This is a genomic window from Pseudoxanthomonas helianthi (assembly GCF_017939625.1).
Classification (GTDB): Bacteria; Pseudomonadota; Gammaproteobacteria; order Xanthomonadales; family Xanthomonadaceae; genus Pseudoxanthomonas_A; species Pseudoxanthomonas_A helianthi.
In genome coordinates this window covers 57672-146422 of the sequence record NZ_JAGKTC010000004.1, presented here as the reverse complement: position 1 = coordinate 146422, position 88751 = coordinate 57672, and the positions used below count along the sequence as shown (strand labels likewise).

The 88751-nt window shown below is 66.7% G+C and carries 84 protein-coding genes, 2 tRNA genes, 1 other RNA gene and 2 pseudogenes (1 of these 89 only partly in view); 61 read left to right on the top strand and 28 right to left on the bottom strand.

Features of this window, described 5'->3' with window-relative positions:
• On the top strand, window positions 1–454 hold a 454-nt coding region (locus tag J5837_RS16465), incomplete at its 5' end, for a GDP-mannose 4,6-dehydratase (protein ID WP_244756046.1).
• Window positions 455–502: 48 nt separating this feature from the next.
• On the opposite strand, the gene J5837_RS15650 is transcribed toward J5837_RS16465, so the two are convergent.
• Genes J5837_RS15650 through J5837_RS15635 form a run of 4 tightly spaced genes read right to left on the bottom strand, consistent with a single transcriptional unit; the run spans window position 503 to window position 4158 of the window.
• Window positions 503–1339 (bottom strand): alpha/beta hydrolase family protein, encoded by an 837-nt coding sequence (locus tag J5837_RS15650; RefSeq protein ID WP_210537718.1) that lies wholly within the window; start codon window positions 1337–1339, stop codon window positions 503–505.
• A complete protein-coding gene (gene thiD / locus J5837_RS15645) occupies window positions 1336–2145 on the bottom strand; it encodes a bifunctional hydroxymethylpyrimidine kinase/phosphomethylpyrimidine kinase (RefSeq protein WP_210537717.1) in 810 nt (269 codons plus the stop codon). Before thiD ends, J5837_RS15650 begins: the two co-directional genes overlap by 4 nt.
• Before the next feature lie 31 nt (window positions 2146–2176).
• Window positions 2177–3904: a SulP family inorganic anion transporter gene (locus J5837_RS15640; RefSeq protein WP_210537716.1), complete on the bottom strand. Its 1728-nt coding sequence runs from the start codon at window positions 3902–3904 to the stop codon at window positions 2177–2179.
• A complete protein-coding gene (locus tag J5837_RS15635) occupies window positions 3904–4158 on the bottom strand; it encodes a helix-turn-helix domain-containing protein (RefSeq protein ID WP_210537715.1) in 255 nt (84 codons plus the stop codon). The genes J5837_RS15640 and J5837_RS15635 overlap by 1 nt, the downstream gene beginning before the upstream one ends.
• A gap of 181 nt (window positions 4159–4339) precedes the next feature.
• On the opposite strand from J5837_RS15635, the gene J5837_RS15630 reads away from it, so the two are divergent.
• Entirely contained in the window at window positions 4340–4675 is a 336-nt protein-coding gene (locus tag J5837_RS15630) for a GIY-YIG nuclease family protein (protein ID WP_210537714.1), read from the top strand.
• A 50-nt stretch (window positions 4676–4725) separates the two neighbouring features.
• Here the strand turns inward: J5837_RS15630 and J5837_RS15625 are convergent, their stop codons facing one another.
• The 3 genes from J5837_RS15625 to J5837_RS15615 form a co-directional block, all read right to left on the bottom strand.
• On the bottom strand, window positions 4726–6129 hold the full coding sequence (locus tag J5837_RS15625; protein ID WP_210537713.1) for a PhoH family protein: 1404 nt from the start codon (window positions 6127–6129) through the stop codon (window positions 4726–4728).
• Window positions 6130–6211: 82 nt separating this feature from the next.
• Window positions 6212–6694, bottom strand: a complete 483-nt coding sequence (locus J5837_RS15620; protein ID WP_210537712.1) for a peroxiredoxin — start codon at window positions 6692–6694, stop codon at window positions 6212–6214.
• Between the two features lie 3 nt (window positions 6695–6697).
• Window positions 6698–7258: a glycine cleavage system transcriptional repressor gene (locus J5837_RS15615; protein WP_210537711.1), complete on the bottom strand. Its 561-nt coding sequence runs from the start codon at window positions 7256–7258 to the stop codon at window positions 6698–6700.
• Between the two features lie 149 nt (window positions 7259–7407).
• Between J5837_RS15615 and dapA the strand changes: the two genes are divergently transcribed.
• Together dapA and J5837_RS15605 are read left to right on the top strand one after the other, a co-directional pair.
• Window positions 7408–8316: a 4-hydroxy-tetrahydrodipicolinate synthase gene (gene dapA / locus J5837_RS15610; RefSeq protein ID WP_210537710.1), complete on the top strand. Its 909-nt coding sequence runs from the start codon at window positions 7408–7410 to the stop codon at window positions 8314–8316.
• A gap of 26 nt (window positions 8317–8342) precedes the next feature.
• The gene (locus J5837_RS15605) at window positions 8343–8855 is read left to right on the top strand and encodes a hypothetical protein (RefSeq protein WP_210537709.1); all 513 of its coding nucleotides are present in this window, start codon (window positions 8343–8345) and stop codon (window positions 8853–8855) included.
• Between the two features lie 204 nt (window positions 8856–9059).
• Here the strand turns inward: J5837_RS15605 and fdxA are convergent, their stop codons facing one another.
• Window positions 9060–9383 carry a ferredoxin FdxA gene (gene fdxA, locus J5837_RS15600; RefSeq protein WP_210537708.1) on the bottom strand — a complete coding sequence of 108 codons (324 nt, stop codon included), beginning with the start codon at window positions 9381–9383 and terminating at the stop codon, window positions 9060–9062.
• A 356-nt stretch (window positions 9384–9739) separates the two neighbouring features.
• Between fdxA and J5837_RS15595 the strand changes: the two genes are divergently transcribed.
• On the top strand, window positions 9740–10444 hold the full coding sequence (locus tag J5837_RS15595; RefSeq protein ID WP_210537707.1) for a pirin family protein: 705 nt from the start codon (window positions 9740–9742) through the stop codon (window positions 10442–10444).
• Window positions 10445–10518: 74 nt separating this feature from the next.
• Here the strand turns inward: J5837_RS15595 and J5837_RS15590 are convergent.
• Window positions 10519–10593 (bottom strand) — tRNA-Glu (locus J5837_RS15590).
• Window positions 10594–10707: 114 nt separating this feature from the next.
• On the opposite strand from J5837_RS15590, the pseudogene pcnB reads away from it, so the two are divergent.
• From pcnB to pgi, 6 genes and pseudogenes are all read left to right on the top strand, one after another.
• Window positions 10708–12021 (top strand): annotated as a pseudogene (gene pcnB, locus J5837_RS15585) (polynucleotide adenylyltransferase PcnB); the annotation flags it as partial.
• Entirely contained in the window at window positions 12018–12524 is a 507-nt protein-coding gene (folK, locus tag J5837_RS15580) for a 2-amino-4-hydroxy-6-hydroxymethyldihydropteridine diphosphokinase (RefSeq protein ID WP_210537705.1), read from the top strand. The pseudogene pcnB and the gene folK, both read left to right, overlap by 4 nt.
• A gap of 280 nt (window positions 12525–12804) precedes the next feature.
• Entirely contained in the window at window positions 12805–13620 is an 816-nt protein-coding gene (gene panB / locus J5837_RS15575) for a 3-methyl-2-oxobutanoate hydroxymethyltransferase (protein ID WP_210537704.1), read from the top strand.
• A gap of 145 nt (window positions 13621–13765) precedes the next feature.
• Window positions 13766–14608 carry a pantoate--beta-alanine ligase gene (gene panC, locus J5837_RS15570; RefSeq protein WP_210537703.1) on the top strand — a complete coding sequence of 281 codons (843 nt, stop codon included), beginning with the start codon at window positions 13766–13768 and terminating at the stop codon, window positions 14606–14608.
• A gap of 215 nt (window positions 14609–14823) precedes the next feature.
• The gene (panD, locus tag J5837_RS15565) at window positions 14824–15204 is read left to right on the top strand and encodes an aspartate 1-decarboxylase (RefSeq protein ID WP_210537702.1); all 381 of its coding nucleotides are present in this window, start codon (window positions 14824–14826) and stop codon (window positions 15202–15204) included.
• Window positions 15201–16709 carry a glucose-6-phosphate isomerase gene (gene pgi / locus J5837_RS15560; RefSeq protein WP_210537701.1) on the top strand — a complete coding sequence of 503 codons (1509 nt, stop codon included), beginning with the start codon at window positions 15201–15203 and terminating at the stop codon, window positions 16707–16709. The genes panD and pgi overlap by 4 nt, the downstream gene beginning before the upstream one ends.
• A 252-nt stretch (window positions 16710–16961) precedes the next feature.
• On the opposite strand, the gene queG is transcribed toward pgi, so the two are convergent.
• Complete coding sequence (gene queG / locus J5837_RS15555) at window positions 16962–18029, bottom strand: tRNA epoxyqueuosine(34) reductase QueG (protein ID WP_210537700.1); 1068 nt, start codon at window positions 18027–18029, stop codon at window positions 16962–16964.
• A 23-nt stretch (window positions 18030–18052) separates the two neighbouring features.
• Between queG and J5837_RS15550 the strand changes: the two genes are divergently transcribed.
• The 3 genes from J5837_RS15550 (at window position 18053) to J5837_RS15540 (ending at window position 22198) form a co-directional block, all read left to right on the top strand.
• Window positions 18053–19528, top strand: a complete 1476-nt coding sequence (locus J5837_RS15550; RefSeq protein WP_210537699.1) for an NAD(P)H-hydrate dehydratase — start codon at window positions 18053–18055, stop codon at window positions 19526–19528.
• A 110-nt stretch (window positions 19529–19638) separates the two neighbouring features.
• Complete coding sequence (gene tsaE, locus J5837_RS16660; protein WP_210537698.1) at window positions 19639–20544, top strand: tRNA (adenosine(37)-N6)-threonylcarbamoyltransferase complex ATPase subunit type 1 TsaE; 906 nt, start codon at window positions 19639–19641, stop codon at window positions 20542–20544.
• 157 nt (window positions 20545–20701) lie between these two features.
• Window positions 20702–22198, top strand: a complete 1497-nt coding sequence (locus J5837_RS15540) for an N-acetylmuramoyl-L-alanine amidase (protein ID WP_210537697.1) — start codon at window positions 20702–20704, stop codon at window positions 22196–22198.
• A gap of 15 nt (window positions 22199–22213) precedes the next feature.
• Here J5837_RS15540 and J5837_RS15535 read toward each other — a convergent pair whose 3' ends face one another.
• Window positions 22214–22735: a phage tail protein gene (locus tag J5837_RS15535; protein ID WP_210537696.1), complete on the bottom strand. Its 522-nt coding sequence runs from the start codon at window positions 22733–22735 to the stop codon at window positions 22214–22216.
• 92 nt (window positions 22736–22827) lie between these two features.
• On the opposite strand from J5837_RS15535, the gene mutL reads away from it, so the two are divergent.
• From mutL to J5837_RS15520, 3 genes are read left to right on the top strand one after another with little or no spacing between them, the layout of a single operon-like run.
• A complete protein-coding gene (gene mutL / locus J5837_RS15530; RefSeq protein ID WP_210537695.1) occupies window positions 22828–24633 on the top strand; it encodes a DNA mismatch repair endonuclease MutL in 1806 nt (601 codons plus the stop codon).
• A 1-nt stretch (window position 24634) separates the two neighbouring features.
• Window positions 24635–25603 (top strand): DUF1684 domain-containing protein, encoded by a 969-nt coding sequence (locus tag J5837_RS15525; protein ID WP_210537694.1) that lies wholly within the window; start codon window positions 24635–24637, stop codon window positions 25601–25603.
• Window positions 25600–26541, top strand: a complete 942-nt coding sequence (locus tag J5837_RS15520; RefSeq protein ID WP_210537693.1) for a TraB/GumN family protein — start codon at window positions 25600–25602, stop codon at window positions 26539–26541. The genes J5837_RS15525 and J5837_RS15520 overlap by 4 nt, the downstream gene beginning before the upstream one ends.
• A 58-nt stretch (window positions 26542–26599) precedes the next feature.
• Here the strand turns inward: J5837_RS15520 and rnfB are convergent, their stop codons facing one another.
• From rnfB to J5837_RS15505, 3 genes are all read right to left on the bottom strand, one after another.
• Window positions 26600–27040, bottom strand: a complete 441-nt coding sequence (rnfB, locus tag J5837_RS15515) for an Rnf electron transport complex subunit RnfB (protein WP_210537692.1) — start codon at window positions 27038–27040, stop codon at window positions 26600–26602.
• Window positions 27037–29109, bottom strand: a complete 2073-nt coding sequence (metG, locus tag J5837_RS15510; RefSeq protein WP_210537691.1) for a methionine--tRNA ligase — start codon at window positions 29107–29109, stop codon at window positions 27037–27039. The genes rnfB and metG overlap by 4 nt, the downstream gene beginning before the upstream one ends.
• 99 nt (window positions 29110–29208) lie before the next feature.
• On the bottom strand, window positions 29209–29649 hold the full coding sequence (locus J5837_RS15505) for a DUF2147 domain-containing protein (RefSeq protein WP_210537690.1): 441 nt from the start codon (window positions 29647–29649) through the stop codon (window positions 29209–29211).
• A gap of 146 nt (window positions 29650–29795) precedes the next feature.
• Between J5837_RS15505 and apbC the strand changes: the two genes are divergently transcribed.
• Window positions 29796–30635: an iron-sulfur cluster carrier protein ApbC gene (gene apbC, locus J5837_RS15500; protein ID WP_425504853.1), complete on the top strand. Its 840-nt coding sequence runs from the start codon at window positions 29796–29798 to the stop codon at window positions 30633–30635.
• Between the two features lie 52 nt (window positions 30636–30687).
• Window positions 30688–31257, top strand: a complete 570-nt coding sequence (dcd, locus tag J5837_RS15495) for a dCTP deaminase (RefSeq protein ID WP_210537688.1) — start codon at window positions 30688–30690, stop codon at window positions 31255–31257.
• A gap of 72 nt (window positions 31258–31329) precedes the next feature.
• Here the strand turns inward: dcd and J5837_RS15490 are convergent, their stop codons facing one another.
• Both J5837_RS15490 and J5837_RS15485 read right to left on the bottom strand, forming a co-directional pair.
• Complete coding sequence (locus tag J5837_RS15490) at window positions 31330–31734, bottom strand: HIT domain-containing protein (protein WP_210537687.1); 405 nt, start codon at window positions 31732–31734, stop codon at window positions 31330–31332.
• On the bottom strand, window positions 31731–32405 hold the full coding sequence (locus tag J5837_RS15485) for a dienelactone hydrolase family protein (protein WP_210537686.1): 675 nt from the start codon (window positions 32403–32405) through the stop codon (window positions 31731–31733). The genes J5837_RS15490 and J5837_RS15485 overlap by 4 nt, the downstream gene beginning before the upstream one ends.
• A gap of 80 nt (window positions 32406–32485) precedes the next feature.
• Here J5837_RS15485 and rimO point away from each other — a divergent pair, with 80 nt between their 5' ends.
• From rimO to J5837_RS15470, 3 genes are all read left to right on the top strand, one after another.
• Complete coding sequence (gene rimO / locus J5837_RS15480) at window positions 32486–33844, top strand: 30S ribosomal protein S12 methylthiotransferase RimO (RefSeq protein ID WP_210537685.1); 1359 nt, start codon at window positions 32486–32488, stop codon at window positions 33842–33844.
• Between the two features lie 41 nt (window positions 33845–33885).
• Window positions 33886–34311, top strand: coding sequence for a low affinity iron permease family protein (locus J5837_RS15475; RefSeq protein ID WP_210537684.1), 426 nt, complete (start codon window positions 33886–33888; stop codon window positions 34309–34311).
• Window positions 34312–34422: 111 nt separating this feature from the next.
• The gene (locus tag J5837_RS15470) at window positions 34423–34956 is read left to right on the top strand and encodes a hypothetical protein (protein WP_210537683.1); all 534 of its coding nucleotides are present in this window, start codon (window positions 34423–34425) and stop codon (window positions 34954–34956) included.
• A gap of 98 nt (window positions 34957–35054) precedes the next feature.
• Here J5837_RS15470 and greB read toward each other — a convergent pair whose 3' ends face one another.
• The gene (greB, locus tag J5837_RS15465; protein WP_210537682.1) at window positions 35055–35564 is read right to left on the bottom strand and encodes a transcription elongation factor GreB; all 510 of its coding nucleotides are present in this window, start codon (window positions 35562–35564) and stop codon (window positions 35055–35057) included.
• A 510-nt stretch (window positions 35565–36074) separates the two neighbouring features.
• Between greB and J5837_RS15460 the strand changes: the two genes are divergently transcribed.
• Window positions 36075–38669 (top strand): TonB-dependent receptor, encoded by a 2595-nt coding sequence (locus J5837_RS15460; protein WP_210537681.1) that lies wholly within the window; start codon window positions 36075–36077, stop codon window positions 38667–38669.
• 135 nt (window positions 38670–38804) lie between these two features.
• Here the strand turns inward: J5837_RS15460 and J5837_RS15455 are convergent, their stop codons facing one another.
• The 5 genes and pseudogenes from J5837_RS15455 to J5837_RS15435 all read right to left on the bottom strand — a co-directional run bounded on the left by J5837_RS15455 (window position 38805) and on the right by J5837_RS15435 (window position 47005).
• Complete coding sequence (locus tag J5837_RS15455; RefSeq protein WP_210537680.1) at window positions 38805–41168, bottom strand: GH92 family glycosyl hydrolase; 2364 nt, start codon at window positions 41166–41168, stop codon at window positions 38805–38807.
• A gap of 4 nt (window positions 41169–41172) precedes the next feature.
• Entirely contained in the window at window positions 41173–43713 is a 2541-nt protein-coding gene (locus J5837_RS15450) for a glycoside hydrolase family 3 C-terminal domain-containing protein (RefSeq protein WP_342345562.1), read from the bottom strand.
• An 84-nt stretch (window positions 43714–43797) separates the two neighbouring features.
• Window positions 43798–44745, bottom strand: a pseudogene (locus J5837_RS15445) (sialidase family protein); the annotation flags it as partial.
• A 260-nt stretch (window positions 44746–45005) separates the two neighbouring features.
• Complete coding sequence (locus tag J5837_RS15440) at window positions 45006–45503, bottom strand: hypothetical protein (RefSeq protein WP_210537679.1); 498 nt, start codon at window positions 45501–45503, stop codon at window positions 45006–45008.
• A complete protein-coding gene (locus J5837_RS15435; protein WP_210537678.1) occupies window positions 45500–47005 on the bottom strand; it encodes a helicase HerA-like domain-containing protein in 1506 nt (501 codons plus the stop codon). Before J5837_RS15435 ends, J5837_RS15440 begins: the two co-directional genes overlap by 4 nt.
• A gap of 167 nt (window positions 47006–47172) precedes the next feature.
• Between J5837_RS15435 and J5837_RS15430 the strand changes: the two genes are divergently transcribed.
• Together J5837_RS15430 and J5837_RS15425 are read left to right on the top strand one after the other, a co-directional pair.
• The gene (locus J5837_RS15430; protein WP_210537677.1) at window positions 47173–48768 is read left to right on the top strand and encodes a transglycosylase SLT domain-containing protein; all 1596 of its coding nucleotides are present in this window, start codon (window positions 47173–47175) and stop codon (window positions 48766–48768) included.
• A 29-nt stretch (window positions 48769–48797) separates the two neighbouring features.
• A complete protein-coding gene (locus J5837_RS15425; protein ID WP_210537676.1) occupies window positions 48798–48980 on the top strand; it encodes a hypothetical protein in 183 nt (60 codons plus the stop codon).
• A 118-nt stretch (window positions 48981–49098) separates the two neighbouring features.
• Here the strand turns inward: J5837_RS15425 and asd are convergent, their stop codons facing one another.
• The gene (gene asd, locus J5837_RS15420; protein ID WP_210537675.1) at window positions 49099–49938 is read right to left on the bottom strand and encodes an archaetidylserine decarboxylase; all 840 of its coding nucleotides are present in this window, start codon (window positions 49936–49938) and stop codon (window positions 49099–49101) included.
• The gene (locus tag J5837_RS15415; protein ID WP_210537674.1) at window positions 49935–50588 is read right to left on the bottom strand and encodes an SCO family protein; all 654 of its coding nucleotides are present in this window, start codon (window positions 50586–50588) and stop codon (window positions 49935–49937) included. Before J5837_RS15415 ends, asd begins: the two co-directional genes overlap by 4 nt.
• A 92-nt stretch (window positions 50589–50680) precedes the next feature.
• On the opposite strand from J5837_RS15415, the gene prmB reads away from it, so the two are divergent.
• The 14 genes from prmB to J5837_RS15345 all read left to right on the top strand — a co-directional run bounded on the left by prmB (window position 50681) and on the right by J5837_RS15345 (window position 64655).
• Entirely contained in the window at window positions 50681–51610 is a 930-nt protein-coding gene (prmB, locus tag J5837_RS15410; protein ID WP_210537673.1) for a 50S ribosomal protein L3 N(5)-glutamine methyltransferase, read from the top strand.
• Between the two features lie 81 nt (window positions 51611–51691).
• Window positions 51692–51982: a GIY-YIG nuclease family protein gene (locus tag J5837_RS15405; RefSeq protein ID WP_210537672.1), complete on the top strand. Its 291-nt coding sequence runs from the start codon at window positions 51692–51694 to the stop codon at window positions 51980–51982.
• A 76-nt stretch (window positions 51983–52058) separates the two neighbouring features.
• Window positions 52059–53162 carry a chorismate synthase gene (gene aroC / locus J5837_RS15400; protein ID WP_210537671.1) on the top strand — a complete coding sequence of 368 codons (1104 nt, stop codon included), beginning with the start codon at window positions 52059–52061 and terminating at the stop codon, window positions 53160–53162.
• Window positions 53163–53258: 96 nt separating this feature from the next.
• Window positions 53259–54254, top strand: coding sequence for a 2-hydroxyacid dehydrogenase (locus J5837_RS15395; RefSeq protein WP_425504852.1), 996 nt, complete (start codon window positions 53259–53261; stop codon window positions 54252–54254).
• A 111-nt stretch (window positions 54255–54365) separates the two neighbouring features.
• Complete coding sequence (locus J5837_RS15390; protein ID WP_210537670.1) at window positions 54366–55388, top strand: aspartate-semialdehyde dehydrogenase; 1023 nt, start codon at window positions 54366–54368, stop codon at window positions 55386–55388.
• Between the two features lie 161 nt (window positions 55389–55549).
• Entirely contained in the window at window positions 55550–57175 is a 1626-nt protein-coding gene (locus tag J5837_RS15385) for a motility hub landmark protein FimV (RefSeq protein ID WP_425504851.1), read from the top strand.
• A gap of 7 nt (window positions 57176–57182) precedes the next feature.
• Window positions 57183–57962 (top strand): tRNA pseudouridine(38-40) synthase TruA, encoded by a 780-nt coding sequence (gene truA / locus J5837_RS15380; RefSeq protein WP_210537668.1) that lies wholly within the window; start codon window positions 57183–57185, stop codon window positions 57960–57962.
• Window positions 57959–58591, top strand: coding sequence for a phosphoribosylanthranilate isomerase (locus J5837_RS15375; RefSeq protein WP_210537667.1), 633 nt, complete (start codon window positions 57959–57961; stop codon window positions 58589–58591). The genes truA and J5837_RS15375 overlap by 4 nt, the downstream gene beginning before the upstream one ends.
• 266 nt (window positions 58592–58857) lie before the next feature.
• The gene (gene trpB, locus J5837_RS15370) at window positions 58858–60075 is read left to right on the top strand and encodes a tryptophan synthase subunit beta (protein WP_210537898.1); all 1218 of its coding nucleotides are present in this window, start codon (window positions 58858–58860) and stop codon (window positions 60073–60075) included.
• A 52-nt stretch (window positions 60076–60127) separates the two neighbouring features.
• Complete coding sequence (locus tag J5837_RS15365; RefSeq protein ID WP_210537666.1) at window positions 60128–60508, top strand: DUF3144 domain-containing protein; 381 nt, start codon at window positions 60128–60130, stop codon at window positions 60506–60508.
• Complete coding sequence (gene trpA / locus J5837_RS15360; RefSeq protein ID WP_210537665.1) at window positions 60505–61314, top strand: tryptophan synthase subunit alpha; 810 nt, start codon at window positions 60505–60507, stop codon at window positions 61312–61314. Before J5837_RS15365 ends, trpA begins: the two co-directional genes overlap by 4 nt.
• A gap of 77 nt (window positions 61315–61391) precedes the next feature.
• A complete protein-coding gene (gene accD, locus J5837_RS15355) occupies window positions 61392–62288 on the top strand; it encodes an acetyl-CoA carboxylase, carboxyltransferase subunit beta (RefSeq protein WP_210537664.1) in 897 nt (298 codons plus the stop codon).
• Window positions 62285–63643 carry a phosphoglucosamine mutase gene (gene glmM, locus J5837_RS15350; protein ID WP_210537663.1) on the top strand — a complete coding sequence of 453 codons (1359 nt, stop codon included), beginning with the start codon at window positions 62285–62287 and terminating at the stop codon, window positions 63641–63643. The genes accD and glmM overlap by 4 nt, the downstream gene beginning before the upstream one ends.
• A 73-nt stretch (window positions 63644–63716) precedes the next feature.
• Window positions 63717–64655: an isopenicillin N synthase family dioxygenase gene (locus J5837_RS15345; RefSeq protein WP_210537662.1), complete on the top strand. Its 939-nt coding sequence runs from the start codon at window positions 63717–63719 to the stop codon at window positions 64653–64655.
• Here the strand turns inward: J5837_RS15345 and J5837_RS15340 are convergent.
• From J5837_RS15340 to J5837_RS15330, 3 genes are all read right to left on the bottom strand, one after another.
• Window positions 64642–65490, bottom strand: coding sequence for an alpha/beta fold hydrolase (locus tag J5837_RS15340; protein WP_210537661.1), 849 nt, complete (start codon window positions 65488–65490; stop codon window positions 64642–64644). The genes J5837_RS15345 and J5837_RS15340 overlap by 14 nt on opposite strands.
• Window positions 65491–65583: 93 nt before the next feature.
• Window positions 65584–66258 (bottom strand): DUF6445 family protein, encoded by a 675-nt coding sequence (locus tag J5837_RS15335; protein WP_210537660.1) that lies wholly within the window; start codon window positions 66256–66258, stop codon window positions 65584–65586.
• Window positions 66259–66270: 12 nt separating this feature from the next.
• Window positions 66271–67098, bottom strand: a complete 828-nt coding sequence (locus J5837_RS15330) for an SDR family NAD(P)-dependent oxidoreductase (RefSeq protein WP_210537659.1) — start codon at window positions 67096–67098, stop codon at window positions 66271–66273.
• 45 nt (window positions 67099–67143) lie between these two features.
• On the opposite strand from J5837_RS15330, the gene tpiA reads away from it, so the two are divergent.
• The 17 genes from tpiA to nuoN all read left to right on the top strand — a co-directional run bounded on the left by tpiA (window position 67144) and on the right by nuoN (window position 83442).
• Window positions 67144–67902, top strand: a complete 759-nt coding sequence (tpiA, locus tag J5837_RS15325) for a triose-phosphate isomerase (RefSeq protein WP_210537658.1) — start codon at window positions 67144–67146, stop codon at window positions 67900–67902.
• Between the two features lie 11 nt (window positions 67903–67913).
• The gene (gene secG, locus J5837_RS15320) at window positions 67914–68327 is read left to right on the top strand and encodes a preprotein translocase subunit SecG (protein WP_210537657.1); all 414 of its coding nucleotides are present in this window, start codon (window positions 67914–67916) and stop codon (window positions 68325–68327) included.
• A gap of 29 nt (window positions 68328–68356) precedes the next feature.
• Window positions 68357–68441 (top strand) — tRNA-Leu (locus J5837_RS15315).
• Between the two features lie 196 nt (window positions 68442–68637).
• Window positions 68638–68994, top strand: a complete 357-nt coding sequence (locus J5837_RS15310; RefSeq protein ID WP_210537656.1) for an NADH-quinone oxidoreductase subunit A — start codon at window positions 68638–68640, stop codon at window positions 68992–68994.
• Window positions 68985–69545 (top strand): NuoB/complex I 20 kDa subunit family protein, encoded by a 561-nt coding sequence (locus J5837_RS15305; protein ID WP_210537655.1) that lies wholly within the window; start codon window positions 68985–68987, stop codon window positions 69543–69545. Before J5837_RS15310 ends, J5837_RS15305 begins: the two co-directional genes overlap by 10 nt.
• A 19-nt stretch (window positions 69546–69564) precedes the next feature.
• Window positions 69565–70323, top strand: coding sequence for an NADH-quinone oxidoreductase subunit C (locus J5837_RS15300; protein ID WP_210537654.1), 759 nt, complete (start codon window positions 69565–69567; stop codon window positions 70321–70323).
• Window positions 70324–70397: 74 nt separating this feature from the next.
• Window positions 70398–71627, top strand: coding sequence for an NADH-quinone oxidoreductase subunit D (locus J5837_RS15295; protein ID WP_244756085.1), 1230 nt, complete (start codon window positions 70398–70400; stop codon window positions 71625–71627).
• A complete protein-coding gene (nuoE, locus tag J5837_RS15290; protein WP_210537652.1) occupies window positions 71624–72151 on the top strand; it encodes an NADH-quinone oxidoreductase subunit NuoE in 528 nt (175 codons plus the stop codon). The genes J5837_RS15295 and nuoE overlap by 4 nt, the downstream gene beginning before the upstream one ends.
• On the top strand, window positions 72151–73533 hold the full coding sequence (gene nuoF, locus J5837_RS15285) for an NADH-quinone oxidoreductase subunit NuoF (protein ID WP_210537651.1): 1383 nt from the start codon (window positions 72151–72153) through the stop codon (window positions 73531–73533). Before nuoE ends, nuoF begins: the two co-directional genes overlap by 1 nt.
• Window positions 73530–75776: an NADH-quinone oxidoreductase subunit NuoG gene (nuoG, locus tag J5837_RS15280; RefSeq protein ID WP_210537650.1), complete on the top strand. Its 2247-nt coding sequence runs from the start codon at window positions 73530–73532 to the stop codon at window positions 75774–75776. The genes nuoF and nuoG overlap by 4 nt, the downstream gene beginning before the upstream one ends.
• Window positions 75773–76870 (top strand): NADH-quinone oxidoreductase subunit NuoH, encoded by a 1098-nt coding sequence (gene nuoH / locus J5837_RS15275; protein ID WP_210537649.1) that lies wholly within the window; start codon window positions 75773–75775, stop codon window positions 76868–76870. The genes nuoG and nuoH overlap by 4 nt, the downstream gene beginning before the upstream one ends.
• A gap of 4 nt (window positions 76871–76874) precedes the next feature.
• Entirely contained in the window at window positions 76875–77363 is a 489-nt protein-coding gene (gene nuoI, locus J5837_RS15270) for an NADH-quinone oxidoreductase subunit NuoI (protein WP_210537648.1), read from the top strand.
• Window positions 77364–77373: 10 nt separating this feature from the next.
• Window positions 77374–78015 carry an NADH-quinone oxidoreductase subunit J gene (locus J5837_RS15265; protein ID WP_210537647.1) on the top strand — a complete coding sequence of 214 codons (642 nt, stop codon included), beginning with the start codon at window positions 77374–77376 and terminating at the stop codon, window positions 78013–78015.
• The gene (gene nuoK / locus J5837_RS15260) at window positions 78012–78317 is read left to right on the top strand and encodes an NADH-quinone oxidoreductase subunit NuoK (RefSeq protein ID WP_210537646.1); all 306 of its coding nucleotides are present in this window, start codon (window positions 78012–78014) and stop codon (window positions 78315–78317) included. Before J5837_RS15265 ends, nuoK begins: the two co-directional genes overlap by 4 nt.
• Before the next feature lie 7 nt (window positions 78318–78324).
• Complete coding sequence (gene nuoL / locus J5837_RS15255) at window positions 78325–80433, top strand: NADH-quinone oxidoreductase subunit L (RefSeq protein ID WP_210537645.1); 2109 nt, start codon at window positions 78325–78327, stop codon at window positions 80431–80433.
• Between the two features lie 21 nt (window positions 80434–80454).
• On the top strand, window positions 80455–81966 hold the full coding sequence (locus J5837_RS15250; RefSeq protein WP_210537644.1) for an NADH-quinone oxidoreductase subunit M: 1512 nt from the start codon (window positions 80455–80457) through the stop codon (window positions 81964–81966).
• A gap of 12 nt (window positions 81967–81978) precedes the next feature.
• Entirely contained in the window at window positions 81979–83442 is a 1464-nt protein-coding gene (nuoN, locus tag J5837_RS15245; protein ID WP_210537643.1) for an NADH-quinone oxidoreductase subunit NuoN, read from the top strand.
• Window positions 83443–83810: 368 nt separating this feature from the next.
• Here the strand turns inward: nuoN and ffs are convergent.
• Window positions 83811–83907: signal recognition particle sRNA small type (ffs, locus tag J5837_RS15240), an RNA gene on the bottom strand.
• A gap of 226 nt (window positions 83908–84133) precedes the next feature.
• On the opposite strand from ffs, the gene J5837_RS15235 reads away from it, so the two are divergent.
• From J5837_RS15235 to J5837_RS15215, 5 genes are all read left to right on the top strand, one after another.
• Entirely contained in the window at window positions 84134–85318 is a 1185-nt protein-coding gene (locus J5837_RS15235) for a tyrosine-type recombinase/integrase (protein ID WP_210537642.1), read from the top strand.
• On the top strand, window positions 85315–86073 hold the full coding sequence (locus J5837_RS15230; RefSeq protein ID WP_210537641.1) for a hypothetical protein: 759 nt from the start codon (window positions 85315–85317) through the stop codon (window positions 86071–86073). Before J5837_RS15235 ends, J5837_RS15230 begins: the two co-directional genes overlap by 4 nt.
• A gap of 67 nt (window positions 86074–86140) precedes the next feature.
• A complete protein-coding gene (locus J5837_RS15225; protein ID WP_210537640.1) occupies window positions 86141–86362 on the top strand; it encodes a helix-turn-helix transcriptional regulator in 222 nt (73 codons plus the stop codon).
• Window positions 86359–86652 (top strand): hypothetical protein, encoded by a 294-nt coding sequence (locus J5837_RS15220; protein WP_210537639.1) that lies wholly within the window; start codon window positions 86359–86361, stop codon window positions 86650–86652. The genes J5837_RS15225 and J5837_RS15220 overlap by 4 nt, the downstream gene beginning before the upstream one ends.
• Before the next feature lie 114 nt (window positions 86653–86766).
• On the top strand, window positions 86767–88751 hold the 5' portion of the coding sequence (locus J5837_RS15215; RefSeq protein ID WP_210537638.1) for an AAA family ATPase. The gene runs 64 nt beyond the window's last position; only the first 1985 of its 2049 coding nucleotides appear in the window; the start codon lies at window positions 86767–86769; the stop codon falls past the right edge of the window.

Here is an 88751-nt window from a genome sequence, read left to right as displayed (position 1 = left end):
ACTGATCGGCGAAGACCCGTCTGGCGTTCCCAACAATCTGATGCCCTATGTCTGCCAGGTCGCCGTGGGTAGGCGCGACAAGCTCAGCGTATTCGGCGGCGACTGGCCGACCGTGGACGGCACCGGCGTGCGCGACTACATCCACGTGATGGACCTGGCGCGCGCCCATGCCGACGCGCTGGACTTCCTGCTGGAAGACGGCCGCAACGCGACGATCAACCTCGGCACCGGGCGGGGCATCAGCGTGCTCGAGTTGGTGCAGGCATTCGCCAGGGCATCCGGCCGCGACGTGCCCTACGAGATCGTCGGCCGCCGCGCCGGCGACGTGGCCGAGGTGTATGCGGATCCGTCGCTTGCACGGCAACTGCTGGGCTGGGAGGCACAGTTCGATGTGGACGCGATGTGCCGCGACGCCTGGCGCTGGCAGTCGATGAATCCAGACGGCTACGCGTAGAGCCTGCCCCGTACTCGATACGGGGGCGGGTCATCACCCGCCCTACCGTCACTCCAGCAGGCACTCCACCACGCTCAGGGGTTGCTTCATCCATGCGAAGTGGTCCGCGCGCGTGCCCAGCTGGCGCTGGTTGAGCGCGATCAGCTTGCGCTGCGCCGGCGCCAGTCGGGCGAGCAGCGCATCCAGCGAACCTTGCGGGGCCAGCCAGTCCTGTTCGAACAGCACGCCGTGCACGGGGATGGACAGTCGCGCCAACGCGGCTTCGAGGTCCATGTCCAGGCCGGCCGCTGCATAGCGGTTGCTCAAGCCGACGCGTGCCCAATCGCGGATCAGTCCGCGCGCTTCCATGCCGCCGAACCCCAGCCGGCGCCCGTTGAGGCGGCCGCGCCGATCGGCCAGCCAGGGAGCGAAGCGATAGAACAGCGGCAGCAACCAGCGGCGCGGCGCCGGGAAACTGCGCCAGTACGGCGTGCCGGTCGCCACCAGCCACAACTGGGCGAAGGCCGCGGGATGCAACGCGGCGTAACAAGCGGCGAGCTGGCCGCCGAGGCTGTGTCCGCCGACGAGCAGGGGCAATTGCGGAATCCGTTGCGCCATCGCGGCATGGCTGGCCGGCAGATCGAGGGTCAGCAACTCGCGATAGCCCCAGTCGTGGTCGCGATCCGGACGCAGGTCGCTGCCGCCGTTGCCGCGCCATTCGTGGACGAACACGGCCACGCCATGCGCGGCCAGTTCCTCGGCGAAGGGCAGGTAATGCTTCGCGGCCACGCCCAGCGCCGGCAACCACAGCAGGGCTGCCTGCGCCTGCGCGGGCACGCGCGCAAGCAAGGGGAACTGGTGGCCGTCGGTGCTGGCCAGCGGGATTTCCAGCGATTCGATGCTCATGGGCGAGGCGCCGCGCCGAAGTGGTCGAGCACCAGCACGTCGCCCTGTCCGGGGCGGTGGCCGAGCGTCAGCGCGCGCTGCACGTAGCCGATCGCGTTCTCGACCGCCTGCGCCATTGCCGCACCGAGCGCGAGGTTGGCGGCGACGGCGGAAGCGAGGGTGCAGCCGGTGCCGTGGGCGTCCAACGGCCTGCGCGGATGGATGAATTCGGCACTGGCGACGCCATCGTCGAAGCGATCGACGACCTTGCCGCCTTCGTGCAGGTGGCCGCCCTTGAGCAGCACCGCGCCGGGGCCGAGCGCGTGCAGCGCTTCGAGCGCGGCTTCGGCGGAACGGGTATCGGCGATGGCATGGCCCGTCAGCAATTCGGCCTCGGGCGTGTTCGGCGTGACGATGCTCGCCAGCGGCAGCAGGCGGGTCTTCAGCGCCTCCAGCGCGTCGTCTTCCAGCAGCTTGGCGCCCGAGGTGGCGACCATTACCGGATCGAGCACGACGAAGGCGGGCCGGTAGCGTTCCAGCGCGTCGGCGACGGCGTGGATCACCTGCGCGTTCGCCAGCATGCCCAGCTTGACCGCGCCGATGGCGAAATCGTCGAAGCAGGCATCGATCTGCGCACGCAGGAACTCGATCGGCGGCACGTGCACCGCGGTCACGCCGCGGGTGTGCTGCGCGGTCAGCGCAGCGATGGCGCTGAGGCCGTGCACGCCGTGCGCGGCAAAGGTCTTCAGGTCGGCCTGGATGCCGGCGCCGCCGCCGGAATCGGAACCGGCGATGGTCAGGGCGGAAACGACGGGGGGAATCGGCATGCCGCCATTGTGCCGGTTGCCCGCGCTGGCGTCAGGTCGCCTGCGCGGACGGATGCGGCGCGGCGATGCGCTGGGCCAGCCTGACCGCATGGTCGAAGTCGGACGCGAAGTGCAATTCGCCCGGGCTTTCCTCCAGCTTCATTCGGGCGATGACCCGGTTCGGCTGTTCCTGCAGCCCGGAGACGATCAGCACGATGCCCTTGCGGTGGCAGCGTTCGGCCAGCTTCCTCAGCGCATGCACGCCGCTGGCGTCGATCACCGGTACCAGGCGCATGCGCAGGATCAGCACCTTCGGCGTCTCGAAGAACTGGTCGAGCAGGTTGTCCAGGCGATTGGCCGCGCCGAAGAACAGCGGTCCGCCGATCTGGTAGGCCTCCACGCCCTTGGGCAGCCGCGTGCGCTGCTGGATGTCGATCTCGCGCGACGGATCGCCGGGACGCAGGTCGTCGTCGATCATGCGCACGCCGGAACTGATTTCCACGGCCTCGGCCATGCGGAACATGAACACGAACGCCGCGACGACGATGCCAGCCTCGATGGCGATGGTCAGGTCGAAGAACACGGTCAGGAAGAAGGTCAGCAGCAGCACCAGGCGATCGCCTTTCGGCGCCGACAGCGTGTTGCGGAAGTTCTCGAACTCGCTCATGTTCCAGGCCACCACCAGCAGCACAGCCGACAGCGCCGCCAGCGGCACGTAACGCATCAACGGCGCCAGCACCAGCATGAACACCAGCAGGTAGGCCGCGTGCAGCATGCCGGCCACCGGGGTGCGGCCGCCGGAACGGATGTTGGTTGCGGTGCGCGCGATCGCCCCCGTCGCGGGCAACCCGCCGAACAGGGCCGAGCCGACGTTGGCCACGCCCTGCGCGACCAGTTCGCCATTGGAACGATGGCGGCCGCCGGTCATGCCGTCGGCGACCACCGCCGACAGCAGCGATTCGACGCCGGCGAGGAAGGCGATGGTGAAGGCGCTCGGCAGCAGCTCGAAGGTGCGTTCGAACGGAATGTGCGGGAAATGGAAATCGGGCAGGGCCGAAGGCAGATCGCCGAAGCGCGAGCCGATGGTCTCCGCGGGCAGGCCCAGAGCCAGCGCAGCCAGGGTGCCGAGCAGCAGCGCGATCAGGAAACCGGGCCATTTCGGCTTCCACTTGCGCAGGCCGAAGATCGCCACCAGACCGAGCACGGTCAACGCCAGCGCGGCCGGTCGGGTGGTGCCGATGTGTTGGGCGTAGGCGGCCCAGCGTGCGAAGAATTTCGCCGGCACTTCCTGCATCTGCAGGCCCAGCGCGTCCTTGACCTGGCTGGAGAAGATGCTGACCGCGATGCCGGCGGTGAAGCCGGTGATCACCGGTTGCGGCATGTATTTCATCAGCGTGCCCAGGCGCAGCAGACCGGCGCCGATCAGCATCAGCCCGGCCAGCAGCGTGCACAGGATCAGCCCGCCGTAGCCGAACTTCTGGATCACCACGAACACGACCGGGATGAACGCCGCCGTCGGCCCGCCGATCTGCACGCGCGAGCCGCCCAGCGCCGAGATCAGGAAGCCGGCGACGATGGCCGTGTGCAGGCCTTTTTCCGGCGTGGTGCCCGAGGCGATGGCCAGCGCCATCGCCAGCGGCAAGGCGACGATGGCCACGGTCAGGCCGGCGATGGCGTCGGCCTTGAACGCCTGCAGGCCGTAGCCTTCGCGCAGCACGGTCAGCAGCTTGGGTTCGAACATCTTCAGGTACTGGCGACGGTCGAATTCGAAGCTGGACATCACCGCGGCTCCTTGAGGCGCACGCCGCGGCCATTGCCCTGGCTGGGCTGTCCGTTGCCGATCAATTCGATGCCGGCGGCATCCAGCGCTTCGACGATCTTGGTCAGCGTGGACACCACACCACGCACGTGTTCTTCCTTGCTCGCCTCCATGCGCTGGATGGTGGGCAGGGAAACCCCGGCCATCTCGGCGAGTTTCTTCTGGTCGATGCCAAGCAGGGCGCGCGCGGCGCGCAATTGGGCGGCGGAGATCACTGGATTGCCCCGGTCGATTTGCGGACCGGGGAAGTTTCCGACTGTCAGGCTTGATGATGCAAGTAGGAAATATGCATTTTGATGTTTAAAACATCATTTCGCGTGCCCAATGCTTTTGCTCGTCATTCCCGCGAAGGCGGGAATCCAGTGACTTGCCGTTGCGTTGCTATCGTTCGTGTCGATGGAGAAGCAACCTGCAACCTACATCCTTGCCAGCGAGCGCAACGGCACCCTTTACACAGGAGTCACCAGCGATCTGATCGGCAGGACCTGGCAACACCGCGAACATGTCGTCGACGGATTCACGAAGAAATATGGCGTGACGAAACTGGTCTGGTATGAGTTGCATGGCACGATGGAGTCGGCCATTACCCGGGAAAAGCAGATCAAGAAGTGGAATCGCGAATGGAAGATCCGCCTGATCGAGGATGCGAATCCATACTGGAACGACCTGTGGCTTGAAATCATCGGTCAAGCAAAAGCACAAGTCGCTGGATTCCCGCCTTCGCGGGAATGACGGCAAACTACGGCGGGCATGGAAGGCATGCCCACCCTATGGTTGTCGGTTTACAAAACTTCCGACGCGTAATCCGCCAACCTCGACCGCTCGCCGCGCCGCAGGGTGATGTGCGCGCTGTGCGACCAGCCCTTGAAGCGGTCCACCGCGTAGGTCAGGCCCGACGTCGTCTCGGTCAGGTACGGCGTGTCGATCTGCTCCACATTGCCCAGGCACACGATCTTGGTGCCCGGGCCGGCGCGGGTGATCAGCGTCTTCATCTGCTTCGGCGTCAGGTTCTGCGCCTCGTCGAGGATCAGGTAGCGCGACAGGAAGGTGCGGCCGCGCATGAAGTTCATCGAACGGATCTTGATCCGCGACGCCAGCAGGTCGTTGGTGGCCTGCCGGCCCCACGCGCCACCTTCCTGCGTATGCGTCAGCACTTCCAGGTTGTCGGTCAATGCGCCCATCCATGGCGTCATCTTTTCCTCTTCGGTGCCGGGCAGGAAGCCGATGTCCTCGCCCACGCTGACCGTCGCGCGGGTCATGATGATCTCGCGGTAACGCTGCTGGTCCATCGTTTGCGCCAGGCCCGCCGCGAGCGCGAGCAGGGTCTTGCCGGTGCCGGCGGTGCCGAGCAGGGTGACGAAGTCGATCTCGGGGTCCATCAGCGCGTTCAGCGCGAAATTCTGCTCGCGGTTGCGGGCGGTGATGCCCCACACCGCATGCTGGCTATTGCGGAAATCGTCGACCAGGGCCAGGGTCGCCTTGCCGTCGGCGCCGGTCTTGACCACGCGCAGTTCCACTTCGTCCTCGCCAGGCAGGTACAGGTACTGGTTCGGGTACCAGTCCTCGCTGTCGGCGCGGACCACTTCGTAGCTGGTGCGGCCGCTCTTGTCGGTCCAGGATTTCAGGTCGTTCTGGTGGCGGTTCCAGAAATCCTCCGGCAGCTCGGTGGCGCCGGTGAACAGCAGGCTGAAATCGTCCAGCGCGCGGTCGTTTTCGTAATCCTCCGCGGTGAGGCCGCTGATCGACGCCTTGATGCGCAGGTTGATGTCCTTCGACACCAGGATGACCGGCGTCTCCGGATGCTGCTCGCGCAGTTCCAGCACCGCGGCGAGGATCTTGTTGTCCGGGGCGATGGTGCCGAAGGTGCGGCCTGGATCGACCGGCCGGGTCTGGAAGAACAGCTTGCCGATCTGGCCCTGGCGCTTCAGCTGCAGGCCCTGCGGGTGGGTCAGCAGGATGCCGGATTCGATGTGCTCGGCGCCGGCGCCCTCGATCAGTTCGTTGAGGAAACGGCTGACCTGGCGCGCGTTGCGGCTGACTTCGGACTGGCCCTTCTTGGCGTTGTCGAGTTCCTCGATGACCTGCATCGGCAGGAACACGTCGTGCTCCTCGAACTTGAACAGCGCGGTGGGGTCGTGCATCAGCACGTTGGTGTCCAGCACGTAGATGCGCTTGCCTCGGGTCATCGGGTTTCCCTTAGGTTGGGACAGCAGCAGGCCGCCATGGCCCGCGGGGCGGGATGGCGGATTGGAATGAAGGATGATGTCGTCACTGTGACTGGAGCGCCTTCAGCGTCTCAAGCACGGCCTCCGCGTGGCCGGCGACCTTGACCCCGCGCCACTCGTGGGCGAGGCGGCCATCGGGCGAAATCAGGAAGGTGCTGCGGATCACGCCCAGCACCTTCTTGCCGTACATGTTCTTCTCGCCGATCACGCCGAAGGCGTTGCACAGCTTTTCGTCGGCGTCGCTGACCAGCGGGAACTTGAAGCCCTGCTTGGCGCAGAAGTTGTCGTGCGATTTGACCGAATCGCGCGATACGCCGAGCACGGCGGCGTTCGCTTTCCTGAACTTCGGCAGCAGCGCGTTGAAGTCGATGCCTTCGGTGGTGCAGCCCGGCGTGGAATCCTTCGGGTAGAAATACAGCACCAGCCATTGCCCGGCGTAATCGGCCAGCGTCGCAGAGCCGCCGCCGGATAGCGCCAGCGGCAGCTTCAGGGTGGTCTTCGGTAGTGCTTTGCCGACGGTCGCCATGGTTCAGAACTTCATCGGGTCCATGATCGCGTCCAGGTTCAGGTGGTCGCAGAATTCGAGGAAATCGTCGCGCAGCGCGGCGATGTGCATGTTCGACGGCACGCCGACGGTCAGCTGGGCGGAAAACATTTCCGCGCCGGTCTGCATCGCCCGGTAGCGGGTGCTCTGCAGGTTCTCGATGGTGATGCCCTGGCGGTCGAAGAAATCGGCCAGCTGGAACAGGATGCCCGGCTTGTCCGCGGCCACCACCTCGACGATGTACGGCAGCAGATTGCCTTGCACTTCCTTCGGGCCGGTGCGGTACCAGACCAGCTTCAGTCCTTCCTCGCGTTCCAGCCGCCCCAGCATCGCTTCCAGCTTGGCCACCGCGTCCCACGAACCCATCGCCAGCGCGGTCACCGAGACGTCGCGGCCGACCGTGGACAGGCGTGCGTCGACCAGGTTGCAGCCCGAATCGGCGATGCGGCGCGTCACCGACAACAGCGGCGACTCCGGATGCGTCGAATAGGCGTTGATCAGGAGGTGGTTTTCGTTCGGCGAGGGCCGGGGCGTGGTATCGGTCAAAGCGGCTTCCGGCAATGCGTCGGTTTCTGAATGGCGGCCGGTTCGGGGCCCGGCGACGGCGCCAGCATACTTGCCCGTGCTTTCCGGCGGCAAGTAACATCGCCCGGTGCGCGGGGCTTCCGCGCGAACCCCATCCGAAGGCCAACGTCTTGTCACTTTCCGGCAGCATCACCGCCCTGGCCACGCCGTTCACGGGCGCTGGCGAACTCGACCTCGATGCCTGGCGCAAGTTGCTGAAACGCCAGCTCGACGGCGGTACCCAGGGCGTGGTGGTGGCCGGTTCCACCGGCGAGGCGGCGGCGCTGACCGACGACGAATACGTCGCGATCCTGCGCATCGCCGTGGAAATGCTTGGCGCACGCATTCCCGTACTGGCCGGCACCGGGCAGATGAACACCGCCCGGACCATCGCCCAGACCCGCCTGGCGAAATCGGCCGGTGCGGAATGCGCGCTGGTGGTCACGCCCGCCTATGTGCGGCCGACCCAGGCCGGCCTGGTCGCGCATTACCGCGCGGTGGCCGAGCAGGGTGGATTGCCGGTACTGCTGTACAACGTGCCCGGCCGCACCGGCACCGACATGCAGCCGGAAACCGTGGCCGAACTCGCCCCGCACCCGAACATCGTCGGCATCAAGGAAGCCGTGGCCGCGCCGGAACGCATGGCCGCGCTGCTGGCATTGCGCAGCGACAAGTTCGTCGTCCTCAGCGGCGACGACGGCACCGCCGCGCGTTCGATGCTCGACGGCGCCGATGGCCTGATCTCGGTCGGTTCGAATGCATTGCCGGCATCGTTCCGCCGCCTGTGCGACCTGTCGCGCGCCGGCGATCGCGCCGCGGCCGAGAGCTGGGATGCGCAGTTGCAGCCCTTCTACGGGTTCCTCGGCGTCGAACCCAACCCGATCCCGGTCAAGGCGCTGCTGCAGCGCCAGGGCCTCGGCAGCGGCCTGCGCCTGCCGCTGTTGCCGCTGTCCTCCGCCCACCACGCCGCAGCCGACCAGTTGGCCGCGCTGGCGTCGGCGCTGGAAGAACAATCCGGCCGCGACGCGCTCGCGGCCTAGTCCCGAATATTTCCAAGGAGTTGCTCATGCGTCTTTCCCCGAAACTCGTGCGCCCGCTGGTGATGATCGCGCTGGCTTCGTTCGTCGTGGTCGGCGTGTCCGGCTGCAAGTGGTTCCGCAAGAGCGACCGCGGCGACTATGCGCTGGCTCCCGAGGCCCGCCCGCTCGAGGTTCCGCCGGACCTGAACCTGCCCGACACCAGCGGCGCGGCCAAGTTGCCGAACACCGCCTCGGCGCTGACCACCAGCGCGCCGTCGACGGCCCCGTCGGCCAGCGGCTTCCGCGTCAACGGCAGCCGCGATGAAGTCTTCGCCAAGCTCGGCCCGCTGCTGAAGGCGACCGAAGGCCTGACCGTGTCGAGCAGCGCGCCGCTGCTGGGCGTGTACGACGTCACCTACGGCGGCGGCAACTTCCTGGTGCGCGTGGTGGCGATGGAAGGCGGCGCCTACGTGTCCGCGGTCGACCCGCGCGGCCTGCCCGCCGCCGGCGAAGGCCCGACCAAGCTGATCGCGGCCTTGAAGGCGCAGCTGGGCGGCTGAGTTTTCTTCCACGAGCCGGAATGAAAAAGGGCGCCGATGGCGCCCTTTTTCATTGCTGCGACGACTCGCTCCGGATTTGTAGAGCCGAATTCATTCGGCTGCTCTTGCTTCTGTCTGCAGGTGCCGGGCCGTCCGATGCGGTTTGCTCTTCATTGCGAACGGCAAAAAGCAGCCGAGCATGCTCGGCTCTACAAGAGCGATGGTTCAGCGCTCCAGCAGCGGCAGTTTGTCCGGCTTGCCTTCCCAGTCCTTCGCGTCCGGCAAACCATCCTTGCGCGTGGTGATCACCGGCCAGGCCTTGGCCAGCTCCGCGTTCAATGCCACGAAGCCTTCCTGCCCGGCAGGCACGTCGTCCTCGGGATAAATCGCATTGATCGGGCATTCCGGCTCGCACAGGGTGCAGTCGATGCACTCGTCCGGATCGATCACCAGGAAGTTGGGGCCCTCGTGGAAACAATCGACCGGACAAACCTCGACGCAGTCGGTGTATTTGCACTTGATGCAGTTTTCGGTAACGACGAAGGGCATGGCATGCGATCGATACGGGAATCCGTGCAAGTTTAAGGCAAGCCGTCGGGTAAGCGCAGAGTGCGTACCACCGCGCGTATTGATTCCATGCAAGCACGTGGACAGCTGGGGCGAGTACTGGAGGTTTCGAATGCGCCGTCTTCCCGGCGAAAGCCGGGATCCAGTGCCTTTGCCTTCCGGGATTCATGTCTTTGCCTTCATAGGGATCAAAGTCGTTGGATCCCGGCTGGCGCCGGGAACGCGAACGAAAAGTAGATTATTTACAAATATGAAACAACCAGTGATTAATTTGATTATTTAATTCAAATAAGGAACGATTCAAGCTTCTCGCCGAATCCCAGCCAAGGAGTACCAAGATGATCACCCTGCGCCCCGCCAACGAACGCGGCCACGCCAACCATGGCTGGCTGGATTCCTGGCACAGCTTTTCCTTCGCCGAATACTTCGACCAGGGCCACGTGCACTGGGGCCCATTGCGGGTGATCAACGAGGATCGCGTCGCCGCCGGTCGCGGCTTCGGCCAGCACGGCCATCGCGACATGGAGATCATCAGCTACGTGCTGGAAGGCGCGCTGGGCCACAAGGACTCGATGGGCCACAGTTCGAGCATCGTGCCTGGCGACGTGCAGCGCATGAGCGCGGGCACCGGCGTGCAGCACTCGGAGTTCAACTACAGCGAAACCGGCACCACGCATTTCCTGCAGATCTGGATCATCCCGGACCGCCAGGGCGTGGCCCCTTCCTACGAAGAGCGCAAGTTCTCCGAAGCCGAAAAACGCGGGCGCCTGCGCCTGGTGGCCAGTCCGGATGGCGCCGATGGCTCGGTGGGGATCCACCAGGACGCGCGCCTGTACGCCGGCCTGTTCGATGGCGACGAACAGGCGGAACTGGTGCTGGCGCCGGGCCGGCTGGGCTACGTGCACGTCGCGCGCGGCGCGGTCGAAGTCAACGGCCATGCGCTGTCGGCCGGCGACGCCTTGCTTTACGAAGGCGAGCCCCTGGTCGATCTGCGCAATGGCCGGCAGGCCGAGGTGCTGGTGTTCGACCTGCCGCGGATGTAGCGGCAGGCCAGCGTCCGACGCGCGCAACGAAAAACGCCGGCCTCGGGGCCGGCGTTTGTCAATGATCGCGAAACTGGCGCTCCCTAGGGGACTCGAACCCCTGTTTTAGCCTTGAGAGGGCCACGTCCTAACCACTAGACGAAGGGAGCGTTTGGGCCGCGCGACGGCGGCGCATTAGTATATGGGGCTGTGGCGCGGCCCGGCAATCGCCGGCGCGCCGACCCGACCGCATGGAACCCGCCGTCATAGTCCCGCAAGCCGCCCTGCACATCATCCCGCGCGAACAGCACACGATCTCGCGCAAGGACATCAGCCCCAACGCCCTGCGCGTGCTCTATCGCCTGCGCGACGCCGGCTTTGCCGGCTACCTCGTCGGCGGCGCGGTGCGCGACCTGCTGGTCGGCGGCCACCCGAAGGATTTCGACGTCGCAACCGACGCCACGCCGGAACAGGTCAAGCAGTTGTTCCGCAACTGCCGGCTGATCGGCCGGCGCTTCCGCCTGGCCCACGTGGTGTTCGGCCGCGAGATCATCGAAGTCGCCACCTTCCGCGCCAACAGCGACGACGGCAGCGGAGACCGCGAGATGGAAAACGGCCGGCTGGTCCGCGACAACGTCTATGGCAGCATCGAGGACGACGCGGTGCGCCGGGACTTCACCGCCAATGCGCTGTACTACGCGATCGAGGATTTCTCGGTGCGCGATTACGTCGGCGGCTACGACGACGTGATGGCGCGCAAGATGAAACTGATCGGCGATCCCGAGCAGCGTTATCGCGAGGACCCGGTGCGCATGCTGCGTGCGGTGCGGCTGGCGGCGAAGCTAGGTTTCGAGATCGAAGCGGCCACCGCCGAGCCGATCCCGCGCCTTGCCGGCCTGCTGGCCGAAGCGGCGCCGGCGCGCCTGTTCGAGGAAATCCTCAAGCTGTTCCTGTCCGGGCATGGCGTGGCCAGCTTCGAAGGGCTGGAACGCACCGGCCTGCTGCCGGTGCTGCTGCCGGAAACCGGCGCGGCGCTGGCCGCCAATCGCAGCGGCGCATTGCGGCGCATGCTGCTCGAAGGCCTGCGCGGCACCGATACGCGCGTGGCCAACGACGAGCCGGTATCGCCGGCTTTCCTGTTCGCCCTGCTGCTGTGGCCAGCCTATTGCCGCGCGCTGGCCAGCCTGCAGGCGCAGGGCGTCAGCGTCGAAGATGCGCAACGCCGCGCCGCCGACCGGGTGACCCTGCACCAGTTGAACACCGTCGCGCTGCCGCGGCGCTTTTCGCTGCCGATGCAGGAAATCTGGCTGCTGCAGTCGCGCTTCTCCAACCGCCAGCGCAAGCGGGTGATGCGCCTGCTTGCGCATCCGCGCTTCCGCGCGGCCTACGATTTCCTGGTGTTGCGCATGGCCGCGTCGGACAGCCATGCCGATGACGTGGCGTTCTGGCGCGAGGCGCAGACCCAGTCCAGCGAACAACTCGCCGCCAGCCTCGGCGCGGCGGCGGCCGGCGACAGCTATACCGACGAAAACGCACCGCCGTCGAAGCGCCGCCGCAGGCGTCGCCGCCGCAGCGGCGCGGCCAGCGCAGGCGAATGAGCGGCGTCGAGGGCGTCACGCCGGTCGATGCCTTCGTCGGCCTCGGCGCCAACCTGGGCGATGCCGAAGCCAGCGTGCGTTCCGCGATCCTCGCGCTGGGCGAATTGCCGCGGACGCAACTTCAGAGCGCGTCGCGCCTGTACGCGTCGCCAGCCTGGGGCAGGGAAGACCAGCCCGATTTCATCAATGCCGTCGCCTGGCTGCGGACCACGCTGACCGCACGCGAACTGCTGGACCACCTGCTTGCCGTCGAACGCGAATTCGGCCGCGAGCGCGCCGAAGGCGAGCGCTGGGGGCCGCGCACGCTGGACCTGGACCTGCTGCTGTATGGCGATTCGCGGATCGACGAGCCGGGGCTGCAGGTGCCGCATCCCTACCTGCACCAGCGCGCCTTCGCCCTGCTGCCGTTGCTGGAAATCGCCCCGGAAGTCGTGATTCCCGGCCAGGGCCGCGCGCAGGACGCTGTATCCGGGCTGGAAGCGTCGAATATCCGCGCGTTATGAAGTCATAATGCAGGGCCCGCCAACGCCGGCGGGATAGCCCACGCCGCACCTGAGTGCGCGCGGGGCAAGGAAGAACGAGAGAACTTATGTCGATAAGTGACCGAGTGATGACGCCGCCCCGCGCGCACTCAGGTGCGGCCCTTCGGGTTGCCGTGTCCGGCCGCCAGGCGGCCGCGCGCGGCTTGGACAGGCGGCCAGCCTGCCGCGGCGCCACGCACGACCACCTGACGGCCGGACACGGTAACGTGGGCTATCCCGCCGGCGTTGGCGGGCCCTGGCAATGAGCACCCACGCCGAAAGCAAACCCTGGACTGTTCCCGCGCTGGCCGACGCCAAGCGCGAGGGCCGCAGGCTGGTCATGCTGACCGCCTACGACAACAGCTTCGCCCGCGTGGCCGATGCCAACGGCATCGACCTGATCCTGATCGGCGATTCGCTGGGCATGGTGGTGCAGGGTCATGATTCGACCTTGCCAGTCACCGTCGACGACATCGCCTACCACACCCGTGCCGTCGCCCGCGGTTTGAACCGCGCATTGCTGATCGCCGACCTGCCGTTCCAGTCGGACGCCACGCCCGAGCGCGCGCTCGACGCTTCGATCCAGCTGCTGCAGGCCGGCGCCGAAATGGTCAAGCTGGAAGGCGCGGGCCACAAGCTCGAAGTGATCCGCTTCCTGGTGGAACGCGACATCCCGGTCTGCGCGCACCTCGGCCTGACTCCGCAGTCGGTGCTGAAATTCGGCGGCTACAAGGTGCAGGGCCGCGACGAAGCCGCTGCCGCGCGCCTGCGCGCCGACGCGAAGGCGGTGGCCGAAGCCGGCGCGCAATTGCTGGTGCTGGAATGCGTGCCGACCTCGCTGGCCACGGCGATCACCGCCGACCTGTCGATCCCGACTATCGGCATCGGCGCCGGCCCCGGCTGCGATGGACAGGTGCTGGTGTTGCACGATTTCCTCGGCATCGACACCGGCCACCGCAAGCCGAAGTTCGTCAAGGACTTCCTCGCCGAAGGCGGCTCCATCGCTGGCGCCGTGCGCGCCTATGCGCAGGCGGTGCGCGACGGCTCGTTCCCCGACGCCGAACATTCCTATGCGTAAGGTCGAAGAAAAACTCTTTGACACGGATTGACGCGGATGACCGCGGATAAAGCAGAAGCAAGGCGTCAATAATGAAGAAGCAGGCCACAGGAAAATCGGCTTCCATCCGTGTAAATCCGTGTCAAAAAAGGGCTTTCAACGGCAAATGATCGAAACCATCACCGAACTGGACGCCCTGCGCGCCCGCGTGCGCGGCTGGAAGCGCGAAGGTTTGCGCGTCGGCTTCGTGCCGACCATGGGCAACCTGCATGCCGGCCATTATTCGCTGGTGATGCTGGCGCGGCAGTACGCCGATCGCGTGGTGTCCAGCGTGTTCGTCAATCCGACCCAGTTCGGCCCGAACGAGGATTACACCCGCTATCCGCGCACCGTCGACGCCGACGTGAGCGGCCTGGATGGCGCCGGTTGCGACGTGCTGTGGCTGCCGACGGTCGAATCGATGTATCCGTTCGGGGTGGAGCTGGCGGCGAAGGTGCACGTGCCCGGCGTCAGCTCGGTGCTGGAGGGCGCGCACCGTCCCGGCCACTTCGACGGCGTGTGCACCGTGGTCAGCCGCCTGTTCAACCAGGTGCTGCCCGACGTGGCCGCGTTCGGCAAGAAGGATTACCAGCAGCTCGCGGTGATCCGGCAGATGGTCGCCGACCTGGCGTTCCCAGTGGAAATCCTCGCCGGCAGCATCGTGCGCGAGACCGACGGGTTGGCGATGAGTTCGCGCAACCAGTACCTCAGTGCCGAGGAGCGCCCGGTCGCCGCCGAGATCCGCCGCACCCTGCTGGCGATGCGCGACGGCATCGCCGCCGGCCGGCCGCGCGCCGAGGTCGAAGCCGCCGCGTCCCGGCAACTGGATGCGGCCGGTTACGCGGTCGATTACACCGTGGTCCGCCGCCCGGACCTGTCCGAGCCGGCCGATGGCGAGCCGGGCGCCCGGGTCGCCCTGATCGCGGCCCGGCTGGGACGGACGCGGCTGATCGACAACTTGGAGTTTTAACCCTTCTCCCGCTGGGAGAAGGTGGCGCGTAGCGCCGGAAATCGAAGCCGCCCCAAGCGGCTGAGGTTCGGCGGCGGGAAAGAAGATGAACTGCAGGGACGTCGCAGCGTTCATTGACGTCCGCATTCTGCCGCTTCGCCGTACCCTCACCCCAACCCCTCTCCCGGCGGGAGAGGGGCTAAAATGCCCGCAACCGCCCCCAAGCCGCTTTTCCCATGCAACTGAACCTGCTCAAAGCCAAGATCCATCGCGCCACCGTCACCCATTCGGAGCTCAACTACGAAGGCTCGATCGCCATCGACGAGCTGCTGCTCCAGGCGACCGGCATCCGCGAGTTCGAACAGGTGCACATCTGGGACGTCACCAACGGCGCCCGTTTCACCACCTATGCGCTGCGCGCCGATGCCGGCAGCGGCATCATTTCGCTCAATGGCGGCGCCGCGCGCCATGTGCAGGTCGGCGACCTGGTCATCATCGCCGCCTTCGCCGGCATGAGCGAGGCCGAAGCCAGCGTGTTCAAGCCGAAGCTGGTCTACGTCGACGCCGAAAACCGCATCAGCCACACCAACGACAGCATCCCGAAGCAGGCCGCATGACCGCGTTCGAGAAGCTGGCGGCGCACGCCGCGCGCCTGCGGAGCGCGAAGGCCGCCGACCTGCTGGCCGCCGACCCGGCACGACCCACCGACCTCGCCCTGCGCGTCGGTCCGGTGTACGCCAACTTCGCCCGCCAGGGCTACGATCGCGCCGCGCTTGCGGAACTGCTTGCGCTGGGCGAAGGCAAGCAACTCGCCAGCGCGTTCCGCCGCCTGTTCGACGGCGACAAGGTCAACGTGACCGAAGGCCGCGCCGCGCTGCACACCGCGCTGCGCAGCAACCTGTCGCAGGCCGCCGTCGCCCGCGAGGCCTTCGCCACCGCCAGCGAAGTGCGCCAGCGCATGGGTCGCATGGTCGCTGCGCTGGAAACCAGCGGCATCACCGACATCGTCAGCGTCGGCATCGGCGGTTCCGACCTCGGCCCGCGCCTGGTCGCCGACGCGTTGCGGCCGGTGTCCGGCGCGCGTCTGCGCGTGCATTTCATTTCCAACGTCGATGGCGCGGCGATGCAGCGGACCCTGGCCGGGCTCGATTCCGCGACCACGGCCGGCATCCTGATTTCCAAGACCTTCGGCACCCAGGAAACCCTGCTCAATGGCGCGATCCTGCGCGACTGGCTCGGCGGCAGCGAACGCCTGTATGCGGTCAGCGCCAATCCCGAGCGTGCCGCGGCGGCATTCGACATCGCAGCCGAGCGCGTGCTGCCAATGTGGGATTGGGTCGGCGGACGCTATTCGCTTTGGTCGGCGGTCGGTTTCCCGATCGCGCTGGCGATCGGCTTCGACAAGTTCGAAGCGTTGCTGGCTGGCGCCGCAGAGATGGACGCGCATGCGCTGGATACTCCGCTGGCGCGGAACCTGCCCGTGCTGCATGCGCTGACCGCGGTGTGGAACCGCAACCTGCTCGGCCATGCCGCGCACGGGGTGATGACCTACGACCAGCGCCTCGCCCTGTTGCCGGCCTACCTGCAGCAGCTGGTGATGGAAAGCCTGGGCAAGTCGATCAAGCTCGACGGCACGCCGGTCGATGGCGAAACCGTGCCGGTATGGTGGGGCGGCGCAGGCACCGACGTGCAACACAGCTTCTTCCAGGCGCTGCACCAGGGCACGCAGATCGTGCCGCTGGATTTCGTCGGCACCGTGCGCAACGACGACCCGTACGCCGAGAACCACCTCGCGCTGCAGTCCAACCTGCTGGCGCAGAGCGAGGCGCTGGCGAACGGACAGGCCAACGCCGATCCGCACCGCAGCTACGCCGGCGGACGCCCTGGCACGATGTTCCTGCTGGATGCGCTGACCCCGCAGTCGCTGGGTGCGTTGATCGCGATGTACGAGCACAGCGTGTACGTGCAATCGGTGGTCTGGGGCATCAATGCGTTCGACCAGTTCGGCGTCGAACTGGGCAAGCAGTTGGCGAACGGCTTGTTGCCGGCGTTGAAAGGCGAAGCGCAGGCTTCCGATCCGGTGACCCAGGCGCTGCTGGCGGAACTGAAGTCGCGCGGCTGATTCCCGTCTTCGCGGGAATCTCCCTTGTGGGAGCGACGTCAGTCGCGAATGTCGGAGCGATTCACGGCCAGATGGCGGAATGGATCATGAAACGACCGTTCCGCTGTTCCAAACTGCGGGATTGGTGCTTCTGCGGCAGTAATGGAAACGGTAAGTCTTGTGACTTCGGCATTCGCGACTGACGTCGCTCCAACGCCAAGTATCGAAGGGATTGCGATGGGGTTCGCTGGTCGTGGCTGAAAGCCGCCGCTTCTAGGACGCGTGCTGTTTCATGGCCCATGCCACGTGTTCGCGCACCAGCGGCGATGGATCGTCGCGTCGCGATTCGAGCGCGGCGAGGACTTCCGGCGTGGTCGGCGCATTGCCCAGCGCCACCGCGATATTCCGCGACCACCGCTCATGTCCGCTGCGCCGGATCGCCGAACCTTCGGTGCGGCTGAGGAACTCGTCCTCGCTCCAAGCGAACAGTTGCGGCAACGTCGCCGTATCGAGATCGTTGCGCGCACGGAAATCCGGTTCGTCGGTCTTCTTCGCGAACTTGTTCCAGGGACACACCAGCTGGCAATCGTCGCAGCCGAAGATGCGGTTGCCGATGGCCGGGCGCAGGTCCTCGGGGATCGCGCCCTCGTGTTCGATGGTCAGGTAGGAAATGCAGCGGCGTGCGTCGAGGCGATAAGGCGCGACGATGGCCTGGGTGGGACAGATGTCGATGCAGCGCGTGCAGGTGCCGCAATGCGCGGTCGCGGGCTGGTCCACCGGCAGCGGCAGATCGACGTAGATCTCGCCGAGGAAGAACCACGAGCCGCCGTCCCGGTCGATCAGGCAGGTGTGCTTGCCGATCCAGCCGAGGCCCGCGTTGCGCGCCAGCGCACGCTCCAGCACCGGCGCGGAGTCGACGAATACGCGATGGCCGAACGGACCGATCTCTTCTGCGATGCGCTCGGCCAGTTTCTGCAGACGGTTGCGCATCAGCTTGTGGTAGTCGCGGCCCAGCGCGTAACGGGCCACGTAGGCGCGCCCGCCGTCGGCGAGCGTGGCCCAGGCTTCTTCGTCGTCGCGACGGCCATAATCGAGGCCGACCGAAATCACCCTCACGGTGCCGGGAATCAGCTCGGCCGGGCGCGAGCGCTTGTCGCCATGCGCCGCCATCCAGCCCATCGAGCCCTGCAGGCCCTGCGCCAGCCAGTCGCGCAGGAACGCCTCGTCTTCGCCCAGCTCGACATCGCTGATGCCGCAACGCTGGAAGCCGAATTCGCGCGCAAGCTCGCGCACGCGGGCGGCGAGGGCGGCGGCATCCAGGCGGGGAGCGGGTGAAGGCATGCGGCAAGTATAGAATCCACGCCATGCACGGCATCACGGCCCTGTTCGACACCCGCGCGGCGCGCGAGCTGGATGCGCGCGCCACCGTATTGCTCGGCGGCGACGGCTACGTGCTGATGCAGCGCGCCGGGCAGGCCGCATGGCGGGCGCTGCTGCAGCGCTGGCCGCAGGCGCTGCGCATCTGCGTGGTGTGCGGGCCCGGCAACAATGGCGGCGACGGCTACGTGCTGGCGCGGCTGGCCCAGCAATCGCGGCGCGAAGTGCGCGTGCTGCACCTCGCGGGGCACGGGCCGCGTACGCCATTGGCCCAGCGTGCCTGTACCGAATACGTTGCCGCCGGCGGGCGCATCGAACTGTTTCCCGAAGCGCAGCCGCAGGGCGACGTGATCGTCGATGCCCTGTTCGGCATCGGCCTGGTCCGGGCGCCGGATGCCGAGGTCTCGGCGCTGATCGAAGCGATCAACCACCAGGCGTCGCCGGTCTTCGCGCTCGACGTGCCCAGCGGGCTGGATGCCGACCTCGGCACCGCGCCGGGCGCCTGCGTGGATGCGGATGCGACCCTGCAGTTCATCGCGCCGCACGTCGGCCTGCATACCGGCGATGCGCTGGAGCTCGTTGGCGAACGCGGCATCGACGAACTCGACGTTCCACCGGATGCGTTCGTCTCCTTGGCGCCGGCTGCGCAGCTGTTGCGCGAAGACGTGCTGGCCCAGTGGCTGCTGCCGCGTCGCCTCAATACCCACAAGGGCGAATCCGGCCGTGTGCTGTGCATCGGTGGCGACCACGGGCACGGCGGCGCCATCTTGTTGTGCGCGGAAGCGGCGCTGCGTTGCGGTGCGGGCCTGCTGACGGCGGCCACGCGGGCGGCGCACGTGCCCGTGCTACTGTCGCGGCGGCCGGAAGCGATGGCCAGTGCGGTCGAATCCGGCGAAGACCTCGTCCCATTGCTTGCGAATGCCGACGCCATCGCGCTGGGCCCGGGACTGGGGCAGGGCGACTGGGGTCGCGCCGTGTTCCATCTCGCGCTGGATGCCGGCAAGCCACTGGTGCTGGATGCCGACGCGCTGAATCTGTTGGCGCAATCCCCACGCGAGCTTCCCGGCGCCATCCTCACGCCGCATCCGGGCGAAGCCGCGCGCTTGCTCGGCATCGCCACCGGCGAGGTGCAGCGCGACCGCTTTTCCGCCGCGCGCGCCATCGCGGATCGTTACAACGCCATCGTCGTACTGAAGGGCGCAGGCAGCATCGTCGCCGCGCGGGGCGAACCTCTGCGCGTGATCGGTGCGGGCAATCCGGGCATGGCCGTCGGCGGCATGGGCGATGTGTTGACCGGCGTCATCGCAGCGTTGCGCGGACAGGGATTGGCTGCGTTCGATGCTGCAAGTGCGGGCGCGTTGCTGCATTCGCTCGCGGGCGATATCGCCGCGGAAGACGGCGAACGTGGCTTGTTGCCTTCCGACCTGATGCCGCATTTGCGTAAATTGTCGAATCCTGCCTAGATATCCGATGTGGGAGCGACGTAAGTCGCGAATGCTTTATCCGTTCCACGTCCTCTGCGAAAAGCATCGCGACTTACGTCGCTCCCACTTCGAATACCTTGAATCGCCACATGCACCTGAACCTGCCCGACCCCGAATCCACCGAAGCCCTCGGCCGTGCGCTGGCGCAGACGCGTCCGCCGTCGGCGATGGTGTTCCTGCACGGCGACCTCGGCGCCGGCAAGTCGACGCTGGCACGCGCGCTGTTGCGCGCGCTGGGCGTGCAGGGCGCGATCCGCAGCCCGACCTACACGCTGGTCGAGCGTTATCCCATCGAAGGCGGTGAGGCCTGGCATCTCGACCTGTATCGCATCGGCGATGCAGGCGAACTGGATTTCCTCGGTCTGGACGAAGCCACGGCGACACTATGGTTGGTGGAATGGCCGGAGCGCGGTGCCGCAGCGTTGCCGAAACCCGATCTGCGCATCGCGCTGGCAGTGGAAGGAGCGGGGCGCAGCGCCGAGCTGGAAGGCGTTTCGCCCGTGGGTCGCGATTGGTTGGCGCAACTGGAGCCGTTGCACCCCGCGATGACGCAGAGCCTGTACGACGCCGCCGGCGGTTGGGAAGGCATGTTGCGCCTCGCCGAAGCCTGGCATGCGCGGGTAATGGGCGATGAAATCGTCAGCCACGCCTTCAGCCACGGCTTCCACCCGCAACACACCGAGCGGCTGGCCGCGTACTGGGCCGAGGCGCTGGGCGGACCGGCGTTGTATTCGCGTCGATACGGCGACGAAACCGCCGTCGTGCGCATGCACAGCGGCAACGGCATGCACGAGGAAATGGATCGCCGCGCGATCGCCTGTTTCGACCAGGCGATGGACGACGTGGGGCTGACCGCCGGACCGCTGCGGCAGGCGCTGCACGACTACTTCGCCTGGGCGACCACGACGGCCATGGCCCGCTACCCGGAGTCCGCTGCCGGGGTTCCCGAGGGCTTGACCATCCCACGCTGGTCCTGGGGTGGGTTGCTGGACTGACCTGTCTGGAAACGGACGCTTGCGGGCCGTCCCTGTAGGTCAGGAATAGGAAGTAGCGGCAGGTTACGGATTATTAAGGGAAAAGTGCTTGCGTTCCCGACGGGTTGGTGCTTGAATCCGCGGCATGCGCGACGCTGGGGCCGGGTTTGGACGGACGATGGGGGGCATTCTGCTCGCCGCGGGCGTGTTTTCTCCGCTGTTTTCCGCCGTCGCCGGTGAGGTGCGCGGGGTCGGCCTGAGCCAGGGCGCCACCGGCACCCGCGCCGAAATCGAATTGCAGGGCACCGGCGAATTCCAGACCCTGTCGCTCAGCGGTCCCGACCGACTGGTCGTCGACCTGCCGGCTTCCAGCGCCAAGCCCGGCCTCAAGCTGCCGGCGGGTGCGGGCATCGTCAAATCCGTTCGTACCGGCCAGCCTGCGCCGGGCACGCTGCGCATCGTGTTCGATCTTTCTTCGTCGGTCGCTGCACTGAAACCGCACATGGAGCCGTCCGCGAACGGCGCCAAGCTGGTGATCGAGTGGCCGGGCGACGGGCCGGCTCCCGCTTCCGCGGCGGTCGCTTCGAATGCCCCCACCAGCTCCGTGCCGAGCCCTCCGCAGGCCACACCCTCGGCCGCCCAGGCGACCGCCGCGCTGGCCACGGCGGTGAAACAGCAGGCGAGCGCGCCGGCACCGCAAACGACGCCGTCGCAATCGCAGCCAACCTCGCCGCAGGACATCCTCAACGGTCGCGATGCCAGTGCCGCGACCACGACGGCGGCCGCTCCGCCGAAGCCGGCTTCGGTTCCGCTGGGCGATTACCTCGCTTCGAAGAATGCGCCGGCAGCCCCGGCCACCGATGTGCCGGCCGCGCCGCAGGTGACCGAATCCGTGCCGGCGCCGATGCGCAGCGGCATGCGTCCGTTGGTGGTCGCCATCGATGCCGGCCATGGCGGCCAGGATTCCGGCGCGATCGGTCCGACGGGCAAGTACGAGAAGAACGTCACCCTGGCCATCGCCCGCGAACTGGCCCGCCAGGTCGATGCCACGCAGGGGCTGAAGGCCTATCTGGTGCGCGATGGCGACTACTTCATCCCGTTGAACCAGCGCGCCCAGAAGGCGCGGGCGCACAAGGCCGACATTTTCGTGTCGATCCACGCCGACGCGGCGGAAAACCGCAGCGCCAGCGGTTCCTCGGTGTATGTACTCGCCTTGCGTGGGGCGTCGTCGCAGCGTGCGCGCTGGCTGGCCGACAAGGAAAACGCCTCCGACCTGGTCGGCGGAGTCAACCTGCAGAAGGCCGACAACACGCTGACCTCGGTACTGATCGACCTGGCCCAGAGCGGGCACATGAAGGCATCCGAAGACGCGGCCAGCCACGTGCTGGACGGCCTCAAGCGCATCGGCAACAACCACAAGCCGCAGATCGAACGCGCCAACTTCGCCGTGCTGCGCACGTCCGACATGCCGGCGATGCTGGTCGAGACTGCGTTCATCTCGAACTACGACGAAGAGCGTCGCCTGACCGACCCGTCGTACCAGCGCAAGCTGGCCGGCGCGGTGCTGGACGGCGTGCAGACCTATTTCACCCGTTCGCCGCCGCCGGGCACGCTGTTCGCGGCGCGCGCGCAGGCTGGACAGGGCAGCGGCGCGGTCGGCGGCGGCTCGCCCTGATCGGCGCTTCCGGGCCTAGGGCTTCGTGAAAGAGGGCTCGGCCGGTTCCGGCACCGAGGCATCGCGTTCCCATCCCTCGTTTTCCAGGGTGATCGATTCGATCGCCACGCTGGCGGTCTTCGCGTCCAGTTCCGGCAAGGCGCGGAATTCGGAAACCCAGCAGCGATACACCTTGTAGGCGATGACGAGCTGCCCGGCTTCGTTGTACAGCTCGATGACGATGTCCTTGCGGTAATCGCGCAGCGAGAGCTCCGCGCCTGCCCCCGCCTGGACGTTCCAAACCTTATTGGCCCACTGTTCGAACTCGGTGTCGTGGGTGATGCCGCGCTCCAGCACGACCGGTTCGCAACTCGTACGCCCGGGCGACTTGCGCAGGATGTTCGGTTCGCCGCCGGCCCGATGCTCCACCGATTCGGTCCGCCGCGCCAATCCGCTGATCCGGCTGATCCCGGCGATATGGCGGTTGTCCCATTTCACCCGGAACTTGAAGTTCTTGTAGGGGTCGTGGCGGTGCGTGTTCACCGGGAACTGGGCCATGGCGGATCTCCTTTTCGATGGCGTGCATCTCGTGACTACGCGGAACGCATCGTGCCGGGGACAGGTCCCGGGCGGCCCGGTATCATTCCACCGTGCCCATCCGTCCCCTTCCTGAAATCCTGATCAACCAGATCGCCGCCGGCGAAGTGGTCGAACGACCCGCTTCGGTGGTCAAGGAACTGGTCGAAAACGCGCTGGACGCCGGCGCACGACGCATCGACATCGACCTGGAGGAAGGCGGCATCCGCCTGATCCGCATCCGCGATGACGGTGGCGGCATCGCGCCGGAAGAATTGCCGCTTGCGGTGGCGCGGCATGCGACCAGCAAGATCGCTTCGCTCGACGACCTGGAAGCGGTGGCCACGCTCGGTTTCCGCGGCGAAGCGCTGCCTTCCATCGCTTCGGTCAGCCGTTTCTCGCTGGCTTCCCGTCGTGCGGGCGATGCGCACGGCTCGGCACTGCAGGTCGAGGGCGGCAGGCTCGGCGAAGTGACCCCGAAACAGCAGGCTCCCGGCACCACGGTGGAAGTACGCGAGCTGTTCTACAACGTACCGGCGCGGCGCAAGTTCCTGCGGGCCGAACGCACCGAGCTGGGCCACATCGAGGAATGGCTGCGTTCGTTGGCGTTGGCACGCCCCGACGTGGAGCTGCGCGTTTCCCACAACGGCAAGCCGACGCGCCGCTACAAAGGCGACGAAACCGAACACGCCGCGCGGCTGGGCGAAACCCTCGGCGATGAGTTCGCGCGCAATTCCCTGCGCGTCGACCACGCTGCCGCCGGCCTGCGCCTGCAGGGCTGGATCGCCCAGCCCAGCTATTCGCGCGCCAGCGCCGACCAGCAGTACCTGTACGTCAATGGCCGCAGCGTGCGCGACCGCAACATCGCCCATGCGGTGAAGCTGGCTTACCAGGACGTCCTGTTCCATGGCCGCCAACCGGCCTACGTGCTGTTCCTCGAGATCGATCCGACCCGCGTCGACGTCAACGTGCACCCGGCCAAGCACGAGGTGCGCTTCCGCGACAGCCGGCTGGTGCACGATTTCGTCTATCGCGCGCTGCACGAAGCGCTGGCGGAGACGCGGGCGGGTGCGACGCCGGCGCAACCGGGTTCGTACGCCCCGCCAACCGCCGCGCCGTTCGCGAACGGACAGGCCGCACCTGCCTGGATGCCGACGCGGCAGGCGCCGCTGGGCCTGGGCGTGGCCGAAGCGCCGGCGGCCTACGCCGCGTTGTATGCGCCGTCCGCCGGGTCGCCGTCGATCGAAGCGCCCGCATGGTCGCCGGCACCCTTGCCCGAAACCGGCGAAGCTGGGGTGCCGCCGTTGGGTTACGCCATTGCCCAGTTGCACGGCATCTACATCCTGGCCGAGAACGCCGAGGGCCTGATCGTCGTCGACATGCATGCCGCGCACGAACGCATCGGCTACGAAAAACTGAAGGCCGCGCACGACGGCATCGGCGTGCGTTCGCAGCCGCTGCTGGTGCCGATCAACCTCGCCGTGGCCGAACGCGAGGCCGACGTGGCCGAGCGCGAAGGCGAAACGCTGGCCGCGCTCGGTTTCGAAGTGGTTCGCAGCGGCCCGCAATCGCTCAGTGTGCGTAGCGTGCCGGCATTGCTGGCCCATGCCGAGCCGGAAGCCCTGCTGCGCGACGTGTTGACCGACCTGCGCGAACACGGCGAGAGCCGTCGCGTCGCCGCGGCGCGCGACGAATTGCTGTCGACCATGGCCTGCCACGGCGCGGTGCGCGCCAATCGCAAGCTGACCGTCGCCGAGATGAATGCGTTGCTGCGCGAGATGGAAGTCACCGAGCGTTCCGGCCAGTGCAACCACGGCCGGCCGACCTGGGCGCACTTCTCGCTGCCCGAAATCGATCGCTGGTTCCTGCGAGGACGATGAGATGACGAAGCGTGCATGGTCGCTGGCGGCGATGTTCGTGGCCCTGTGCGCCTGCCAGCGTGGCGCGCCAGGGCCCGATGCGGCCGAGCTCGCGGCGAAGAAGGCGAAGGCGGAGCAGGTCTTCCTCGCGGAGAACGCCGCGTGGCGCGAGCAACGCCGGCAGGAATTGCTGCAACCCGACGGCTGGACCAGCCTGGTCGGCCTGCACTGGCTGGATCCGGGTGCGCATTACATCGGCAGTGGCGGCAGCAGCGGCATTCGCCTGGCGGTCGGACCGGCGAAAATGGGCATGCTCGTCCTGAAGCAGGATCGCATCGAATTCACTCCCGAATCCGGCGCGGCGTTGACCCTCGATGGCGAGCCGCTGAAGGGTAGGGTCGAGTTGCACAGCGACCGCGAGCAAACACCCAGCGTCATCGGCTTCGACGAAGGCAAGGGCAAACTGACGGTGATCAGGCGCGGCGACCGCTATGCGTTGCGGGTCAAGCATGCCGACGCACCGAGCCGGGTGAACTTCGCCGGCGTGCAGTACTGGAATGCGGATCCGTCGTGGCGCCTCGTCGGCAAATTCGTCGCCAACCCGCCGGGCAAGACCATTCCGATCGTCGACATCGTCGGCATGACCACCGATTCGCCGAACCCGGGCGCGGTGGAATTCGTCCGCGACGGCAAGACCTATCGCATCGAGGCGCTGGCCGAGGACGATAGCGGCGCCCTGTTCCTGGTCTTCGCCGATCGCACCAGCGGCCACGGCAGTTATCCGGCCGGGCGTTTCCTCGACGCCGCCAAGCCCGACGCGCAGGGCAGGGTGGTGCTGGATTTCAATCGCGCCTACGACCCGCCGTGCGCGTTCACCCCGTTCGCCACCTGCCCGTTGCCGCCGCCCGAAAACCGCCTGGACCTGGCGATCACCGCCGGCGAGAAGGCTTACGCCCATCCCGAATCCGCGCCCGACAAGGAAGTCCGATGAAGCCGCTTCGTTCCGCAAGACGCATTTCCGCCGCATTGCTGGCGGCATTCCTGTGCGTCGCCCACGCGATGGCTGCAGACGCGCCCGCCACGCCCGCGGCGCCCAAGCCGCCGGTCCCCTTGCTGTGGAAAGTGTCCGACGCCGACAACAGCGTCTACCTGCTGGGTTCGTTCCACCTGCTCAAGACCGACGACTACCCGTTGCCGAAGGAGACGCAGGCCGCATTCGCGGATTCCGAATCGCTGTTGTTCGAATTGTCGCCCGACGCCTTGACCGCGCCCGACGTGGCGGGCAAGTTCGCCACCGCCGCAGGCTATGCCGACGGCAGGAACCTGCAGCAGGTATTGCCCGCCGCGACCTACGCCGCACTGGACAAGCTGGCCGCTTCGTCGGGCGGCGTGGCGGGGGCGATGCAGGCGCAGGAGCCATGGTTCATCACCCTCGCCATCAGCATCGGCATCGCCCAGCGGCTCGGTTTCCGCCCGGAGCTGGGGCTCGACCAGCACCTGATGCAACGCGCGGCCGAAGCGAACAAGCCCACGGCCGGGCTGGAGACCATCGATGCGCAACTGGCGGCGCTGGATTCGACGCCGATGCAGGAGCAGGTCGCCGGCCTCAAGGAATTCGTCGACGATCCGAAGAAGAGCGTCGCGGACATGATGGAATTGCACCGGCAATGGCGCGCCGGCGACGTCGCGGGGCTCAACCGCACGATGCGCGAGGAGATGATCGCCAAGACCCCGCAGACCTACCGCCTGATCGACGTCGCCCGCAACGAAGCCTGGCTGCCGAAGATCGAAGCGCGCCTGAGCGGATCGAAGTCTGGCGACACCCTCGTCGTGGTCGGTGCCCTGCACCTGCTGGGGCCCGACGGCCTGGTAGAAAAGCTGCGGGCCAAGGGTTACAAGGTCGAGCGGATCTGCTCGACCTGCAAATAATCGTGGCGTGGGAGCGACGTAAGTCGCGATTGCCTTTCGCGAAAAAAAGCATCGCGACTTACGTCGCTCCCACGGCAATCAGCTCGATGCAATCCACCGGGCACGCGGGTACGCACAGTTCGCAGCCGGTGCACAGCGGTTCGATCACCACGTGCATCAGCTTGGCCCCACCGATGATCGCGTCGACCGGGCAGGCCTGGATGCACTTGGTGCAGCCGATGCAGTCAGCTTCGACGATGCGTGCGACTGGAGCCGTCGCATGGTGGGTGCCGCGGCTGCGGTCGTAGGGCAGGGCGGGAACCTGCAGCACGCGGGCCAGCGCACGCGCGCCGGCATCGCCGCCGGGTGGGCAACGGTCCACCCCGGCCTCGCCATGCGCCATCGCTTCGGCGTAGGGCCGGCATCCATCGAAACCGCATTGTCCGCACTGGGTCTGCGGCAGGATCCGGTCCAGGCGTTCGACCAGGTCCGCCGAACCGAGGGAAGCTGACCCGCTCACTTCACCGGCATGCCCGGCAGCGCGCCGGCATCGGCGTCGAGCAGGGCAAGCGCGCCGCCGTCGAAGCCCGCCGAGAGGATCATGCCTTCGCTGGTGCCGAAGCGCATCTTGCGCGGCGCCAGGTTAGCGATGAACACGACGTTGCGGCCGACCAGTTTGTCCGGTTCGCCGTAGCTGGCGCGGATGCCGCTGAAGATCTGCCGCTTGCCCAGCTCGCCGGCGTCCAGTTCGAAGCGCAACAGCTTGTCGCTGCCTTCGACGAATTCGCATGCCAGTACCTTGCCGATGCGCAGGTCGAGTTTCCCGAAATCATCGATCCCGATGTATTCCGTCGTGGGAGCGGCTACAGCCGCGTTCGCCTTCGCCTCGGCCTTGTTGCCTGTCGCGGCTGTGGCCGCTCCCACGGGGAGGGCTGCGGCGAGGGTGTCCTTCGAAGCTTCGGTCATGGCGTCGATCAGTTTCGGGTCGATGCGGGTGAACAGCGGCGCATACGGCTTGATCCGGTGCGCGCGCAGCGGCGCGTCAAGGTCGCCCCAGGCGTACACCGGCGAGGCGAGGAATTCCTCGGCCTGCGTCGCGGTGCGCGGGAGGATCGGCTTCAGTGCCGCGGTCAGCACGCGGAACAGGTTCAGGCCCTGCGTGCACACCGCCTGCAGTTCGGCATCGGCGCCTTCCTGCTTCGCGAGCACCCACGGTTTCTTTTCGTCGATGTACTTGTTGGCCTCGTCGGCCAGCGCCATCGTCTGGCGGATTGCCGCGGCAGGATCGTTGCGCTCGTAGGCCTCGCGTACGCTCGCGAGTGCCGCGACGAAGCGCGTGTAGGTTTCGGGTGCCGGCAGGGCGGCGGCGAGCTGGCCGTCGAAGCGCTTCTCGATGAAGCCCGCGCAACGGCTGGCCAGGTTGACGAACTTGCCGACCAGGTCGGCGTTCACGCGCGCGGTGAAGTCGGCGAGGTTCAGGTCGAGGTCGTCGACGCCGCCGGAGGACTTGGCCGCGAAGTAGTAGCGCAGCGCTTCCGGCTCCAGGCCCACGTCGAGGTAGGTGCGGGCCATGACGAAGGTGCCACGCGACTTCGACATCTTCGCGCCGTCGACGGTCAGGTAGCCGTTGACGTGCAGCCGCGTCGGCGCGCGATGGCCGCTGCCGTGCAGGACGGCAGGCCAGAACAAGCCATGGAAGTTGACGATGTCCTTGCCGATGAAGTGGTGCAGTTCGGCTTGCGAATCGGGTTTCAGGTAAGCGTCGAAATCGGCACCGGTGCTCGCGCACAGGTTGCGGAAGCTGCTCAGGTAACCGATCGGCGCATCCAGCCAGACGTAGAAATACTTGCCCGGCGCACCGGGGATCTCGAAACCGAAGTACGGTGCGTCGCGCGAGATGTCCCACGCGCGCAGGCCGCCTTCGCTGTCCAGCCATTCCATCAGCTTGGCCTTGACCCCCGGCACCGCGACGTCGCCGGCCAGCCATTCGCGCAGGAATGTCTCGAAGCGGCCGACTTCGAAGAAGTAGTGTTCCGAATCGCGCAACTCGGGCGTGGCGCCGGACAGCACCGACTTCGGTTCCTTCAGTTCGGTCGGCGCGTAGGTCGCACCGCAGTTCTCGCAGTTGTCGCCATACTGGTCGGGCGTGCCGCAATTCGGGCAAATGCCCTTGATGTAGCGATCGGGCAGGAACATGCCCTTGGCCGGATCGTAGAACTGGGCGACGCTGCGCCGGGCGATGTGGCCGCCCGCGTCCAGGCGCGCGTAGAACAGTTCGGTCAGCTCGCGATTGGTCGCGGAGTTGGTCGAGTCGTAATGGTCGAAAGCCACGCCGAACGCGGCGAAATCGCGCTCGTGGCTGGCCTGGACGCCGGCGATGAAGGCTTCGGGCGTGACCCCGGCCTTTTCCGCGGCCAGCATGATCGGCGTGCCATGGGTATCGTCGGCGCAGACGTAGTGCACCGTGTCGCCGCGCAGGCGCCGCGCCCGTACCCAGATGTCGGCCTGGATGTAACCGACCATGTGGCCCAGGTGCAGCGGGCCGTTGGCATAGGGCAGGGCGTTGGTGACGAGGGCGGTGCGGGTCATGGCGATGGTGGGGCGGGGGAGAAGCGATTATCGCACGCCGGAAAAAGACGACCCGGCGCAAGGCCGGGTCGCGAGGCGCGTTGGTGAGGCAGCGACGACTCAGTCGGCGCGAACCCAGGTGGCGGTGCGACAGAGGAAGGCAGCGATGCAGCCGGTGACCTCCATCTTCTTGCCGCCGTCGACCACCTTGACGCTCTTGGCCTTGAAGTGCCGGTCTTCGGACGGCTTGTAGCCATTGCCGCCGCCCCAGCTGCCGTCCTTCTGCTGTTTCAGGTTCCACAGGGTGACGATGCCGACATAGGGCTTGTCCTTGTACTCGCCGCTGCATTCGGTGCAGTTCGGCGGCAGGCCCAGGTTCTCGACGATCCGTGCCGAGAGCATGCCGTTCTTGGCCATGTAGACCTCGGAGACGGTCATCGCCTTGCCGGTCTTGTCGTCGAGCGTCTTCCAGCGACCGAGCGCCGGGTCGGCGGCCAAAGCCGACAGGGACAGACCCAGCAGGGGCAGGGCCAGCAGGCCGGCGATCAGTGTCTTGCGCATGTTCCCCTCCCAGGGACGTTGGTTGGGCTCTGTTATACCGCATCCGGATGCGTATGGAAGACGCCATCCGGGACCTGTTAAGCGGTCGGCCGGCGGATGCTCGGCTTAAAATTGCCGGCCTGATCCTAGAAATTGCCGGTGCCGAAGTGCCATTACCCGCTCATGCCGTCCAACCGAACCTCTCTCCGCACCCCCGCGTCCGCAATGTCATTGCCGTGGGATCCGGCAAAGGCGGGGTGGGCAAGTCGACCACGGCGGTGAACTTGGCGCTGGCACTGGTGGCCGAGGGGGCGAAGGTCGGCGTGCTGGATGCCGACATCTACGGCCCCAGCGTCCCGGCGATGCTGGGCATCGGCGGGCGGCCGGAGAGTCCCGACAACAAGTCGATCGAGCCGTTGCGGGCGTTCGGCGTGGAAGCCATGTCGATCGGCCTGCTGGTCGACCCCGACACGCCGATGATCTGGCGCGGGCCGATGGCGACCTCGGCGCTGACCCAGTTGTTCAACGACACCCTGTGGGGCGACCTGGATTACCTGCTGGTCGACCTGCCGCCGGGTACCGGCGACATCCAGCTGACCCTGTCGCAGAAGATCCCGGTGGCCGGCGCGGTGATCGTGACCACGCCACAGGACATCGCCACGCTGGACGCGCGCAAGGCGCTGAAGATGTTCGAGAAGGTCGATATCGCCGTGTTGGGCATCGTCGAGAACATGGCCGTGCACGTGTGTTCGAACTGTGGCCACGCCGAGCACCTGTTCGGCGAAGGGGGCGGCCAGCGGATGGCGCAGCAATACGGTGTGCCGCTGCTGGGTTCGCTGCCCCTGGACGTGTCGATCCGCGAGCAGGGTGATGCCGGCCAGCCGGTGGTCGTGGCCGCGCCGGACTCGGCGGCCGCGCAGGCCTACCGGGCGACGGCGCGGGCGCTGGCGGACGCGCTGGCGAAGCGGCCGCGCGCGCCGATGCCGATCGCCTCGTCGCTGGTCTGAGCGACTCGGTTAGAATTCACGCGACGGCCGCTTCGGCCACAGGAACCCCTGCATGAGCATCAAGAGCGACCGCTGGATCAAGCGGATGGCGGAACAGCACGGCATGATCGAGCCGTTCGAGCCGGGCCAGGTCAAGACCGCCGCCGACGGCCATCGCATCGTCAGCTACGGCACCTCCAGTTATGGCTACGACGTACGCTGCTCGCGCGAGTTCAAGGTGTTCACCAACATCAACTCGACCATCGTCGATCCGAAGCATTTCGACAGCGGCAGCTTCGTCGACATCGAGAGCGACGTCTGCATCATCCCGCCGAACAGTTTCGCCCTGGCGCGCACGGTCGAATATTTCCGCATCCCGCGCAGCACCCTGGTGGTGTGCCTGGGCAAGAGCACTTATGCGCGCTGCGGCATCATCGTCAACGTGACCCCGCTGGAACCCGAATGGGAAGGCCACGTGACGCTCGAGTTCAGCAACACCACGCCGCTGCCGGCGCGCATCTACGCCAACGAGGGCGTGGCGCAGATGCTGTTCTTCGAGTCGGACGAAGTCTGCGAAACCAGCTACAAGGATCGCGGCGGCAAGTACCAGGGCCAGACCGGCGTCACCTTGCCGCGTACCTGATGCTCTTGTAGGAGCGTCCTTCAGGGCGCGACCTGCACCTCGCAATCGCTCGTCGCGCCCTGAAGGGCACTCCTACAGGCGTAGTCGCCAGCTTTCGACGCTGGCCGCCAGCGCATCCGCATCGAACCTGCGCATCGCGCCGCTACCCCATACCGGCCCCGGCCACGCGGCGTCGCCTTCGTGGCGGCCGACCAGGTGCACGTGCAACTGGCGCACGATGTTGCCGAGCGCGCCGATGTTGAGTTTCTGTACGCCGGCCTCGCCACGCAGCAATTTCGACACCTGGTTGATTTCCGCCAGCAACAGGCGCTGCTGGTTGCCGTCCAGGTCGATCCATTCCGTCGCGCCGGCCACGCGCGGCACCAGCAGCAGCCACGGGAAGCGCGCGTCGTCCATCAGCCGCACCTGCGACAGCGGGCCATCGGCGATGAAGGCACTGTCGGCCTGCAGCCGGGGGTCGAGGACGAATTCCGTCATCCGACGTGCTCGTGCAGGAAATCGAGCGAGCGCGACAAGGCCAGCTTCGCGCTGGGCGCGTCGTAGTGGTCGGGGCTGGCGTCGCGATTGAAGGCGTGTTTCGCCGGATAGGTGAAGACGGGCATGTTCGGCAGCTTTTCGCGGTGCGCCTGCACGGCTTCCGGCGGGATCGACGGGTCCTGTTCGCCGAAATGGAACATCGCCGGTGCGCGCAGCGACTGGTCGAGGAAGGGCAGGTTGCGCGCGCCGTAATAGCTGACGCTGGGCAGGGCCAGCACCTGCGCGGCGCGCAGCGCGACGGTACCGCCCCAGCAGTAGCCGATGCATCCGATGCGCTTCGCTTCGCCCAGTTCGCGGCGCAGCCACTCGGCGGCGCCGGCGACGACTTCGACGGCGGCGTCCATGCCCACTTCGGTGGCCAGTTCGCGGCCGCGCAACGACTCGTCGGGACCGTAGTCCAGCTGGACATCGGCTTCGACCAGATCGAAGAAGGCCGGTGCCAGCACCAGGTAGCCTTCGCCGGCGAAGCGTTCGGCAACGCTGCGGATGTGTGCGTTGACCCCGAAGATCTCCTGCACCACGACCAGTCCGCCGCGTGGCTCGCCGGCTGGCTCCGCGCGCCAGGCCTGGACCGGTCCACGGGCGGTTTTCAGGTTGATCCAGTCGTTCATCGGCGGCTCCGGGGCGAGGCGACCAGTGTAACCCCCGTATAATCAACAGCCTGTCATCCGTTCGTTCCGCAGGCCCACGCATGTCCGTTGCCCAGCCCAAGGTCGGTTTCGTCAGCCTGGGCTGCCCCAAGGCCCTGGTCGATTCCGAACGCATCCTCACCCAGCTGCGGGTCGAGGGTTACCAGCTTTCGCCCAGTTACGACGACGCCGACGTGGTCGTGGTCAATACCTGCGGCTTCATCGATTCGGCGGTAGCCGAATCGCTCGATGCCATCGGCGAGGCGATGGCCGAGAACGGCCGGGTCATCGTCACCGGCTGCCTGGGCAAGCGTAGCGAACTGATCCGGGAGCAGTTCCCCGACGTGCTGTCGATCAGCGGCCCGCAGGACTACGCCAGCGTGATGGACGCGGTGCATGAAGCGTTGCCGCCGGCGCACGATCCGTTCGTCGACTTGGTGCCCGACTACGGCATCAAGCTGACCCCGAAGCACTATGCCTACCTGAAGATTTCCGAGGGCTGCAACCACCGCTGCAGCTTCTGCATCATCCCGTCGATGCGCGGCGACCTGGTGTCGCGGCCGGTCGACGAAGTGCTTCGCGAAGCCGAACGCCTGGCCATCGGCGGCGTGCGTGAACTGCTGGTGGTATCGCAGGACACCAGCGCCTACGGCGTCGACCTGAGGTACGCGAAGAAGTCCTGGCGCGGCAACGAATACGAAACCCGGATGCGTTCGTTGTGCGAGGGCCTGTCGCAGCTCGGCATCTGGACGCGCCTGCATTACGTCTACCCGTACCCGCACGTCGATGACACCGTTCCGTTGATGGCGGAAGGCAAGATCCTCCCGTACCTCGACATTCCGTTCCAGCACGCCAGCCCGCGCGTGCTGAAGCTGATGAAGCGTCCGGGTGCGATCGACAAGACCCGCGAACGCATCCACCGCTGGCGCGAGATCTGCCCCGACATCGTCATCCGCAGCACCTTCATCGTCGGCTTCCCGGGCGAAACCGAAAGCGAATTCGAGGAACTGCTGGATTTCCTGCGCGAGGTGCGCCTCGACCGCGTCGGCGCCTTCGCCTATTCGCCGGTCGAAGGCGCGGCGGCGAACGACTTGCCCGATCCAGTGCCGGAAGCCGTCAAGCAGGAACGCCTGGCCCGCTTCATGGAAACGCAGGCGCAGATCAGCGCGGAAAAGCTGGAGGCGAAGGTCGGCACGGTGCAGCGCTGCCTGGTCGACCTGCTGGAGGACGGCATCGCGGTGGCGCGCTCCAAGGCCGACGCGCCCGAGATCGACGGGCTGGTGCATATCCAGAACGGCGGCGAGCTCGGTTTGAAGCCGGGCGACTTCGTCGACGTGCGGATCGACGACAGCGATGAGCACGACCTGTTCGGCGATGCGTTGCCGAAGAAGGCGCCATCGGGCCTCGCCGTCGTTTCGTAGCGGCAGGCATACTGTCGCCAGTCCCTAGCAGGAGTGGCGACATGGCAGTTTCCTTCGATCGCGCTTTCGTCCGCCTGGCCAAGGCTTCTTCACGCTTCACCGGGCGTCCGCTGTGTTTCGCGTTGGCCCTCGGCGTGATCGTCGCCTGGGGCGTCACCGGACCACTGTTCCATTTCAGCGACACCTGGCAACTGGTGATCAATACCGGCACGACCATCGTGACCTTCCTGATGGTGTTCCTGATCCAGAACACGCAGAACCGCGACACCGAGGCCATGCAGATCAAGCTGGACGAGTTGATCCGGGTCAGCCGCAATGCGCACGACGCGCTGCTCGACCTGGAGGAGCTGGAAGACCACGAGATCGAGGCCTTCCGCGCCCGTTACATCGCCTTGGCGAAGCGCGCCCGCGCCGGCGGCGACCTGTGCCAGGACCTCGAATCCGGGGTTGACCGGCCGGCGCCGTAGCGGATCCGATGACGAGGAATTAACGGTGTACGTGGGTTAATTTTCGTCAGCGCGGCGCGAAGGCCCGTTGCGTTCCGGCAGTCGGCCAGCCTCGTCGCGCGAGGAGGGTCCATGTCCAACTTTACAGAACGTCTGCATTTTCGCGGGTTGCATTTCACCGTACCCGGGGCGCACATCTCGGGCAGGGCGGTCGTGTGGGCCGGCCTGGCTTCGGGCCTGGTGTACCTGGCCTCGCTGGCGATCCTGATGCCCTTGTTCCTGGGCGCCAGTCCATGGGCGGTGCCGCGGGTGATTGCCGCCATGACCCAGGGCAGCGTCGCGCTGACGCCGATCGACACTTTCGACATGAGCGTGCTGCTGGCCGCGATCGTGATTCATTTCGTGCTGTCGATGGCTTATGCCTTGGTGTTCGCCTTCATCGGCAAGGGCCATTCGATCGCCGCCGATACGGTGGCCGGCGCGGTCTTCGGACTGGCGTTGTACGTGGTGAACTACTACCTGGCCACGTCGCTGTTCCCGTGGTTCGAGCAGATGCGCAACTGGGCGACAGTGGTGGCGCACCTGGCCTACGGCAGCGTGCTCGGCGCTGTATACGCGGCGTACGCGAGCGGCCGGATCGGGCACCATCCGGCGGCGAAAGATTGAGGTTGCAGGGCGGGCGGGGCTTCGGTCCCGCCTGCCACGACGGTCGTTGCGGATAATCGCGGAAGCGGTTTGCATCCGCGGGCAGGGGTTTGCGCGCGTCAGCTTTCCTCGCCGTAGTTCACCCCGATGATGGCGAAGCTGGCGATGCCGCCGGGCAGCATCGCTTCGAACTCGTCGTCGACGCGTTTCTTCAGCATCGCGCGCGCCAGCGGCGAGTCGATGCTGATCCAGCCACGGGAAGCGTCGGTTTCGTCGGGGCCGACGATGCGGTAGCGCGACAGTTCGGCGGTGGACAGGTTCTCCAGCTCAACCGTCGCACCGAAGAACACCGCTTTCGGATCGGCCGGGGCGGCATCCACCACGCGCAGGGATTCCAGGCGCTTGCTGAGGTAGCGCACGCGCCGGTCGATTTCGCCGAGTTGCTTCTTGCGGTAGGTGTACTCGGCGTTTTCCGAGCGGTCGCCTTCGGCTGCGGCGGCTGCCAGGGCCTTGACCACCTCGGGCCGGCGCACGCGCCACAGCTCGTCCAGTTCGGACTTCAGCCGTGCATGACCGGCAGGGGTGATCAGGGCAGTGCTTTTCTCGCTCGGAGGGCGCCAGCGCGACATGGGGGACGTCATCGGGTGGGGGCAAGAGGATAGCCGCACGGCATCGCGACGGCTTGGGGTCTGGAAACGGTCTCGGTTTTCCGCGGAGCCGGAACGGACGGCGGCGTATGGAAGGTCCAAGTCCAACGTTGGTATCGACGGCAACTAGTTCGGCAACCTTTCTTGCCAAAAATCGGCGTTAGATCGGTATAAATGACCGTTGACAACGTTGGACATAGTCAACAAGCTGTCACAGAGCGAGGCCATCACGGCGCACGGCAAATGATCGCGGTGCGCCGAAGGTCCGCGGTGAAGGAGGGCTGCGCGTTTGTCGCGCATTTCTTTGCGCCAACTGGTCGGACCATTGTACCGGTGACCGGAATTCGTGAGTTTTGGCCCTTCGTTCCGGCGCAGCGAGGGGTTGGCTGAAGGAGGGAACGCTTTCGCATTTTTTGGTAGCGCTACCTATTCGTGTTGCACGGCAGACAGTCCCAGGGCGACCTGGGTTCCGACATCTAAAAGGTTTGGATCATGAGACAGCATCGCTTATCGAGCGCCATCAGAACGACCCTCGCCGCTTCCGTCGCCATCGCGGCGATCGCGGGCAACGCCAATGCCCAGCAGGCACCCGCGCCGGCGGGCAGCACAGCGCAAACCCTCGACACGGTGAAAGTGACCGGCTACCGCGCGTCGCTGGAAAAGAGCCAGGCGGTCAAGCGCGCGGCCAACGCCATCGTCGACGCCATCAGCGCCGAGGACATCGGCAAGTTCCCCGACACCAACGCCGCCGAATCGCTGGCGCACCTGCCTGGCATCAGCGTCGACCGCCAGTTCGGCGAAGGCGAGAAGGTCAGCATCAACGGCACCGATCCGGCGCTGAACCGGGTGCTGTTGAACGGCCAGACCATCGCCTCGGGCGACTGGGGCGGCAACCCCACCGACACCAGCGGCCGCACCTTCAACTACACCCTGCTGTCGCCGGAAATCATCGGCCTGATGGAGGTGTACAAGTCGCCGGAAGCGCGCATCGACGAAGGCAGCATCGGCGGCACGGTGATCGTGCACACGCGCAAGCCGCTGGAATTGCCGGCCAACACCGTGCGCGGTTCGCTGGGTTACAGCTACAACGACCGTTCCGAGCAGGGCAACCCGCGCGGTTCGGTGCTGTGGAGCTGGAAGAACAGCGACGATACGTTCGGCGTGCTGGCTTCGGTGACTCACGACAAGCAGGAGATCTGGCGTGCCGGCATCGAGTACTGGGGCTACGGGCTGGGCACCAACATCCCGGACGACGTCAACGTCACCGGCAGCGGCGACGTCAAGGCCGCGCGTTTCCCGTTCGGCGAGAACAGCGCGTTCTTCCAGCAGGAGCGCCAGCGCGACGGCCTGCAGGCCGCGCTGCAGTGGAAGCCGAACGACAGGAACGAGTTCAACCTGACCGGCATCTACATCAAGGGCAAGTACAACAACTTCAGCGAGTCGCGTTACGTCTGCCCGGGCTGTTCGGTGGGCAACTTCACCGACGTGACCCTGTCGAACGGCTACATCACCTCGGGCACCGTCGGCGGCGACGCCTATGCGCAGTTCGACGCGAACTACCGCATGAGCGAGGTCGAGACCAAGAGCCTCAACCTGCGCCACGACTATTCCGGCGAGAAGTGGGTGTTCACCACCCAGCTCGGCGCGACCAGCGCGAAGGGCGGCAAGGATCCCGAGTACCTGATGAAGTTCCTGCTGCAGTCCGGCGGCTACGATTTCAGCTACGACGGCAAGCGCGCCAGCGTCCACTACGACGACGGCAGCGCGTCAAACTGGGGCCTGGCGCCGGGGCAGCAGGCCGGCGGCATCGAGTACACCACGACGGACGACCGGGAGAAGTACTTCCAGTTCGACGCGGAGCGCGACCTGGAGTGGGGCGCGTTCAACAAGCTGCGGGTCGGCTACAAGTACATCAACCACGACAATGGGCAGACTTCGTACGGCAATCGGATCGACGCCACCGATCCGATCCTGCTGACCCAGTTCAATCCGGGTACCGCCCCCAACGGCCTGTATGACGGCCTGAACGCCAGCGGCGACCTGATCGGCTGGCCGACCGCCAGCCTCGGCTCGGTCCTGGCCTACCTGAAGTCGCAACCGCAGGGCGCGTTCGAAGAGAAGTACGGCCAGGAATACGACGTCAAGGAGCTCACCAACGACCTGTATGCGCAGCTGGATTTCGAAGCGGGTGGCTGGCGCGGCAACGTGGGCCTGCGTTATGTCAGCACCTTGGACAAGTCGATCTACTGGCGCGACACCAATGGCACCGGCTACAACCTGACCCTGGCCAAGAAGCAGTACTACAAGCCGCTTCCCAGCTTCAACCTGGCCTATGACCTGGACGAGGACAAGGTGGTGCGTTTCTCGGCGGCGAAGGTGATCGCGCGTCCGCGCTATGCCGAGCTGTCGGGGTCGGTCAACCTCGACACCACCACCAAGACCGGCGGCGGCGGCAATCCGGACCTGGACCCGTACGAGGCGACCAACTTCGGCGTGAGCCTGGAGTGGTACTTCGCGCCGTCCAGCGTGATCAGCGCGGAGGCGTTCTACCGCAAGATCGACAACTACGTGGTGAACACCACCAACGAGCGCGTACTGGCCGATCCGCTCAGCGGCCAGCCGACCCTGTACACCTTGTCCTCGCCGGTCAACGCGGCGGGTGCCAAGGTCAACGGGCTGGCACTGACCTATTCGCAGAACTTCGGCCACGGCTTCGGCGTGCAGAGCAACCTGACCTACACCGATACCAACGCCAGCGAAGGCCTGAACCTGCCGTACGTGTCGCGGATGACCTACAACATCATCCCGTACTACGAGAACGGCCCGTTCAGCGCGCGCGTCAACTACAGCTACCGTTCCGAGTACTTCACCCAGGTCGGCCGCCTGAATTCCAACGTGTTCACCGACGCGTACAAGCAGCTGGATTTCACCGCGGCCTACCAGATCGGCGACCACATGAGCGTGAACTTCAACGCCAACAACCTGCTGGACTCGACCTATTACTGGTACAGCCAGGTGAAGTTCGCGCCGCTGGGCACGTACAAGACCGGCCGCAGCTACCAGGTGTCGTTCAACTTCAAGTTCTGAGGGAACCGCGAAGCCTTCGTCCAGGCGTTCTCTCCGCCTGGCGACGGAATTTCCCCGCTTGGCGGGGCCGGCTTGCCGGCCCCGCCTTTTTTCATACGCTTCGAACTAGCCTGGCCCTGCGGGAATCGCCGGGAATCAAACGAAGGAGGGTGGCCGCTGTGAGCGGGCGGCACCGAATTCCAGGTTCGGCGTGGCGCCCATCCGGAACGCGAGATGGCCGCCTTTGGCCAGTTCGCGATGCGCGATCCAGTTGCGTGGATGCGGTTGCCCATTCCAGCTCACCGATTGTACGTAGACGTTTTCCGGCGAGTTGTCGTGCGCTTCGATCAGCAGGCGACGTCCCTCGGCCAGCGCCAGTTCCGCCCGATCCAGCAGCGGGCTGCCGAACACGTAGACGCCGCTGACCGGGTCCGCCGGATACAGGCCCAGCGCGCTCAGCACGAACCACGCCGACATCTGCCCGCAGTCCTCGTTGCCGGGCAGGCCGTCGCGCTGGGCGTGGTACATGTCGCGCATCAGCTTGCGCACGCGCGCCTGGGTCTTCCAGGGCTGGCCGGCGTAGGCGTACAGGTAGGCGACGTGGTGCCCGGGTTCGTTGCCGTGCGCGTATTGGCCGACCATGCCGGAGATGTCCGGCGGCGCGCCTTCGGGAAGGTCGGAGCTGGCGGAGAACAGGGCGTCCAGTTTCGCGGCGAAGCGCTGGTCGCCACCGAGCAGGCGGATGTGGCCATGCACGTCGTGCTGGTTGAGGAAGGTCGCCTGCCAGGCGTTGCACTCGGTGAAGTCGTGCCACTTCTGCAGATGGCCCAGCGCGCGCGGGTCGAAAGGTTCGGCCCAGCTTCCATCCGCCAGCCGCCCGCGGACGAAGCCGCTGCGCTGGTCGAACACGTTGCGGTAGTTGCGCGAGCGTTCGCGCAGTTGCCGATATTCCTTTTCGTCGCCGGCGGCGCGGGCCAGATGGGCCACGGCCCAGTCGTCGTAGGCGTATTCCAAGGTCTTGCTGACCGACTCTGCTTCGCGTTCGGCGGGGATGTAGCCCAGCGAACGGTACAGCGGCAAACCTCGATAGTCGTCGTCCATCGCGCGCTTGCGCCACAGCGGCCAGGCCTTGGCGAAGTCGATGCCGTCGAAGCCCTTGGTCCAGGCTTCGGCCAACACCACGGAAGAGTGATAGCCGACCATGCAGTCGGTTTCGCGCGCCTGCAGCGGCCACACCGGCACGCCGCCGGCGTTCTGTTCGGCCATGCGGATCAGCGAATTCGCCAGGTCGGGCACGCGTTCGGGCTGCACCAGGGTCAGCAGCGGATGCAGGCTGCGATAGGTATCCCACAGGGAAAACTGCGTGTAGTTGCTCGCGCCCGGCGGCAGCTGGTGCACGGCCAGGTCCATGCCGAGGTAGCGGCCATCCACGTCGTTGAACAGCGTCGGCGCGAGCAGGCAGTGGTACAGCGCGGTGTAGAAGACGCGGCGTTCGTCGTCGTCGCGCGCCTGGATGCGCACCCGGCCCAGCTCGCGTTCCCACGCATCGTGCGCGTCGCGGCGCACGGCTTCGAAATCCCAGCCTGGGATTTCCGCATCGAGGTTGCGCAGGGCGTTCTCCGCGCTGACCGCAGACAGGCCGACCTTGACCAGTACCTGTTCGCCTCCGCGCGTGGGGAAATGCAGCGCGCAACGGACGTCGTGGTTGGTCGCGGCTTCCGTCGCCGGTTCGCCGAGGGTTTCCATGCGTTCGAACGGACGCGAGAAACGGATCGCGAAATGGATGCGGCGGTCGCGCGCCCATTGCCGCACGCTGCGTCCGCCCAGCAGGGTGTCGTTGCCGACCGCGCGCAATTCCGCCCAGGGCACGCGGGTCGGCGTGTCCGGGTTGTCCTGCATGCCGTGCTTCAGGTCGACCACGATGTGGCTTTGCGCGCTGGCGGGGAAGGTGTAGCGATGCAGGCCCGCGCGTGCGGTGGCGGTCAGTTCCGCGCCGATGCGGCGGTCGCGCAATTCCACGCGGTAGTAGCCGGGTTCGCCGGTTTCGTCTTCCGGCCGGAACGGCGCGCGCCAGCCCGATTCCGGCGCTTCCCGCGAACCGGGCTGCGTCTTCACCGCGCCCACGTTGGGCATCAGCAGCACATCGAGCATGTCGCCGATGCCGGTGCCGCTGAGATGGGTGTGCGAGAAGCCCATGATCGAGCGGTCGCCCGCGTGGTACCCGGAGCACGCATCCCAATCGGCGTTGTAGGTGTCGGGGCTCAGCTGCACCATGCCGAAGGGCACGGCGGCGCCCGGGAAGGTGTGGCCGTGGCCGCCGCTGCCGATGAAGACGTCGACGAAGCGGGCCAGGCCGGCGCCGTCTTCCGTCGCGGCGCTTGCGGAAGGCGACGGGAGCAACGCATCGATGCTGCCGGTGGAAGTCGTGGCCGCGATGGCCGTGCGAGCGAACGGAATGCCGCTGCCCAGCGGCAGGCTGGCGAGGATCATGTGCTGCAGGAGTCGGCGGCGGGTCAGCATGGCATCACCTCGGAAGCGCTTGTTCGCCTTCGATGGCGAACGTCGCGTTGTGTACGTCGGCGAAGCCGGGCTGGCCACCGCCGATGCTGAGCGTATAGCGTCCGGCACGCACCGCGCGGCGGCCTTGCGCATCCACCGTGCTGAGCGCGCGCGGCGACAGCTCGATTTCCACCCGCCGGCTTTCGCCGGCCTTCAGGTGCACGCGCCGGAAACCCGCCAGCGCATGTCGGGGCGCGAGCGGCGAGGCGGGCGGGGTCAGGTACGCCTGCACGACTTCGTCGCCGTCGCGATCGCCGAGGTTGCGCACTTCCACCGAAACCGTCAGCGGCTCGCCGGCCTTCAGCTGCGCCTGCGACAGGCGCATGCCGTCGTAGCCAAACCGCGTGTAGCTGAGGCCATGGCCGAACGGGTACAGCGGCTTGCCATTGAAATAGCGATAGGTGCGGCCCTGCATCCGGTAATCGGCCATTGGCGGCAGGTCGTCGGCCGAACGGTAGAACGTCATCGGCAGGCGGCCAGCGGGGTTGTAGGCGCCAGCCAGCACGTCGGCGACGGCCTGGCCGCCGGCTTCGCCCGGATACCATGCGACGAGGATCGCGTCGGCATGCTGCTGCGCCCAGTTCAGCGCCACCGCGCTGCCCGACAGCAGCACCACGACGAGAGGCTTGCCGGTCGCGGCGACGGTTTTCAACAGGGTTTCCTGCGCGGCGGGCAGGTCCAGCGAAGTGCGGTCGCCGCCGTTGAATCCGGCGACTTCGACCTGCAGGGCTTCGCCTTCCAGGTTGGGCGACAGTCCGACGAAGGCGACGATGGCATCGGCTTCGCGCGCCGCCGCCAGCGCCTCGTCCAGTTGCGCCTGCGGCGGCGCCAGCCATTCCAGGGTAATGCCTTCGTCCTCGCCGCTATGGCGCAATTCCAGGCGCAGCTCGTGCGGCTGCGTGTCCTGGAAATCCACCGTCATCGCTTCGGCGTTCTGCGTGCCGTCGTATAGCAAGCGGCCGTCCAGATACAGGTCGACACGGTCGTGTCCACTGCAATCGAAGCAGCGGTCCACGCGCACGTTGAAGCGATAGCGCCCAGGCGCAGGCGGTTGCAACCGGCCGGTCCAGCGCACGCCGTAGCGGTCCGCGCGAATTCCCGGCGCCGGCGCGACACGATTGAAATCGAAGTTCACCGTGCGGTCGACGCGGACCCGTGCGGGGTTGCCGGCGAGTTCCGCATTGTCGAAATACTCGCCCTTCAATCCGGGTTGGCCGTCGGGCGTGCGCAGGGCGGTGGACGGAATCGCGATCGGCACGTTCGCGGCCAGACTCGCGCCCTGGGCGTAATGCACCTTGTCCGCGCCGAAGCGCTGGCGCAGGCCGGCCCAGGGCGTGACCGGGTCGCGCGCGGTGCCGTGGTAGTTGGCTTGCAGGACTTCCAGCAGGTCCGCGGTCGGGCCGACCGCAGCGATGCGGGCGCCGGCGCGCAGCGGCAGGGTGTTGCGGGCGTTCTTCAGCAGCACCAGCGATTCGCGCGCAGCGTCCAATGCGAGCGTGCGCGTGGCCTGCGTGTCCACGGGGCGCGCGGGCGCGGGCTCGTACATGCCCAGGCGGATGCGTGCGGCGAGCAGGCGCTGCAGCGAGCGGTCAAGGTCCGCCTGCGGCAACAGTCCGCGCCGCACCGCATCGGCCAGGTGCAGGTAGGCGCTGCCGCAATTCAGGTCGTTGCCGGCGAGCACTGCGCGTGCCGAGGCTTCGGCGGCATCCTGCGTGTAGTGGTGGAACTGGGTCATGTTGCCGACCGCATCGCAGTCGGACACGACGTAACCCGAGAAACCCCAGTCTTCGCGCAGGTGGCGTTGCAGCAGGTCGGCGTTGGCGCAGGCGGGAATGCCGGCCAGCGCGTTGTAGGCGCACATCACCGAGCCGGCCCCGCCTTCGGCCACCGCGGCGCGGAAGGCGGGCAGGTAGGTGTCTTCCAGGTCATGTGCGCTGGGAGCGACGTCGAAGCTGTCGCGGCCGGGTTCCGGGCCACTGTGCGCGGCGAAATGCTTGGGCGTGGCGATGGTGCGCGGATGCTGCGGGTCGTCGCCCTGCAGGCCGCGGACGAAGGCGACGCCGAGCCGCGAGGTCAGGAACGGGTCTTCGCCATAGGTTTCCTGCCCACGCCCCCAGCGCGGGTCGCGCAGGATGTTGATGTTCGGCGACCACAGGGTTAGTCCGGCGTAGCGCGGGTAACCCTGCGCCGGATCGATGCGGGCGAAACCGGCGCGGGCTTCGGCGGAGATGGTTTCGCCGACCTGGTGCAGAAGGTCCGGGTTCCAGCTGGCGGCCAGGCCGGTCGCCTGCGGAAACACAGTGGCGTAGCCGTTGCGCGCCAGTCCGTGCAGGCCCTCGTTCCACCATTGATAGGCGGGAATGCCCAGGCGCGGCACCGCCGGCGCGTTGTCGCGCATCTGCGCCGCCTTTTCTTCCAGGCTGAGCCGGCGGACCAGGTCCGCCGCGCGCGCTTCGGCACTGAGCGAAGTGTTGCGATAGCCGGGCACGGCGCCGTCGTCGGGCACCGCGGCCGGCGGTGCCAGCTGTACCGGATCCAGTACCACGTGGCGGATGCGCTGGCGCTTCCAGGTATAGGCCACGTGCACGCGCCCGTCCCAGGTCTGGATGACCGCGGGGTAGGAGAATTCCTGGCCGGGTTCGTCTTCCAGGGTCAGCACGGACTTCCAGTGTTCGCCGTCTTCCGACAGCGCCACGTCCAGCCGGTCGCGCCCGTCCCACCATTGGCGGCCGGCGATGCGCGGGTTGAACACCATCAGGTAGCGTCCGTCGGCCAGGCGGATCGCGTCGATGGCCGCGTTCGGGTTGGGCAGCTCCAGCAGGCGCAATGCGTCCCAGCTGCGTCCGCCGTCGTGGGAGGCGGTGCTGAAAATGCGGTCCTGGCGGGTCCGGCCCAGCGCCAGCAGACTGCCGTCGGGGCGTGCGAGCAAGGCGGGCTGGATTGCCTCGATGCGCGCCGGATTGGCGATTGCCGGCATGCGTTGCCAGTTGCGGCCGCCGTCTTCCGAGCGTTCGAAGTGCACGCGCCAGCCGCCGTCTTCGGTGCTGGAAGGACTGACCAGGCTGCCGTCGCGCAATTGCACCGGCGGGTTGCGGATTGGTCCCAGCAGCCCATCCGGCAAGGGTTTCGCCGCCGACCAGGTGCGGCCGCCATCCGCCGAGGTCCGTTGCAAGCCACGCCAGTGCCGCGGATCGGGCCCGACCTTGTAGAACAGCATCAGATCGCCGCCGCGCGGCTGGAACAGCACCGGGTTCCAGGTCGGCAGGGGTGCGCCTTCCGCCTGCGCGCCATCGGCGACGGCCTGCGGCACACTCCAGCCCGAAGCTTCGCGCCGCGCCAGCCAGATGCGGACATCGGCTGCGCCTTCGTGGCTGCCGCCGAACCAGGTCGCCAGCAGTCCGCCGTCGCTGGCTTGGACCAGCGAGACGGCGTGCGACTGCGCGGTCGGCGGCGCATCGCTGACGAACTCGCGCAGCAGGACCGGAGAAGCGTCGGCCGCCGATGCGGCGCCGGGGAGTACCAGCGCGAGCAGCGCCATCGCTACGCGGGACGGCCATCGCCGGGGGACCCGGCCTGCTTGATCAGTGGCGTGGGGCAAGCGGCATGACGGGACGCGGATCGCGTTCGTCGGGAGGGTTTCCTGCATGGATCGGCACCGGCAGTTGGGGACGGCATGCCCGACCCGAAGCGGGCGACGCACGCGAGTCCAACGTTGTCATGACCATCCTACTTGCTGGAGAAGGCTTTGGGGGCCCGAACTTTCCCATTTCGCTGGTCGATGACGTGCCCTGCCCGCCCTTATTCGACGATGCGTTTGAATTCGCGGCCATCGGCGCCCTTGAGCAGGTCGGCGGAAGCCACCTCGAAGCGCACGTCTTCGGCTTGCTTGCTGTTCGGGTCGAGCTTGACCGCGTGTGCGCCGTCGGGCGCCCAGTGGCCGTCGCTGTCGATGGTGCTGCCGGCCACCCGCAGGGTCTGGACGTAACTACCATCGGCACGCAGTTCCAGCACCGATTCGCCGTCGCTGAACTTGCCGGCCAGCGACTTGCCGTCGAGCTGCGTGCCGGAAGCCGCTTCGACATGGGCCATTGGCGTGTTGTCTACCACCGAAACGACATCGGTGCCGGCGGGCGTGGGGGACTTGTCGTCCTGCGCAGTCGCCCCGGCGGACGGTTGCGTCGCGGACGCGTCCGCCGCCGGCGCGGCAACCGGAGCGGGCGCGGGCTGCGGCTGGCATGCGGCGATGGCCAGCGCGAAGGGCAGGGCGACGAGGATCCGCGGGCGCATGCGGCTCATCTCCGTCCGCCGAAGATGCCGCCCAGCAGGCCACGCAGGATCTGCCGGCCGACCTGGCTGCCGACGGTGCGCGCGGTCTGCTTGGCCATGGTCTCGACCACGCCCTGGCGACGGCCGGTGCCGAACAGCACGCCCTTGACCGCCTCGCCGAAACCGCCGGTGTCGGGATCGTCGTCCCTCGCGGTCTTCGCCTTTGGCGCAGCGGCGGCCTCGGTCCTGGCTTCGGCCTTTTTCGCCAGCATTTCCGCGGCGGATTCGCGATCCACCGCATTGTCGTACTTGCCGCCGACCGGGCTGCCCGCGCGCACCTGGCTGCGTTCGGCCTCGCTGATCGCGCCCATCCGGCAACGCGGCGGGGCGACCAGGGTCTGCTGCACCGGCGAGGGCACGCCCTTGTCCTGCAGCGTCGACACCAATGCCTCGCCGACGCCGAGCTTGGAGATGGCTTCGGCGACATTGAGTTTCGGGTTGGGCACGAAGGTCTCGGCCGCGGTCTTCACCGCCTTCTGGTCGCGCGGCGTGAACGCGCGCAACGCATGCTGCACGCGGTTGCCGAGCTGGCCGAGGATGTTGTCCGGCACGTCGTCGGGGAACTGCGAGCAGAAGTACACGCCCACGCCCTTGGAGCGGATCAGGCGCACGACCTGTTCGATGCGTTGCTGCAGGGCCGGCGGCGCGTCGTCGAACAGCAGGTGCGCTTCGTCGAAGAAGAACACCAGCTTCGGCTTGTCGAGGTCGCCGACTTCCGGCAGGTTTTCGAACAGCTCGGACAGCAGCCACAGCAGGAAGCTGGAATACAGGCGTGGCTTCAAAATCAGCTGGTCGGCGGCGAGGATCGAGATCACGCCGCGGCCGTCGGTGTTCGTCCGCATCAGGTCGGACAGTTCCAGCGCCGGCTCGCCGAAGAAGCGGTCGCCGCCCTGCTGTTCGATCTGCAGCAGCGCGCGCTGGATCGCGCCGATCGACTGCGCGCTGACCAGGCCGTAGCTGGTGGAGATGTCCTTGCGCTCCTCGGCGACCAGGGCGAGCAGGGCGCGCAGGTCTTCCAGGTCGAGCAGCAGCAGGCCGCGGTCGTCGGCCAGCTTGAACACGATTTCCAGCACGCCGCTCTGGGTGTCGTTCAATTCCAGGATGCGGGCCAGCAGGGTCGGGCCCATCTCGCTGACCGTGGTGCGCACCGGGTGGCCGAGCTTGCCGTACAGGTCCCAGAAAACCACCGGGCTGGCGGCGGGCGACCAGCCATCCACGCCGATGTCCTTGGCCCGCTGCACCACCTTCTCGTTGCCGTCGCCGGCGACCGCCAGTCCGGCCACGTCGCCCTTCACGTCGGCCATGAATACCGGCACGCCGATCCGCGAGAAGCCTTCGGCCAGGGTCATCAGGGTCACGGTCTTGCCGGTGCCGGTAGCGCCGGCGGTCAAGCCGTGGCGGTTGCCGAACTTCGGCAGCAAGGCGACGGCGATGTCGTCGGTGACGCCCTTGCCGATCAGGATGGGGTCCATGGGTTTCCTTGGCGTTGGTCAGCGGATCGAGCGGCGATTCTAGCGGTTGAACTTGTCGCGCCGTGAACGGTCGCAAAAGCCTCGGGGGCGTGCCCGGCCCGCGCTGTCAAGCTTGTCGGCGGCGGCGGCCCCCGGATAACCTCCCTTTTTCCCTGCTTTGCGATCCGATGTCCGATCTGTCCCGGTTCCTGCGCCTCGTTCCCCTTTCCGCCGCGCTGTTGGTGCTTGCGGCTCCCGCCTCCGCCCAACGCGTCTCGGCCAAGGATCGCGTCGCCATCGACGCCCTCGACCAGCGCATGGCCGCCGCCGAAAAGCGCTACCGCGACGCGCTGCTGCTGGTGGCCAACGGCGACCCCAAGGGCACCGCCGAAGGCGATGCCGCGCTGGAGGACATGGAAGACGTGATCGATGCCTGCGCGAAGCAGCGCGGCTGCGAACTCAACACCCAGCTGGCCGCGTTCAAGCGGCTGCTGAAGGCGAACGTCGATGCGCAGTCGCCCGATGAAGACGAGGAAAGCAGCGACGAGCCGCTCGAAGACGACCATGTTCCGGCCGCGGCGGGCGCCACCACCAGCACGCCACAGGCGCAGCAGGGCGCGGCCAAGCTGGACGACAACCGCCACGCCTTCGATCGCATGGTGCAGTACAACCCGGCGGTGCAGGCCGGCATCCGCCGCTGGCTGACCGACATGCGCAGCTCGCTGGTGGACAGCTACGAGAACTACCAGAACATGCGCTTCATGATGTGGCCGCAATGGGAGCGCCAGGGCCTGCCCGAGGCGATGCTGTTCGGCATCATGGCCAAGGAGTCGAACGGCAAGGTGCACGTCAGCTCGCGCGCCGGCGCTGCCGGGCCGATGCAGTTCATGTACGCCACCGGCACGCGCTTCGGCCTGGGCCGCGACGATACCGGCTTCGATACCCGGTTCGACCCGCGTTCGTCCGCGCAGGCCAGCGCGGAGTACATGAGCGAGCGCTTCGCCGAACTGGGCAACAGCGTCGAGCTGTCGCTGGCCGCGTACAACGGCGGCGAGGGCCGCGCGTTGCGCGTGTACCGGCAGTATCCGGGGGTGAGTTTCTGGGACGAACGCGTGTACAACCAGTTCCCGGCCGAAACCCGCGACTACGTGCCGATGGTGATCGCCGCGGCTTGGTTGTTCCTGCATCCGCGCCAATACGGGCTCGATTTCCCGCGCGTAGCGCCGCAGCCGGCGCCGCTGAAGCTGCTCAAGCCGACCTCGATCTACGAACTGACCATGTGCCTGGGCACCACCGGCACCCGCGACGGCTACATGCGCACGTTGCGCAACCTCAATCCCCGCTACCAGGCCGAGAGCTATCTCGCGCCGGGGGTGACCTTGAACGCCAACACGCGCATCGCCGCGCTGTACAGCCGCCACTGCCTCAATGGCCCGCGCGCGGAGCTGGCGCGCACGCTGATGGCGGCGAACGTCAATGCGGCCATAACGCGTGCGCCGCTGCCGGAAGGCCGTGTCTCGGTCGGCGATGTCAGCCAGTTGGTCCAGTTGCCGGACGATCCGGCCGAGTCGAAGGCGGAAGAAAAGCCGCGCGCGAAGGAAAAGCCGAAAGGCAAGGAAAAGCCGGCGCGCACCATCAAGGTCGGGCGCGGCGATACGCTGGGCAAGATCGCCGACAAGCACGATTGCAGCCTGAAGGAACTGGCCAAGGCCAATGGCCTGCGCGCGCCCGGCTATACGGTCAAGCCGGGGCAGAGGATCAAGCTGGAAGGGTGCGGGAAGTAGGCCGCATTGTGGTCGCTCGAGGAGGCAGCATGGCATCCAAGAAGAAGGCTGGCGTCACGAATGCGATGAAGGGCAAACCGGCGGGCTCGAAGCCCGGTGGCAAGGAACTCGCCGTCAGCAGGCGAAGATCGTACGTATACGATCATCAATACGGATTGGAGCTGCAAGGCAAAACGGTTCCGGCCGAAGCGAAGCCCAAATCCAAATCCTAGGATGGAACTGCTTCACCGGTTTGTAGGAGCGCCCTTCAGGGCGCGACCGGGTGCATTCCGGCGCCGTAGAAAATATTCGCGAATCGCTCTGGCTGCGGTCGCGCCCTGAAGGGCGCTCCTACAACGTCGCTAGCCGTTGCCCCAACTTGACCGGCGTCTCCGCGCCCAGGCCGGCGTCGAGTTCCGCCACCCCGGGCGGCAACAGAACAATGACCGTCGAGCCGTAGTTGAATCGCGCCATCTCGGCAAAGCGTTCGACCACGATGCCCTTGTCGTGCCAATCCTTCCTGGTGATGCGGTCCGCATAGGCGGGAATCTCCACGCCGCTCCACACCGTTTCCACCCCGGACACCAGCAACGCGCCGACCATCACGCAGGCCATCGGGCCGAAATCGGTGTCGAAGTGGCAGACCAGGCGTTCGTTGCGTGCGAACAATCGCGGCACGTCGCGCACTGCGGCGGTGCCGACGCTGAACAAGCGGCCCGGCACATGCACGGTTTCGCGCAACGTGCCGGTCCAAGGCATGTGCACGCGGTGATAATCGCGTGGCGACAGGTAGACGGTGGCGAACAGGCCGTTTTCGAACGGCTTCGCCGCTTCCGCATCGCCCAGCAATTCGGCGGCGGTGAACGAACGGCCCTTGGCCTGGAAGATCGTCCCGCCCTTGATCGGGCCGCACTGGCTGATGTGCCCGTCGGCCGGCATCAGCAAGGCGCGCGGATCGGCGTCGGCGATCCGCGCGCCGGGCTTCAGCGCACGGGTGAAGAAGGCGTTGAAGCTCGGATAGGCGCGTGGATCGGATTCGGCGGCTTCGTCCAGATCGACCCCGAACCTGCGCACCACCGCGTCGATCAGCCACTGCTTGATCGCCGGGTTTCGCGAATATGCCAGTCGCCGCGCCAGCGACGACAGCAGCCGGTGCGGCAGCACATAGGTCAGCGCGGTCAGGGGACTCACGGTGCCGTGGCCTTGGTCAGCGCGGTCAGGTCGCTGGCGATGGCCCGCGGCTGGAACGGCGGACGGATCATCCCGGCCATGCGCCCCTGCGGATCGATCACGGCGAGATTGGCCGAGTGATCCATGCTGTAGTCCTGCGGGTTCTCGGCGTAATGCGCGCCCGGCACCTTCATGAACACGAAGCCCAGCGCGCGGGCGAATTCCTCCAGGGCAGGCACGTCCGCGGTCGCGGCCAGCGTTTCGGTGCTGAACCCGTGCGCGTATTCGCCGATGCGGGTCGGCGTATCGCGTTCCGGGTCGACCGAAACGAACAGCACGCGCGGCCGGGTGCCGTCGGGCAGTGCCTGCCATTGCTTCTGTGCCTGCGCGAGTTCGGCCAGCGTGGTGGGACACACGTCGGGGCACGAAGTGAAGCCGAGGAACACCACGGTCCAGTGCCCGTTCAATTCGCCGGAGGTCAGCTGCGTGCCGTCGGACTGGCGCAGCGAGAACGCCGGCAGCGGACGCGGCTTGGCGAACATCGTCACCGCCTGGGTTTCCGGCCATTGCGCACCGGCGGACTTGCCGCCGAAGAACCATTGCGCCGCCAGCAGGCCGAGGCCCGCGGCCAGCGCGACGAGCAGGATGACGCCGATCTTGCGGTTGAACATGTCGGTCCGAGGGCTTGGAACGGTTCCACATGATACCGACGCATCGCGGGCAACGCCCTATAATCCGGCCTCCATTACGCCGAACACCGCCCATGACCGCCGATCCGGCCGCCGAACTGCACTCGATCATCGACCTGATCCGCTACGGCGCCAGCCGTTTCAACGCGGCCGGCCTGACCTTCGGCCACAGCCACGACAACGCGCTGGACGAGGCCACCCACATCGTCCTGCACACCTTGCACCTGCCGCCGGACATCGGGCCGGCCTATGGGCAGGCACGGGTGACCGCGGCGGAGAAAGCGGAGATCCTCGCCCTGTTCGCGCGCCGCATCGACGAGCGCATTCCCGCCGCCTACCTCACCGGGGAAGCGTGGTTCGCCGGGCTCAGCTTCAAGAGCGACGCGCGCGCGCTGGTGCCGCGCTCGCCGATCGCCGAGCTGATCGAAGCCGGCTTCGAGCCGTGGCTGGGCGGGCGTCCGGTGCATCGCGCGCTGGACCTGTGCACCGGTTCGGGTTGCATCGCCATTGCGATGGGTCATTACAACCCCGACTGGCACGTCTACGGCATCGACATCAGCGACGACGCGCTGGCGCTGGCCGCCGAGAACAAGCAGCGCCTGCATGCCGACAACGTGCATTTCCTCAAGTCGAACCTGTTCGATGGCCTGCTCGGCACGCACTACGACCTGATCGTCACCAACCCGCCGTACGTCACCAACGACGAAACCGACGCGCTGCCGAAGGAATATTCCTACGAGCCCGAGCTGGGCCTGCGCGCCGGCGACGACGGCCTGGACCTGGTGCTGAAGATCCTGCGCGACGCACCACTGCACCTGAGCCAGGATGGCCTGCTGATCTGCGAAGTCGGCGAATCCGAGCGTGCGCTGGTCAAGCTGTTGCCGGACGTGGAATTCGTCTGGATCGAGTTCAAGGTCGGGCAGATGGGCATCTTCGCGGTCGAGTGCTCCGAACTGATCGTGCACCACCCGCGCATCCGTGAGTTGGCGGACGCGCGTCCTTGATTTATTGCTCGTCATTCCCGCGAAGGCGGGAATCGCTCTTGCTTTTGATTTTGCTTCGCGCGACCCAAGTGGCAGGATGCCATGAAACAGCCCGCCGTCTATATCCTGGCGACCGGAAGGAGAGGCACCCTTTACATTGGCGTCACCAGCGATCTGGTCGCAAGAACCTGGCAACACCGCGAGCATGTCGTTGAAGGCTTCACCAAGCGGTACGACGTGACGACGCTGGTCTGGTACGAGTTGCACGGAACGATGGATACGGCGATCTCGCGAGAAAAGCAACTGAAGAAGTGGAGCAGGGAGTGGAAGCTGCGGCTGGTGCAGGAGGCTAATCCCGAGTGGCGGGACTTGTGGGACGACATTGTTGGATAGCGTGCTGCCGACTTTAAAGGCAAGAGCGAAGAGCGATTCCCGCCTTCGCGGGAATGACGAGCAAAAAGAAGCAATCGTGAATACATTTGGCCATCTGTTCCGCGTCACCACCTTCGGCGAGTCGCACGGCCCGGCCATCGGCTGCGTGATCGACGGTTGCCCGCCGGGGCTGGAAATCGCGGCGGAGGAATTCGCCCACGATCTGCAGCGCCGCGCCACCGGCAAGACCCGGCATACCTCGGCGAGGCACGAGGCCGACGAGGTCGAGATCCTCAGCGGCGTGTACGAAGGCCGGACCACCGGCACGCCGATCGCGTTGCTGATCCGCAATACCGACCAGCGCAGCAAGGACTACGCGAACATCGCCCGGCAGTTCCGCCCGGGCCACGCCGACTACAGCTACTGGCAGAAGTACGGCATTCGCGATCCGCGCGGCGGCGGGCGTTCGTCGGCGCGCGAAACCACGATGCGTGTCGCGGCGGCCGTCGTCGCCAAGAAGTGGCTGGCGGAGAAGTTCGGCATCGTCGTGCGCGGGTACCTGGCGCAGTTGGGCGACATTACGCCGAATGCATTCGACTGGAACGCGGTCGAAGGCAACCCGTTCTTCTGGCCCTGCGCCGTGCAGGTGCCGGAGCTGGAAAGCTACATGGACGCGCTGCGCAAGTCCGGCGATTCGGTCGGTGCGCGCGTCAACGTGGTCGCCGACAACGTGCCGCCGGGCTGGGGCGAACCGATCTACGGCAAGCTCGACGGCGAACTGGCTTCCGCCCTGATGAGCATCAACGCAGTGAAGGGCGTGGAAATCGGCGACGGCTTCGCCAGCGTGGCGCAGAAGGGCACGCAACATCGCGACCTGATGAGCATGCAAGGGTTCCTGTCGAACCATGCGGGCGGCATCCTTGGCGGCATTTCCACCGGGCAGGCGGTCACCGCTTCCATCGCGCTGAAGCCGACCTCCAGCCTGCGCCTGCCGGGGCAGAGCATCGACATCGATGGCAATGCCATCGAGGTGGTCACCACCGGTCGCCACGATCCCTGCGTCGGCATCCGCGCCACGCCTATCGCCGAGGCGATGGTCGCGCTGGTGCTGATCGACCAGGCCTTGCGCCATCGCGCGCAGTGCGGCGATGTCGGCGAAGTCTCGCCAAGAATTCCCGGCATGGATGTGGGAGCGACGTAACTCGCGAGTGCTCTTGTCCGCGTCACGAAAAGCATCGCGAGTTACATCGCTCCCACACCTGCATTCACATCCAAACCGGACATTTTTGTTTTGAGCGTGAGTTCCGACAAACACCGGCAACGCATCTGGCTCGCACGACCCCTGTTCGAGGACATCACCGGCCGGCTCGACGAATACTTCGATGTGAAGCGCACATCGCCTGCCGGCGATACCTACGCACCCGCCGAGATCGCCGAACACTTGCGCGACGTCGATGGCGCCCTGGTCACGCTGGTCGAGCGCATCGGTGCGAACGAGATCGCCCACGCCGCAAGACTTCGGGCCATCGCCAACGTCGCCGTCGGCTACAACAACCTCGACATCGCCGCGCTCGATGCGCGCGGCATCGTCACGACCAATACGCCGGATGTGTTGACCGAGACCACCGCCGACCTCGGCTTCGCCCTGCTGATGGCCGCTGCGCGGCGCATCACCGAATCCGAGCGCTGGCTACGCGAAGGCCAGTGGACGAAGTGGTCGTTCGACACCCTGTTGGGCCGCGATCTGCACGGCAGCACGCTGGGCATCCTCGGCATGGGCCGGATCGGGCAGGGCATCGCGCGCCGCGCGATCGGCTTCGGCATGCGCACGCTGTACCACAACCGCAGCCGTCTGCCGGAAGCAGTCGAGGAAGAAGTCAAGGCGGCTTACGTCGGCTTCGACGAATTGCTCGCCCGCGCCGACCACCTGGTGCTGGTGCTGCCGTATTCGCCGCAGACCCACCATGTCATCGACGCCGCCGCGTTGGCGAAGATGCAGCCGACCGCGACCCTGGTGAACATCGCCCGCGGAGGCCTGGTCGATGAGCTCGCGCTGGCCGATGCGCTGGCCCACGGCCGCCTCGCCGCCGCCGGTCTCGACGTATTCGAAGGCGAACCCGCGGTCCGGCCGGAACTGTTGGCCCTGCGCAACGTGGTGCTGACCCCGCACATCGGCAGCGCCAGCCTGGCCACGCGCCGCGCCATGGTCGCGCTGGCGGTGGACAACCTGGTCGCCGCGCTCGGCTTCGGCCCGCACGCCGGCCGGCCGCCGAACATGGTGACGCAACGCTGAGTGCCGGTTTCAGCGGCAACCGTTTCCGCAAGCGCGGCGCGCTTCCGTTATGCTTCGCACACAGCCGGCCCTGCGCCCGCGAACGCTTCCCCCACGCGAAACCCCACTGCAATGAGCAACCCGTCCCGCCGCTTCAAAGTCGCGGTCGTCGGCGCCACCGGCGCCGTCGGCGAAACCATGCTGGCCATCCTGGCCGAGCGCAAATTCCCGGTGTCCGAAGTCATCGCCCTGGCCAGCGAGCGTTCCGCCGGCGGCGAAGTCGATTTCGGCGGGCAGAAAATCGACGTGCAGGACCTGGCGAAATTCGACCCCAAGGGCGTCGACATCGCCCTGTTCTCGGCGGGCGGCAGCGTGTCCAAGGAATACGCGCCGAAGTTCGCCGCCGCCGGCGCGGTGGTGATCGACAATTCCTCGACCTTCCGCTACGACGACGACGTCCCGCTGGTGGTCAGCGAGGTCAACCCCGAGGCGGCGAAGAACCGCCCGCGCGGCATCATCGCCAACCCGAACTGCTCGACCATGCAGCTGATGGTCGCGCTGAAGCCGATCCACGACGCGGCCGGCATCGAGCGCATCAACGTCGCCACCTACCAGTCGGTTTCCGGCGCCGGCCGCTCCGGGCTGGAGGAGCTGGGCGTGCAGACCGGCCAGCTGCTCAACTTCCAGGACATCGAGCCGAAGAAGTTCCAGGCCCAGATCGCCTTCAACCTGATTCCGCACATCGACGACTTCCAGCCCAACGGCTACACCAAGGAAGAGATGAAGCTGGTCTGGGAGACGCAGAAGATCCTCGGCGACAGCAGCATCCAGGTGAACCCGACCGCCGTGCGCGTGCCGGTGTTCTACGGCCATTCCGAGGCGGTCAACGTCGAAACCAGGAAGAAGCTGTCGCCGGAAGAGGCGCGCAAGCTGCTCGAAGCCGCGCCCGGCGTGGTCGTGGTCGACGAGCACAAGGCCGGCGGTTATCCCACCCCGGTGACGCACGCTTCGGGCACCGATCCGGTGTACGTCGGCCGCATCCGCGAGGACTTCTCGCATCCGCGCGGGCTCAACCTGTGGGTGGTCTCCGACAACATCCGCAAGGGCGCGGCGCTGAATGCGGTGCAGGTCGCGGAACTGGTCGCCGCGGAGTGACGGGCAGGGCGGGTCATGACCCGCCGTCGGAACCACGCAAGCGAGGGCGGGCGGGGGCCCGCCCTACGAATTCCGCGCCTGCGTTGCAGTAAACGCTCCGGAAAGTGCGCCAGCCCCTTGTTTCGGCTTATATTGGTTCGATGCACGAAAGGGGCGCGCACTTGAATCGACGCAGGCTGCTGCCGACCATCCGCTGGCTGTCCGCCGCGGCGTTGCTGCTGGCCAGCGGCGCCGCATTGGCGCTGGGCCTGGGCGAAATCCGGGTCAAGTCGAAGCCGGGCCAGCCGCTGGTCGCCGAGATCCCGGTGATCTCCAGCGATCCGGCCGAGATGGAGCAACTGCAGGCGCGGTTGGCTTCGCCCGAGACCTTCGACCGCGTCGGCTTGCCGCGACCGCAGGGCCTGGTCGAGGAACTCGATTTCGCCGTCGCCGTGTCCGACGAAGGCCAGCCGGTGATCCGCGTCACCAGCGCATCGCCGGTAGACCAGGCGGCGATCAATTTCCTGATCGAAGTCGACTGGGGCCAGGGCCGGCTGGTCCGCGAATACTCTGCGCTGGTCAACGCGCCCGGCGTGCTCGCCACCGCGCCACCGCCGCCGATCCAGGCGCCGCAGGCCGCGCCGTCCGACGCGATCGTTCAGGCGCCCGAACCGCCGCCGACGCAGCCCGAACCCGAACCGGCCCCTGCGCCGGCCGCGCGTGCGCCTGCAATGGAAACCGGCACGGGGCAGGTCACCGTCCGCGCCGGCCAGACCCTCTCGCAACTGGCCCGCGAACTGGTGCCGTCGGTCGGCCTGAACCAGGCCATGCAGGCCTTGTTGCAGGCCAATCCCGACGCCTTCATCAACGGCAATATCAACCTGCTGAAGCAGGGCGCGGTGCTGCGCGCGCCGGACTCGCCGGAGCTGGCGCAGGTCGATGCGGCGCAGGCCGACGACTTCGTCCGCCGGCAGATGGCCGAATGGAGGCAGGCGCGCGAGACGGCGCGACCGGCTTCCGCGTCAGCCGTTGCGCCTCCGCCATCGGAAGCCCGCGCCGCCGCGCGTCCGGCGCCGCGGGTGGCCGAAGCGCGGCTGCAGATCGCGCCGCCGGTGGTGCAGGGCGGTGCACAGGCGGGCACAACGACCGGCATCCAGGCCGGAGGCGAGGGCGAGATGCTGGCGGAACAACAACTGCAACAGACCAAGGAAGACCTGGCTGCGCGCGATGCCGAAGTGCAGGAACTGCGCTCGCAGGTCGCCGAGCTGGAAAAACTGAAGCAGCAGCAGGAAAAGCTGATCCAGATGAAGGACAGCGACCTGGCCGCCGCGCAGCAGAAGCTGGCCGCGCAGCAAGGCGGCAATGCCGGCACCCCGGCGTGGATCTGGGGCGGGTTGGCGCTGCTGATCGCGGGACTGGTCGCCGCGTGGTTGCTGGGCCGCCGCCGGGTGGCCGCGCCGGCAGTGGTGCGCAATGAACCGAAACCGGCGCTCGACAGCGCGGCACTGGCCGCGGCGATGCCGCAGGCCGCACCGGCGGCGATCGAAGTCGAACCCGAGCCCGAGCCGGAAGCCGTGCCGCGGGCCGAAGCCGCGTCTCCCGCGCCGGCCTGGCATCGCGACGATGCCAGCCTCAACGTCACGGTGCCGAACGCGGCGCCCGCCGGGCGCGAGCGGCTGGAGCTGGCCATCGCCTATCTCGACCTTGGCGACGTCGACACCGCGCGCGACCTGCTGAACGAGGTCGCCGCCGGAGGCGATTCCGCCGCGCGCCAGGAAGCCGCGCAACTGCTGCGCGAGCTGGGTTAAGGACCGCATGCGTTACGCGCTGGGCGTCGAATACGACGGCAGTGGTTTCCAGGGCTGGCAAGGGCTGGGGCCATCGGGGCCGGCGACGGTGCAGGCGGCATTGGAACATGCGCTTTCGTCGGTGGCCGACCAGGCCATTACCGTCACCTGCGCGGGGCGTACCGACGCCGGCGTGCATGCCGAATGCCAGGTCGTGCATTTCGACAGCACGGCCGATCGCGATCCGCGCGCGTGGACGCTGGGCGTCAGCGGACGCCTGCCGCCGACCGTATGCGCGCACTGGTGCGTACCCGTGGCGCAGGCCTTCAATGCGCGTTTCTCCGCGCGCGCGCGCCGTTACCGCTATCGCATTCTCAATCGCCCGGTGCGGCCGGCGCTGTATCGCCACACCACGACGTGGGAGCGGCGCCCGCTGGATGCCGATGCCATGCACCGTGCGGCGCAGGCCTTGCTGGGCGAGAACGACTTCAGCGCTTTCCGCACCGTTCATTGCCAATCGCCGCATGCGCGCCGCAACCTGCAGGAAATCGTGGTCCGCCGCACCGGCGACGCGGTCGAAGTGGAGATCCAGGCCAACGCCTTCCTGCATCACATGGTGCGCAACATCGTCGGCTCCTTGCTGGAAATCGGGGCGGGCGCGCGCGCAGAAGGCTGGATGGCCCAATTGCTGGCGGGACGCGACCGCACCCTTGCCGGGCCTACTGCGCCGCCGCAGGGGCTGGTGTTCCTGCGGCCACTGTATCCGTCCGAATGGGGGCTGCCGGAAAGCGTTACCCTGCGCGGATGAGCCACACCCGCATCAAGTTCTGCGGCATGACCCGCGCCGAAGACGTGCGCCTCGCGGTGGAGCTCGGCGTCGACTTCATCGGCCTGATCCTGGCCGAACGCAGCCCGCGCCGGCTGTTGCCGGGGCAGGCGCGGGCCCTGCGCGCGCTGGTGCCGGAGGAAATCGGTGTGGTCGCGCTGGTGATGGACAATCCGCGCGGCGAGGTCGCCGACATCGTCGCCGGGTTGCATCCGGACTACCTGCAGTTCCACGGCGGCGAGGACGACGCGTTCTGCGCCGGCTTCGGCCTGCCGTTCTTCAAGGCCATCGCGATGGGCGACGGCGGCGATCCGCTCGAAGCGATGGCGAACTTCCCTTCCGCGCACGGTTTCGTGCTCGACGGCCATGGCGCGGGCGAGCAGGGCGGCAGCGGCCGCAGTTTCGACTGGACGCGGTTGCCGAAGGACAGCGGCCGGCCGGTCCTGCTGGCCGGCGGGCTGTCGCCGGACAACGTTGCGCTGGCCATCCGCACCGCGCATCCCTGGGGCGTCGACGTGTCCAGCGGCATCGAGGCCACGCCGGGCGTCAAGGACGCCGCGAAGATGCGGCGTTTTGCCGATGCGGTGCGCGCGGCCGATGCGGCCGTCTGAAGGTCGGGGCCGGGGAAGCGCCGGGGCCCAGGATCGGCTACGCTATGGTCGCGCCATGAACGTCTCGAACCGCCCGTCTCCGCCCTTCGGCCGCTCCCTGCGGCGCTGGCGCCGCGTGCCTGCGGCGGCCGTGCGGTAACGCACCGCCCGACGCAACGCATCGGCCGGCTTCCGGCCCGTCTTTCGCCTTCGCGCAGTCCGCCGACCCGTTCGCGGTCGCGCGATTCCGGTTTCGGAGATTCCCCTTGAACAAACCCGCTCCCTCGATCGCGCCCGGCGCGGTATCCGATTACCACCAGTATCCCGATGCTTCGGGCCATTTCGGCCGCTACGGCGGGCGTTTCGTCGCCGAGACCCTGATCGGCCCCTTGCAGGAGCTGGCCGCCGCCTACGACGCGGCGCGTGTCGATCCGGCCTTCATCGCCGAATTCGAAAAGGACCTGAAGCACTATGTCGGCCGACCCAGCCCGATCTACGAAGCCGAGCGCCTGTCGCGCGAGGTCGGCGGTGCGCGCATCCTGCTCAAGCGCGAAGACCTGAACCACACCGGCGCGCACAAGATCAACAACACCATTGGCCAGGCGCTGCTGGCCAGCCGCATGGGCAAGCAGCGGATCATCGCCGAGACCGGCGCCGGCCAGCACGGCGTCGCTTCCGCCACCGTGGCCGCGCGGCTGGGGCTGGAGTGCGTGGTGTACATGGGCGCCACCGACATCGAGCGGCAGAAGATCAACGTCTACCGAATGAAGCTGCTCGGCGCGACCGTGGTGCCGGTGACCAGCGGTTCGGCCACGCTGAAGGACGCGCTGAACGAGGCGATGCGCGACTGGGTGACCAACGTGCAGGACACCTTCTACATCATCGGCACCGTCGCCGGGCCCGATCCGTATCCGCGCATGGTCCGCGACTTCAATGCCGTGGTCGGCAAGGAAGCGCGCGCTCAGATGCTGGCCGACTACGGGCGCCTGCCCGATGCGATCACCGCCTGCGTCGGCGGCGGCAGCAACGCCATCGGCCTGTTCCATGCCTTCCTCAACGACCCGTCGGTGCGCATCGTCGGTGCCGAAGCGGCCGGCGACGGCATCCAAACCGGCCGCCATGCGGCATCGATCGCTGCCGGCCGCCCCGGCGTGCTGCACGGCAACCGCACCTACGTGATCTGCGACGACGACGGGCAGATCATCGAAACCCATTCGGTGTCCGCCGGCCTGGACTATCCCGGCGTCGGCCCCGAACACGCCTTCCTCGCGGATTCCGGCCGCGCGCAGTACGTCGGCGTTACCGACGACGAAGCGCTGGCCGCGTTCCACACGCTGGCGCGCACCGAAGGCATCCTCGCCGCGCTGGAATCCAGCCACGCGGTCGCCCAGGCGATCAAGCTGGCCCGCGAACTGCCGAAGGACGCGCTGGTGCTGTGCAACCTGTCCGGCCGCGGCGACAAGGACGTGCATACCATCGCCGCGCGCGAGAACATCCAGCTCTGAAACCGCCGGACCCGATACCCGGCTTCGCCGAACATTCCACCGAGGAATCCCGATGAACGAACCCAACGTCAACCCGCAAGCCGCCAATGCCCCGGCGCCGCTCGACCCGGCCTTCTTCACCTGCGTCAACGAATACCTGGAGCTGACCAACCGCCAGTCCAAGCAGCAGGGCCTGAAGCGGATCAGCATGGCGTCCTTGTACGCCGCCGCGCGCTTCAATGCGCACGTGTACCTGGCGCATATGCAGCCGGGCGATGTGGCCAACGAACGCCAGGAATTCCTCGACTACATGACCAACCTGTACCGCCGCATGCTCAACGAGCATCTCGACGGACTGGGCCAGGAACGCGGTCTCGACGTGGGCGAATCCGAGCTGGCCGCCGAATACGCCGCCGCGGCGAGCCAGATGCCGGAAGGCACGCCTGCCCGATGAGCCGCTTCGAACGCAAGTTCGCCGAACTCGCCACGGCAGGGCGCAAGGCGCTGATTCCGTTCATCACTGCCGGCGACCCCTCGCTGGAAGCCACGGTGCCCGTCATGCACGCGCTGGTCGACGCGGGCGCCGATGTCATCGAACTGGGCGTGCCGTTCTCCGATCCGATGGCCGACGGCCCGACGATCCAGCGCAGCTCCGAGCGCGCGTTGGCCCGCGGTGCCGGGCTGCGTTACGTGCTGGAAGCGGTGGAAGTGTTCCGCCAGCAGGACGACAGCACGCCCGTGGTGCTGATGGGTTACCTGAATCCGGTCGAGATCCATGGCGCGGAACGCTTCGCCACCGAAGCGGCGCAAGCCGGCGTCGATGGCGTGCTGCTGGTTGACCTGCCGCCGGAAGAGGCCGCCGAGACCCGCGGGATCCTCAACGCGCAGGGGTTGGCCCTGGTCGCGCTGGCCTCGCCGACCACCGGTGCGGATCGTCTCGGCATGCTCTGCGATACCGCGCAGGGCTACCTGTATTACGTCAGCTTCGCCGGGGTGACCGGTGCCTCGGAGCGGCTGGATACGCAGGCCGCCGGCGAGCGGCTGCGCGGGATCCGCAAGGCATCGAAGGCCCCGGTGGTGGCCGGCTTCGGCATCAAGGACGCGGCCAGCGCCGTGGCCATGGCGGCCGATGCGGATGGCGTGGTGGTCGGCAGCGCGCTGGTCGCCGAGCTGGCCCGGGCCGCGGACGGTGCCGACGCGGCTTCCCGCGCCGCAACATTCCTCGTCCCGCTGCGGCAGGCGCTGGATGCGGCCGGCTGAGGGCGCTGTAGGGGTCCGGGCGGCGTAGGCTAAACTGCGCCGTTGGCCCGACGGGGCCGGAGAGGTTTCCTGAGCGAATGAGCTGGCTGAGCAAGTTGATGCCTTCGGGCATCCGAACCCAAAACAACGCCACCAAGTCCAAGCGCAGCGTCCCCGAGGGGCTGTGGGAGAAGTGCGACAACTGCGGCGCGGTGCTGTACCGGCCGGAGCTGGAGGAAAACCTGGAGGTCTGCCCGAAGTGCGACTTCCACATGCCGATCCGCGCCCGCGCCCGGCTGGCGGTGCTGTTCGACGCGGATGCGCCGACCGTCGAGATCGGCGCCGCGCTCGGCCCGACCGACGTACTCAAGTTCAAGGACCAGAAGAAGTATTCCGACCGGATCAAGGCCGCGCAGAAGAGCACCGGCGAGCGCGACGCCCTGGTCACCCTGCAGGGCAAGCTGAAGGGCCGCGACCTGGTCGCCAGCGCTTTCGATTTCGCCTACATGGGCGGTTCGATGGGTTCGGTGGTCGGCGAACGCTTCGCGCTGGGTGCGGAAAAGGCGCTGCAGATCGGTTCGCCGTTCGTTTGCTTCTCCGCCAGCGGCGGCGCGCGCATGCAGGAAAGCCTGTTCTCGCTGATGCAGATGGCCAAGACCTCGGCCGCGCTGGCCAAGCTGCGCGAAGCCGGCCTGCCGTACATCTCGGTGCTGACCCACCCGACCACCGGCGGCGTGTCGGCCAGCTTCGCCATGCTCGGCGACGTCAACATCGCCGAGCCGAACGCGCTGATCGGCTTCGCCGGCCCGCGCGTGATCGAGCAGACCGTGCGCGAAACCCTGCCGGAAGGCTTCCAGCGTTCCGAATTCCTGCTCGACCACGGCGCCATCGACCAGATCTGCGACCGCCGCGAGATGCGCGAACGGCTGGCCACGCTGCTGGCGATGATGATGCGCCAGGAAAAACCCGCCCACGACACGGTGCAGGCGGCATGAGCCAGCGCAAGTATTTCGGCACCGACGGCATTCGCGGCCGGGTCGGTGAAGGCCCGATCTCGGCGGATTTCATGCTGCGCCTGGGCAACGCCTACGGCCACGCCCTGGTCGAGGCGGGCGGGCGCGGCGGACGCCGGCCGATGGTGATCATCGGCAAGGACACGCGCATCTCCAACTACATGTTCGAGGCCGCGCTGGAAGCCGGCCTGGTCGCCGCCGGCGTCGACGTGCAGTTGCTCGGCCCGATGCCGACGCCCGCGGTGTCGCACATGACCCGCGCGTTGCGCGCCGATGGCGGCATCGTCATCTCCGCTTCGCACAACCCCCACCACGACAACGGCATCAAGTTCTTCTCGGCCGAAGGCGAGAAGCTCGACGACGCCACCGAACTGGCGATCGAGGCCGCGCTGGAGCAATCCTTCCGCACGGTGCCGTCCGAACAGCTCGGCAAGGCCGTGCGCACCCGCGACGCGATCGGCCGTTACGTCGAGGCCTGCAAGAACTCGGTGCCGCGCGACTTCGACCTCGGCGGCATGCGCATCGTCGTCGATTGCGCCAACGGCGCGACCTACCAGGTCGGCCCGATCGTGCTGCGCGAACTCGGCGCGACGGTCGAGGCCATCGGCGACACGCCGAACGGCCTGAACATCAACGACGGCATCGGCTCCACCCACCCTGAAGCGCTGGCCGCGCGCGTACGCGACAGCGGCGCCGACCTCGGCATCGCCTTCGATGGCGACGGCGACCGCGTGCTGTTCGTCGACGCGACGGGCGAAGTGGTCGATGGCGACGGACTGATCTACGTGCTGGCGAACGACTGGCAGCGCAGCGGCCGCCTGCAGGGCGCCGTGGTCGGCACGCTGATGACCAACTACGGGTTGGAGAAGGCGCTGGCCGAGCGCGGCATCGCCTTCGTGCGCGCCAAGGTCGGCGACCGTTACGTGCACCAGGCGCTGATCGAAGGGCAGGGCATCCTCGGCGGCGAAGCCTCCGGCCACATCCTGTGCCTGGACCGGGTCAGCACCGGCGACGGCATCGTCAGCGCTTTGCAGGTGCTGGAAGTATTGAAGCGTACCGGCACCGGCCTGCGCGAGGCGCTGGCGGGGCTGAAGATGCTGCCGCAGAAAACCGTCAACGTGCGCCTGAACGGCGATGCGAAAATGGTGGTCGAGGCGCAAGCCGTGCAGGCCGCGCTGGTCGCTGCACAAGCGGCGGTGTCGGGCCGCGGACGCGCCTTCCTGCGCCCGTCCGGCACCGAGCCGGTGGTGCGCGTGACCGTCGAGGCCGACGACGACGCGCTGATGCAATCCACCCTCGACGGACTGGCGGCCGCGGTGCGCGCCGCCGTGGCCTGATCCGGATCAAGATCGACCCGGTGCGCGTGGCGGATCATTCCGGCACGCCCCTACAGTGCAACAGGACGAGAACATGGCTTCGCGCATTCCCACCCTCGACATCACCCGCTTCGACACCGACCGCGAGGCTTTCGTCGCCGAACTCGGCGCGGCCTACCGCGAGTGGGGTTTCGCCGGCATCTGCAACCACGGCATTCCGCAGGCGAAAATCGACGCGGCCTACGATGTGTTCAAGGCGTTCTTCGCCCTGCCGGAAGAGACCAAGAAGCGCTACCACGTGCCCGGCGGCGGCGGCGCGCGCGGCTATACGCCGTTCGGCGTCGAGACCGCGAAGGATTCCAAGCACTTCGACCTGAAGGAGTTCTGGCACATCGGTCGCGAGATTCCCGACGATTCGAAGTACCGCGAGGTGATGCCGCCGAACCTGTGGCCGGAGGAAGTACCCGGCTTCCGCGAGCACGGCTACGGCCTGTACCAGGCGCTGGACCAGCTCGGCTCGCGCGTGCTGTCGGCGCTGGCCCTGCACATCGGCCTGCCGGAGAACTATTTCGCCGACAAGACCGATTCGGGCAACTCGATCCTGCGCCCGATCCACTACCCGCCGATCACCGCCGACGACATTCCCAACGTGCGCGCCGGCGCACACGAGGACATCAACCTGATCACCCTGCTGGTCGGCGCCAGCGCCGCCGGCCTGGAAGTGAAGTCGAAGCAGGGCGAGTGGGTGCCGTTCACCTCGGACGCGGACACCATCGTGGTCAACATCGGCGACATGCTGCAACGCCTGACCAACCACGTGTACCCGTCGACCACGCACCGCGTGGTCAATCCGCCGGGCGAGGAGGCACGCAAGCCGCGCTATTCGGTGCCGTTCTTCCTGCACCCGAACCCGGATTTCCTGATCGACGTGCTGCCATCGACCATCACCGCGGACAACCCGAGCCGTTATCCGGAACCGATCACCGCGCAGGGCTACCTGGAAGAACGCTTGCGCGAGATCAAGCTGAAGTAAGCCTGCGGCGGAAATCGCGGATCGCCGCGATCAATCGGTCGGGCGATTCCTCGGCCACGAATTCGCCGCCGGCAATCGTGATGCCTTCGACGGCCTCGGCACCGAGTTCGCGCAGCGGGCCGACGTACCGTTCCGGCTTCGCGCCGTCGGCATCGCCGCGGGCATACAGCATCGGCAGGGCGATCCGTTTCTTGCGTGCATTGTGCCGGGCGTCTTCGGCCATGGCCCTGTACCAGTCGAAGCCTGCGCTGAGCGCTTCCGGGCGCTCGTAGGCCCTCGCGTATTCGTCTCGGGCTTCGTCGCTCAACGCGCGCTTGTTGCCGGCGAGCATGTCGAAGAAGAAGTCGAAATACGCGCGTTGGCGGCCGGCGACCAGCAACTCGGGAAGTTCCGCGAGGGCGTGCAACGCGAAATGGAAGATCTTCGGGTTGGCCAGCGTCTCTTCCCACGGCGGAACGCCCGGCAGCACCGTGTTCATGACGATGGCGCCGGAGAGTCGCGCCGCATGATCGCGGGCCGCTGCGTAGGCGACCATGCCGCCCACATCGTAGCCGGCGATCACGATGCCCTTCGCGTCCAACCGTTCGGCCGCACTGAGAACGATATCGGCGATGACGGTCTTTTCCGCCGAAGGCGGCTTGCCCTGCGAACGGCCGATGCCGGGAAGGTCGAACGCCAGGGCGAAATGATCCTGGCCCAGTTCGTCCAGAATGCCGGCGAAGGCGTGGCTGGATTGGGGCCAGCCATGCAGCAGGATCAAACCGGGCTTCGATGCATCTCCCGAGCAGCGCGCAGCGATCTGCAAATCGCCGACGGATGAAATCGTGATCTCCATGAGGCTTCCCGCTCGGCCGTACGACAAGCCTCGCTTGCGCCGACGAAAGCCAAGGTGAAGTGGAGGTGACGAGTCGGGAAATCCTTGTCGCGGTTACCCGGCCATCCAGAAAAACACCGCCGCCATCCGCTTCTCTTCCAGGCTGCGGCCCCAGTAGCCGCTGGCGCTGTGGATCAGGTTGCTCTGGTACAGCAACAGGCGGTTGCAGCGGTGTTCGATCGCCACATCCTCGACGAACGAGGCCGGCGACACGAAACGCGTGCCCAGGGCTTCGACCAGGTTCGTGTGCGGCGGCATCACCACGTTGCCGCCGCGCCCGCCACCGGGCAGGCGCTGGCGGTAGAAGCTGGTGCCGCAGGAATCGGGCACGTCGGGATTCAGGTACAGCACCGCCGCATAGCGGCACAGCTTGCGCGAATCGGTATGCGGGCGCGGTTCGCATTCGTCGATGCCGACCACCTGCACGCAGTTGTGGTTGAGCTGCGCGCCGTCGGGCGCGGTTTCCACCCACAGCCGTTTCGCGCCGGTGGCCTGTTTCACCAGCGCTTCGACCTTCGCCAGTTCGTCATCGAGCAGGCCCGGCAGCACGCGCAGGCCCGGCCAGCTCTCCGGCTTGTACGGATAGCCTTCGACCCAGTCGGTGCGCGCAAGGCAACGCGCGCGCACCGCGCCAGGATCGGGCAATACGTCGTCGAACAGCCAGTAGTCGCGGCCTTCGGTCGGCTTGCGATAGGGCAGGGTCGGCAGGCGTGGGGGCTGGAAGCTCATGCGACGAATGTATCAGTCGACCTTGCGGTATTTCTTCGAATTGCGCTTCATCAGTCCCAGCAGCCACGATTCCGGCAGGTGCTTGGCGACGAACACCAGCAACTTGTAGCGCCACCCGGGCACGCAGACCACCTGTCCGCGTTCGGCCGCGTCGATGCCGGCGCGCGCCACGTCGCCGGCCTGCAGCCAGATCCATCCGGGCAGCTTGTCCATCATGCCGCGCGTGCCGGTCACGTCGTGGAATTCGGAAAGGGTGAAGCCGGGGCACAGCGCGGTGACGTTGACGCCGCGGTCGAGGTTCTCCAGGTGCAACGATTCGCTCAGCTTGACCATGTACGCCTTTACCGGCGCGTACAGCGTCTGCCCATCCGCGCCAGGCACCAGTCCGGCGACCGAGGACACGTTGACGATGCGCCCGTGGCCGCTTTCGCGAAGATCGGGCAGCAGGCGCCAGATCAGCTCGCTGACCGCGCCGATCATCAGCTGCAGGAACGCGGCGTGGGTCGGCCAGTCATTGACCCGGTAGCGCCCCGCCACGCCATAGCCGGCGTTGTTCACCAGGATGCGCACCTTCAGGCCGCGGCGATGGATTTCCTCGACCAGCGCCGCCGGCGCGGCGGGGTCGGCAAGGTCGCTGGCGATCACTTCGACCGGTACCTGCCGGCGGAGGTCGTCGGCCAGCTGCTGCAGGCGATCCTCGCGCCGCGCGGTCAGGATCAGCGGCACGCCGCGCGCCGCGTATTCGCGGGCGATGGCCGCACCGATGCCGCTGGAAGCGCCGGTCACCAGCGCATGGCCGGCGGGGGTCGGGGAGGAGGGGGCAGGCGAAAGCGGGGTCATCGGGTATCCTTGCGCGCCGCGAATGGAATGGAAGTGGTCTTACGTATGCGTCGCAAGATTGTCGCCGGAAACTGGAAATTGCATGGCACCCGCCAATTCGCCACCGCGCTGGTGGGCGAGGTCGCCGGGGGTCTCCCGCTGCCGGGGGTGGAAGTGCTGGTCCTGCCGCCGCTGCCGTACTTGGGCGACCTGATCGAGGATTTCGAGGGCCGCGACATCGTTTTCGGCGCGCAGGACGTCAGCTCGAACGAGAAGGGCGCCTATACCGGCGAAGTTTCGGCGGCGATGCTGGTCGATGTCGGCGCGCGCTACGGCCTGGTCGGCCATTCCGAACGCCGCCAGTACCACCAGGAGAGCAGCGAGCTGGTGGCGAAGAAGTTCGTCGCCGCCCGCCACGCCGGCCTGGTACCGATCCTGTGCGTGGGAGAGACACTGGAGCAACGCGAGGCGGGGCAGGCCGAGGCGGTGATCGCGGCGCAGCTGGCACCGGTGCTGGAACTGGCGGGCGTCGAGGGTTTCGACGGTGCGGTGGTCGCCTACGAACCGGTCTGGGCGATCGGCACCGGCCGCACCGCCAGTCCCGAGCAGGCCCAGGCCATGCACGCGTTCGTCCGTGGCCAGATCCGTGCGCACGATGCTAGAATCGCCGATTCCCTGCCGCTGTTGTACGGCGGCAGCGTGAAGCCCGACAACGCCGCGGAACTGTTCGCCCAGGCCGATGTCGATGGTGGACTGGTCGGCGGCGCCTCGCTGGTGGCGGCCGATTTCCTCGCCATCGCGCGCGCCGCGGCGACAAGTTCCTGAGAACCACAGACATGATGCTGATCCTCAATGTGATTTACGTGCTGGTCGCGATCGCGATCATCGCCCTGGTGCTGATGCAGCGCGGTGCCGGCGCGCAGGCCGGTTCCGGCTTCGGCGCGGGCGCTTCCGGCACCGTGTTCGGCGCGCGCGGCGCATCGAACTTCCTGTCCAAGAGCACCAAGTGGCTGGCGGTCGCCTTCTTCGGCATCAGCCTGTTCATGGCCTGGCAGGCCTCGCACGGCGTGCGCCCGACGGTCGTGCAGCAGGACCTCGGCGTGATGGGCGGTGCGCCCGCCGCCACGCCTTCGGCCGCCGGCGAATTGCCGAAGGCCGCCCCGGTCGCCGCGCCCGCCCAACCGGCCGCCGCCGCTCCGGCGCCCGCGCAGCCGCAACCGGCGCCGGTCCAGCCCGCGCAGGGCAAGTAACCCGGTTACAATTTCATTCGCAAGTTTTTGCCCAGGTGGCGGAATTGGTAGACGCACTACCTTGAGGTGGTAGCGGAGAGATCCGTAGGGGTTCGAGTCCCCTCTTGGGCACCATGCAGCAACGAACAGGCCCGCAGCGATGCGGGCTTTTTCGTGTCTTTCTTGCCGGTAATCGTTTACTAGCAAGTTCAGCAACCGGTACAATTCGATGATTGGTCCAATGCCCGGTACGATTCGCCCGCACGCGGGCAGCGGAAGGGCGACGCCTGTCGCGCGACGGACCACGAGACCCGGCTAAGAGAATCCGCGAGTGCTGGCCAATTACCTGCCGACCCTGCTGTTCCTGCTCGTCGCCACCGGCATCGGCATCGCGCTGATGATCGTCGGCCGACTGCTCGGCCCGCGTCGTCCCGACGCGCAGAAGCTGTCGCCGTACGAATGCGGCTTCGAGGCGTTCGAGGACGCGCGCATGAAGTTCGACGTGCGCTACTACCTGATCGCGATCCAATTCATCGTTTTCGATCTTGAAATCATTTTCATCGTGCCGTGGACCCAGGTGTTCATGGACCTCGGCCCGCGCGCCCTGATCACCATGGCCCTGTTCGTGGGCATGCTGTTCCTGGGCTTCATCTACGTCTGGAAGAAGGGGGCGCTCGAATGGGAGTGATCCAAACCATCGATCGCCTGATGAACAACCCGATCCCGCAGGGACGGGTGGACGACATCCTCCGTCCCGAAGGCGAGAACCCGTTGCTCGAGAAGGGCTACGTGACCACCAGCGTCGACGCGCTGGTCAACTGGGCGCGCACCGGCTCGATGTGGCCGATGACCTTCGGCCTCGCCTGCTGCGCGGTCGAGATGATGCACGCCGGCGCCGCGCGCCTGGACCTGGACCGCTATGGCGTGGTGTTCCGCCCGTCGCCGCGCCAGTCCGACGTGATGATCGTCGCCGGCACCCTGGTCAACAAGATGGCCCCGGCGCTGCGCAAGGTCTACGACCAGATGCCCGACCCGAAGTGGGTCATCTCGATGGGCAGCTGCGCCAACGGCGGCGGCTACTACCACTACTCGTATTCGGTGGTGCGCGGCTGCGACCGCATCGTGCCGGTGGACATCTACGTGCCGGGCTGCCCGCCGACGGCCGAAGCGCTGGTCTACGGCATCCTGCAGTTGCAGAAGAAGATCTGGCGCACCCAGACCGTCGCCAAGAAAAAGTAATCCGGAGCACGCCCGCCCCATGGCCGAGCCAACCGTTTCCTTTGCCGATCAATTGCGCGCGCGCTTCGCGGACGCGAAGGTCGACGTCGCCCTGCCGCGCGGCGAGACCACGCTGGAAGTGTCCGCCGCGCAGTGGCACGCCACCTGCGCCGCGCTGCGCGACGAATTCGGTTTCGAACAACTCAGCGACCTGTGCGGAGTCGATTACCTCGGCTACGGCAGCGACGAGTGGGATACCTCCGACGTCAGTTCGGAAGGCTTCTCGCGCGGCGTCGAAGGCAAGAACGCCGGTCGCTTCGCCTGGGGCGAATCGCTCTCCGGCGAGAACGGCAACGCCGGCGGCATCCAGCCGGTGCCGGTACCCAGCCATCGCTTCGCCGCGGTCGCGCAACTGATTTCCTACCGGCACAACCGCCGCCTGCGCGTGCGTTGCTACGCGCCGAACGACGACGTGCCGGTGGTCGCCTCGGTCACCGACCTGTGGCCCGGCGCGAACTGGTTCGAGCGCGAAGCCTTCGACCTGTACGGCATCGTCTTCGAAGGCCACCCGGACCTGCGCCGCATCCTCACCGACTACGGTTTCGTCGGCCATCCGTTCCGCAAGGATTTCCCGCTGATCGGCAACGTCGAAGTGCGCTACGACGAGGAGAAGAAGCGCGTGGTGTACGAGCCGGTGACCTCGGTGGAGCCGCGCGTGGGCGTGCCGCGGGTGATCCGCGACGACGCGCGCTACGCGACCGCCGCGGGCGAACAGGCGCAGCGGGAGGGCGGCCGGTGAGCGAATACCATCAGTCCAGCGAAGCCTTCGCCAGCAACGATGGCGAAAGCAAGCAGGAAATCCGCAACTACACGATGAACTTCGGCCCGCAGCACCCGGCCGCGCACGGCGTGTTGCGCCTGATCCTGGAAATGGACGGCGAGACCATCGTCCGCGCCGACCCGCATGTGGGCCTGCTGCACCGTGGCACCGAGAAGCTGGCCGAGTCCAAGCCGTTCAACCAGTCGATCGGCTACATGGACCGCCTCGACTACGTGTCGATGATGTGCAACGAGCACGCCTACGTGCGCGCCATCGAGACGCTGATGGGCATCCAGGTGCCCGAGCGCGCGGAATGGATCCGCACGATGTTCGACGAGATCACCCGCCTGCGGAACCACCTGATGTGGGTCGGCTCCAACGCGCTCGACCTCGGCGCGATGGCGGTGATGCTGTATGCGTTCCGCGAACGCGAAGAGCTGATGGACCTGTACGAGGCGGTCAGCGGCGCGCGCATGCACGCCACCTACTACCGTCCGGGCGGCGTGTACCGCGACCTGCCGGACCACATGCCGAAGTACAAGGAATCGCGCTGGCACAAGGGCAATGCGCTCAAGCGCATGAACGCCGCGCGCGAAGGCAGCATGCTGGACTTCATCGACAACATGGTCGAGGAATTCCCCAAGCGCTTCGACGAATACGAAACCCTGCTGACCGACAACCGCATCTGGAAGCAGCGTACGGTCGGCATCGGCGTGATCAGCCCCGAGCTGGCCAAGGCCTGGAGCATGACCGGCGTGATGCTGCGCGGTTCCGGGATCGAGTGGGACCTGCGCAAGAAGCAGCCCTACGCCAAGTACGCCGAAGTCGATTTCGACGTGCCGGTGGGCGTCAACGGCGATTGCTACGACCGTTACCTGTGCCGCATGGCGGAAATGCGCCAGTCGATCCGCATCATCGGCCAGTGCGCGAAATGGCTGCGCGCCAACCCCGGCCCGGTGATCGTCGAGAACTTCAAGGTCGCGCCGCCCAAGCGCGAGGCCATGAAGGACGACATGGAAGCGCTGATCCACCACTTCAAGCTGTTCAGCGAAGGCTATTGCGTGCCGGCGGGCGAGACCTACGCCGCGGTCGAGGCGCCGAAGGGCGAGTTCGGCTGCTACCTGGTTTCCGATGGCGCCAACAAGCCGTTCCGCGTGCACCTGCGCGCACCGGGCTTCGCCCATCTTTCGTCGATGGACGCCATCGTGCGCGGCCATCTCCTGGCCGACGTCGTCGCGATGATCGGCACTTACGACCTGGTATTTGGTGAGGTGGACCGATGAGGGCCACGGGCAATTTCGAAAACGCGCGCAACGTCGATCCGCTGGTGGTGCTCAGCGCGGAAACGCGTGCGCACATCGACCACTGGCTGACCAAGTTCCCGGCCGACCGCAAGCGTTCCGCCGTGCTGCAGGGCCTGCACGCCGCGCAGGAGCAGAACGGCGGCTGGCTGAGCGACGAGATCATCGCCGCGGTGGCCAAGTACCTCGAGATCCCGCCGGTGTGGGCCTACGAGGTCGCGTCGTTCTACTCGATGTTCGAGACCGAGAAGGTCGGGCGCAACAACGTCGCCTTCTGCACCAACATCAGCTGCTGGCTCAACGGCGCCGAGGACCTGGTCGCGCATGCGGAGAAGAAGCTCGGTTGCAAGCTGGGCGAATCCACCGCGGACGGCCGCGTCTACCTGAAGCGCGAAGAGGAATGCGTCGCCGCCTGCTGCGGTGCGCCGGTGGTGGTGATCAACGGGCATTATCACGAGAAGCTCACCGCCGAGAAGGTGGACGAGCTGCTGGACGGGCTGAAGTGATGGCAGGGCAGAATTCCCATTCAGGGCAGCACTATTCGGAAGGCTATGGTCCCGTCGGCCCCGCGCCGAAGGAGCACCAGGCGGTCTATACCACGCTGCATTTCGACAAGCCGTGGTCGTACGAGAACTACCTGAAGACCGGCGGCTACCAGGCGCTGCGCAAGATCCTGACCGAGAAGATCCCGCCGGCCGACGTCGTCGAGATGGTCAAGCAGTCCGGCCTGCGCGGCCGCGGCGGCGCAGGCTTCCCGACCGGCCTGAAGTGGAGCTTCATGCCCAAGGGCGACATGCAGAAGTACATCCTCTGCAATTCGGACGAATCCGAGCCGGGCACGGCCAAGGACCGCGACATCCTGCGCTACAACCCGCATGCGGTGATCGAGGGCATGGCCATCGCGTGCTACGCGACCGGTTCGACCGTCGGCTACAACTACCTGCGCGGCGAGTTCCACCACGAGCCGTTCGAGCACCTGGAAGAAGCCACCCGCGAGGCCTACGCCAACGGCTGGCTGGGCAAGGACATCCTCGGCAGCGGCGTCGACATCGACCTGTACAACGCGCTGGGCGCGGGCGCCTACATCTGCGGCGAAGAAACCGCGCTGATGGAATCGCTGGAGGGCAAGAAGGGACAGCCGCGCTTCAAGCCGCCGTTCCCGGCCAATTTCGGCCTGTACGGCAAGCCGACCACCATCAACAACACCGAGACCTACGCTTCGGTGCCGGCCATCGTGCGCAACGGCGCGCAGTGGTTCCTTGAGCTGGGCAAGCCGAACAACGGCGGCTGCAAGATCTTCTCGGTGTCGGGCCACGTCGCCCGTCCGGGCAACCACGAGATCCGCCTGGGCACGCCGTTCGCCGAGCTGCTGGAAATGTGCGGCGGCATGCGCAACGGCCACAAGATCAAGGCGGTGATCCCAGGCGGTTCGTCGATGCCGGTGCTGCCAGGCGAGACCATGATGGGCCTGACCATGGATTACGACGCCATCCAGAAGGCCGGCTCCGGCCTCGGCTCGGGTGCGGTCGTGGTGATGGACGAAACCACCTGCATGGTCCGCGCCTGCCAGCGCATCGCCCGCTTCTACTTCAAGGAAAGCTGCGGCCAGTGCACGCCGTGCCGCGAAGGCACCGGCTGGATGTACCGCATGCTGACCCGCATCGCCAATTTCGAGGCGACGCTGGACGACCTGCAGATGCTGCGCGCGGCCGCCGGCCAGATCGAAGGCCACACCATCTGCGCTTTCGGCGAAGCTGCGGCGTGGCCGGTGCAGGGCTTCCTGCGCCACTTCTGGCACGAATTCGAATACGCCATCGTGAACAAGCGCTTCTACGTCGACGACGAGCGCGCCGGCACGCTGGTCAAGCCCGAAAAGGTGGCCGCGTGAGCGCACAGCCCGTCAATCCGAACCTGCCGCCGGACCACGTCACCGTCTTCATCGATGGGGTCGAGCTGGCCGCGCCGAAGGGTTCGATGATCATCCAGGCCGCCGACAAGGCCGGCATCCCGATCCCGCGCTTCTGCTACCACGACAAGCTGGCCATCGCGGCCAACTGCCGCATGTGCCTGGTCGACACCGAAGTCGGCGGCCGCTCGGCGCCGAAGCCGTCGCCGGCCTGCGCCACGCCGGTCATGGACGGGTTGAAGGTGTTCACCCGCAACGACAAGGCGCTGAAGGCGCAACGCAACGTGATGGAGTTCCTGCTGATCAACCATCCGCTGGACTGCCCGATCTGCGACCAGGGCGGCGAGTGCGAACTGCAGGACCTGTCGCTGGGCTACGGCCGTTCGGTCAGCCGCTTCCAAGAACGCAAGCGCACCGTGCCCGACGAGGACATCGGCCCGCTGGTCGCGACCGAGATGACCCGCTGCATCCAGTGCACGCGCTGCGTGCGCTTCACCGCGGAAGTCGCCGGCACCTACGAACTGGGCGGCATGTACCGCGGCGAGAACCTGCAGATCGGCACCTTCGACGGCAAGCCGCTGACCACCGAGCTGTCCGGCAACGTGGTCGACGTGTGCCCGGTCGGCGCGCTGACCAACAAGGTGTTCCAGTTCAAGGCGCGGCCGTGGGAGCTGATGGCGCGCGAATCGCTGGGCTACCACGACCCGATGGGCTCCAACCTGTACCTGCACTTGCGCCGCGGCGACGTGCTGCGCACCGTGCCGCGCGACAACGAGTCGGTCAACGAATGCTGGCTGTCCGACCGCGACCGCTACTCGCACCAGGGCCTGTACGCGTCCGACCGTGCGGTGAAGCCGCTGCTGAAGTCGGGCGGCGAATGGCGCGAAGTCTCCTGGGCCGAAGGCCTGTCCGCCGCCGCTGAAATCCTGCGCGCCCACCGCGGCGACGAACTCGGGGTGCTGGTGCATCCGGCGGCCTCGAACGAAGAGGGCGGCCTGTTGGCCAAGCTCGCCGCCGGGCTCGGCAGCGGCAACCTCGACCATCGCATCGCCCAGCGCGACTTCAGCGACGGCGCGACCGCCGAAGCCTTCGGCCTGCCGCTGGCCGAGATCGAGAAGGCCGACGCCATCGTCGTGTTCGGCAGCAACATCCGCCATGAGCTGCCGCTGCTGCACCAGCGCATCCGCAAGGCGGTGCGCAATGGCGCCAGGGTGCACGTGGTCAATCCGGTCGATTTCGACTTCGCCTTCGACATCGCAGGCAAGCGCATCGTCGCCCCTTCGCAGTTGGCGGGCGCATTGAACGACGCGACGCTGGTCGAAGCGGCGAAGGGCGCGAACCGCGCCGTCGTCATCGTCGGCGGCATCGCCGAGAACCATCCGCAGGCCGCGCAATTGCGCGCCGCCGCGCGCGACTTCTGCAATGCGACCGGCGCCTCGCTGTGCCGCATCCCGCAGGGCGCGAACGCGCTGGGCCTGACCCGCGCGGGCGTGCTGCCGGCGGCTCGCGACGTGGCGGCGCAATTCGCCCAGCCGCGCAGCGCCTACGTGCTGTACGGCATCGAGCCGGGCCTCGACTTCGCCGACACCGCCGCCGCGCTGAAGGCGCTGAACGGCGCCAAGGTCGTCGCGTTCAGCCATTTCGCCTGCGCTTCGACGCGCGGCGTCGCCGACGTGATCCTGCCGATCGGCGCGCTGCCGGAAATCGAAGCCACGCTGACCAACCTCGACGGCGTCGAGCAGCGCACCCAGGCCGGCGGCAAGCTGCCGGGCGAGGCGCGCGAAGGCTGGCGCGTGCTGCGCGCGCTGGGCGGCGAACTGGGCCTGCCGGCTTTCGAGTTCACCGACCTCGAAGGTGCGCGTGCGGCCATTGCCGGCAATGCCGCGGTCGCCGTGTCGCGTTCCACCGCGCCGGCCGTCGCTGGAGAAGGGCTGGAGCTGGCGGTCAGTGCGGCGATCTACCGCACCGACGCCGTGGTCCGTCGCGCCCAGGCGTTGCAGTCGCATCCGCTCAACCTCGCCGCGCGCATCGTGCTGAATCCGGCCGACGCGCAGGCGCTGGGCCTGTCCGACGGACAGGTGGTCAAGGCCGGCGCCAGCGATGGCACCGCGACGCTGCCGCTGGCGATGGACGCGGGTGTCGCCGCGGGCACGGCATGGATCGAGTCGGGCCACGGCGCGACCGCGCCGCTGGGCGCCGGCCGGGTCAAGGTGGTGGCCGCATGAACGAACTCCTGATCAACGCGGTCGGCCCGCTGCGCGACTGGTTCCTCGGCCTCGGCGCCTGGGGCATGGTGCTGTGGATCGTGCTGAAGATCCTGGTCATCGCCATGCCGGTGATCATCGCCGTGGCGTTCTACGTGGTCTGGGAACGCAAGCTGATCGGCTGGATGCACGTGCGCCACGGGCCGATGTACGTCGGTTTCGGCGGCCTGTTCCAGGCCTTCGCCGACGTGTTCAAGCTGCTGTTCAAGGAAGTCATCCAGCCCAGCAGTGCGCAGAAGGCGATCTACATCATCGCCCCGCTGATCGTGCTGGCGCCGGCGTTCGCCGCGTGGGCGGTGGTGCCGTTCGACGCCAAGCTGGTGCTGTCCAACGCCAACGCGGGCCTGCTGTACCTGTTGGCGATGACCTCGCTGGGCGTGTACGGCATCATCCTCGCCGGCTGGGCGTCGAACTCGAAGTACGCCTTCCTCGGCGCGATGCGTTCGGCCGCGCAGGTGGTCAGCTACGAAATCGCGATGGGCTTCGCCCTGGTCGGCGTGATGATCGCCGCCGGCAGCCTGAACCTCAGCGACATCGTGATGGCGCAGGCGGGCAATGCCGGCATCGGCGAGTGGTTCGTCTGGCCGTTGTTCCCGCTGTTTGTGGTGTACTGGGTCAGCGGCGTCGCCGAAACCAACCGCGCGCCGTTCGACGTGGTCGAAGGCGAGTCGGAAATCGTCGCCGGCCACATGGTCGAGTACTCCGGTTCGGCGTTCGCGCTGTTCTTCCTGGCCGAATACGCCAACATGATCCTGGTCAGCTTCCTGATCTCGATCTTCTTCCTCGGCGGATGGCTCAGCCCGTTCCCGGCCTCGTGGATGGGCGACGACGTCACCCCGTGGCTGGCGTGGATCTGCAAGGGCGGCTGGCCGTGGCTGTTCATCAAGGTGTTCTTCTTCGCCAGCGCCTACATCTGGTTCCGCGCCAGCTTCCCGCGCTACCGCTACGACCAGATCATGCGGCTGGGCTGGAAGGTGTTCATTCCGCTGACCATCGCCTGGATCGCGGTCACCGCGTTGCTGGTGTTCTTCGGCATCGTGCAGAAGGGTGTTTGATTCGATGAGCAAGATCACCCACTACTTCAAGAGCCTGATGCTGCTGGAGCTGCTCGGTGGCCTGTGGCTGACGTTGAAATACGCGTTCAAGCCGAAGTACACGATGATGTACCCGATGGAGCGCTTCCCGCAGTCGCCGCGCTTCCGCGGCCTGCACGCGCTGCGCCGCTATCCGAACGGCGAGGAACGCTGCATCGCCTGCAAGCTGTGCGAGGCGGTGTGCCCGGCGCTGGCCATCACCATCGACTCGACCAAGCGCGAGGACGGCACCCGCCGCACCACGCGCTACGACATCGACCTGTTCAAGTGCATCTACTGCGGCTTCTGCGAGGAGAGCTGCCCGGTCGATTCGATCGTCGAGACGCACATCCTGGATTACCACTTCGAGAAGCGTGGCGAGAACATCGTCACCAAGCCGCAGCTGCTGGCCATCGGCGACCGCCTGGAAGCCGAGATCGCCGAACGCCGCGCCGCCGACGCCGCCTACCGCTGAGAACCTGACGATGGATTGGGTCAATATCGCTTTCTGGATCTTCGCCGCGACCGCCGCGCTTTCCGCCGGCGCGGTGATCAGCGTGCGCAACCCCGTGCACGCGGTGCTGTTCCTGATCCTGACGTTCTTCAGCGTGGCCTGCACCTGGCTGCTGGTCGGCGCCGAGTTCCTCGGCGTGGCCCTGGTGCTGGTCTACGTCGGCGCGGTGATGGTGCTGTTCCTGTTCGTGGTGATGATGCTGGACATCGACGTGGCGCGGCTGCGCGAGGGCTGGGTGAAGTTCCTGCCGATCGGCCTGGTCGTGGCGGTGGCGATGCTGGCGCAGATGCTGGTGCTGATCGGGATCAAGGCCAAGACCGGTTCGCCGCTGCCGGACAACGCCGCGTCGCAGGCCGCCGAGGTATCCAACACCAGCTGGCTGGCGCACACGCTGTTCACCGAATTCCTGCTGCCGTTCGAGTTCGCCGCGGTGATCCTGACCGTGGCGGTGATCGCCGCGGTGATGCTGACCCTGCGCAAGCGCACCGGGGTGAAGACGCAGAACCCGAGCGAGCAGTCGCGGGTCAAGGCCGCCGACCGCGTGCGCCTGGTCAAGATGGCGGCGGAGAAGCCCGCCATGCCGGCGGAACAGTCCACGGAGGCCGCCCCATGATCACACTCGGACACCTGCTGGCGCTGGGCGCGGTGCTGTTCTGCATCAGCCTGGCCGGCATCTTCCTCAACCGCAAGAACGTGATCGTGCTGCTGATGTCGATCGAGCTGATGCTGCTCTCGGTCAACATCAACTTCGTCGCCTTCTCGCGCCAGCTCGGCGACGCGGCGGGGCAGATCTTCGTGTTCTTCATCCTCACCGTGGCCGCGGCCGAAGCCGCGATCGGCCTGGCGATCCTGGTCGCGCTGTTCCGCAGCCGCGGCACGATCAACGTGTCCGACGTCGATACTCTGAAGGGCTGATGCGCAGATGACCGTGGAACTTTCGAAGAATCTGCTGCTAGCCGTGGTCCTGGCGCCGCTGTTCGGCAGCGCCGTCGCCGGCCTGTTCGGCCGCCAGGTCGGACGCGCCGGCGCGCACTGGATCACCATCCTCGGCGTGGCGGTCAGCTGCGCGATCTCGTGCTGGACCCTGTACCAGCTGGCCGGGCAAGGCGCCTCGCCGTTCAACGAGAACATCTACACCTTCTTCCAGGTCGGCAATTACTCGGCCCATATCGGCTTCATGGTCGACAAGCTGACCGCGATGATGATGGTGGTGGTCACCTTCGTTTCATTGCTGGTGCACATCTACACCATCGGCTACATGGCCGACGACGACGGCTACCAGCGCTTCTTCAGCTACATCTCGCTGTTCACCTTCAGCATGCTGATGCTGGTGATGAGCAACAACTTCCTGCAGCTGTTCTTCGGCTGGGAAGCGGTGGGCCTGGTCTCGTACCTGCTGATCGGCTTCTGGTTCAAGCGCCCGACCGCGATCTTCGCCAACCTGAAGGCGTTCCTGGTCAACCGCGTCGGCGACTTCGGCTTCCTGCTCGGCATCGCGGCGGTGCTGCTGGTGTTCAACACGCTGGACTACGCCACCGTGTTCGCCCAGGCGCCGATGCTGAAGGACGCCGCGGTGCAGCTGGCCGGCTTCGACGAGCCGTGGCAGATCTCGACCATCATCTGCATCTGCCTGTTCATCGGTGCGATGGGCAAGTCGGCGCAGGTGCCGCTGCACGTCTGGCTGCCGGATTCGATGGAAGGCCCGACCCCGATCTCGGCGCTGATCCACGCCGCGACCATGGTCACCGCGGGCATCTTCATGGTGGCGCGCATGTCGCCGCTGTTCGAGCTCTCGCAGACCGCGCTGAACTTCGTGCTGTTCATCGGCGCCACCACCGCGTTCTTCACCGGCCTGATCGGCATCGTGCAGAACGACATCAAGCGCGTGGTCGCGTACTCCACGCTGTCGCAGCTGGGCTACATGACCGTGGCGCTGGGCGTGTCCGCCTACGGCGCGGGCGTGTTCCACCTGATGACCCACGCCTTCTTCAAGGCGCTGCTGTTCCTCGGCGCGGGCTCGGTGATCATCGGCATGCACCACGAGCAGGACATGCGCAAGATGGGCGGCCTGAAGAAGTACATGCCCATCACCTACTGGACGATGGTCATCGGCACGCTGGCCCTGGTCGGTACCCCGCTGTTCAGCGGCTTCTACTCGAAAGACACGATCATCGAGGCAGCCGCGCACCACGCCCACGAATCGCACAACTGGATCGCCACCTACGGCTACTGGGCCGTGCTCGGCGGCGTGCTGGTCACCAGCTTCTACAGCTTCCGCCTGCTGTACCTGACCTTCCACGGCAAGGAACGCTTCCGCGACGCGCACGACGATCATGGTCATGGCCACGATGCGCACCACGATCATCATGACGACCACGGTCATCACGGCGCACACGAGCCGCACGAGTCGCCGTGGGTGGTGACCGTGCCGCTGATCCTGCTGGCGATTCCGTCGATCGCGGTCGGCTTCTTCACCATCGGGCCGATGCTGTACGGCACCGGCTGGTCGGGCCATCATGCGGCCGAAACGGGTCCGTGGCCGACGCTGACCTTCTTCAGCGGCGCGATCGATTTCTACGATCCGGCGCGCAACACCCTGGGCGCGCTGGCCGAGGAGTTCCATGGCCCGCTCGCGATGGCCTGGCATGGCCTGCAGCAGTGGCCGTTCTGGCTGACCCTGGCCGGTTTCGCCCTGGCGACCTACCTGTACGTGTTCAAGCCGGAACTGCCCGGCAGGATCCGCACCAGCCCGGTCGGCGCGTTCCTGACCAACATCCTCGACAAGAAATACTGGATGGACACGTTGTGGATCGGCGGCCTCGCCGGCGGCGGCGTGGCCCTGGGCGACGCCTCGCGCTTCGTCGACAGCAAGCTGATCGACGGCGTCGCGGTCAACGGCAGCGCCAAGGTCGTCGACCTCGCCGCCAACCTGCTGCGCCGCACCCAGTCCGGCTTCCTCTACCACTACGCCTTCGCGATGATCCTCGGCCTGATCGTTCTTCTGGCCGCGCTCATCAAGTTCTGGCAATGACCGCATTCACGGATACCGCACGTGTCGAACTGGCCACTGCTTAGCATTCTGATCTGGCTGCCGATCCTCGGCGGCGCACTGGTCCTCGCCCTGGGCAACGCCCGCGCCAACGCGGCGCGCTGGCTGGCCCTGGTCGTGGCCGTGCTGACCTTCGCGGCCAGCGTGCCGCTGCTGTGCCTGTACGACCGGGCCAGCGTGGCGATGCAGTTCGTCGAGAAGCACGCCTGGGTGCCGGCCTACGACATCTGGTACGCGCTGGGCGCCGACGGCATCTCGGTGGCGCTGATCGTGCTGACCACGCTGACCACGGTGCTGGCGCTGATCGGCGCATGGACCTCGGTGGAGAAGCGCGTCGCCCAGTACGTCGCCGCATTCCTGTTCCTCGAAGGCATGATGATCGGCGTGTTCGCCGCGACCGACGCGATCCTGTTCTACGTGTTCTTCGAGGCGATGCTGATCCCGATGTTCCTGATCATCGGCGTCTGGGGCGGTCCGCGCCGCATCTACGCCGCGGTCAAGTTCTTCCTGTACACCTTCCTCGGCTCGGTGCTGATGCTGGTCGGGTTGATCTACCTGTACCTGAAGGGCGGCAGCTTCCAGTTCGCCGACCTGTACCAGCTGCCGTTGAACGCCAAGGAGCAGACCTGGCTGTTCTTCGCCTTCCTGATCGCGTTCGCGGTCAAGGTGCCGATGTTCCCGGTGCACACCTGGTTGCCGGACGCGCACGTCGAGGCGCCGACCGCCGGTTCGGTGATCCTGGCGGCGATCATGCTGAAGATCGGCGGATACGGCTTCCTGCGCTTCAGCCTGCCGATCCTGCCCGACGCCGGCCACGAGTGGGCGATGCTGGTGATCGTGTTGTCGCTGATCGCGGTGGTGTACGTCGGCCTGGTCGCGCTGGTCCAGGACGACATGAAGAAGCTGATCGCCTATTCGTCGGTCTCGCACATGGGCTTCGTCACCCTGGGCACCTTCATCGCCTTCGCCCTGGTGCGCGAGAACGGCAGCCTCGACGGCGCCACCCTCGGCCTGCAGGGCGCGATGGTGCAGATGATCTCGCACGGTTTCGTCTCCGGCGCGATGTTCTCCTGCGTCGGCGTGCTGTACGACCGCATGCACACCCGCATGATCAAGGATTACGGCGGCGTGGCCAACGTGATGCCGTGGTTCGCGGTGCTGTTCGTGTTCTTCGGCATGGCCAACTCCGGCCTGCCGGGCACCAGCGGCTTCGTCGGCGAGTTCATGGTCATCCTGGCCAGCTTCCAGAAGCATCCGTACATCGCCGTGGCCGCGGCGTTGACCCTGATCATCGGCGCGGCCTACACGCTGTGGCTGGTCAAGCGCGTGCTGTATGGCGAAGTGGCCAACGACCACGTCGCCGAACTGCAGGACATCAACTGGCGCGAAGCGCTGGTGCTGGGCGTGTTCGCGCTGGGCGTGCTGGCGATCGGCGTGTATCCGAAGCCGCTGACCGACCTGATGCAGACCTCGATCGCGCAACTGGCGATGCAGCTCGCCACCAGCAAGCTGTAAGGGCCCCACACGATGACCACGCCGATGCTTTCCACTTCCATCGCCGACCTGATGCCGCTGTTGCCGGAAGTGGTCCTGGTCGCGGGCGCCTTCGCCCTGCTGATCCTCGATCTGTTCGTGCCGGCCAACCGCCGCGTGGTCACCCATGCGCTGGCCCTGCTGTTGCTGGCCGGCGTGCTGGGCATGCTGCTGGCCGGTTGCGGCGGGCACGGCACGGTGTTCAACGGCATGTTCGTGCGCGACACCCTGGCCGACGTGGCCAAGGTCGCGGTGCTGCTGGTCAGCGGCCTGTCGCTGGTCTACGCCTGGCCGTACCTGCGCGAGCGCAACCTGTACCCGGGCGAAGTGCCGGTGCTGGTGCTGTTCGCGACCGCCGGCATGATGGTGATGATCTCCGCCGGCAGCCTGGTGATGGTGTACCTGGGCCTGGAACTGCTGGCGCTGTGTTCGTACGCACTGGTCGCGCTGAACCGCGACGACGGCCTGTCGACCGAAGCGGCGATGAAGTACATCGTGCTCGGCTCGATCGCCTCGGGCCTGCTGCTGTACGGCATGTCGCTGGTCTACGGCGCGACCGGTACGCTGAACCTCGGCGGCATCCGCACGCTGGCCGAGGCGATCACCGCCGGAGGCGGCGACAACCGCGTGCTGCTGCTGACCGGCGTGGTGTTCATGGTCGCCGGCGTCGCCTTCAAGTTCGGCGCGGCGCCGTTCCACATGTGGCTGCCCGACGTCTACCAGGGCGCCCCGACCCCGATCACCCTGTTCATCAGCTCGGCACCGAAGCTGGCCGCGTTCGGCATGGCCTTCCGCCTGTTCGAGGATGGCGTCGGCCCGCTGTCGGCGCAGTGGGAACCGCTGCTGGCCGGTCTGGCCGCGGTGTCGTTGGTGCTCGGCAACCTGATCGCCATCGCCCAGAGCAACCTGAAGCGCATGCTGGCGTACTCGACCATCTCGCACGTCGGCTTCCTGTTCCTCGGCCTGGCCGGCGGCGGCAAGGAAGGCTATGCGGCGGCGCTGTTCTACGCGATCAGTTACGCGTTGATGTCGGCGGCGGCGTTCGGCGCCATCGTGGTGCTGTCGCGGCAGGGTTTCGAAGCCGACAAGATCGACGACTTCAAGGGCCTGAACGCGCGCAACCCGTGGCAGGCCGGCCTGGTGCTGTGCGTGATGGCTTCGCTGGCCGGCGTGCCGCCGTTCCTCGGCTTCTGGTCCAAGCTGGCGGTGCTGCGCGCGGCGCTGAACGGCAGCTACCTGTGGCTGGCGATCCTCGCGGTCGTCTGCGCGGTGATCGGCGCTTTCTACTACCTGCGCGTGATCAAGGTGATGTATTTCGACGAGCCGGTCGGCGAAGCGCGCGCGCCGCGCGAGGGTCGGGCCTTGCCGCTGGTGTTCGGGGCGAACGCGCTGGGCTTGCTGGTGCTGGGCATCTTCTGGAACCCGATCATGGCCTGGTGCCAGGCGGCGTTCGCATAAGCGTCTCGCCGCAACCGCGAAAATAAAAAAACCGGAGCCTGGCTCCGGTTTTTTCTTGGGCCCGAAAAGGCGGCGGCCCCGCCGACGATCCTCGGCGCCCGCGTCGGTCGATACCGTCGCTGCCGCGCCGCGAGAGGTGTCCCGTTCAATGTCAATGATGCCGTCGCAACGGCCAAGGGCAGTGAGTGGCTGAATGCATCGACCGGCCCAAAAAGGCGGCGGCCCCGCCGACGATCCTCGGCGCCCGTGTCAGTCGATACCGTTGCTGCCGCGCCGCGAGAGGCGTCCCGTTCAATGTCAATGATGCCGTCGCAACGGCCGGGGGCAGTGAGTGGCTGGCTGTATCGACCAAACCCGAAAAGGCGATGACCCCGCCGGCTATCCTCGGCGCCCGCATCGACCGATACCGTTGCTGCCTTCCGGCCCTGGCGGGATTTTCGATCTAGCGTCGCGAGGGACCGACGGGGTCACCATAGAAACGAGATGCGTCCACGACGCGATCTTAAAAATCTGGCGGAGAGAGGGACACTCTCCGCCGCGATTCAGATGGTATCACGCCGTCTCAGAAAACTCGAAACGCCTTTGATACCAAGGGCTTGCTTGTCTCACGCAGTCGCATACCGTACCCTCCAATCGCATCTCGGCCTGTAGGTCGGGATGTTGGGAAAGCAGAGTTCGGCGGAGACGTGCGATGCCCAAGAAAACCAAGGAGATCGCCGCGGCCCAGCTACCGCGCCTGCCGGTTGGCATGCATGCCGCTGGCGGAGCGACGGGATTGTACCTGCGTGTGGCGCCCTCCGGGGCCAGGAACTGGATTCTGCGCGTCACCGTGGGCAACCGGCGGCGCGATATGGGGCTGGGAGGATGGCCCGATGTTCCCTTGGCTGAGGCCCGCGATCGAGCGCGTCAGGCCCGACGCAAGATCGAGGAGGGGATCGATCCCATCGAAGCCCGTAGGGCAGCCAAGACGGTTCTGCGCGAAACCCCTTCCTTCTCCGAATGTGCCCGACGCACCATCGAGGCCAAGCGGCCGGAGTGGAAGAGCGCCAAGCACGCCGAGCAATGGAAGAGCACGCTGGATACCTATGCCAAGCCGGTGGTGGGCAACATGCCGGTGGACCAGGTGGAGCTGCGCCACGTCGTCGAGATACTGAGCCCGATCTGGATCGAGAAGACCGAGACAGCCACCCGCCTGCGGGCGCGACTGGAAGCGGTGTTAGCCTGGGCCGGAGCCTCGGGTTTTCGCAAGGGTGAGAACCCCGCGCGCTGGCGCGGCAACCTGGATGCGGTGTTGGCCAAGCCCGGCAAGGTGGCCAAGGTCGAGCACCACCGTGCGCTGCCCTTGAGCCAACTGTCGGCCTTTGTTGCCCAACTGCGCAAACGTGAAGGCGCCAGTGCGCGCGCGCTGGAGTTCCTGATCCTCACGGCTACGCGCAGCGGGGAGGTACGCGGGGCCACGTGGGAAGAGATCGACCTGAAGGAAAATGTCTGGACCATTCCGGCCAGCCGCATGAAGGCAGGCAAGGAACATCGGGTGCCGCTGACGGCGCGCACGGTAGCTTTGCTGAAGAAGCTGCCTCGATTTGCGCACACGCCGCTCCTGTTTCCGGCTGAGCGTGGCGGCATGCTCTCGGACATGGCTCTGACGGCACTGATGCGCCGCATGGACGTGGATGCCGTGCCCCACGGTTTTCGCTCCACTTTCCGCGACTGGGCGGCCGAGCACACGGAGTACCCGCGGGACGTGGCCGAGATGGCCTTGGCCCATACGATCGGGGACAAGGTTGAAGCGGCCTATCGGCGCGGGGATCTGTTCTCCAAGCGCACGGCAATGATGGCGGACTGGGCGAAATTTGCGGCTGGTGGCAAGAAGTGAACAAAAGCGGGCGCCCGCGTAAGGTCAGGTCCAAGCCGATCTCGGGTGTCGGTGGCCGACCATTTAGTGCGCCGGAAAAAAAGCAACTGCTGGAAATCGGTGAGCAGTACGGACTGGATCGCGATGAAGTCGCCGACTGCGATGCTTATCTGGAGGCACTCTGGCTTGCCCATGGTTCCTACTGCGCCACGGAACACGCGCTGGTCAAGCAGGCTTCCGTTGGCGATGAGAAGCGCGACATAGAAACACTGCTTCAGCGGGCCAAGCTCGTGCAGAGGTTGGTGAATCAGCACGCCGAGCTGAAAGATGATCAGGGCTGCTTTAAGGCAGCGCAGGCCCTGAGCCAATCGCTGCATGCTTTCCCCGGCTTGACCGATGCGCAGATCTCGGCGATGGAAGAGCGGAGCGCTTTCTTGGAAGCCAGGCAGCTGCTGCGGCTACACATCGTGCGTGTGCGACTTTGGGAGCCACATAGAGAAGAGTTTGCTCACGCTCTGGAAGTGGTGATTGATGTCTGCGAACGAGTGCAGCCTCCTAAGGCCTTCACCAAACGGTTTCGTGCAGCGCGAGACATGTTCGAGCGAGAACTGGGCGCGCTGTACCTCAAGCATCTTCATCCTCGGCGCGAAGCGGACTGGCGGGAGACCAACCGTGACCCGAATAATCCGCCACCGCCCAGGAGCACTGATCAGTTTGCCAAGGCGGTAATGGCCATTCTGGGGGTCAAGTTCGAGGTGAAAGGAGTTTCGGGCTAGATATCGGCGAGAGGCATTTCCCGGAATCTTCAGGCTGACTCATCCCACCCCAGATGGAGTCAGAACTTTGAATTACCCCATCAACTGGGCGCAGTTGCCGCCCAATGCGCTGATCCGTCAGCGCGACTTGTTGCCCGTCTTGCCGTTCGCTGCCGCCACGTTGTGGCGCCGCATTCGTACGGGCGACTTTCCCCGTCCGATCCGATTGCCTGGGCACATCTCCGCTTGGCGCGTCTCCGAGGTCCTCCAGTGGCTGGATGCCCAAGGTATCAGTAAGGAGGCCAAATGAGCACGCAAGCTTTGCTGGGTCGCCGCCTGTTCGATATGCAGCCCGCCGGCAGTGACATTCCGTTACGCGCCTGTCAGTGGGCCGTCACGCGCGCTGAAAGCGTCCTTGGGCGCCCGCTGCAGTCGACCGACCTGGACGCCCTCGACTCGCGGTTATCCGTACCGCTGCTGTTATTGGCGAGCACGCGGACCAAGAAGGTGTTCAGGTGGTCCAACGGGCATCGCTGGTTCGTGGCCAACGAGTTGTTGGAGTGCCTGCGTGAGGAGGGTTGGACGGTGAACCATGAGTAGGGAGCCAGATATTCCGGTAGGTCGCGCGCACTGCTGTCTAGGTGGCATGAGTATTCATAAATGCTGGCCAGTGCTGCGGACACCTGCTCAGATCTCGCTGGTAGGTGGCGCCAGATGAAAACTCGCTATAGCCGCGGAAAGAACCGCTACGATGCGCTGCCCGAGATCCGGGAGGTAGATTCATTCGATGCCTTCCGTGAGGCCGTACTTTCCGACTTTGGTCAGAAGAAGGGTGAGCAGTGGATTGCCACGCCTTTCGCGGTCGCCAATGAGCAACACTGCGCAACATACGAGAACGCGGTTCTAGGCAAACCGCACCGCTCACGTGAAAGTGCGCAGCCCCGGAATTGGTTGGGGCTGGATGCAGATGGCTGTACGCCGCAAGGGTTTGTGCTTCTCCATCAAAAGCTGCAGGCATACAAGGCGCTGATGTACACCACGGCAAGCCACACGGAAAGCGCGCCTCGGTTTCGAATCCTGATCGAACTGGCGTATGCGTTGGGCCGTGATGAACTCAAGCGCGTCTCTGCCACGGTACGTGCTGCGTTGAGCAGTGATATCAAGTGGGACGAGGCATGTGACCGCGCGGAGCAGCCGTTGTACTTGCCCATCACCGGAAGCCGTTACTGGATGTTTGAGGGAAGCGCGCTGTATCCGTGGGAGTTCTTACCCTCGACCGATCTTCTCGCCATTGATCTGAGAAACCGGAAAATCGAGGAAATCGCCGCAACGCCTCCAGGTTCGCGGAATGACGTGTTGAACAAAGGTGCCTTTGTCCTGGGTCGCTTGGTAGGTGCTGGCAGATTGGAGGAGGGAGATACGCAGAGATTATTGGTTGAAGCGACCAAGGGCTGGTCTAACCCGAGAAAGACGCTCAGTACCATTAAAAGTGCGATGAGATCTGGCGCAAAAGAGCCATTGTGCCGGGACACTCCGCAAGCCCTGGGCACGAGTAGGGACGACGTGGGTACTCAGGCATTGCCCATGTTGACTCCCTTGAGCACCTTGAGCGCCTTGGGCCAGTCCGAAGTGGTCATCCAGCGCGGTGATCAAGTGGTTCCGGAGGCAGTCGACTGGCTATGGCACGGATGGATTGCACGAGGAAAGATGCACATCTCTGCGGGGGCCGCAGGCAGCGGAAAGACGACCACGGCATGTGACTTGGGCGCCACGATCACACGAGGCGGTCGTTGGCCGGACGGCTCCCAAGCCAGACGGGGCGACGTGCTCATGTGGTCCGGCGAGGATGATGTCAAGAATGTTCTCGTTCCACGTTTCATGGCATGCAATGCGGATATGTCGAAAGTGGAATTTATTACGGGGATTTCCGAGCGAGGTAAAGAGTATTCATTTGATCCGAGCAAAGATCTGCCGCTACTTGAGGATCATCTACTTAAGCATCCAGGCGTTGCGCTGATCATCATCGATCCCATCGTCTCGGTCGTCGGAGGAGACTCACACAAGAACACCGAAACTCGTCGCGCCCTGCAACCGCTGGTAGATTTGGCTTCAAAGTTCAACTGCGCCGTATTGGGCATCACCCATTTGAGTAAGGGTACGCAGGGGCGAGATGCCAATGAGCGCGTCGCCGGATCGCTGGCTTTCGTGGCACTGGCCAGGCTGGTGTTTATGTCGGCCGTGTCCGAATCCAAGGAGGATGGGTCACAGCGTCGAATCTTCATTCGATCCAAGTCCAACCTCGGACCCAACACGGGTGGATTTGAATACAGCCTCGAGTTTCCTGAGTTGGCGGGCTTCCCGGGAGTCACGGGATCAAAAGTGGTTTGGGGATCTGCCATAGAAGGAAGTGCTCGTTCGCTTCTCACGCAAATGGAGAGTATGGAAGCACCGAATAGTGCGCGTGGTGATGCCCGAGCATGGCTACTCGATCGCTTGGCCACCGGACCAGTGCCCCCGAAGCAAATCAGGAGCGAGGGGGCGATCGAAGGGCATTCTTGGGCGACGCTGCGCAGGGCTAAGGACGACACCAACGTCAAAGCCCAGAAGCTCGGCGGCGGTACTTGGGTGTGGAGACTGCCGTTGTTGCCCCCACCCAAGCCGATGCCATTGGTCGGCAATCAAGGTGCTCAAGGTGATCA

Coding starts and splice junctions, on each gene's coding strand:
- J5837_RS15505 (WP_210537690.1), bottom strand. CDS start 29,649: ATGCGCAAGACACTGATCGCCGGCCTGCTGGCCCTGCCCCTGCTGGGT.
- metG (WP_210537691.1), bottom strand. CDS start 29,109: ATGACCCGCACCGCCCTCGTCACCAACGCCCTGCCCTATGCCAACGGC.
- J5837_RS15405 (WP_210537672.1), top strand. CDS start 51,692: ATGAAACAGCCCGCCGTCTATATCCTGGCGACCGGAAGGAGAGGCACC.
- J5837_RS15425 (WP_210537676.1), top strand. CDS start 48,798: ATGGCATCCAAGAAGAAGGCTGGCGTCACGAATGCGATGAAGGGCAAA.
- nuoH (WP_210537649.1), top strand. CDS start 75,773: ATGAACGAACTCCTGATCAACGCGGTCGGCCCGCTGCGCGACTGGTTC.
- J5837_RS15430 (WP_210537677.1), top strand. CDS start 47,173: ATGTCCGATCTGTCCCGGTTCCTGCGCCTCGTTCCCCTTTCCGCCGCG.
- J5837_RS15640 (WP_210537716.1), bottom strand. CDS start 3,904: ATGTCCAGCTTCGAATTCGACCGTCGCCAGTACCTGAAGATGTTCGAA.
- J5837_RS15265 (WP_210537647.1), top strand. CDS start 77,374: ATGGATTGGGTCAATATCGCTTTCTGGATCTTCGCCGCGACCGCCGCG.
- J5837_RS15335 (WP_210537660.1), bottom strand. CDS start 66,258: ATGAGCTTCCAGCCCCCACGCCTGCCGACCCTGCCCTATCGCAAGCCG.
- fdxA (WP_210537708.1), bottom strand. CDS start 9,383: ATGCCCTTCGTCGTTACCGAAAACTGCATCAAGTGCAAATACACCGAC.
- nuoI (WP_210537648.1), top strand. CDS start 76,875: ATGAGCAAGATCACCCACTACTTCAAGAGCCTGATGCTGCTGGAGCTG.
- J5837_RS15340 (WP_210537661.1), bottom strand. CDS start 65,490: ATGGAGATCACGATTTCATCCGTCGGCGATTTGCAGATCGCTGCGCGC.
- nuoL (WP_210537645.1), top strand. CDS start 78,325: ATGACCGTGGAACTTTCGAAGAATCTGCTGCTAGCCGTGGTCCTGGCG.
- nuoE (WP_210537652.1), top strand. CDS start 71,624: ATGAGGGCCACGGGCAATTTCGAAAACGCGCGCAACGTCGATCCGCTG.
- dcd (WP_210537688.1), top strand. CDS start 30,688: ATGAGCATCAAGAGCGACCGCTGGATCAAGCGGATGGCGGAACAGCAC.
- rimO (WP_210537685.1), top strand. CDS start 32,486: ATGTCCGTTGCCCAGCCCAAGGTCGGTTTCGTCAGCCTGGGCTGCCCC.
- J5837_RS15330 (WP_210537659.1), bottom strand. CDS start 67,098: ATGACCCCGCTTTCGCCTGCCCCCTCCTCCCCGACCCCCGCCGGCCAT.
- prmB (WP_210537673.1), top strand. CDS start 50,681: ATGACCGCCGATCCGGCCGCCGAACTGCACTCGATCATCGACCTGATC.
- J5837_RS15305 (WP_210537655.1), top strand. CDS start 68,985: ATGGGAGTGATCCAAACCATCGATCGCCTGATGAACAACCCGATCCCG.
- greB (WP_210537682.1), bottom strand. CDS start 35,564: ATGTCGCGCTGGCGCCCTCCGAGCGAGAAAAGCACTGCCCTGATCACC.
- J5837_RS15235 (WP_210537642.1), top strand. CDS start 84,134: ATGCCCAAGAAAACCAAGGAGATCGCCGCGGCCCAGCTACCGCGCCTG.
- tsaE (WP_210537698.1), top strand. CDS start 19,639: ATGCACCTGAACCTGCCCGACCCCGAATCCACCGAAGCCCTCGGCCGT.
- J5837_RS15490 (WP_210537687.1), bottom strand. CDS start 31,734: ATGACGGAATTCGTCCTCGACCCCCGGCTGCAGGCCGACAGTGCCTTC.
- J5837_RS15390 (WP_210537670.1), top strand. CDS start 54,366: ATGAGCAACCCGTCCCGCCGCTTCAAAGTCGCGGTCGTCGGCGCCACC.
- J5837_RS15485 (WP_210537686.1), bottom strand. CDS start 32,405: ATGAACGACTGGATCAACCTGAAAACCGCCCGTGGACCGGTCCAGGCC.
- J5837_RS15365 (WP_210537666.1), top strand. CDS start 60,128: ATGAACGAACCCAACGTCAACCCGCAAGCCGCCAATGCCCCGGCGCCG.
- J5837_RS15220 (WP_210537639.1), top strand. CDS start 86,359: ATGAGCACGCAAGCTTTGCTGGGTCGCCGCCTGTTCGATATGCAGCCC.
- J5837_RS15535 (WP_210537696.1), bottom strand. CDS start 22,735: ATGGCCCAGTTCCCGGTGAACACGCACCGCCACGACCCCTACAAGAAC.
- J5837_RS15595 (WP_210537707.1), top strand. CDS start 9,740: ATGATCACCCTGCGCCCCGCCAACGAACGCGGCCACGCCAACCATGGC.
- panB (WP_210537704.1), top strand. CDS start 12,805: ATGAGCACCCACGCCGAAAGCAAACCCTGGACTGTTCCCGCGCTGGCC.
- folK (WP_210537705.1), top strand. CDS start 12,018: ATGAGCGGCGTCGAGGGCGTCACGCCGGTCGATGCCTTCGTCGGCCTC.
- J5837_RS15540 (WP_210537697.1), top strand. CDS start 20,702: ATGGGGGGCATTCTGCTCGCCGCGGGCGTGTTTTCTCCGCTGTTTTCC.
- J5837_RS15620 (WP_210537712.1), bottom strand. CDS start 6,694: ATGGCGACCGTCGGCAAAGCACTACCGAAGACCACCCTGAAGCTGCCG.
- secG (WP_210537657.1), top strand. CDS start 67,914: ATGATGCTGATCCTCAATGTGATTTACGTGCTGGTCGCGATCGCGATC.
- J5837_RS15605 (WP_210537709.1), top strand. CDS start 8,343: ATGCGTCTTTCCCCGAAACTCGTGCGCCCGCTGGTGATGATCGCGCTG.
- J5837_RS15475 (WP_210537684.1), top strand. CDS start 33,886: ATGGCAGTTTCCTTCGATCGCGCTTTCGTCCGCCTGGCCAAGGCTTCT.
- J5837_RS15415 (WP_210537674.1), bottom strand. CDS start 50,588: ATGTTCAACCGCAAGATCGGCGTCATCCTGCTCGTCGCGCTGGCCGCG.
- thiD (WP_210537717.1), bottom strand. CDS start 2,145: ATGCCGATTCCCCCCGTCGTTTCCGCCCTGACCATCGCCGGTTCCGAT.
- J5837_RS15295 (WP_244756085.1), top strand. CDS start 70,398: ATGAACTTCGGCCCGCAGCACCCGGCCGCGCACGGCGTGTTGCGCCTG.
- trpA (WP_210537665.1), top strand. CDS start 60,505: ATGAGCCGCTTCGAACGCAAGTTCGCCGAACTCGCCACGGCAGGGCGC.
- panD (WP_210537702.1), top strand. CDS start 14,824: ATGCAACTGAACCTGCTCAAAGCCAAGATCCATCGCGCCACCGTCACC.
- J5837_RS15650 (WP_210537718.1), bottom strand. CDS start 1,339: ATGAGCATCGAATCGCTGGAAATCCCGCTGGCCAGCACCGACGGCCAC.
- J5837_RS15435 (WP_210537678.1), bottom strand. CDS start 47,005: ATGGACCCCATCCTGATCGGCAAGGGCGTCACCGACGACATCGCCGTC.
- J5837_RS15460 (WP_210537681.1), top strand. CDS start 36,075: ATGAGACAGCATCGCTTATCGAGCGCCATCAGAACGACCCTCGCCGCT.
- J5837_RS15550 (WP_210537699.1), top strand. CDS start 18,053: ATGCACGGCATCACGGCCCTGTTCGACACCCGCGCGGCGCGCGAGCTG.
- J5837_RS15300 (WP_210537654.1), top strand. CDS start 69,565: ATGGCCGAGCCAACCGTTTCCTTTGCCGATCAATTGCGCGCGCGCTTC.
- accD (WP_210537664.1), top strand. CDS start 61,392: ATGAGCTGGCTGAGCAAGTTGATGCCTTCGGGCATCCGAACCCAAAAC.
- nuoN (WP_210537643.1), top strand. CDS start 81,979: ATGACCACGCCGATGCTTTCCACTTCCATCGCCGACCTGATGCCGCTG.
- nuoK (WP_210537646.1), top strand. CDS start 78,012: ATGATCACACTCGGACACCTGCTGGCGCTGGGCGCGGTGCTGTTCTGC.
- pgi (WP_210537701.1), top strand. CDS start 15,201: ATGACCGCGTTCGAGAAGCTGGCGGCGCACGCCGCGCGCCTGCGGAGC.
- panC (WP_210537703.1), top strand. CDS start 13,766: ATGATCGAAACCATCACCGAACTGGACGCCCTGCGCGCCCGCGTGCGC.
- J5837_RS15525 (WP_210537694.1), top strand. CDS start 24,635: ATGACGAAGCGTGCATGGTCGCTGGCGGCGATGTTCGTGGCCCTGTGC.
- J5837_RS15440 (WP_210537679.1), bottom strand. CDS start 45,503: ATGAGCCGCATGCGCCCGCGGATCCTCGTCGCCCTGCCCTTCGCGCTG.
- nuoF (WP_210537651.1), top strand. CDS start 72,151: ATGGCAGGGCAGAATTCCCATTCAGGGCAGCACTATTCGGAAGGCTAT.
- J5837_RS15520 (WP_210537693.1), top strand. CDS start 25,600: ATGAAGCCGCTTCGTTCCGCAAGACGCATTTCCGCCGCATTGCTGGCG.
- J5837_RS15345 (WP_210537662.1), top strand. CDS start 63,717: ATGGCTTCGCGCATTCCCACCCTCGACATCACCCGCTTCGACACCGAC.
- J5837_RS15630 (WP_210537714.1), top strand. CDS start 4,340: ATGGAGAAGCAACCTGCAACCTACATCCTTGCCAGCGAGCGCAACGGC.
- J5837_RS15375 (WP_210537667.1), top strand. CDS start 57,959: ATGAGCCACACCCGCATCAAGTTCTGCGGCATGACCCGCGCCGAAGAC.
- J5837_RS15470 (WP_210537683.1), top strand. CDS start 34,423: ATGTCCAACTTTACAGAACGTCTGCATTTTCGCGGGTTGCATTTCACC.
- tpiA (WP_210537658.1), top strand. CDS start 67,144: ATGCGTCGCAAGATTGTCGCCGGAAACTGGAAATTGCATGGCACCCGC.
- glmM (WP_210537663.1), top strand. CDS start 62,285: ATGAGCCAGCGCAAGTATTTCGGCACCGACGGCATTCGCGGCCGGGTC.
- J5837_RS15625 (WP_210537713.1), bottom strand. CDS start 6,129: ATGACCCGAGGCAAGCGCATCTACGTGCTGGACACCAACGTGCTGATG.
- J5837_RS15455 (WP_210537680.1), bottom strand. CDS start 41,168: ATGCTGACCCGCCGCCGACTCCTGCAGCACATGATCCTCGCCAGCCTG.
- queG (WP_210537700.1), bottom strand. CDS start 18,029: ATGCCTTCACCCGCTCCCCGCCTGGATGCCGCCGCCCTCGCCGCCCGC.
- truA (WP_210537668.1), top strand. CDS start 57,183: ATGCGTTACGCGCTGGGCGTCGAATACGACGGCAGTGGTTTCCAGGGC.